This window comes from Rufibacter aurantiacus (assembly GCF_017916345.1).
GTDB lineage: Bacteria > Bacteroidota > Bacteroidia > Cytophagales > Hymenobacteraceae > Nibribacter > Nibribacter roseolus.
Map to the genome: position 1 here is coordinate 1,268,374 of NZ_JAFMSV010000001.1, position 91,087 is coordinate 1,359,460.

The 91,087-nt window shown below is 52.3% G+C and carries 65 protein-coding genes and 2 rRNA genes (1 of these 67 cut by a window edge); 32 read left to right on the plus strand and 35 right to left on the minus strand.

Features of this window, described 5'->3' with window-relative positions; genetic code table 11:
* Nucleotides 1–1,837, minus strand: the 5' portion of a protein-coding gene (gene mutS, locus J3P34_RS05190; protein ID WP_428480427.1) for a DNA mismatch repair protein MutS. 803 nt of this gene lie to the left of the window's left edge; the window shows 1,837 of its 2,640 coding nt (coding positions 1–1,837); the start codon lies at nucleotides 1,835–1,837; the stop codon falls past the left edge of the window.
* A 258-nt stretch (nucleotides 1,838–2,095) separates the two neighbouring features.
* Between mutS and J3P34_RS05195 the strand changes: the two genes are divergently transcribed.
* A complete protein-coding gene (locus J3P34_RS05195) occupies nucleotides 2,096–2,641 on the plus strand; it encodes an RNA methyltransferase (protein WP_210486777.1) in 546 nt (181 codons plus the stop codon).
* A 93-nt stretch (nucleotides 2,642–2,734) separates the two neighbouring features.
* Here J3P34_RS05195 and J3P34_RS05200 read toward each other — a convergent pair whose 3' ends face one another.
* The 6 genes from J3P34_RS05200 to J3P34_RS05225 form a co-directional block, all read right to left on the minus strand.
* A complete protein-coding gene (locus tag J3P34_RS05200) occupies nucleotides 2,735–3,127 on the minus strand; it encodes a hypothetical protein (RefSeq protein ID WP_210466714.1) in 393 nt (130 codons plus the stop codon).
* Between the two features lie 113 nt (nucleotides 3,128–3,240).
* Nucleotides 3,241–3,858, minus strand: a complete 618-nt coding sequence (locus J3P34_RS05205; RefSeq protein WP_210486779.1) for a tetratricopeptide repeat protein — start codon at nucleotides 3,856–3,858, stop codon at nucleotides 3,241–3,243.
* Between the two features lie 771 nt (nucleotides 3,859–4,629).
* Nucleotides 4,630–8,259: an ABC transporter permease/M1 family aminopeptidase gene (locus J3P34_RS05210; RefSeq protein WP_210486780.1), complete on the minus strand. Its 3,630-nt coding sequence runs from the start codon at nucleotides 8,257–8,259 to the stop codon at nucleotides 4,630–4,632.
* 48 nt (nucleotides 8,260–8,307) lie between these two features.
* Entirely contained in the window at nucleotides 8,308–9,222 is a 915-nt protein-coding gene (locus J3P34_RS05215; RefSeq protein WP_210486781.1) for an ABC transporter ATP-binding protein, read from the minus strand.
* 250 nt (nucleotides 9,223–9,472) lie between these two features.
* On the minus strand, nucleotides 9,473–10,129 hold the full coding sequence (locus tag J3P34_RS05220; RefSeq protein WP_210486782.1) for a hypothetical protein: 657 nt from the start codon (nucleotides 10,127–10,129) through the stop codon (nucleotides 9,473–9,475).
* A 397-nt stretch (nucleotides 10,130–10,526) separates the two neighbouring features.
* A complete protein-coding gene (locus tag J3P34_RS05225; RefSeq protein WP_210486783.1) occupies nucleotides 10,527–13,010 on the minus strand; it encodes a TonB-dependent receptor in 2,484 nt (827 codons plus the stop codon).
* Nucleotides 13,011–13,432: 422 nt separating this feature from the next.
* On the opposite strand from J3P34_RS05225, the gene aspS reads away from it, so the two are divergent.
* From aspS to J3P34_RS05255, 6 genes are all read left to right on the plus strand, one after another.
* Complete coding sequence (gene aspS, locus J3P34_RS05230) at nucleotides 13,433–15,184, plus strand: aspartate--tRNA ligase (RefSeq protein WP_210486784.1); 1,752 nt, start codon at nucleotides 13,433–13,435, stop codon at nucleotides 15,182–15,184.
* A 430-nt stretch (nucleotides 15,185–15,614) separates the two neighbouring features.
* Entirely contained in the window at nucleotides 15,615–16,481 is an 867-nt protein-coding gene (locus J3P34_RS05235) for an alpha/beta fold hydrolase (RefSeq protein ID WP_210486786.1), read from the plus strand.
* Nucleotides 16,482–16,495: 14 nt separating this feature from the next.
* Nucleotides 16,496–17,554 (plus strand): sensor histidine kinase, encoded by a 1,059-nt coding sequence (locus J3P34_RS05240; RefSeq protein WP_210486787.1) that lies wholly within the window; start codon nucleotides 16,496–16,498, stop codon nucleotides 17,552–17,554.
* Entirely contained in the window at nucleotides 17,535–18,251 is a 717-nt protein-coding gene (locus tag J3P34_RS05245) for a LytR/AlgR family response regulator transcription factor (RefSeq protein ID WP_210486788.1), read from the plus strand. The genes J3P34_RS05240 and J3P34_RS05245 overlap by 20 nt, the downstream gene beginning before the upstream one ends.
* Before the next feature lie 127 nt (nucleotides 18,252–18,378).
* A complete protein-coding gene (locus J3P34_RS05250) occupies nucleotides 18,379–18,999 on the plus strand; it encodes a DUF2625 domain-containing protein (RefSeq protein WP_210486789.1) in 621 nt (206 codons plus the stop codon).
* 500 nt (nucleotides 19,000–19,499) lie between these two features.
* Nucleotides 19,500–20,087, plus strand: coding sequence for a hypothetical protein (locus J3P34_RS05255; RefSeq protein WP_210486790.1), 588 nt, complete (start codon nucleotides 19,500–19,502; stop codon nucleotides 20,085–20,087).
* Between the two features lie 113 nt (nucleotides 20,088–20,200).
* On the opposite strand, the gene J3P34_RS05260 is transcribed toward J3P34_RS05255, so the two are convergent.
* The 15 genes from J3P34_RS05260 to J3P34_RS05330 form a co-directional block, all read right to left on the minus strand.
* Nucleotides 20,201–21,577: an NADH-quinone oxidoreductase subunit N gene (locus J3P34_RS05260; RefSeq protein WP_210486791.1), complete on the minus strand. Its 1,377-nt coding sequence runs from the start codon at nucleotides 21,575–21,577 to the stop codon at nucleotides 20,201–20,203.
* A 40-nt stretch (nucleotides 21,578–21,617) separates the two neighbouring features.
* A complete protein-coding gene (locus tag J3P34_RS05265) occupies nucleotides 21,618–23,066 on the minus strand; it encodes a complex I subunit 4 family protein (RefSeq protein WP_210486793.1) in 1,449 nt (482 codons plus the stop codon).
* Nucleotides 23,067–23,077: 11 nt separating this feature from the next.
* Nucleotides 23,078–25,033: an NADH-quinone oxidoreductase subunit L gene (nuoL, locus tag J3P34_RS05270; RefSeq protein WP_210486794.1), complete on the minus strand. Its 1,956-nt coding sequence runs from the start codon at nucleotides 25,031–25,033 to the stop codon at nucleotides 23,078–23,080.
* 58 nt (nucleotides 25,034–25,091) lie between these two features.
* A complete protein-coding gene (gene nuoK / locus J3P34_RS05275; protein WP_210486796.1) occupies nucleotides 25,092–25,421 on the minus strand; it encodes an NADH-quinone oxidoreductase subunit NuoK in 330 nt (109 codons plus the stop codon).
* A 301-nt stretch (nucleotides 25,422–25,722) separates the two neighbouring features.
* Nucleotides 25,723–26,238, minus strand: coding sequence for an NADH-quinone oxidoreductase subunit J family protein (locus J3P34_RS05280; protein ID WP_210486798.1), 516 nt, complete (start codon nucleotides 26,236–26,238; stop codon nucleotides 25,723–25,725).
* A 33-nt stretch (nucleotides 26,239–26,271) separates the two neighbouring features.
* Nucleotides 26,272–26,733 (minus strand): NuoI/complex I 23 kDa subunit family protein, encoded by a 462-nt coding sequence (locus tag J3P34_RS05285; RefSeq protein ID WP_210466728.1) that lies wholly within the window; start codon nucleotides 26,731–26,733, stop codon nucleotides 26,272–26,274.
* Nucleotides 26,734–26,841: 108 nt separating this feature from the next.
* Nucleotides 26,842–27,897, minus strand: coding sequence for an NADH-quinone oxidoreductase subunit NuoH (gene nuoH, locus J3P34_RS05290; protein WP_210486800.1), 1,056 nt, complete (start codon nucleotides 27,895–27,897; stop codon nucleotides 26,842–26,844).
* A complete protein-coding gene (locus tag J3P34_RS05295) occupies nucleotides 27,897–28,901 on the minus strand; it encodes an NADH-quinone oxidoreductase subunit G (protein ID WP_210466730.1) in 1,005 nt (334 codons plus the stop codon). Before J3P34_RS05295 ends, nuoH begins: the two co-directional genes overlap by 1 nt.
* 127 nt (nucleotides 28,902–29,028) lie before the next feature.
* Entirely contained in the window at nucleotides 29,029–29,460 is a 432-nt protein-coding gene (locus tag J3P34_RS05300; RefSeq protein ID WP_210486802.1) for a hypothetical protein, read from the minus strand.
* 99 nt (nucleotides 29,461–29,559) lie between these two features.
* The gene (gene nuoF, locus J3P34_RS05305) at nucleotides 29,560–30,903 is read right to left on the minus strand and encodes an NADH-quinone oxidoreductase subunit NuoF (RefSeq protein WP_210486804.1); all 1,344 of its coding nucleotides are present in this window, start codon (nucleotides 30,901–30,903) and stop codon (nucleotides 29,560–29,562) included.
* Nucleotides 30,885–31,424, minus strand: a complete 540-nt coding sequence (locus tag J3P34_RS05310) for an NADH-quinone oxidoreductase subunit NuoE family protein (RefSeq protein ID WP_210466731.1) — start codon at nucleotides 31,422–31,424, stop codon at nucleotides 30,885–30,887. The genes nuoF and J3P34_RS05310 overlap by 19 nt, the downstream gene beginning before the upstream one ends.
* A gap of 70 nt (nucleotides 31,425–31,494) precedes the next feature.
* Complete coding sequence (gene nuoD, locus J3P34_RS05315; RefSeq protein WP_210486806.1) at nucleotides 31,495–32,709, minus strand: NADH dehydrogenase (quinone) subunit D; 1,215 nt, start codon at nucleotides 32,707–32,709, stop codon at nucleotides 31,495–31,497.
* A gap of 72 nt (nucleotides 32,710–32,781) precedes the next feature.
* Nucleotides 32,782–33,288, minus strand: coding sequence for an NADH-quinone oxidoreductase subunit C (locus J3P34_RS05320; RefSeq protein ID WP_210466733.1), 507 nt, complete (start codon nucleotides 33,286–33,288; stop codon nucleotides 32,782–32,784).
* Nucleotides 33,289–33,291: 3 nt separating this feature from the next.
* Nucleotides 33,292–33,846, minus strand: coding sequence for an NADH-quinone oxidoreductase subunit B (locus tag J3P34_RS05325; RefSeq protein WP_062543819.1), 555 nt, complete (start codon nucleotides 33,844–33,846; stop codon nucleotides 33,292–33,294).
* Between the two features lie 104 nt (nucleotides 33,847–33,950).
* Nucleotides 33,951–34,334, minus strand: a complete 384-nt coding sequence (locus J3P34_RS05330; RefSeq protein ID WP_210466734.1) for an NADH-quinone oxidoreductase subunit A — start codon at nucleotides 34,332–34,334, stop codon at nucleotides 33,951–33,953.
* Between the two features lie 448 nt (nucleotides 34,335–34,782).
* Here J3P34_RS05330 and J3P34_RS05335 point away from each other — a divergent pair, with 448 nt between their 5' ends.
* The 5 genes from J3P34_RS05335 (at nucleotide 34,783) to J3P34_RS05355 (ending at nucleotide 40,675) form a co-directional block, all read left to right on the plus strand.
* Nucleotides 34,783–35,334: a hypothetical protein gene (locus tag J3P34_RS05335; protein WP_210466735.1), complete on the plus strand. Its 552-nt coding sequence runs from the start codon at nucleotides 34,783–34,785 to the stop codon at nucleotides 35,332–35,334.
* A gap of 142 nt (nucleotides 35,335–35,476) precedes the next feature.
* Entirely contained in the window at nucleotides 35,477–35,923 is a 447-nt protein-coding gene (locus J3P34_RS05340) for a nucleoside deaminase (protein ID WP_317195414.1), read from the plus strand.
* 77 nt (nucleotides 35,924–36,000) lie between these two features.
* Entirely contained in the window at nucleotides 36,001–36,612 is a 612-nt protein-coding gene (locus tag J3P34_RS05345) for a superoxide dismutase (protein ID WP_210466736.1), read from the plus strand.
* A gap of 381 nt (nucleotides 36,613–36,993) precedes the next feature.
* Entirely contained in the window at nucleotides 36,994–39,441 is a 2,448-nt protein-coding gene (locus J3P34_RS05350; RefSeq protein WP_246853541.1) for a DUF2339 domain-containing protein, read from the plus strand.
* Complete coding sequence (locus J3P34_RS05355) at nucleotides 39,431–40,675, plus strand: hypothetical protein (RefSeq protein WP_210486808.1); 1,245 nt, start codon at nucleotides 39,431–39,433, stop codon at nucleotides 40,673–40,675. The genes J3P34_RS05350 and J3P34_RS05355 overlap by 11 nt, the downstream gene beginning before the upstream one ends.
* Before the next feature lie 154 nt (nucleotides 40,676–40,829).
* Here J3P34_RS05355 and J3P34_RS05360 read toward each other — a convergent pair whose 3' ends face one another.
* On the minus strand, nucleotides 40,830–42,965 hold the full coding sequence (locus J3P34_RS05360; RefSeq protein ID WP_210486810.1) for a M48 family metalloprotease: 2,136 nt from the start codon (nucleotides 42,963–42,965) through the stop codon (nucleotides 40,830–40,832).
* A 368-nt stretch (nucleotides 42,966–43,333) separates the two neighbouring features.
* On the opposite strand from J3P34_RS05360, the gene J3P34_RS05365 reads away from it, so the two are divergent.
* The 3 genes from J3P34_RS05365 to mscL all read left to right on the plus strand — a co-directional run bounded on the left by J3P34_RS05365 (nucleotide 43,334) and on the right by mscL (nucleotide 47,720).
* Nucleotides 43,334–46,522: a WD40/YVTN/BNR-like repeat-containing protein gene (locus J3P34_RS05365; protein ID WP_210486811.1), complete on the plus strand. Its 3,189-nt coding sequence runs from the start codon at nucleotides 43,334–43,336 to the stop codon at nucleotides 46,520–46,522.
* 223 nt (nucleotides 46,523–46,745) lie between these two features.
* Entirely contained in the window at nucleotides 46,746–47,240 is a 495-nt protein-coding gene (locus tag J3P34_RS05370; RefSeq protein WP_210486812.1) for an RDD family protein, read from the plus strand.
* Nucleotides 47,241–47,294: 54 nt separating this feature from the next.
* Nucleotides 47,295–47,720, plus strand: coding sequence for a large-conductance mechanosensitive channel protein MscL (mscL, locus tag J3P34_RS05375; protein WP_210466743.1), 426 nt, complete (start codon nucleotides 47,295–47,297; stop codon nucleotides 47,718–47,720).
* Nucleotides 47,721–47,812: 92 nt separating this feature from the next.
* Here mscL and rlmN read toward each other — a convergent pair whose 3' ends face one another.
* The 3 genes from rlmN to J3P34_RS05390 form a co-directional block, all read right to left on the minus strand.
* Nucleotides 47,813–48,895 carry a dual-specificity RNA methyltransferase RlmN gene (gene rlmN / locus J3P34_RS05380; RefSeq protein ID WP_210466744.1) on the minus strand — a complete coding sequence of 361 codons (1,083 nt, stop codon included), beginning with the start codon at nucleotides 48,893–48,895 and terminating at the stop codon, nucleotides 47,813–47,815.
* Between the two features lie 21 nt (nucleotides 48,896–48,916).
* Complete coding sequence (locus tag J3P34_RS05385; RefSeq protein WP_210486813.1) at nucleotides 48,917–49,345, minus strand: acyl-CoA thioesterase; 429 nt, start codon at nucleotides 49,343–49,345, stop codon at nucleotides 48,917–48,919.
* Between the two features lie 396 nt (nucleotides 49,346–49,741).
* Nucleotides 49,742–51,136, minus strand: coding sequence for a T9SS type A sorting domain-containing protein (locus J3P34_RS05390; protein ID WP_210486814.1), 1,395 nt, complete (start codon nucleotides 51,134–51,136; stop codon nucleotides 49,742–49,744).
* 351 nt (nucleotides 51,137–51,487) lie between these two features.
* Here J3P34_RS05390 and J3P34_RS05395 point away from each other — a divergent pair, with 351 nt between their 5' ends.
* Complete coding sequence (locus tag J3P34_RS05395) at nucleotides 51,488–52,396, plus strand: S66 peptidase family protein (protein WP_210486815.1); 909 nt, start codon at nucleotides 51,488–51,490, stop codon at nucleotides 52,394–52,396.
* 336 nt (nucleotides 52,397–52,732) lie between these two features.
* Here J3P34_RS05395 and J3P34_RS05400 read toward each other — a convergent pair whose 3' ends face one another.
* The 3 genes from J3P34_RS05400 to J3P34_RS05410 form a co-directional block, all read right to left on the minus strand.
* Entirely contained in the window at nucleotides 52,733–53,728 is a 996-nt protein-coding gene (locus J3P34_RS05400) for a M28 family peptidase (RefSeq protein WP_246853542.1), read from the minus strand.
* A 1-nt stretch (nucleotide 53,729) separates the two neighbouring features.
* Nucleotides 53,730–55,223 (minus strand): cysteine--tRNA ligase, encoded by a 1,494-nt coding sequence (gene cysS / locus J3P34_RS05405; RefSeq protein ID WP_210486819.1) that lies wholly within the window; start codon nucleotides 55,221–55,223, stop codon nucleotides 53,730–53,732.
* A gap of 667 nt (nucleotides 55,224–55,890) precedes the next feature.
* Complete coding sequence (locus J3P34_RS05410) at nucleotides 55,891–56,997, minus strand: endonuclease/exonuclease/phosphatase family protein (RefSeq protein ID WP_210486821.1); 1,107 nt, start codon at nucleotides 56,995–56,997, stop codon at nucleotides 55,891–55,893.
* A gap of 236 nt (nucleotides 56,998–57,233) precedes the next feature.
* On the opposite strand from J3P34_RS05410, the gene J3P34_RS22340 reads away from it, so the two are divergent.
* The 9 genes from J3P34_RS22340 (at nucleotide 57,234) to J3P34_RS05455 (ending at nucleotide 73,232) form a co-directional block, all read left to right on the plus strand.
* Complete coding sequence (locus J3P34_RS22340) at nucleotides 57,234–57,623, plus strand: Sec-independent protein translocase subunit TatA/TatB (RefSeq protein WP_210466750.1); 390 nt, start codon at nucleotides 57,234–57,236, stop codon at nucleotides 57,621–57,623.
* A gap of 3 nt (nucleotides 57,624–57,626) precedes the next feature.
* Nucleotides 57,627–59,063 (plus strand): Asp-tRNA(Asn)/Glu-tRNA(Gln) amidotransferase subunit GatA, encoded by a 1,437-nt coding sequence (gene gatA, locus J3P34_RS05420; RefSeq protein WP_210486823.1) that lies wholly within the window; start codon nucleotides 57,627–57,629, stop codon nucleotides 59,061–59,063.
* Nucleotides 59,063–60,637 carry a lytic transglycosylase domain-containing protein gene (locus tag J3P34_RS05425; RefSeq protein ID WP_210486825.1) on the plus strand — a complete coding sequence of 525 codons (1,575 nt, stop codon included), beginning with the start codon at nucleotides 59,063–59,065 and terminating at the stop codon, nucleotides 60,635–60,637. The genes gatA and J3P34_RS05425 overlap by 1 nt, the downstream gene beginning before the upstream one ends.
* 217 nt (nucleotides 60,638–60,854) lie before the next feature.
* Nucleotides 60,855–63,125 (plus strand): NADP-dependent malic enzyme, encoded by a 2,271-nt coding sequence (locus tag J3P34_RS05430; RefSeq protein ID WP_210486827.1) that lies wholly within the window; start codon nucleotides 60,855–60,857, stop codon nucleotides 63,123–63,125.
* Nucleotides 63,126–63,285: 160 nt separating this feature from the next.
* Nucleotides 63,286–63,876, plus strand: a complete 591-nt coding sequence (gene ruvA, locus J3P34_RS05435) for a Holliday junction branch migration protein RuvA (RefSeq protein WP_210466754.1) — start codon at nucleotides 63,286–63,288, stop codon at nucleotides 63,874–63,876.
* Nucleotides 63,877–63,990: 114 nt separating this feature from the next.
* Nucleotides 63,991–71,043: a T9SS outer membrane translocon Sov/SprA gene (gene sov, locus J3P34_RS05440; RefSeq protein WP_246853543.1), complete on the plus strand. Its 7,053-nt coding sequence runs from the start codon at nucleotides 63,991–63,993 to the stop codon at nucleotides 71,041–71,043.
* Nucleotides 71,044–71,150: 107 nt separating this feature from the next.
* Nucleotides 71,151–71,531 carry a glycine cleavage system protein GcvH gene (gcvH, locus tag J3P34_RS05445; RefSeq protein ID WP_210486829.1) on the plus strand — a complete coding sequence of 127 codons (381 nt, stop codon included), beginning with the start codon at nucleotides 71,151–71,153 and terminating at the stop codon, nucleotides 71,529–71,531.
* A gap of 13 nt (nucleotides 71,532–71,544) precedes the next feature.
* Nucleotides 71,545–71,919 (plus strand): VanZ family protein, encoded by a 375-nt coding sequence (locus J3P34_RS22085; RefSeq protein ID WP_210486831.1) that lies wholly within the window; start codon nucleotides 71,545–71,547, stop codon nucleotides 71,917–71,919.
* Nucleotides 71,920–71,954: 35 nt separating this feature from the next.
* Complete coding sequence (locus tag J3P34_RS05455; protein WP_210486833.1) at nucleotides 71,955–73,232, plus strand: M28 family metallopeptidase; 1,278 nt, start codon at nucleotides 71,955–71,957, stop codon at nucleotides 73,230–73,232.
* A 167-nt stretch (nucleotides 73,233–73,399) separates the two neighbouring features.
* On the opposite strand, the gene J3P34_RS05460 is transcribed toward J3P34_RS05455, so the two are convergent.
* Nucleotides 73,400–75,508: a M43 family zinc metalloprotease gene (locus tag J3P34_RS05460; protein WP_210486835.1), complete on the minus strand. Its 2,109-nt coding sequence runs from the start codon at nucleotides 75,506–75,508 to the stop codon at nucleotides 73,400–73,402.
* A 54-nt stretch (nucleotides 75,509–75,562) separates the two neighbouring features.
* Entirely contained in the window at nucleotides 75,563–76,447 is an 885-nt protein-coding gene (locus J3P34_RS05465; RefSeq protein ID WP_210486838.1) for a YicC/YloC family endoribonuclease, read from the minus strand.
* A gap of 125 nt (nucleotides 76,448–76,572) precedes the next feature.
* Here J3P34_RS05465 and purQ point away from each other — a divergent pair, with 125 nt between their 5' ends.
* A complete protein-coding gene (purQ, locus tag J3P34_RS05470; protein WP_210486840.1) occupies nucleotides 76,573–77,265 on the plus strand; it encodes a phosphoribosylformylglycinamidine synthase subunit PurQ in 693 nt (230 codons plus the stop codon).
* Nucleotides 77,266–77,791: 526 nt separating this feature from the next.
* Here the strand turns inward: purQ and J3P34_RS05475 are convergent.
* On the minus strand, nucleotides 77,792–81,007 hold the full coding sequence (locus J3P34_RS05475; RefSeq protein WP_246853544.1) for a hypothetical protein: 3,216 nt from the start codon (nucleotides 81,005–81,007) through the stop codon (nucleotides 77,792–77,794).
* Nucleotides 81,004–82,146 carry an NAD(P)/FAD-dependent oxidoreductase gene (locus J3P34_RS22090; protein WP_246853545.1) on the minus strand — a complete coding sequence of 381 codons (1,143 nt, stop codon included), beginning with the start codon at nucleotides 82,144–82,146 and terminating at the stop codon, nucleotides 81,004–81,006. Before J3P34_RS22090 ends, J3P34_RS05475 begins: the two co-directional genes overlap by 4 nt.
* On the opposite strand from J3P34_RS22090, the gene J3P34_RS05480 reads away from it, so the two are divergent.
* The 6 genes from J3P34_RS05480 (at nucleotide 82,145) to J3P34_RS05505 (ending at nucleotide 90,222) form a co-directional block, all read left to right on the plus strand.
* Complete coding sequence (locus J3P34_RS05480; protein WP_210486842.1) at nucleotides 82,145–82,795, plus strand: MBL fold metallo-hydrolase; 651 nt, start codon at nucleotides 82,145–82,147, stop codon at nucleotides 82,793–82,795. The two genes, J3P34_RS22090 and J3P34_RS05480, sit on opposite strands and share 2 nt — an antisense overlap.
* A 39-nt stretch (nucleotides 82,796–82,834) precedes the next feature.
* Nucleotides 82,835–83,539: a CDP-diacylglycerol--serine O-phosphatidyltransferase gene (gene pssA, locus J3P34_RS05485; RefSeq protein WP_210486844.1), complete on the plus strand. Its 705-nt coding sequence runs from the start codon at nucleotides 82,835–82,837 to the stop codon at nucleotides 83,537–83,539.
* Nucleotides 83,536–83,787, plus strand: coding sequence for a phosphoribosylformylglycinamidine synthase subunit PurS (gene purS / locus J3P34_RS05490; protein WP_062543786.1), 252 nt, complete (start codon nucleotides 83,536–83,538; stop codon nucleotides 83,785–83,787). The genes pssA and purS overlap by 4 nt, the downstream gene beginning before the upstream one ends.
* Nucleotides 83,788–83,879: 92 nt before the next feature.
* Complete coding sequence (porU, locus tag J3P34_RS05495; protein WP_210486847.1) at nucleotides 83,880–87,740, plus strand: type IX secretion system sortase PorU; 3,861 nt, start codon at nucleotides 83,880–83,882, stop codon at nucleotides 87,738–87,740.
* Between the two features lie 28 nt (nucleotides 87,741–87,768).
* Nucleotides 87,769–88,938: a type IX secretion system outer membrane channel protein PorV gene (gene porV, locus J3P34_RS05500; protein ID WP_210466764.1), complete on the plus strand. Its 1,170-nt coding sequence runs from the start codon at nucleotides 87,769–87,771 to the stop codon at nucleotides 88,936–88,938.
* A gap of 3 nt (nucleotides 88,939–88,941) precedes the next feature.
* Nucleotides 88,942–90,222, plus strand: coding sequence for a M16 family metallopeptidase (locus J3P34_RS05505; protein WP_210486849.1), 1,281 nt, complete (start codon nucleotides 88,942–88,944; stop codon nucleotides 90,220–90,222).
* Between the two features lie 498 nt (nucleotides 90,223–90,720).
* On the opposite strand, the gene rrf is transcribed toward J3P34_RS05505, so the two are convergent.
* A 5S ribosomal RNA gene (rrf, locus tag J3P34_RS05510) occupies nucleotides 90,721–90,832 on the minus strand.
* A gap of 118 nt (nucleotides 90,833–90,950) precedes the next feature.
* A 23S ribosomal RNA gene (locus tag J3P34_RS05515) occupies nucleotides 90,951–91,087 on the minus strand; the annotation flags it as partial.

Genomic DNA, 91,087 nt, shown 5'->3' on the forward strand with positions numbered 1-91,087 from the left:
CCTCGTTGTCCAGCCGGATATCATTAGGCACATAACGCTCCCCTAAAGGCAGTTGCTTTTCAATTACCGGGTGACGGCCCTGCGTGATGTTCAGGATGGTGCTGTCATTGACCTCGGGCTTCACGTAGTTGTTCTGGGTAGCCAGCTGCGCAAAGTTGGCCAGGCAGTCCAGCATGCCCAGTGCTTTGGCGTTCTGTTGGATCTGGGGCACAAACTCGGCGGCACTCAGTACCAGCTCGTTGAAAATGCGCTGCTCAATCACGTACAGGCGATCCTCGGCGTGCAGAATTTTCTCCTCGTAGGTTTTCAGCTCCTCGGTGATGTAACGCTCAGCGTTCACCAGGGTCTGTTTCCGCATCCACGAGCTGGGTACCTTGTCTTTATGCGCGTGCGTCACCTCCAGGTAATACCCAAACACTTTGTTGAAAGCGATTTTCAGTGAGGAAATACCGGTATTTGCAATCTCGCGCTGCTGGATCTGCAACAGGTAATCCTTACCTGAGAAGGCGATGGCCCGTAATTCATCCAGCTCCTGGTTAATGCCCATCTGCACCATGTTGCCCTGGTTTGTGAGCATGGGCGCATCGGGCTTTAGCGTTTTCTGGATTTCGTCCCGAATGGATTCGCAGGGCAGCAGCTGATCCGATAGTTTCTGCAGGGCGGGAACGCCGCTCACCGCCAACCGTTCTTTGATAGGCAGCGTGGCCTCCAGCGCTCTTGCCAATTGCAGCAGCTCGCGTGGGTTTACCCGGCGCACGGCCACTTTGGAGATGAGGCGCTCCAGGTCATTGATCTGCTTCAGGTAATGGTGAATATCCTGTAACAAATCCGGACGGGCCTGCAGGGCTTCTACCGTGTCTAAGCGGCGGCGGATTTGGACAGCGTCTTTCAGGGGCAACACCAGCCATTTTCTTAGCAAGCGCCCGCCCATGGGCGTAATGGTGTGGTCCAGCACGTCAATCAGGGGCACCCCCTCGGGGTGCTGCGGGTAGATCAGCTCCAGGTTACGCACGGTGAAACGGTCCAGCCACACGTACTTGTCTTCCTCCAATCGGCCCAGGGCCGTGATGTGGCGTAGGTCGTGGTGCTGGGTCTCAGCGAGGTAATGCAGTATGGCGCCGGCGGCGGTGATGCCCTCGGTTAAGTTCTCAACGCCAAAACCTTTGAGCGAAGTGGTATTGAACTGTTTGGTAAGGGCCTCCAGCGCAAAATCATAGCTGTACACCCACTCATCCAAAGCATAATGGCAGAGATCGGACCCGAAGGTTTGGAAAAACGTCTCCTTTTTGCCTTTGCAGAAGAGCACCTCGGCAGGGCTGAAATTCTGGAGCAACTTGGCGGCGTATCCGGCATCGCCCTGGGCCAGCAGGAACTCGCCGGTGGAGGCATCCAGCAGGGCAATGCCCACCATCTGCCCTTTCCCGAAGTGCAGCGAGGCCAGGTAGTTGTTGCGTTTCTGCTCCAGCACTTGGTCGTTGAAAGACACGCCGGGGGTCACTAGCTCGGTCACGCCGCGCTTCACAATGCCTTTCACGGTCTTGGGGTCTTCCAGCTGGTCACAGATGGCCACGCGCTCCCCGGCCCGCACCAGTTTGGGCAGGTAGGTATCCAGCGAATGGTGCGGAAACCCGGCCAGCGCCGTCTCGGACGCCGATCCGTTGCCCCGCTTAGTAAGCATAATGCCTAAGATTTTACTGGCCTTAATAGCATCCTCCCCGAAGGTCTCATAGAAGTCCCCCACCCTGAAGAGCAACAGCGCGCCCGGGTGTTTCGCCTTGATGGCGTTGTATTGTTTCATCAGCGGCGTGGCGCTGAACTCTGCAGTTGTCTTAGCCAAAGCGGTATAATGTGCTAATTATGTAATGTGCTGATGTGCTAATTCTAGATTAGCCTCCACAACTTTCTGTTGTTTGGCGGCCTTGTTTCGGGCCTGATTTTTAAAAACCGCCCTAAAACAGGTCCGCTCTCTTTGCGCCCTCCCCCAGAGCACAGGTTTTCAGCCCGATTTTCCTGACACGGGGCAAAAACGTTCCTATGCCCACAATGTGTTACCTTTGCAGGACATTCCGGCCCACGGCCGATTACCTTTTCAACTATGCGTAAACTAAGCATGGAAGATCTCCAGCGCGATTCAGTGGAGGACTTCAAAAATAAGCAAAAAAATCCGTTGGTGTTGGTTCTGGACAACGTGCGCAGCCTGCATAACGTGGGCTCGGCTTTCCGGACTGCCGATGCCTTTGCCGTGGAGAAGATCTATCTGTGCGGCATTACGGGCACGCCGCCCAACAAAGAAATCCACAAAACGGCGCTGGGGGCCACAGAATCGGTGGAATGGATACATGTACCCTCTACCCTGGAGGCGGTGGAAGGCCTGAAAAGCAGCGGTTACCAGGTGTGGGCCGTGGAACAGGCCGAGGGGAGTACTTCTTTGGCGGATTTCAGCCCGTGGGCCGAGGGCAAATACGCGTTTGTGTTCGGGAACGAGGTGTTTGGCGTGGAGGATGAGGTGATCAAAGCCGCAGATGGCGTGCTGGAGATTCCGCAGTTCGGCACGAAGCACTCTTTGAATATCTCCGTGACCGTAGGTGTAGTGGTGTGGGATGTGCTGAGCAAGACCTTGGCCCAGAAACCGCAGTCTTAAAGGAGAATCTCGGGGTAAATCTTACCCCTACTTACATAAAAAAGAGAGGCCTGCTCCGGGGGAGTAGGCCTCTCTTTTTAATTTGGCTGATAGCTAGTTCTTGCCGGCTTTGCTTACTTCTTTCACCATAGACAGGAAATTGCCTTCTGGCTTGGCTTTGAATTCTGTGTAAGCTTCTACCTGGCGGCTGTTGAGCAGTTTGAACAATTCGGTTTCAAAAGTGGTCTCAATTTCTTTCAGGCGGGCATCGCGCATGTCGGCATCGTTGCTGTACATCTTGGCAACCTCAGCGGCTTTCACCAGGCGCTGCTGGTTCAGAACTCTCAGGTGCAGGTATTCACTCTCGTTCAGGCCGATGGATTGCACCATCAGGCGAGTCACCGAGTTGCAGGTTTTCTCTACGGCTGGGTTAGCAGGGCCAGTCTGGGCCACGGCATTCATCACCAACACGAATAAAAAGCAAAAAGTAAGTAAAGCGTTTTTCATAATTGTAAGTTTTTTGTTTGATTGTTGTTTTACGATATGGTAGAAAGCAGCACCCTCAAAGGTGTCAGGTAAGGATTCTGGTAAGTAAAGTGCCTTTAAACAGCCGCTAAAGGTCAGCGCTTGGCAGTACGCCGCTGCAATTTGCTTGTTGCCACCTGCAGCGCATAGGTAGCCTCCTGGTGGTCTGGATAATGCGTCAGAAAAAGCGTCAAATCCGTGACAGAGTCCTCTAACTGGTTAAGCTCCAACTTCACAATTCCACGGTTGCACAGCGCCTTTGAGTGCTGGGGGGCAACCGCCACTACTTCATCCAGGTCCCTTATTGCTCCAAAGAAATCATCCAGGTAATACTTGCCTACCGCCCGGCCGTACAAAGCATCGGTAGAGTTTCCATTCATCAGAATGGCGTCAAAGTCTCTCAAGGCCTCTTTGTAGGCACCTATCTCCAGATAAGCGTTTCCCCGGCCCAGCAGATATGTCTGGTTATCTTCTTCAGACAGCGTCAGAGCGAAGGTGTAATCTTTGATAGCCCCGTAAACATCCCTGGCTTCCATGCGGGCCGCAGCTCGCTCGCCATAGGCCTGGACATTGCCCGGTTGCTGCTTAATAAGCTGCGTAAGCTCTTTAATTCTGGTTCCAGCCCCGGAAGAAAGCTGAAGATTTAAGGCAGAAGCTTGCAAAGAAGCCATTACCAGAACCAACATGCTCACCACAACCTTTATCCGTTGCATCTTTCCCCTTAAACCTTAATTGAAACCGTAAATTTTTAACCTGATTTCCCGGTAAGGCTGACAGCTATTTCACTGAATTAAAATACTACAATTCCTTACTAGAATGAGACAAATATAGGGGATCAATTATACGCAAAGCAAGAGTTTATATGAAAAAATATATAAAAAAAGAAACTTTTTTACAAAAACAGCCTCTAAATGATTTAAATAAGGTTTTTGAAGGCAAATCTTTTCTGAAGAAATTCCGATTACATACCGGAACTACCCTATACAGCAGTAAAAAAGGCTAAAATGGCAGCGGGAAAATCATATCATTTTTAGGTCCTTATGATTAAACCTTTAAATCTTATGTTTTTCCAATCAAAATTATTTAAACTCAAGCCAAAAACCTTTGACTTAAACTTTTAACAATACCAATATATATTTTCATCACACTGAATAGCAGCATCTTAAACAAACAGCTTCATTCCTAATCATTCAAACCTCACTTTCTCGAAAAATTGGATAAATCCAGAAATAATCTAGCTAAAATCGTCTACAGCACTTTACAGTGAAAAGCACCGGTAAACAACCATGAATTTGAGCAAGAAAAGCTCCACTTTTACCCCCTCCAGAGAGGAAGTTTTCTTTCACATGGTGGCCTTCTGCTTTACCAGTATTACAATTACCTAGCGGCTTGACACTGCTACCGTCAGTTGTTTAGAGCCCCAAAAACGGAAAGGCCCGACTAAACAGCCGGGCCTTTCCAAAAGCATCGTGAAGATTAAGTGGTTATGATTTCACCGTCACCTCTTTGGTGTTGTCATTGGGGTTCCGGTCAATGAGCTTGTTTAGGGGATCCACGCCGGCGCGCTCCGGCTTCTCCTTCACAATGACCTCTATCTTGTTCAGGCCGGCCTTGATGCGCTGCTTTTGCAGGTACAGGGGCACATCTTGCCAGGTGCCGGCAATTTTCTTGCGGGTGATCACCGCCACATCCACGTAGTCGTTCAATGGGGCGGGGCTTTCGTTGCCTAGGCTGTCGGCGCGGAACTTCTTGGCGTCTACGGTAAGCGATACTTTGTAAGAGCCGTCTTTCTGCTTCACCGCCGAGGCCTCGGTGGCTTTGTTCTCGTAGAGCGTGATGTTCTCAAACATATCGTCTACCAAGTACTGCAGGGAATCGGGTGTGGCTTTACGGATGTAGCTCAAAAACTCCACGGAGTTGGTGTACGGCGCTTGCTGGAACGCCACTTTCTGCACGTACTCCTTCAGGGCCGCGTTCAGTTTGTCCTCCCCGATGTAATCGGCCAAGGCGTACATCACAACCGATCCTTTGCGGTAATGGATATACTGCTGGTTTTCCACCAGCGCCAGCGGCAGTTCTTTCTTGCGCTCCCCGGCCCGGCCTAAGAGGTAGTTGTTCATCTCGTACTTGAGGAACTTCTTCATGCGCTCGGCACCGTATTCCTTTTTCATCACCATCAAAGCCGAGTACTGGCTCATGGTCTCGGACATCAATGTGGAGCCCTGCACATCGCCCCCAATGACCTGGTGCGCCCACCACTGATGCGCCACCTCGTGGGCGGTCACATAGAACGGATAGTCAATGTCCTCGGGGTCTTTGTCATCCACATCGGCAATGAACCCGATGGACTCAGAGAACGGGATGGTATTGGGGAACGCCTGCGCAAAGGCACTGTAGCCCGGAAACTCCAGGATACGTACCTGCCGATGCTGATACGGGCTGAAATTGGCGGTGTAGTAGTCCAACGACTTCTTCACGCCTTTGATCATGCGGTCCAGGTTGTACTCATGGCCTTTCTGGTAATAGACCTCAATGGCCACGTCGTTCCACTTGTCCTTTTTCACCTCATAGTCGGCGGAGAGGAAGGAATAGAAGTTCAGGATGGGCGAATCCATCTTGTAGTGGAAGTAGCGGCGGCCGTTCTTGGTCCACTCCTTCTGCAGGTAGCCGGGCGCTAAGGCAATCTGATCGGGCACGGTGCTCACCACGGTTTCAAAGGTGATCCAGTCGGCGTCGTTACTGATGTAGGTGTTCTGGCGGGCTTTCAGGTCGTTGACTTTGGCCATGCGCTCCTTCGGCTTTAAGCTGTTTTCCTTGCGGGTATCGTCATCGCCCAACTCCAACGCCTCCTGGTACCCGATGTGCGGCAGCAGCTGGCTGTTGATGAACGTGCCATTGTACACGATGCCGGTGTTGTAGCTGCGCTGCTTGAAGCCTTTGGTCTGGTACAGCAAATCCATGTTCAGTTTCACCGAATCGCCGGGCTGGAGCGGCTGGGCCAACCGGAAGATGTGGTAGCCCATAGTTTTATCGAACAGCACGGTTTTGGCCGGACGGGCAAATTCCAGTTGTTTGATCACGGCGTTATCGTCCAGCATGAGGTGCACCGAGTCAATGGCCACGCCCGTTTTGTTTTTGAGCCAGTAATGGCCTTTGAAGTGGAACTCGCGCTCTTTGGGGTACAGGTCGGTCTCCAGGTACACGTCCACCACGCGGGGTTGTGGCAGGTGTTGGTATTTCTTGTACGTTTTCTCAAAAGTAGCCTGTAAACGCTCGTTGTCGTCTGAGTCGCGGTACTCATTCAGGATGTTGGTGTTGTAGAAGATGAAGCCGCCGCAGACGATGAACACCATGGCCGCCGCGCCCAACACCATGAGGGTGGATTTATTCAGTTGCAGCGCTGCTAGCTTGAAACGGCCCTTGAGGCGGGCCTCGGTGCCGCGCACCCACAGCAGATTAGACACCAGCGCCAGGATGATGGCAAACGCGCCCCAGTACACCTTGAACAGCAGGAACGGCCCCACAAAGTGCCCGTAGCCGTTCATGGCCGAGTACGGCGCACCCGGATCTGAGCTATACGAGTACAGCAGGTGCTCAAAACCCAGCTGCCCCTTGAAGATGTTGGCCAGGTAATACACCACCATGATGAAGTGCCCCAGGTACTTGTTGTTCACCAGCACCTGCACCAGCATGGCCAGCGCGCACATCAAAAGGTAATCCACCAGTTGCAGCCCGAACAAGGCTTTCACGTACAGCCCCAGCTCAAAGTTGAAATAGCCTTTGGCCGCCTGGATGAGGATGCCGCACACCAGCACCACCGCCATTAGAACCACCTGAATACCCATAAGCGCCACCAGCTTGGACGTGAACGGCACCCAGTTGGGAATAGGCAAAGCATCATACAACTGGTTCATGCGGGCATCGCGCTCGCGCCACACCAGCTCGCCGGAGTAGAACGTGATGATGATGAGCATGAACAGCGCAAACGTACCGCCCAGAATCGCCACCACCTCTGAGGTCACCGGATACGTGTTGGTGTCATAGATCTTCCCGATCTGCGAAGCCGTAGAAAGCAGGAAAATGATACCCGCCACCACAATCGCGATGAAATACACGCTGCGGACAATGCCCTTGAACTCCAGCTTGGCCAGCTTCCAGAACTGCCCGAAACTGCGCCCGAACGAGAATTCCTGGCTAACCTTAGGCAGGGAAATCCGTTGCGCCGTGGCGATGATGCCCGGCGCTTCCTCCCGACGGAGCTTGCGCGCTTTGCCTTCCGACGCGAAGAACGAGAAGCTGAACCGCCAGAAACAGATAATCAGCAGCAAAACGGCAAGTCCGTCCCAGAGCAAACGGTTCCAAAAAATTTGCTGGCTCAGGGGCAGCACCAAGGTATTCTGCTCCGCCGCCGTCCAGTAGCGGGTGGTCTGGTACACCGCCGAGGCCCCGAACGGGTCCACCAAATTCGCTAGCAGGTCATTGTCCAGGTCATTCGTGAGAGCGCTTGAAACGCCGTACAGCACCAGCACCAGCACGCTCCCAATGTACACCGCCAGCATGTTGCGGGTCAGCGTACCTAGCGTGAAGAAGATAGCGCCGGTGAGCAGCAGGTTGGGGATCACGATGAGCAGGAAAGGCTGCACGTAGGACATGACGTTGAACGGCCCGAACCTTGACGCCTCCACCGAGGGGAAAAGCGGCGCTACCGCCGAGGCGAAGATGTAGCCGAACGCAATGCCGGAGAACACCAGCAAGGTCACCAGGAACGATCCCCAGAAACGCCCGCCCAGGTAGCTCCATTTGGAGATGGGTGTGGTAAAGAACAGCGAGTGCGTCTTGTGCTCGAAATCACGGTACACGGGGTTGCCCATCATGGCCGAGGTCACCAGCACGCCAAACCAGCTCAGGATGGTGATGACCCAGTTGATCTGGTACGGCGAGTTGGCCTTCACCGAGACACTGCTGCCCCCGCCAATGATCACCGTGCCCCCAAAGACCCCGCTCACGCCGAACACGCACAGCAAAGCCATCAGGAAGAACAAGAAAAAGTAGATATAGGTAGCCGGCCGCTTCAGGCGGTACTTCAGCTCGAAGAGGAATATATTCAGGAACATAGCTTCGTCGTTTTAGGTCTGTTTTGTAGAAAATAGCCTCAAAACGGCTTAGCCAATTACTTCTGCTTCGGGTCTCTGCTGCGGAGCCTTCCGGGTCACCCCGCTGATGGTCGCGAAGTACACATCCTCCAGATCGGGCTGCACCGGCTCAAACTCCAGACCCGGACGGGCATCGGCGAACACGTGGATGATGGTCTTGCCGGCGAACAGCCTTGACGAGATCACGGCGTGCTCGGCCTGGTGCTGCGCCAGCTCCTCTTTCTTGATGAACTTCCGCCAGATTTGGCCCTGCATCTGCTCAATTGCCTGCAGCGGCTCGCCGGTGGCCAGCACCTCGCCTTTGTTGATGATGGCCATGTTGCGGCACAAGTCGCTCACATCATCCACAATGTGGGTAGACAGAATCACGATGATGTTCTCCCCGATCTCGCTCAGCAGATTGTGGAAACGGTTCCGCTCGGCGGGGTCCAGGCCGGCCGTAGGCTCATCCACGATGATGATCTTGGGGTTGCCCAGCAAGGCCTGCGCAATCCCGAAGCGCTGTTTCATGCCGCCGGAGTAGCCGCCCAGGTTCTTTTTACGCACGTCGTAGAGGTTTGTCTGCTGCAGCAGCGAAGCCACCGTCTCTTTCCGCTCTTTTGCGTTATGGATGCCCTTGAGCACCGCAAAATGGTCCAGCAACTCCTCGGCGCTCACCTTGGGGTACACCCCGAACTCCTGCGGCAGATAACCCAGCACCTTCCGCATCTCGTCCTTCTCCAGGAACACATCCAGATTCCCCAGCCTGATGCTGCCGCTGTCCGCCTCCTGCAGCGTGGCGATGGTGCGCATGAGCGATGATTTCCCCGCCCCGTTGGGCCCCAGCAACCCGAACATGCCGGTAGGGATGGTGAGGTTCACGTTTTTCAGCGCCTGCACGCCGTTGGGGTAAGTTTTGGAAAGGTTCTGGATGATGAGTTCCATGGTGGTTAAAGGGTTTGGTTAGATGGAGCGATTGGTTTCTAGGGGATTAGTAGAAAGAAGTTAAGAAAAGTTACAGAGAACCCACCTTTCCATCCTATTTTCTTTTTCGCTGTTTAGGGCTCTTTTTTACTGAATCACACAGAAAACAGGCATAACTGAGTTTCTAACCTGACCTTCGCCAAAACAAAAAGCCGATGCCCTTTCTCCAGTGAAGAAAGGGCATCGGCTTTTCTAAGTATTTTGAGTTGCGCTATACGTAGCGCACTTGCTCCTGGAAGGCACCTTTCCAGAAAGCGGATCTACTTTTCTCTACGGCTTGCACCTTCTGGATCATGGGCAGCACCTGCGCATCGCCGGTGGCGTAGGTAAAGGTCAAGTCAAAGGCGTAGTGCATCTCAATGCGGTTCAGGGATGCATCGCAAATTGGGAACATGTTCTCCAGGTCAAAAGTCTCCTGCGCCTCAGGCAGCAAGTTATACTTCTCCAGCACCGATTTGATGATAGCGTTGCATCTGGCTGGTTTAGGGGTTTTCACAATGCTTTGGCACATGATGAATTTACCGTGCAGGAAGTGCAGGCACTGCGTCACCTTTGCTGACCCAATGGAAGAGAAGTAGAAAAGAACTTCGTGGCCCACCACATCCAGGTCTTGATGCACGTGGAATTCGGGTTTGCCCAACAGGCGCTTGGCATCCCGCAGAGAGGCCCCTAAAGCCAAGCCTCTGAAAGTCACCTCCCGGTTGGTGTTGGTTTGTACTTGTTTAGGAGCAGACAAAGCATTACGCAGCCCCGCTACTGTGCGCACATAGTTTACCCTATCAAAATAATCCCTTTTAGACAATCCTCCCACATCTAATCTGTTCTTAGATTTTCTCAACGCCAGTGTTTTCCAGACAGAATTAAACATCTTCAATAATTTTTAACAATATAGCCTTAAATGAAGCAAATCAGATTTTACCATTGAATAAGTTCAATTTTGCACCTTAGCTACTTTATTTCACTTATTCTTAAGCTAGTTAAGATGGTTTTCCCAAGCCTCAAAACACTTCTTTAAACATTACAATAAGTTCCTCTTTTATACTAAAACCTTATTCTCAGTTTTAAGTAGTCTTCAATATAAAAAAGGATATATCCTATTCAGTATTTCTCAAGATTTAGGGCTCTTATAAAGCTACTTTTCAGGATCAAACAAGCTTTTTCGGCTTCTCATATTCTCTCATCTGTTTAGCGGCTTTAAACAAAAAAACAGCCCTAAAACGCAGGTGTTTTAGGGCTGTTTCAAAATGTATTTATTAACAAAGCGCTTACCCAGCGCGGCGTTTCTCATCCTCGGCACCACCGGTGCGGCGGCGGGCGGGGACCACTTGGGTACCGCCAAATCTATAGGTGAAACTGAGGGTGGCTACCCGGGTATCTCGGCGCTGATAGAACTTCTCATAATATCCAGTCAAAGCGGTGGTGGCTCTTATCTTGTTTGAGTAGAAGACATCGGTGACGTTCAGTTTCACGTTGGCCTTTTTATCTAGGAACTGTTTCTGCACGCCCAGGGTCAGGAACCGCACGGGCTGAATGTCCAGGAAAGCGTAGATCTCACGGCTCCGGTACACCCCAATCAACTCCGCTGACCAGTTCTTGGGCAGCTGGAAAGAGTTGGTGGAGTTGATGGAGAAAGTAGGCCGGCCGTTTCTGAGTGCGGTATTGGCAAGGTTGCCTTGGTAGAGCCCATAGTACGCCTCAATGTTGTTGGTACTGGTGAACCAGCGCGCCACGGAAACCGGCACCGAGAAACTGGCCCCATAGTAGTGGAACCTGGCAAGGTTACGGTCCTGCTGAATTACCACCGGAATCTGGTTTGGATTGGGGTCTGGCACCGGACGAGGCTCCGGAGACAGCACCGAAATGATATTGTCAGTGGTGCGGCTGTAGCTGAGCTTGGTCACGTACTTCTCTTTCAAGGTGTGGGTAAATTCAAAGGCGTACGTGGTTTGCGGCAACAGAAACGGGTTACCCGCCGATTTGGTGCTGGGGTCAATGAAGTACACAAAAGGGTTCAACTGGTTATAGGTAGGCCGGTCAATGCGGCGGCTTACGGAGAGTCCCAGGTCATGCGTTTTGTTCAGCGTATATCCTAAGAAAGCACTGGGGAAAAGCTGGGTGTAGTTCCGGTCAAACGACCGCTCTCCTTCCACTTCGGCGTACTCCGCTACCTGCTCGCCTTTGGCAATGGTGTTCTCTACCCGCAACCCTAACTGCAGGCTGGCTTTAGACCATTTCTTGTTCACGTTCAGGTACGCCGCGTTGATATTCTCGCGGTAGATGAAGTGGTTGCTCCGGTTGGTGTCCAGGGTATTGCGGCCTCTGGTGCGGTCATAGAAACGCAGGTCATTGTCGGCGTCCACCAAACTGCTTTTGAGCCCGGCTTCCAGGTTTGCGCCCATGGGTTTCAAGGGCTGGGAATAATCTACCTTCACCGATTTGATGGTGAGTTTCCCGTCCAGATCACCGTACAGGAGAGAGTCCGGCATGGGCTTCTCGGTGTCAAAATACCGGGTGGTAAAGTCCTGGATGTCTCCGGATTGGAAGGCTGCGTAGTCTACATCAGCACTGATTTCTTTGCCGGTGGTGTCTATGGTATGCTTCAGGTTGAAGTTAAGGGCCTGTGAATTCCGGTTGGTCCCACTGATGGCGTTGGTAGTGGTGTATTTATCATACTGCCGGTTGCGGTCAAAGAACTGGGAGGTATTGGCGGTGGCTCGGTTTATATCCAAGAAAACCCCGTTGGCTACCAAACCCACAATAGTTTTGGGGGTCACATTCCAGTCAAATCCCACACGCCCGTTGTGCGAGTTAATCTGGTGCGAGAAATGGTTCTTCTGATCATTGATCCCCTGCAGGTTACGGGCTTCATTCAAGGAGAAGAACTCCCGGTAGATATCCAGCTTACTGAAATCCTTGCGGTGCACGTAGTTGTAGGAGCCAAACACGTTTACTTTTCCGGTGCGGTGGTTTAGCTGCAGGCCCTGGTTGGACTTGAAGCGTTGCCCCTGTCCGAAAGACGAGGTGATGCTGCCGTTGGTGCCCACCCGCTCATCTTTCTTCAGTTTGATGTCAATGATCCCGGCGTTTCCGGCCGCATCGTATTTCGCCGAGGGGTTGGTGATGAGGTCAATCTTGGCCACCTCGTTGGCGTTCAAGCCCCGCAGCATGGTAGCCAGCTCCGTGCCGGACATAGGCACCCGCTTGCCGTTGATCATCACCATCACGCCAGAGCGGCCCCGCATGCTGATGTTATCGTTCTGGTCTACCCGCACGCCGGGCGCTTTCTCCAGTACCTCCAGCACGTTACTTCCCGCCGAGGAAATGCTGTTTTCCACGTTGAGCACCGTTTTGTCAAAGTGCTGCTCCACAAAAGGCTTCTGCGCCTCAATTTTCACCTCTTTCAAGGCCACTGCCCGCTCGGCCAAGGAAATTACCCCCAGATCAGTGTTCTTCTGCAGTTGAATAGCCCCCGAGGTGTACAGGGCGTAGTCATAATGCAGCACCATGAGCTTGTATTTGCCCGCCGGAATGCCGCTGAACAGGAAAGACCCGTCCTGACCGCTCACCTCTACCTTCACCAGCACCTGGCTGGAGTCTTTCACCAACTGCAGGTTGGCGGCCAGCAAAGGCTCGCCTTTAGCGCCTTTCACCACACCTTTCAGGTCAAAAGAGTTTTCCTGCGCCCAAGTCAGCGGGGCGAGGCATAAAAGCCAGAAAGTTAAGAGTAGAGTAAATTTCTTGGTGTGCATAAGGTTTGGGTGTGTTTCTCAAAAAATGGCTAGTAATCAGATAGACTGTTTCCGGAAGGAGTCTGCCTTCGCCAACACCTAAGACAAGAGCAATGCCAAATTATTATATTATTGATTTACAATACCTTACAAACCAAACCTAACTCTAGCATTGTCCGATCCCGAACAGTAATATTCGATTTTGGACACTTAGATTTGCCGACGAAAAAGCCTATGAAAAGTTGGTCAAGGATTTTCTCTCCTTCTGAAAAGGGAAAGCGCCTTACTGATTATTGCATTTTTGGTTAAGGGAAGCTTAAAAGAAGACTTGATAGCCTGCCGCCATTTTCCTGGTTAATTCTTGAAAACAGGCCTGAAACGGGTTTCGGCAACTAATGAAACAATCGTTACCTTTGGGGCTTAGTTTCTAAAGAACAGATACAATGCTTCGTTCACACACCTGCGGCGAATTGCGCCTCGAGAATGTTGGTCAGGAAGTGACCCTGACCGGTTGGGTACAGAAATCACGCGACAAAGGCGGCATGCTTTGGGTTGACCTGCGCGACCGCTACGGCATCACGCAGCTGAGCCTGGAGGAAGGTGTTTCTGATGCACATGTTCTCACCACTGCCCGTACCTTGGGTCGTGAGTTCGTGGTGAAAGCCACTGGCACCGTCATAGAGCGCGTGTCTAAAAACGACAAAATCGCCACCGGCGACATTGAGATAAAAGTAACCGCGCTGGAGGTCCTGAACCCCGCCAAACTGCCTCCGTTCCTGATTGAGGACGAGACCGACGGCGGCGATGACCTGCGCATGAAGTACCGCTACCTGGACTTGCGCCGCTCGCCGGTACGCAAGAGCCTGGAACTGCGTCACCGCATGGCGCAACAGGTTCGCTCCTACTTGGATAGCCAAGACTTCATTGAGGTAGAGACCCCAGTGCTCATCAAGTCCACACCCGAAGGAGCCCGTGACTTTGTAGTTCCCAGCCGCATGAACCCCGGTGAGTTCTACGCCTTGCCGCAGAGCCCGCAGACGTTCAAGCAGCTTTTAATGGTATCTGGTTTTGATAAGTATTTCCAGATTGTGAAATGCTTTAGAGACGAAGACCTGCGCGCCGACCGTCAGCCCGAGTTCACCCAGATTGACTGCGAACTTTCCTTCGTGACCCAGGAAGACATCCTGAACACCTTTGAAGGTTTGGTAAAGCACCTGTTCCGTACCGTGAAGGGAATAGAACTGGCAGACTTCCCGCGCATGACCTACGCTGATGCCATGCGTCTGTACGGTTCAGACAAACCAGACACCCGTTTCGGGATGCAGTTTGTGGAGCTAAGCGATGTGGTGAAAAACAAAGGCTTCAAAGTATTTGACGACGCTGAGTTGGTAGTAGGTATCAACGCCAGCGGCAGTGCTTTCTACACCCGCAAGCAAATTGATGAACTGACTGATTTTGTTAAGCGTCCGCAGGTAGGTGCTACTGGTCTGGTGTACGCCCGCGTGCAGGAAGACGGTAGCGTGAAATCTAGCGTGGATAAATTCTACTCACCCGAGGATTTACAGCAATGGGCCCAAGCCTTCAACGCCCAACCCGGCGACTTGCTCTTAATCTTAGCTGGCGGAGCTGATAAAACCCGCAAAGCCTTGAACGAGCTGCGTTTGGAGATGGGTACCCGCATGGGCATGCGCGACAAAGACACGTTCTCCACGCTATGGGTGCTGGATTTCCCGCTGCTGGAGTGGGACGAGGAAAGCAACCGTTACCACGCCATGCACCACCCGTTCACCTCACCCAAGCCAGAGGACATGGACCTGATTGACACCAACCCGGGTGCCGTACGCGCCAATGCCTATGACATGGTCATCAATGGCGTGGAAGTGGGCGGCGGCTCTATCCGTATCCATGACCGTGCCGTGCAATCCCGCATGTTTGATTTGCTAGGTTTCACCACTGAGGAAGCGCAGGCTCAGTTCGGGTTCCTGTTAGATGCTTTTGAGTACGGCGCACCTCCGCATGGTGGTATCGCCTTCGGGTTTGACCGTCTGTGCTCTCTGTTCGGTGGTGCTGATTCTATTCGGGATTTCATCGCGTTCCCTAAAAACAACTCTGGCCGTGATGTGATGATTGACGCTCCTTCGCCTATTGCGCAAGCGCAGCTGGATGAGTTACAGATTGACACCCGCGTGAAGTAATTGCTGATTGTTTATTGTTGATTGCTATAGAAAGCCGGTGAGGTCTCCATGACCTCACCGGCTTTTTCGTTTTAGGGCTGTTTTTCGGAAAAGAGGTCAGAAATGTAGCGTCGTTACCCTGTAACGACGTGGTTCTACGAAGCGAGAACGTCTCAACTGAAGAGAACCTTTCTTTTCAGGTATTCCTTGGATGGAGGTATTTCTCTTGATAAGGCTGCCTTTGTTTCATAGAGACACGTCGTTACAGGGTAACGACGCTACATTTCTGTTTTTGGTCTTTTTTCAGCAAAACAGCCCTAAAGCGCTTTTCTAATCTTTTCCGCCGTTCACCCCGGCCTTTTACCGCTCATCATTTTTCACTTCGCACACAAGCTTTCATGCTGCACCTTTGTTTCAATCAAACACGGAAACAACTAAACCTCATAAAGCCATGAAAGCAAAAATTACTTCTATTCTCGTTCTATTCTTGTTCCTTGCCATTCAGGTGCAGGCCAAAGCGCCATCGTTCAAAGTTGTGAAATCCGGTAAAGGACCTGCTATGATTTTGATTCCGGGTTTGAACTCGGCGGGGGAAGTGTGGGACGAGACGGTGGCGCACTACCAGAAAAACTACACCTGCTATGTCTTGACCTTGCCAGGTTTCGCGGGGCAGCCGGCCGTGAAAACAGAACATTTTCTGAACAGTGTACGTGACGAGATTATCGCATATGTGCAGGAAAACAAGCTGAAAAAGCCGGTACTGGTGGGGCATAGCTTGGGCGGTTACATGGCCCTGGCCCTGAACGTGAAAGCCCCTGAGTTATTCGGGAAGACGGTGGTGGTAGACGGCTTGCCTTTCATTGGGGCTGTTCAGAATCCTACCGCCACGGTAGAAACCATCAAACCAATGGCCGACCAGTTCCGCAAGGCGATGGCGAAGCCGAACCCCGCTGCGCAACAGCAGCAGGAAGCCAGCTACGGCATTTCCATGGCCACCGACTCGGCGCACATCAAGAAGATTATTGAATGGGGCAGAAAATCTGATTACAACACTACTGGCCAGGCCATGTACGAAATGTACCTCTCTGACCTGCGCCAAGACGTTGCCGCCATCAAAGCACCGGTGTTGGTGTTGGGTGCCTGGGCCGGATACAAAAATTACGGCGTCACCAAAGACATCACCACCAATATGTATAAGGCACAATTTGCTAAATTGCCTAGCGCCCAAGTGAAAGTAGCCGATACCGCCAAGCACTTCATCATGTATGATGAGCCCACCTGGATGTTCGCGCAGATGGACGCTTTCCTGAAGAACTAAAGAACACCTCGTTAATGACCGCCTCACGTCAGCAAAAATGGTATTGGGTCTGCCAAGCAATTGGTTGGACCTGCTACCTGTTTATAGGGCTCCTGATGAGCTTCCTGTTCTTTAAAAAGCAAGCGGGCATGTACGCCGTGCAGTTTGTGGGCACCGCCATGTTCTTCGGCACCACGCACCTGCAACGGCACTTACATCGCAAGCATCGCTGGTTGGAGCTTCCTCTAGGCAAAATGGTCTTGCTGGTGTTGGCCTACAATGCGGTGGCGTCAATTACGTGCCAGTTGCTGGTCTGCCTTTTCATGCTGAGCATTGGCATGTTCACACTAAAGGAATTCAGCTTTGGGTATCTGGTCATGTACTCGGCGAACGGTCTTGTGATTCTTAGTTTCTGGTCTACCATTTACTTTGCGTTCCAGGCCATTCAGCGCTGGAAGGAGAAGGAAGTGGAAGCTTGGAAACTGCAACTGTCTTTGAAGGAGGCTGAATTACAAGCCATCCGGTCGCAGCTGAATCCGCACTTCCTGTTTAACAGCCTTAACAACATCCGGTCCCTAGTGCTGGTGGACCAGACCAAGGCGCGGGAGATGATTACCCGCCTTTCGGCCATGATGCGCTACGTAATTGGCTACAACCGGAATAATCTGGTGAGCGTGGCCGAGGAGTTGGGTTTTCTGGACCATTACGTAGCGCTGGAGAAGATTCACTTTGAAGACAAGCTCCATTTCTCCTCGCAAGTGGAGGCATCGGTTAAGAACGCGGCTATTCCGCCGTTGGGCATCCAATTGCTGGTGGAGAACGCCATTAAACACGGCATCGGGACCCAAGCCAAAGGCGGAAAGATTCAGCTTTCCCTTCACCGAAAGAATGGCCATTTACGGGTACAGGTAGAGAATACCGGCATCCTGGACGCGTCCTCGGCTTCTACAGGCATTGGCCTGCAGCGTCTTTTGGAGCGCGTGGCGCATTCCTTAGACCAACCGGGCACCTTTAACCTTTCTCAAACAAGCGACAACAGCGTGACTGCCACGCTTACCCTTCCCTGGAAAGACTATGAAAATCTGCATCGTTGAAGACTCCCGGCTGGCGCGCCTGGAACTGAAGCACCTCTTAGCCAAATTCCCTGCCCTGGAACTAGTGGGTGAAGCCGAAAACACCGAAGAAGGCATTGAATTGATTGAGGCCCTTCGGCCCGATTTACTGTTCCTGGATATTCACTTACCCCATAAAAACGGCTTTGAACTGCTGGAAGCATTGGAGTACACGCCGCAGGTTATCTTCACCACCGCCTATGACCAATACGCCCTCAAAGCATTCGAGCGGAATGCGCTGGATTACCTCATGAAACCCATTGAGGAAAGCCGCCTGCGCCAGGCCGTGGAGAAAGCCATGGCAAAGTTCGAGTCATCCAAACCCGCCGCCCCTACTTCCCTGCTGAGGGAAGAAGACCGGGTGTTTGTCAAAGACGGAGAGCGCTGCTGGTTTGTAGCCCTGAAACAGGTACGCATGATGGAGTCTAACGGCAATTACGCCTTTCTGTACTTCGAGAACGAGCGCCCCTGCATTCTCAAGACCCTTAACTACCTGGAAAGCCGTCTGGACCCTAAGGTCTTCTTCCGGGCGAACCGCCAGCAGATTATCAACGTCAATTTCATTGAGCAGATTAATCCATGGTTCAGCGGCAGCATTAAGATTCAGTTAAAAGGCGGCGAGGAAGTGGAAGTGTCGCGCCGGCAGACGCAGGTGTTCAAGGAGCTGATGAGTTTGTAAGTGTGTTTTAGGTCTGATTTCTGGTAAACAGACCTAAAACACACTTTTTTGGTACCTTCCCTTCTCAGCTCTTAATGCCATGAAATATTCTCTCCTAGTCCTATTATCTGTTATTTGTTTTCAAGGCATGAGCCAAACAACTCCTAAACGCTCTCTGCAAGAACTCATCAACACCAAAGAACCAGGCTGGGAATTAATCACTACCTGGATGAAGGATGCGAAGAACAAAATAGAGATTCTCCCCAAGACGCAATCTAATGCCGATGCCGCTTTGTTGCAGGCACAAGTGACTACCCGTTCTCCCATGGGTGCGGTGATCTATGAAACGGGCGGTATCTTGATAGACAACGGTTGGATTAGAATTTTGGGCTCTGGCTCGCCTCGTCTGTCCCGTAGCCTCATGGCTTGGAACAAAGGAAAATCTTACTTGCAGGACGGTGAACAACCCTCGTTCTTACTGGTGGCAGACGATGCGTTGGGTGGATTCTTTGCCATCAATGCAGGTGCAATCAACGAAACGCAAATAGGAAAGATTTTTTACTTTTCCCCAGACAACCTGCAATGGGAACCCACGGAACTGGGCTATTCAGAATTCCTTCAATTTTGCTTCTCCGCCAACTTAGAAGGCTTTTACGAGGGCATGCGTTGGAAAGGCTGGGAAGCAGATGTAAAGCAGCTTGCTGGAGACCGAGGCATACATTGCTTTCCGTACCTCTGGACCTCAGAAGGAAAAGACATTAACAGGTAAGCAGAAAGGATGTGCCAATAGAAGAGCTGTGGTCTCTGTACTTTGAAAAAGATTAACAGCAACTTTGCCGCCTACTGTTTTCATAAAACTATTATGCTCCAGGGGAATGGTATAGAATCAATTATATCATTGCTCAGGTACTCTATTGCAGCTGGCCACCTAGAGAACTACACCTCTCTGTTTTTGACCTGTTACTAAGAATAAACCCCCAAAACAGCTATCCCATTGCTGAAGGAGTCCAGGATCTGCAACTCTAAGTGCTTTCCAAAAATCCAGAAGAGTTTTCCAACTCACAATCAGTTGGCCCGCAGCAAATGAACAAGCCTGAAAGCTTCAACAAAGCTTAGAACTGTATTGCTATTGTTCCTTCCTAATCTGATATTTGAAGGTTTTTCTTCCCTTAAGAGAAGTATCCGGCCTCATTCCTTCCCCCTCAGGCCTTACGGTTTTCCATTTAGTCTTAATCGTTTTCTGTTCAACTTTATAACCTTCATTACTACATGAAACACTTTTCCGTACTCTTTCTTTTACTTTTTGCCTCTCTGCAATATTCCTTTGCCCAAGAGGGAGAACAGCTCAAACTGCCTTACCAACCTGTCCGGCTTTTGCTAGGCGGCGCCTTTGAATTTGGCGGTGATAAAGTAGCCCAAGTCTATTTCACAAACGGAGATGATCAATCTGTGCATGCAGGCCAGGGTATTTCGGTGGCCGTTGGAGGTGAGTTCCAGGTTCCTAAAGTAGAAAGGCTGCTTCTGAGGACCACTGTGGGCTTCAAGTACGTTACCACCCAAGCAGACAATGCGCACATCAGGCTAACCAGATTCCCCATTCATGTAACAGCTAATTGGATGGCTACAAACAAAATTCGTTTAGGCGCAGGTTTAGCAACTCACCAAGGCATCAACTTCAAGGCCGATGGCATTGGTGAAGACATTGAATTCAAAGGTGCCACTGGTCCTACATTTGAAGTAGCCTATGGCCCCGTGGGCATCACCTATACGGCGATGACGTACAAAAACAATTCAAACCAATCCTACTCAGCAAATGCCGTAGGTATTGCGTTTTCTTTTGTGATACCTAGAAGGTAAACTATAATACATTGTACTAGCCATCTTGAAGCTGGGCTACATCAAAACCGGCTATAAAACAGAAGAGGCACCCAAGGGTGCCTCTTCTGTTTTACACGAAAACCTTAAATCTCTTAAAGCAGGTTATTGAACAAGCCGGGTACAACGCCCATCAGCACGGTCAACACCACTAGAGAAATCAAGGTGAAGGTAGCCAAAGGGTCAACGGCAATGCGCGTTCCTTCTGCGTCTCTCATGTACATGGCGATAATGACTCTGAAGTAGTAGTAGATACCTACCGCAGACATCAGCACGGCTACGATAATCAGCCAAACCATGTCTTGCTCCAAAGCAGCCGAGAACAGGAACAGCTTTCCGAAGAAACCACCGGTTAACGGAATACCTGCTAAGGATAACATGGCAACGGTCATCACAAACGCAAGCAGCGGATTCGTTTTGCCTAAACCATTGAAAGCAGAATACTCATCTGAACCACGCTCATCAGACACGTACTTCAACACGCCAAAGGCAGCGATGGTGGCCACAGCATACGCAAGCGAATAGAACAGAATGGCGTTCTCTGAGCGGTCGTTGAAAGAAGTCAAGGCAATCATCAGGTAACCGGCGTGCGAGATACTGGAGTAGGCCAGCATCCGTTTCATGCTGTTCTGCGCAACTGCCCCTATGTTTCCGATGAGCAAGGTCAGAACGGTGATGGCTACTACGGTCGGGAACCACTGGTCGTACACCCCTCCGAAGGCCGCCGACATCAGTTTGTAGAAAGCGGCAATACCCGCCGTCTTTACCACGGTAGACATGTAGCTGGTGAAAACGGTTGGTGTTCCTTCGTACACGTCTGGGGTCCAGAAGTGGAAAGGCGCGGCTCCTATTTTGAAGGTTACACCTATCAACACCAGCAATAAGCCCATCAGCAGCAAAGGCGACGTGGCGGGGTCCATGTTGGTAGCAGCAGCGGCAATGTCCGTCAGGTAGAAAGCACCAGTAGCGCCGTACAACAAAGCAATCCCGAATAAGATGATGCCGGTAAAGAACGAGCCCATCAGGAAGTACTTCATGGAAGCCTCATTGGACAGAATGTTGCGTTTGTCAGAACCGGCAATGATGTACATGCTGATAGACATAATCTCGATGCCCACAAACAGAATCAGCAGGTTTTCATATGACACCATCATGATGCCGCCCACCAGAGAGAACAGCAACAGCGAGTAATATTCCGCTAGGTTAGAGTTCTCAGCAACCACGTAGCTGCGGGAGAACGGCAGAATGAATAAGGTAGACACCACCATCACCGCGGTAAAGCCCACCGAGAAGTTGTCGGTGGAGAGCATGTTGCTGAAATAGCTTTGCGGCTGGTTCCAGTCAAACATGGTCGCGCCCAGAGTCACTGCCAAAAACAGCAGCACCACAGGCATAAGCGCCTTTTTAGATTTCATGAACCCTACAAAGAGGTTCAGGATACCGAATATGGAGAGTAGAATGATTGAGGTCATGAGCAGGTAATTTCTCCTGGTTTTTTAAAAAGCGTCAGGGTTAGCGTTTAATCACGTCCAGTAGTTTCAGAACGGCAGGCTCAGAAATCATTAAGAACGTGTTCGGGTGCAAGCCAATCCAGAACACCATCACTACCAACGGCACCAACACGGCTTTCTCGTTGAAGGTCAAATCGATGAAGCCTTGGGTGATTTCGTTTTTCTCGCCAAACATCACGCGTTGGAACATCCGCAGCATATATACGGCTCCTAAAATGATGGTCAATCCGGCAACAGCGCCCATCCAAGCATTGTATTGGTACACGCCCATCAGCAACAAGAACTCGCCCACAAACCCGTTGGTCAACGGAAGCGCTACGGTACCTAACAATAGCACCAGGAACGTCACCGACAAGAACGGCGTGTTCTGCGTGATACCTCCCATAGCGGCAATCTCGCGGGTACCGGTGCGGCTCTGGATAATGTCAATGATGAAGAACATACCCACCACGTTCACGCCGTGGCTCAGCATCTGAATCATGGCACCCTGTAAACCGTGGTGGTTCAGGGTGAACAAACCAGCGGCAATCAAACCAACGTGCGAGATAGAGGAGAACGCCACCAGACGTTTCATGTCCTGCTGACGGATGGCGATGATGGCGCCGTAGATAATCCCGATGATGGCTAACACCAATACTACGTTCGCCCATTGGCTAACACCTAATGGAACCACTGGCAGTAACCAGCGCAAGGCACCGTAGATACCCATTTTCAGCATGATACCAGATAAAAGCATGGTACCGGCGGCCGGAGCCGTGGTGTAAGTATCGGGCTGCCAGGTATGGAACGGGAACACCGGCATCTTAATGGCGAAGGCGATGAACAGGAACCAGAACAACCAGCTTTGGGTACCAGCATCCAGCACTAATTGGTAGAAAGCTACTTCCTCAGAGCTGTGCGTGCCCGGCGTCTGGAAATACAGATACACAAACGCAGCCAGCATGAACAAAGAACCGAAAACGGTGTAGATAAAGAACTTGAAGGTAACCCGCACGCGATTCTCCCCGCCCCACATACCAGCGATGAAGTAAATAGGAATAAGCGCTACCTCCCAGAAGAAGTAGAACACAAACGCATCCAGCGCGGTGAAAACGCCCAATAAACCCGTTTGCATGAACAGGATGAGCGCGTAGAAAGAAGAAGGCTTCTCGTAGGTGTGCTTGGCCGTAGACAAAATAATCAACGGAATCAGGAACACGGTCAAAAGCACCATGAGTAAGCTGATGCCGTCAATGCCAACTTTGAACATGATGCCGGCATTGGCAATCCAGGGTTCATTGAGCAGGAATTGGGTACTTCCGTTAGGCACGAAGTTAATCCAGGCCCATACACCCAGCACCAGTTCCACCAAAGCAGCCCCGAAAGCGATTTTCCGGGCGCCGTCTCCTTTTACCAACAGTACCAGCAGTGCGGCCAACGCAGGCCATAAGATTATTAAAGCGGTTAACATGTTTGGCAGTATCAGATAATAAAGTTCAGCAATAAGATTAACGCGATGCCCAGCACCATCAGGAGCAGGTAAGACCCGGTGGCGCCGCTCTGCACAAAGCGCAGCGAACGACCTCCGCCTAACGTGGCTTTCCCGAACCCGTTCACAATCGGGTCAATGATGCCTTTCTCCACGAAGCGGTACAGCCCGGTAGACAAGCCCATCACTGGTTTCACAAACAGACCGTTGTAGAGTTCATCCACGTAGTATTTGTTGTACACCAGTTTGTGCAGCGGCGACAAGGCAGCACCTTCCTCGGCGGGAACGGTTCTTTTCTTACCGTAGATGAAGTACGCTAGGATGATAGCAACCACAGCCACGGCTACAGATACGGCCATCAAGGTGTATTCTAGCTCATGCGACAGGTGATTCTCAGCAAAAGCACTAGGAACGGCTCTTCTGGCCAGCTCATACACCGGCGACAGGAAGTTACCCAATGAGTGATTTTCGCTGAAAACAGGCGGTAAACCCATGAACCCACCAATGGTAGAAAGAATGGCCAGAATAATCAACGGAATGGTCATCACGGCAGGGGACTCGTGCAGGTGGTGGCGCTGCTCCTCGGTGCCCCGGAAGTTTCCGTAGAACGCCAGGTACAGCAAACGGAACATGTAGAAAGCCGTCATGAACGAGGTCAACAGACCGAACGCCCACATCACTTTGCTGTGCACAAACACGTGCGCCAGCAGCTCGTCTTTAGAGAAGAAACCGGCAAACGGCGGAATACCGGAAATGGCCAGTGTTCCGATTAAGAAGGTGATAAACGTAATTGGTAAAGCTTTTTTCAGACCACCCATTTTACGTAAATCCTGCTCGCCGCTCATGGCGTGAATCACGCTACCCGCACCCAAGAAAAGAAGGGCTTTGAAGAACGCGTGCGTTAATACGTGGAACAGCGAAGATGAGTACGCCATCACGCCCAAGGCCAGGAACATATAGCCTAACTGGCTCACCGTAGAGTAAGCCAATACTTTTTTGATGTCGTTTTGGAAAAGACCGATGGTAGCGGCGAACAACGCGGTAGCCAAACCAATGATGGCCACAATCTCCAAAGTATCTGGAGCCAGCGTGTACAACACGTTGGAACGGATGACCATGTAAATACCAGCGGTCACCATGGTAGCGGCGTGGATAAGGGCAGATACTGGAGTTGGACCGGCCATCGCGTCTGGCAGCCAGGTGTAGAGCGGCAACTGCGCTGATTTACCCATCGCGCCCACAAACAGCAACAGGGTAATGGCAACCACCACGCCGTCGTTCACCTCGCTCAGTTGAGAAGCTTGGTTGAATACTTCGCCATACACTACGCTGCCGTAGGTCTGGAAAATAAGGAAGATACCTAGTAAGAAACCTAAGTCCCCGATGCGGTTGATGATGAATGCTTTCTTCGCGGCATTGTTGTACGGAGTGACCTTGTTCCAGAACCCGATGAGCAGGTACGAGCAAAGCCCTACGCCTTCCCAACCCACGAACATCATCACGTAGTTAGACCCCATCACCAGCAGGAGCATGGAGAACACGAACAGGTTCAGGAAAGAGAAGAATTTACCGAAGTTCTCGTCATGGCTCATGTAGCCCGCCGAGTAAATGTGAATCACTGAACCCACGCCCGTTACCAACAGCAGCATGATGAGCGATAACTGGTCAATCTGGAAGGAAAATGGAATGCGCAGGGCACCCACGTGAATCCAGTTGAAGATGTCTGTGGTGTACGGACGGTTGCCGTAGCCTTCAAACCCGAAAAACAGGTAAAGTGACAGCAGGAATGAACCTATGACGGTGGCACAACCCACCAGTCCCGCCAGCCCTTTCGGCAATTTCCGGTTACCCAAACCGTTAATCAGGAACCCGATTAGCGGCAGGAGCGGAATCAGCAAACACACCCAGGTCATCTCAGCGTTGTTTGCCGGCAAAATAAATTCTTGCATTTGTTAAAACGTAAATGGAACGGTATTCTTTAGAGATTCAGCAGAGCGGCAAACCGCTTTACCATTTCAGCTTGTTCAGGATGTTGATGTCGGTGGAGCGCACGTTCCGGTAAATCATCACAATAATGGCCAAACCCACGGCCACCTCGGCGGCAGCCACCGCCATGATGAAAAACACGAAAATCTGCCCGTTGGGGTCTGAGCGATAAGACGAGAAAGCCGTCAGCAACAGGTTCACTGAATTGAGCATCAACTCAATGCACATAAAGATAATGATGGCGTTGCGGCGGGTGAGTACCCCAATAATCCCGATACAGAAAAGAGCGGTGCTGAAATACAGGTAATAGTTCAGCGGAATGGTCCTTATGACCTCAGGAATTTCGTTCATGCTTTATAATCGTTCTTGAAAACGGCTTTGGCTTTGCTGTGACAACAGCGGCCAAAGTTATTCCCATTTTTTGGTAATACCATATAAAATGCCACCCTCTGCAGTGTAGCCCGTGTTCTTATCTTAGTGTTTTGAGGCCGTTTTTAGAAAAGCGGCCTTAAAACAGATGCCTATTTGCCAGCACTGCATTTCTATTTTAAGCCTGTTTTCTAAAAAGGAGGCTCTAAACGAAATTCAGGAGCAGCGACAATAAAAAAGGACAACGTGGATAGCTGTCCTTTTTCAGCCTCTTGAAAGAGACTTAGAATCTATTTTGCTCGCCCGGCTCACGCTTGCCCAGCATCACCGCGCCGGCCATAGCCGCCAGGAACAGAACTGATGCCAACTCAAACGGCAACAGGTAATCTCTGAAAAGCACTTTCCCCAGGTTCTCCACCATGCCAATCTGCGAATCAAACACAGCGGTAGCTTTCATTTGGGTATTCACGTCCTTCAAGGCGGCAATCATCACCACAAACAGGATACCCCCGGCAATGGCCGCGGCAATCTTGCTCAGCAAAGGCTTGTGCTGCTCGGTGTCTTCGCGCATGTTCAGGAACATAATCACGAAGAGGAACAACACCATGATGGCGCCCATGTACACAATAAAGTTTACCGCCGCCAGGAACTGGGCATTCAAAAGAATGTAGTGCCCAGTTAAGGCGAAGAACGTCAGAATCATGAACAAAACGCTGTACACCGGGTTTTTAGAGGCAACTACCCCAATGGCCGCGAACAGCGTTAAGAAAGTGAGAAAGTAAAAGAAATTACCCGTCATAGTTAGGAATGATAAATAGCGCGTGGCTGCGGATTATTGGTTTTGAATAGGCATGGGCTCTACCAGACGGTCTTTGCCGTAGATGAACTCATCGCGCTCGTAGCGGGCCGGAGCCACTTTGTCGTTCTGCAGGAAGATGGCCGCTTTAGGGCAGGCTTCTTCGCACAGGCCGCAGAAAATGCAACGCAACATGTTAATCTCGTAGCTAATCGCATATTTCTCCTCGCGGTACAGATGCTCCTCGCCCCGCTTGCGCTCACCGGCTACCATGGTAATGGCCTCAGCCGGACAAGCCACTGCGCACAGACCGCAGGCCGTGCAACGCTCTCTGCCTTTCTCGTCACGCTTTAACACGTGCAAACCACGCCACACCGCACTCATCGGGCGGGTTTCTTCTGGGTATTTAATGGTCGCCTTCTTCTTGAAGAAGTGACGCATGGTGATAGACAAACCCTGGAAAATTGCCGGGAGATACATTCTCTCGGAAAAATTCATGGGTTTCTTCTCCAGCTTTTTCGCTCTATTACTAAGTGATTGCATGTCTCTTATACTCTTTAAAAGATGGGCAGAGGAGCGTAAACTCCTCTCCTACTCATAGGGTGCTTAGAACAACTCTGCTTTTAACAGAATGGCTCCGCCGGTGATAATCACGTTGGCGATGGACAACGGAATCAAGATTTTCCAGCCTAGGTTCATCAACTGGTCATAGCGGAAACGCGGCAAGGTCCAGCGTACCCACATGAAGAAGAAGATGAAGAAGAAGATTTTAGCGAACAACACTACCGTTCCCAGGATGGTCACCACGTTGTGCGGCAAACCTAACTGGTTCATGAACGGGAAGTTGTACCCGCCAAAATAAAGGGTAGCCATTACCGCCGAGGCCACGAAGATGTTCACGTACTCTGCGAACAGGTACAAGCCCATGCCCATGGAGCTATACTCGGTGTGGTACCCACCTACCAGTTCGGTCTCGCACTCCGGTAAGTCAAAAGGCACGCGGTTGGTCTCGGCGAAGGCACAGATAATGAAAATCAGGAAGCCTACCGGCTGATAGAAGATGTTCCAGTTCAACCCAGATACCCCAAACAGCTCTTGTCCTTGCTGCGCCGCGATGTCACGCATTGAAAGCGTACCGGTTACCAGCAACAAGGCAATGATAGACATACCCATGGCCAGTTCGTAGCTGATGTTCTGTGAAGCCGCCCGGATAGCGCCTAACAAGGAAAACTTGTTATTGGAAGCCCAACCGCCAATCATGATGCCGTACACTCCCAAAGCCACAATCCCGAACACGTATAGAATCCCGATGTTCACCTCAATAGCCTGTAAGTGAATAGCCTCACCGCCAATGATTAAGGTACCGCCAAACGGAATCACCGCGCTGGACATACAGGCCGTTAACATAGCCAGCGAAGGACCGGCAATGAACAGGAACTTGTTCGCGTTAGCCGGCACAAACTCTTCTTTGAAGAACAGTTTCACCGCATCTGCCAACGGCTGCGCCAGACCAAACGGACCGGCACGGTTAGGGCCTACACGGTCCTGAATGAAGGCTGCCACTTTTCGCTCAGCGTAGGTGGAGTAAGTGGCAATCAGCAACGTAATACCGAAAACGGCAAAGATGATGAGCCCTTTGATTAATAATAAGGATAGCTCCATTATACTTGTCTTCCTAGGTTAAAAGGAGTGGATTGTAAGTCTTCTTCGGTGGATCCTGGTAAGTTCGGAATCACGTCTACGTTCAGCACCGGTAACTCGTAATGGTTAGCAGAAATCACCGAAGTACGGGCAATCTTGCGCGGTCCTTCAATGGTCCAGTCGTTCGGGTCTTTCTTGTCAAAGCGGCAGGTATTACAGATGAACTCCTGTACCTCGTTGTACTCGTCCTTGCGGGCCGTCACGCGCAGCACGTCGTTACCGCGCATCCACAACACCACTTTACCGGAGCAAGTAGGGCAATCGCGGTGCGCATCTACCGGTTTGGTGAACCACACGCGGTTTTTGAAGCGGAAGGTCTTGTCCGTCAAAGCACCTACCGGGCACACGTCAATGACGTTTCCGGAGAATTCGTTATCGATGATGTTTTCAACGTAGGTTCCAATCTCAGCGGCATCGCCGCGGCCTAACACGCCGTGCACACGCTTCTCGGTTAACTGGTCGGCGGTGTACACGCAACGGTAGCAAAGGATGCAACGCGTCATGTGCAATTGCACCAACGGCCCGATGTCGATTTTATCAAAGGTGCGGCGCTCTTCTTCGTAACGGGTGCCGGACGTGCCGTGCTCGTACGCGAAGTTCTGCAAATCACACTCTCCGGCCTGGTCGCAGATAGGGCAATCCAGTGGGTGATTAATTAACAGCATCTCTACCACGCCTTTGCGGGCGGCCAATACATCTGGGTTGGTCGTGTTTTCCACCACCATGCCGTCTTGTACCGGAGTAATGCAGCTCGCTACCAGTTTAGGCATCGGGCGCGGGTCTTTCGCGGAACCGGCCGCCACCTTCACCATACAGGCGCGGCATTTTCCGCCGGTTCCTTTTAAAGGGGTATAGTAGCACATGGCTGGGGGCACCACCTCGCCGCCGATTTTACGGGCTGCGTTGAGGATGGTAGTTCCTTCCTCTACCTCCACCTCTATGCCATCAAACGTTATTTTTACCATGTTAAATTTATTGTTGATTGCTGGTTGTCAATTGTTTTAACACCCAGCAACAGGCTATTTATATGTATTTCTGTTTGGAGCCGATTTTAAAGAAAACGGCCTCTAAACGGCAATTAATTATTCACTTTTAATTGAAGATCTTCTTCACATTCTCTGCAAAGGCAATCTTTTCAGTTTTAGCGCTGCTTCCCATAAGCTTTTGCCAGAGTGTTCTTGCAGGTTTCTTTTCCGTTATAACTTGGAACAACTTCTGTCCCTTCATATCCTTCGGAAATAAAACCTTTGAATCCCATTGCGTTGAGGCAAACAAGCTTGGAGCAACTTTAAAGTTTAGCTTTTCGCTCAAGATTTCCCAAAAATCATGGTTCTTCACGGCTTCATTTGGAGCTTCATACCATTCATCCTCTTTTTCTGCGAAGACAAAAAAATAATCATCCAGCCAAGGTCCATCTGCCGTGGTGTATTCACCAATGAGTCTAATCTTGTCAATCTCAACCGCCCACTTGTTTGTAGAGGAATGTTCAAATACAAGCTGATTGTCATTGATGAAAAGCTCCATGTGGCACAAGGGCTAACCCTCTTAAAAAGAACTTAGAAGCGACTCCTCTAATGATGTGTTTCAGGCCTGCTTTCTGTAAAACAGGCCTGAAACGGATATTTATGCTAATACAGATTCAGCTTTGTTGAACACCGCACCTGGCGCCGTAGCGGCCTGAGGGTGTTTCACGTGCCACTCAAACTCCTCGCGGAAGTGACGAACCGCTGCCGCAACTGGCCAGGCAGCCGCATCACCCAACGGACAGATGGTATTTCCTTCTATCTGCTTGGCAACACTTACCAATAGGTCGATGTCGTGCATGTGGCCGTGGCCGTGCTCGATGCGGTGCAATACTTTCTCCATCCAACCGGTTCCTTCACGGCACGGGCTGCATTGTCCGCACGACTCGTGGTGGTAGAAACGGGCAAGGGTCCAGGTGTGGCGCACGATACAGGTCTGGTCATCCATCACGAAGAATCCGCCGGAACCCAACATGGTACCTGTGGCGAAACCTCCATCAGACAGCGACTCGTAGGTCATCAATCTATCTTCACCGGCTGCGGTTTTCAGAATCAATTCTTTCGGCAGAATCGGAACGGAAGAACCTCCGGCAATGACTGCTTTCATGTCACGGCCTTTCCAGATACCGCCGCAGTACTCGTCTGAGTAGATGAATTCCTCTACGGGAACACCCAACTCAATCTCGTACACGCCTGGCTTGTTGATGTTACCACCCGCAGAAATCAGTTTGGTACCGGCGCTACGGCCAATCCCGAACTTAGCGTATTCAGCAGCGGTGTTGGTGATAATCCACGGAACAGTAGCAATAGACTCCACGTTGTTCACCACGGTTGGGCAGCCGTAAAGACCCCAAACCGCCGGGAACGGAGGCTTGTTACGCGGGTTCCCGCGCTTACCTTCCAGAGATTCCAGCAACGCTGTTTCTTCACCGCAGATGTACGCCCCCCCGCCTGGGTGCACGTGCAAGTCAAGTGAGTAACCGCTTCCTAAGATGTTCTCGCCCAAGAAGCCATTGGCATATGCTTCAGCAATGGCTTTCTCCAGAATGCGAAGCACATACAATAACTCTCCGCGGATGTAGATATAAGAGGTACGGGCACCCAACGCGTAGCTGGAGGTAATCATTCCCTCAATCAACAGGTGCGGCAGTTTCTCCATCAGATACCGGTCTTTGAAAGTACCAGGCTCTGATTCATCGGCGTTGCAAACTAAATAGCGCGGCTTGCCTTCTGGCTTGGCTAAAAAGCTCCACTTCATCCCGGTAGGGAATCCGGCACCACCCCGTCCTCTCAAGCCCGAGGCTTTCACTTCTTCCACCACTTCCTCAGGGGTCATGGTTTTCAAAGCCTTCTCTACCGAGGCGTAGCCGCCGTGCTTGCGGTACACGTCAAAGGTTTGGATGCCTTCAACGTTGATATGTTCAGTTAATAATTTTCTTCCCATGGTTTCCTTACGGTTAAGGCTTTCAGGTCTTCCAGCATCTGGTCGGCGCTGGCGGCATCCAGGTTTTCGTAGAATTGTTCTCTCACCTGCAACATGGGGCCCGTGCCGCAAGAGGCCAGGCATTCCACAGTCTTCAGGGTGAAGTTTCCGTCGGCAGAGGTCTCGCCCACTTTGCAGCCCAGACGGTTCTCCAGGTGCTCAATGAGTTGGTCAGAACCCCGCAGCATGCAAGGACCCGTGCGGCATACTTCCAGCACGTGCTTGCCTACCGGCTTCAGGTTGAACATGGTATAGAAGGTGGCTACCTCGTATACTTCTATGGGTTGGATGTTCAGGATCTCGGCCACTTTGTCCATTACCTCGGGGCTTACCCAGCCGCCAAACTCCGCTTGCGCGATGTGCAGGATAGGCAAAATGGCTGATTTCTGACGGTCAGCGGGATAATGGGAAAGATAGCGCCGGATTTCGGCCATAGCCCCTTCCGAGAACTGTACTTGATTTACGCTTGCTGTTTGATCCATTTGGTCAATGGTCGGTATATAAAGCTGCCTTGTGGCAGGCTTGGAATAATCTGTTTCTAATAAGAATGGCTTAAGCGTCCAGCTCGCCGGCGATCACGTTCATAGAAGAAAGGATCACGATGGCATCTGACAACTGCGTGCCCACCACCATCTCCGGATAGGCCTGGTAATAGATGAAGCAAGGTCTTCTGAAGTGCAAACGGTACGGCGTGCGGCCTCCGTCAGACACCAGGTAGAAACCAAGTTCGCCGTTTCCGCCTTCCACCGAGTGGTAGACCTCACCAGCCGGAGCGTCAATCTCACCCATTACAATCTTGAAGTGATAGATAAGCGCTTCCATGTTGCGGTACACCTCCTGCTTTGGCGGCAGGTAGAACTCCGGCGCATCAGCGTGGAACGGACCTTCAGGCAGGTTGTCCATGGCTTGCTGAATTATGCGCAAGCTCTGCCAGATTTCCTCGTTACGGACCATGAAACGGTCATAAGTATCTCCCTTGGTACCTACCGGAATCTCAAAATCGAAGTCCTGGTAAGAAGAGTAAGGATTCATGACGCGCACATCGTAATCCACACCCGCAGCACGCAGGTTAGGACCCGTGAAGCCGTAGTTCAAGGCACGCTCAGCAGTGATGGGGCCCACGTTCTCCACCCGGTCAATGAAGATCCGGTTACGGTTGAACATGGTTTCAAACTCACGCATCACTTTCGGGAAATCACGCAGGAAATCTCTGATTTTCTGGATGGCTACCGGAGATAAATCACGCTCCATACCGCCTACTCTACCCATGTTGGTGGTCAAGCGGGCACCGCAGATTTCCTCGTAGATTTCGTAGATTTTCTCTCTTTCCTGGAAAACGTACAAGAAGCCGGTGAAGGCTCCGGTATCCACCCCTAGAATCGAGTTACAAATCAAGTGGTCAGCAATACGGGCCAGTTCCATTACGATTACCCGGATGTACTCGGCACGCTTGGGAACGGTCACGCCCAACAGCTTCTCCACTGTCATCCACCAGCCCATGTTGTTGATGGGCGAGGAGCAGTAGTTCATGCGGTCGGTGAGCGGGGTAATCTGGTAGAAGTTACGGCGCTCCGCGATTTTCTCGAAGGCGCGGTGAATGTACCCAATTGTCGGCACGCCAGACACAATCTTCTCGCCATCCATTTGCAGGATATTCTGGAAGATGCCGTGCGTGGCGGGGTGCGTAGGTCCTAAATTCAGGGTGGTGAGCTCCTGCATGTAGGAATCTGGGGTAACTATCTGTGTATTCTGTTTGGCTAACTCCATGTGGGAACTTAGTAGTAAGCAGAAACGCCGGCGGCCTTGTCTTGTAAACAAAGCCGTTGGCATTTATAAGGTTTATCTTCCGAAGAAGGTATTAATCTTGTCTTCGCGGGTCTGGTCTTCCAGCGGAAACTCTTTGCGCATAGGAAACGCCTCCATCTCCTCCACATTGAGAATGCGGATAAGGTTGGGGTGCCCTTCAAAGCGGATGCCGTAGAAGTCAAAGGTTTCACGCTCCATCCAGTTGGCGGTGGCGTACAGGTTGGTAGCGGTAGGCACCACGGCATCATCTTCAGGGAAGAAGATTTTGATGCGCAACCGCACGTTGTGCACCAGGCTGTGCAGGTGGTAAATCACGCCTAATTCCTGGCCCTTATTATCTGGGTAATGGATACCGCACATAGTAGTCAGGAACTGGAATTGCAGGAAGGCATCATCATACAAGGCCTGTAGCATAGGGATGATGTTTTCCCGGGTAGTGGTCACGGTCACAAGCCCGTAAGGCTCATGGATATCAAACAACTGGTCGCCAAATTTCTCTTGCAGCGATTGCACCAGCAGTTCGTTGGTTAGTTCGGCCATGCCTTATTTAATGTTGTAAGAAGCCAGTAATGCTTGATATTCCGGGGAGTTCCGGCGGCGGAGCGACTCGTTCTCGGCTAAATCCTGGATACGCATCAAACCATCCAGAATCTGCTCAGGGCGCGGCGGGCAACCGGGCACGTACACGTCTACCGGTACAATGCGGTCAATGCCTTGCAACACGCTGTATGAGTCAAAGATACCACCGCTAGTAGCGCAGGCGCCTACGGCAATCACCCAACGCGGCTCAGCCATCTGCTCATACACCTGTTTCACCACCGGACCCATTTTCTTGGCAATGGTCCCCATCACCATCAGCAAATCGGCCTGGCGGGGCGAGAAGCTTGGGCGCTCAGACCCGAAACGGGAAATATCATAGTGCGAGCCCATGGTAGCCATGTACTCAATACCGCAGCAGGAGGTAGCAAACGGCAACGGCCACAACGAGTGCTTACGGGCCAAGCCTACTACTTTCTCCAGGGAAGTGGCGAAAAAGCCGGTTCCTTCTACCCCTTCTGGGGCGTCTACCATGGTTAAATTGCTATTGTTATCGCTCATGAGTCGTTTTCGCTTGGTTTTCAGAAAATCAGGCCAGAAACCGGCCTCTCTCTGAACACGTTATCGCTTGTAAAAGTTTGCCGCCTTTGCGACGATTATTGACGCTATTCCCACTTGAGAACGCCTTTCCGGATCACGTAGTAGAATCCGGTCAAGAGCAGTCCCATGAACATGAGCATCCAGACGAAGCCATCCAGACCCAAGGCTCTGAAGTTCACGGCCCAAGGATAGAGGAAGATTACTTCCACGTCAAAAAGTACAAACAGGATGGCAATCAGGAAATACTTGATGGAAATTGGGGCACGAGCATCGCCTTTAGATTCAATACCACACTCCCAGGAGGCGTTTTTCACTGCGCTTTTACGTTTTGGGCCAATCAGGTGGGTCACCACCATTGAGAACACCACAAAACCAAGAGCCGCCAAAAATTGAATAACTATTGGAAGATAATCTCCCGGTAAATATTGAGCAGGGGCAGTTGTTTCCATATTATAAAGCTATTTGGTGCAAAAGTAGGCACTTAAACCTAAGATTCAAACTAAAAAGACGTTTGCCTTCTGGTTTGGATTTCTGTTTAAACAAACGAACAATTGTTCTAGTTATTTTGCAAAATCAACGGAACGAAATCGATGTATTTTAAAAAAAACAGAAATAATTAGGGATTCTTGTAATATTTCTTAAAATTCATACACCAATAAGAATGAGTGTTCAGAAGACACTCCCGCAAGCGGAGAAATGCCCCTCCATTTCCCCACTTGCTAAATTTTAAGTAAGTTTTCTTCAACCGATAAATGCCCAGCTACTTTAGTTGGGCTTTTTCCGTTTAGGCGTCACCATAAAAATTGCTTTCTGCCTACCTTTGCGCTCTGCCGGAACTTAACGGCCCAATATTTGCATTCGGCTGTTAGCCATAACCTAGATGCCTTTACCCAGAATATGAATAAAAAATACCTGCTTACGCTGGCCTTACCCCTTTTGCTGCTGCTGGCATTCGCCCCGAAACTCAAAAAAGTGACAGTGGCCAAGAACGTGACGCTGTCTATTCCGCAGAACTTTGAGGTAATGCCAGACGATGGCATTGCGCGCGAGTACCCGGCGGCCCGCAAGCCTCTGGGCGTGTACACCAGCCCGGACGGTAACGTGGACATCAGCGTGAACCAGCGCCCCAGCACTTTCCCTGCCGACGACATCAATATCCTGCTGCCTTTCTACAAGGCCTCCATCCAGCGCATGTTCACCGAGGTGCAGTTTCTGCGCCAGGAGAAACAAACCATTAACGGCCGCGATTTCCTGGTGTATGAGTTTGTCTCCACCATGCGCGATGAGCGCCGGAGCCGCAACATGGCGCCCGTGCGCAAGTACACGCTCATTCAGTACACGTTCCAGAAAGACCAGATGCTCATCTTCAGTTTCAACGCGCCGGTGCAACTGCAGCAGGAATGGCAGGAAACCGCCCGTGCCGTCATGGCCAGCGCCACTGTGAAATAAGATTTCCTGCCTTTAACCGCCGGAAAGCGGATAACTTTATTTCGGGCCTGTTTTGCAGAAAACAGGCCCGAAATGCTTTCTATACAACTAAAGAATCTGGCAGGCAGTAGAAATAGGTTGATTTTTCCTTTAACTTCATCTTGTGTTAAGCATCCATTCAGACGAACATTTCATGCGCGAGGCCTATAAGCAAGCGCAATACGCCCTGGAAGAGGGCGAGATTCCCATTGGCGCGGTAGTGGTGTGCCAGAACAAGATCATCGCGCGCGCCTACAACCAGACCGAGAAACTCAACGACGTAACCGCCCATGCTGAGATGCTGGCTTTCACTGCCGCCGCCAATCACCTGGGCAACAAATATTTGCACGACTGCACCCTCTACGTCACCGTGGAACCCTGCGTCATGTGCGCCGGTGCCAGCTACTGGTCACAGCTCAAACGCATTGTCTACGCCACCGCCGATGAGAAGCGCGGTTATCGCCGCACTGGCGTGAACCTGCTGCACCCCAAGACCGAATTGGTGGCCGGCATCATGGCCCACGAGTGCGCCCAATTGATGACGGACTTTTTCAGGGCGAAAAGAATTTAATCTTAACTTTGGCGCGTTCCGCACAGTATGTATGTAGGAACAACTATTGTAATCTATAACTAAAAACACATAAAACTATGGCATTTGAACTTCCGCAACTTCCGTATGCGTACGATGCGCTAGAGCCGCACATCGACCGTCAGACCATGGAAATCCACCATACCAAGCACCATCAGGCGTACACCACTAACCTGAACAATGCGATCCAGGGCACTGAGAAAGAAAATCAGTCTATTGAGGAGATCCTGCGCGATGCGGCCAAGACACCAGCCGTACGCAACAACGGCGGCGGTTTCTACAACCACAACCTGTTCTGGACCATCCTGGCGCCTAATGGCGGCGGAAACCCAACCGGCCCGGTAGCCGAGGCCATTGACAGAGCCTTCGGTTCTTACGATGCCTTCAAAGAAGAATTCACCAAAGCTGCTACTACCCGTTTCGGGTCTGGCTGGGCCTGGCTTTGCGCCGTGGAAGGCGGTTCTGTTGCCATCTGCTCTACCGCTAACCAAGACAACCCGCTTATGGAAGGTGTTGACTCTTGCGGCGGCGTTCCAATCCTGGGTCTTGACGTGTGGGAGCACGCTTACTACCTGAAATACCAGAACCGCAGACCTGAGTATATCACAGCGTTCTTCAACCTTATCAACTGGGACGAAGTAAACCGTCGTTACGCCCAAGCCAACGGCTAAGCAACTAGATTTTAAATCTGCCGAAAGGGCCTCACTGTTACAGGTGAGGCCTTTTTTGTTTGGAGCAGGATTTTCAAGATTTAAAGGATTTTTCAGGATTGCGTGATTGTTGATTGCGTGATTGTTGATTGCGTGATTGTTGATAGGTGTACAAAATTTAAAATGCTGGCGCGAGTTTTCGAATCGAAGCTACCGCTGGTGGGGCCATGGCTGGAGCGGCCAATAACAAAGAGCTGGTTGAAGAGTGATTCTAAGTCAATTTCAGGAAAACAGGCTCAAAACAAGTTTCTGTGACTTATTTCACTTGGCACCGGTGACTATACTGCTCTTTGTTTCTCAGGATTATATTGTAATATAGAGTCTAGACTATAAGGGGCTTCTATGGAGATATTTCTGCTTTTGGTGTTGGTAGTTCTGGCGCTTTGGTTCGGTTCCAGGGTCTCCAATCATTTGCTGCAACACCGCCGCGACATGCAGGAAGTACGCGAGGAGTTGGCCCGTTTGCGGGAACAGCTCAGCCGCTCCACAGTTCGTCCGTCCATTGATGCCGCCGCCCGCCGCGATGCTGCTATCAAGGCTGCTCCTTCGCCTGAAGAAATTCCAGCGCCTCCCAAGCTTGTACCTCCATCGCCGGTGGTGCCACCTGCGCCAGCACCTGTTGTCTCTCCATCAGAAATCCCAACTTCTGTCCCCAGACCAGAACCGGTGCCGGTGGCGGCCTTCACCGCGGCATCAGAAACTGTCACTTTTCAGGAAAATACCCTTAAAACGCCTTCTTTCTTCTCCCGCAAACTGGACTGGGAGAAGTTCATCGGGGAGAACCTTATCAACAAACTGGGGATTGCAATCCTAGTGCTGGGCATAGGGTTCTTTGTGAAGTATGCAATTGACCAGAATTGGATAAATGAAGTAGGCCGGGTAGCCATTGGGTTGCTGGCCGGTGGAGCGTTGCTGGGCGTGGCGCACCGATTACGGAAAGAGTACAAGGCCTTCAGCTCCGTGCTGATTGGCGGTGGCATGGCCGTGCTGTACTTCACCATTGCCATCGCCTTCCATGAATATCAGATTTTCAGCCAGACGGTGGCCTTTATCTTGATGATGGCCATTACGGGCTTTACCATCTTCCTGTCTATTGCCTATGACCGGATGGAGTTGGCGGTGCTGGCCTTGATTGGCGGGTTCGGGAGTCCGTTTATGGTAAGTACCGGCGAGGGCAATTACATCGTGCTGTTCGTCTTTATCCTGCTGTTGAACGTGGGCATTCTGGTGCTGGCGTATTTCAAGAAGTGGAACCTGCTCAATCTGATTGCCTACGTCTTCACCATCATTCTGTACGGCGGATGGTTCAGCACCAGGGTAGTGGGTGTATCCAACGCTCCGTATGCGGGTGCCCTGGTCTTTGCCACGCTCTTTTACCTGGTATTCTTTTTGATGAACATCATTTACAACGTGAAGGAGCGCCGCCGTTTCACCGGCCCCGAGATTATGATGCTGCTGAGCAACACGTTTTTGTACTACGGGGTAGGCATGTACGTCATGTCACAGGTGGCCGGAGGCAGTTACCGTGGGTTGTTCACTATTCTGCTAGGGCTTTTCAACTTCGTGTTTGCCTATGGGCTCTACCGCAGCAACCGGGTAGACCGCAATTTGGTGTACCTGCTCATTGGCCTTGTATTGACGTTCCTGAGTTTATCGGCGCCTATTCAGCTGGAGGGGAATTACATCACCCTGTTCTGGGCGCTGGAGGCAGTCTTGTTGCTGTGGCTCTCGCAGCGCTCGGGGATTCAGTTGATGAAACATGCCTCGGTGCTGGTGCTGGCCCTGATGCTGGGCAGCCTGAGCATGGATTGGCTGGATTATTCCATCTCCCGCGAAGGTTTGCCCCTGCTACTGAACAAGCTTTTTATTACCGGTTTGGTGGTCATCGCCTCCCTGACCGCAACCTGGCTGCTGCTGGCGCGGGAACAAGCCACAACCACTCCTCTCAGCAGGTTCTACACAATTTACCGAACCCTGGTAGGCCTGGCGCTGGTGCTCTTCCTGTACCTTGTGCTTCTACTGGAACTGCAACACCAACTCACCCATTCTACCCTGAGCGTTGATGTACAGATACAGTTGCTGGGCTTCTTCCATTACCTGTTCCTCTTAGGATTGTTGGGCTGGAGCCAACGTCTGGCCAATCCCGTTTACGGCAGAATCATCATGGGTCTATCCGTAGTTGGTTTGCTGGCGTACCTGACCAATCTGCAGCCATCGGCCAGTTACATTCGCAATGGGTACCTGTTCAACCAAACCGAGACGTTATCAGCGTTCCTTAGTCATTATCTGCCCCTGCTCACGCTGATTGTCTTGTTGGCGGCGGTGCTCAGAAAGGTGCAGCAGCAGTTCGGGTTTGGCAGCAGGCTGGGGAAAATCAGTTTGTGGCTGGCCAGTGCGGCGAGCGTGTTCCTTCTCAGCTTTGAGTTGGTGCATTTGTGGCTGTTGAAGTCGCACCCTACTTCTGCCGAGCTACACAACTCCATGGGCCACATCCGCAAGATTGGTTTTCCCATTTTGTGGGGCGTGATTTCGTTTGTCTTGATGATGGTGGGCATGTCCAGGAAAATCAAGACGCTGCGCATCATCTCGCTTACCTTATTCTTCCTGACCCTGCTCAAGCTCTTCCTGTTTGATGTGCGGGACATGACCGAAGGCGGCAAAATCGCAGCCTTTATCTGCCTGGGCGTGCTGCTGCTGGTCATCTCGTTTATGTACCAGAAGCTCAAAAACCTTATTTTAGAAGGAGAAACCAAGCCTCTGGATTCAAGCCCTGTTCCCCATGAAGAGTAAGCTGCTATACCTTCTTGCCGGATTGTTGCTTTGCTTTCTGCCCGCAGATGCGCAGGATTTTGCCTGGCAGGCTCAGTTGGCGCCTGTCTCCCAACAAGGTTATCACCGCATCCTGCTTTCTCCGCAGGTAACGGGGTATTCTCAACCTAACTTAGAGGACCTGAGGTTGTTCAACCCCGAGGGGCAGGCTGTGCCGTATCTGGTACGCACTGAGGTTCCCCTGCAATACCGCACCTTGTTCAAACCATACCAGATTCTGGCCTATACCCGTCGGCCGGGCGGAGTTTCGGAGCTTTTGGTGCATAATCCGGGAAAACGCAGCATCAACAACATCAGCCTGCAGATTGGCAATGCCGAGGTCCGGAAGCAGGTCTCTTTAAGCGGGAGCGATGACCAGCAGAATTGGTACGTGCTCAAGGAACAGGACCTGTTATACGCCATCCAAAACTCCAAAAACACCGCCGAGGTCAAGTTGCTGGATTTTCCTTTGAGCAATTACCGCTACTTCCGGCTCCAACTCAACGACTCCGTCAGCGCACCGCTCAACATCCTGCAGGCAGGCTACTATGACACCTACTCCGAGGCCGGAAAATACACCCGCATTCCCATCCAATCGTTTACCCGCAGAGACAGCGCCGAAAATCACACCACGTATCTACGCTTGAAGTTCGGGCAGCCGGTGTACCCAGAGCAGGTGGCTTTTTATATCTCGGCACCACAGCTGTACCACCGATCCGGCCAAGTAGTGCTGGGGGACCAGAACGTACACCGGGGGAATCGCCGGAAAAGACGCCGCGCCCTCCGGAATCAAATCTCAGTGCCGCTGTTACTTAGCTCCAATGCACCGGCCGTGCAAGACCTGCCGCGCCAAAAAGTAGAGGAACTGACCATCCAGATTGAGAACGCCGACAATCCGCCTTTGACCATTGACTCGGTGCGGGTGCTGCAACTGAACCGTTACCTGATTGCCGCGCTGAAACCCAGCCAAGTTTATACCCTGAAGTTCGGGAACGAGAAATTGATGCCCCCGGAGTACGACCTGCAGTTTTTCCAGGACAGCATTCCGATGGATATTCCTGCTATTCAGGTACAGAACGTTAAATCCCTTTTACCGGCGAAATCCCAAAAACAGCCCCAAAGCTCCAAGATCCTGATTTGGGCGGCTATCGCTGCGTTGGCTCTTGGCCTGGGTTACATGACGGTACGATTGCTGCGCGATATGGAGAAGAAGTAAATCTGCTTATTTCTGTTTAGGGGCTGATTTTCAAAAAACAGACCCTAAACGTTATCTCACTTTCAATACTAGCCTAAGCAAAAGCTATTTTCTGCTTTATAGCAAGGGCCAGCCCGTTTCAAGGCTGTTTTCAGGAAAACAGCCTTGAAACGGCTTACACCACCAATCCGGCTACCGACTCTTCCTGGCGGATGGGTAATAGGGTGATCTGGAGGGCCAGCGTTTCTTTCTTGAGCTGGAAGCATTTCTCCCAGGCCGTGTTTACGAAGATATCCAGTGTCTCGGTGAGGGAAGAGATGGCCGTGTTGTCAAAGCCTTCCTCTGTGAAGTAGGCATAATCGCTGGCGTTGTAATTCTCCAGTTTGCTTTGCTGGTCTGGAGTAAGGCAGCGGGCAAAGGTGGGGTCCTGGAGCAGGTTCCGCAGCCGTTCCTTCAAAGGTTCTTCCTGCTGTTTCACCTCGCCCATGATGACTTTCGCCTTTTCCACCGACATGTCTGCCTCAAAGACCGGGCGCAGGGTTTCATAGATGCGCTGATAGGATTTAGTGTCTTCTTCGGCTTCCACAGTGGCGACAAACAGATGGCGGTAAGCGGCAGTAAGAGCGACTTTCTTCTCTTCTGTGGGCGCCTGCTGCACAAAGAACTGGTAGACTTGCTTATCCAGGGTGTCAAGCTGCGCCTGCGCTTCCTCCAGTTCTTTCTCCAGGATAGACTGCACGGTTGAGGCCTCCTTGATGCTGAACTTCTGGCCATCGAAGTCAAAGGTCTTGATGTCATGCTCGCCCTGGAGAAGCTGTTTGGAGGTGTGCAGGTCTCTTTCCAGTTGGCTTATTTTCTCCGGAAGCTTGCAGTTGGCCTCGGTGAAAAGGTCCTCGAACCGGAAACTGGGGAGCACGCCGGCCAGGGACTCCGCTACTTCCAGCTCGAAGGCTTTGAGGGTGCGGTCGTCATAGAAACCCTGGTACGCTTTGTCCAGGCTCCGCTCGTTCACCTGCGTAGCTATTTTCTGGGTGAAAGCGGCCAGGTTCAGGGTTTGGGGCGCTTGCTCAAACTTGGCGCGGTCGTAGATTTTATCGGTCATCTGCTGCTGCACCTGCTCCACCCCCCGGAACAGAACCCAGGCTGAATCATGCAAGAGCACGGTGGGGATGTTCAGGGCCAGCAGGTGCGCCTCGCGATCATCAGTGCTGGGGTGCGAGGCCCACTGGTCTTTGATCACCAGCCGGCTCTGGCTGAATCGGGCCAGCGATTGGGCGGTCACCTGCAACAGGCCGTGCGCCATGGGAATATTAAAATCCATAGCGAAGCGGTGCATGAGCTCCCGGTGCTGCGGATACATGTTATCGGCTTTGAGGTTCTCCTGGAGCCAGGCGTTGTACTGGTTGAAGAGCTGCGAGTAACAGATATCAGCGGCTTCAATGCGGCGCAGGCTGGTGATGAGCGGCTCTGACCCCGTCACAAACGCCGCCACCGAATCGGCGTGGAATTCCATCTGCCGCGACAGGCTCATATAGGGTTTGTTCACTACCACGTAGGCTTTCTGCAAGATCCACTGGATGCCCTGCACAATCTTGACGGTGAGCGTGGCAAACAGCGCAAAGTACCAACTGAGCTCAGACCATTTCCGGAGGGTGTTGCCGTAGCCTTCGTTGTCAAAGAGCATGTTGTGGATGGCTTTGTTCACGTTGTACACGTAAGAACCCAGCTTCATGCTGCGTTGGGAAAAGTGCCCGAACTCGTGCGCCAGAATGGCCTTGAACTCCGTGACGTTTACTGAATTCACCAGCCCCAGCCCAATCACCAGGTTCTTCTTCACGGGCAGAAACATGCTCCAGAAGCTGGAATCATAGAATACGGCCGCGTTGACATCATCAGAGAGGTAAATCTTCTTGGGGAACGGCGTCTGGGTTTCCTGGGTAATCTTCCGGACAAAAGAGAACAACTCCGGCTGATCCGCCTCGGTGATTTCCAGCATACCGGACCGGTCCGTCTTGCTGCGTTTGAAGATGAACTTCAGCAGGAAGAACAGCACCATCAGCCCCAGGCCCACTAATCCCAAACCTATCATGAGCGTGAAGAAGGCCGGCTTCAAGAGCACCAGCGCTACCCCCGCGTACCCGCACAGGACCGCCAGCCCTACGGCCGCCGCCATTAGTGCCACATACACCAGCCCAAAAAAGGCAATGGCGCCGGCTACTTTGACAACTTCTTTTTTAAACTCCGCCGAGGGGGCAATCACGCGCTCATCTACGCCCTGGGGCATAGGAGGATAAGGGAAAGAGGGGTTCATGGGGTTAGGTTTCTTTTAGAGACTTAATATAAGAAGAAGCTATTATTCCAGAGTAATCCTCCCTTGATTTCAATATAAAAATTTAAAGAACCCCTGCCCGGCAGGCACATGGCCTAAGTTAGATTGACACCCAAAATGTGGACTGCTGTTTTAGAGCCATTTTCCAGAAAACGGGGTCGAAACGGGATTTAACCTTTCCGTCTTCAAGCGAAACTCTCTGAAGATTAGGCCAACACCGCAACTGAATCTTGTTTTGGGCCCGTTTTACAGAAAAGAGCTTAAAAACTCCTGCTGGCTGTTCCGCCCGTTCCCGATTTTCAGTAGCTTACAGGTTCTATTCCAATTCATACGACGCAAACAGAACAAACATGCACAACCCTTTACCCCCTCGGCTTTTCCGACAGTGTCTTCCGCTGTTGTTGGGCGGCCTCACCCTTTTGGCGCCGCTGTCCTCAGAGGCTCAGAAAGCACCCAAATCCAGTACTTCCAAAAGCAAGAAATCGGCACAGGATCCTTTTCCAGAGAAACTGTACAGCGGCCTTACCTGGCGCTCCATCGGGCCGTACCGCGGCGGACGCTCTGCTACCGTCACAGGCGTGCCGGGCAAGCCGAACCTCTATTATTTCGGGGCTACGGGCGGCGGCGTGTGGCGCACCAAAGACGGCGGCTCCAGCTGGGAGAACATCTCTGACAAGTACTTCGGGGGTTCTATTGGCGCCGTGGCCGTGAGTGAGGCCGACCCCAACGTGATCTACGTGGGCGAAGGCGAGAAAACGGTGCGCGGCAACGTGTCCAGCGGGTTCGGGATGTGGAAGTCTGAGGATGCGGGTTTGACCTGGAAACACATCGGGCTGAAAGACTCCAAGCATATCTCGCGCGTGCGTATCCACCCCAAGAACCCTGATCTGGTGTACGCGGCGGCCATGGGCAACATCTATGCGCCCAATGACATGCGCGGCGTGTACCGCTCCAAAGACGGCGGCAAGAACTGGGAGCGCGTGCTGTTCGTGAACAACGAGGTAGGCGTGGTAGACCTCACCATTGACCCGGTGAACCCCAGAAACCTGTACGCCACCTCCTGGCGGGTGCAGCGCACGCCCTATAGCTTTTCCTCGGGCGGCCCCGGCTCCGGCATCTGGAAAAGCACCGATGGCGGCGACACCTGGAAGGAAATCTCCCGCGCTTCCGGCTTACCCAAAGGCACCTTGGGCATCATCGGGGTAACCGTCTCACCGGTAAACAACCAGCGCGTATGGGCCCTGGTGGAAGCCGAAGACGGCGGTTTGTTCCGCTCTGAGAACGGCGGTGAAACCTGGACGAAGGTGAACGAAGACCGTAACCTGCGCCAGCGGGCCTGGTACTACACCCGCCTTACCGCCGATCCGCAGAACGAGGACGGCGTGTACGTGATGAACGTGAGCTACCACCACTCTACGGATGGCGGCCGCACCTTCAAGTCCCACAACGCGCCGCACGGCGACCACCATGACCTTTGGATTGCCCCCGAAGACCCCAAACGCATGATCATCGCCGATGACGGAGGCGCCCAGGTGAGCTTTGACGGCGGCGTGAACTGGAGTACCCCAGACAATCAGCCTACCGGTCAGTTTTACCGCGTGGTGACGGATAACGCCTTCCCGTACCGCATCTACGGCGCCCAGCAGGACAACAGCGCCGTCCGGATCGCCAGCCGCACCTCGGGCCGCAGCATCGGGCTGCATGACTGGGAAGAAACCGCCGGTTCAGAGAGCGCGCACATCGCGGTGAACCCCAAAGACCCCGAGATTGTGTACGGCGGAAACTACGGCGGCTTCATTGGCAGTCTGGACCACAAGACCGGCTTTGAACGCACCATCAACGTGTGGCCGGACAATCCCATGGGCCATGGCGCTGAGGGTATGAAGTACCGTTTCCAGTGGAACTTCCCTATCTTCTTCTCGCCGCACAACGCCAATCGGTTGTACACCACGTCTAACCACGTGCACGTGACCACCAACGAAGGCCAGAGTTGGGAAGTCATCAGCCCTGATCTCACGCGCAACGACAAGTCAAAACTGGGACCATCGGGCGGACCCATCACCAAAGACAACACCAGCGTTGAGTATTACGGCACCATCTTCGCGGCCATGGAATCTCCGGCGGAGGAAGGCGTGATCTGGACGGGATCGGATGACGGCCTGGTGCACGTGACCCGCGATGCCGGCAAGACCTGGAAGAACGTAACGCCCAAGGCCCTGCCCGAGTGGAGCATGATCAACAGCGTGGAACCGCACCCCACCCAGAAAGGCGTCATGTATTTAGCGGCTACTTTATACAAAACCGGCGATTTCCAGCCGCTGCTCTTCAAGACCTCGGATTATGGCAAGACCTGGACCAAGATCACCAACGGTATTCCGGCCACGCATTTTACCCGCGTGGTGCGCGTAGATCCCAAAAGAGCCGGTTTGCTGTACGCCGGCACTGAGTACGGCATGTACGTGTCGTTCAACGATGGTGCTTCCTGGAAGCCATTCCGCCTGAACCTGCCGCTGGTACCTATCACAGACCTCACCATCAAGGAAGACAACCTCATTGCCGCTACCCAGGGCCGGGGTTTCTGGATCATTGACGACCTCACGCTGCTGCACCAACTCACCCCGCAGATTGCCGAGGAGAAATTCCACCTCTACAAGCCCATGCCTACTTACCGGACCTTGGGCAGCAACGGTGCCAACCTCAAGTTTGAAGGCCAGAATCACCCCGGTGGCGTGATGGTGCATTTCTACCTTCCCACCGCTCCGGATTCCACCTCCAAAATTTCCCTGGAGATTCTGGAGAAAGACGGCAAGCTGATCCGGAAATACGATACCAAAGCCAAGGAGCCTGCGAACAAACTAGACGCGAAAACCGGCCTGAACCGTTTCGTGTGGAACATGGTGTACCCCGAGGCCTCCAGGTTTGAGGGCATGATTCTGTGGGGCGGCGGTACGCAGGGACCCAAAGCCACTCCCGGCACCTACAAAGCCCGCCTCACCGTGAACGGCCAGCCGCAGGAAACCGAGTTCGTGATCCTCCAGGACCCACGTAGCCAGACGCCGCTGGCGGATCTGCAGGCCCAGCATGCCTTCCTGCTCTCGGTGCGTGACAAACTCACCGAGACGCACGACGCCATCAGCAAAATACGAGAGGCCCGCACCCAGATCAACAGCGTGACTTCCCGCTTCCAAGGCCGCGAGGACATGAAAGACGTGCTGGATGCCGCCAAGGCGATGAACAAGAAGATGACCGAAGTGGAGGAAACGCTGTACCAGACCAAGAACCGCAGCGGCCAGGACCCTCTGAACTTCCCCATCAGGCTGAACAACAAACTTTCTAACCTGGCATCCCAGGCCTCGGTGGGTGATTTCCGCCCTACCGACCAGATGTATGCCTTCCAGAAGGAAGTGACGGCCCAGATAGACGAACAGTTGAAGAAGCTGAACCAGGTCTTCGCCACGGATTTGCCGGCCCTGAACCAGCTTATCCGGAGCAAGAACGTGGACGCCATCATGCTCAAGGAGAAAAAAGAGGCTCTCTAAGCCTTCTCCGTTTTTAAGGAAAGTCCCGCTCCCCAAAAGGCAGCGGGACTTTTTCTTTTCATCGTTTTAGGTCTGTTTTAAGAAAATTCTGCCCAGAACAACTTTGCTCAACCCAACAGTCAGCCACCTGTAGAACTCAGAAAAACATCAGGATCAAGCCGTTGCCTTAAGTAGAATTTATCCTATATTTAGACACACTAACCTAAACACCAACCCATCATTTATGGAAAACACCACTACCCAAGACTCTTTTTTCTCTGACATTTATGAAACTTCAGAGCCGGTAGCGTACGCCGGCTTCTGGATTCGGTTTGTCGCCGTGATTATTGACAGCTTCGTGCTGATGATCCCGAACTGGATCCTTCAATTTATGTTTTTTGGCAACTTTACCCCAAGCGACTTTAGACCAGACAACCCAGCTGCGATTCTTTCCTTCATGTCTGGCTCCATGACTATTACCCTTGCACTTTGGACTATTTACAAATCTGTTATGGAAAGCTCATCCTGGCAGGCCACCCTTGGCAAAAGAGCCCTGAACCTGAAAGTAACCGATGAGCAAGGAAACCGCATTTCTTATGGAAGGTCTCTGGGCCGGTCACTGGCAAACATCTTATCTTATATCATCTTACTGATTGGCTATATCATGGCGGCTTTCACCTCTCGTAAGCAGGCTCTTCATGACAAGCTAGCCGGAACGTTGGTGGTGAAAACCCGTTAATTACGGCTAAGCTGCTGCTTCCTTTTCTTTTTTCTAACCTATAATCAATCTTTTATGTCAATTTCATCTGAGTTCAAAGAATTTGCCATGCGTGGCAACGTAGTTGATTTAGCGGTTGGGGTTGTGATTGGCGCCGCATTTGGGAGAGTGGTCACCTCGTTGGTAGAAGACATCCTGATGCCGCCGCTGGGAATATTGATAGGAGGTGTGGATTTCAAAGACCTTAAACTGTTGCTTCGGCAAGGAGTCATGGGCCCGGACGGGAAGTTAACAGATGTCACCCTGAACTACGGAAACTTCATCCAAAGCATCATTGACTTTCTCATCATTGCCCTGGCCATTTTCATGGTGGTAAAACTGATGAACCGGCTAAAGCGCCGGAAAGCAGCTTCGCCTGATGTTCCGCCTGCACCCACCAAAGAAGAAGTGCTGCTCACCGAGATCAGGGATGCGCTGCGTACCTCGCCACGGCAACTCTAGACATGTTTTAGACGGATTTTCCTGAAAACAGGCCTGAAACAGAAAGCGCCACCTCAAGGGGTGGCGCTTTCTGTTTTATTCTATCTGGAAAATTACTCTCCTGCTTTCTTGTCTTTGATGGCCAACTGACCGCAGGCGGCGTCAATGTCCTTGCCCCGGCTGCGGCGCACGTTCACCTGTACGCCTCTGTCTGCCAGGTAGCGCATGAACGGCTCCAGGCGGTCATCTTCTGATTTCTGGAATAGCCCGCCTTCAATGGGGTTGTACTCAATGATGTTCACCTTGCAGGGGATGATCTTGGAGAACTGCAGCAGTTCCTGCGCATCCTCAGGGTTATCGTTGAAGTGGCTGAGCAGAATGTATTCATACGTCACCTTCCGGCCGGTTTTCTGGTGGTAATACACCAGGGCCTCCTTCAATGCCGCCAGAGAGTTGGTCTCGTTGATGGGCATGATCTCGTTGCGTTTCACGTCATTGGCGGCGTGCAGGCTCAGGGCCAGGTTGGCTTTGATACCGTCATCGGCCATCTTCTTGATCATCTTGGCAATACCGGCGGTACTTACCGTGATGCGGCGGGCCGCCATGTTCAGGCCATCGGGCGCGGTGATGCGCTCAATAGACTTCATCACATTGGCGTAGTTCAAAAGCGGCTCGCCCATGCCCATGTACACGATGTTGGTCAAGGCGCGGTCATAGTGCTGCTCGGCCTGTTCCTTGATGCGTACTACCTGGTCATAGATCTCATCGGCGTTGAGGTTGCGGATGCGGTCCATCTTGCCGGTGGCGCAAAAAGAGCACGTCAATGAGCAACCTACCTGGCTGGAAACACATGCCGTCATACGCTTAGGGTGCGGAATGAGCACGCCTTCCACGATGTTGCCGTCAAACAGCCGGAACGTTGATTTTATGGTATAGTCGTCGCTGCGTTGGCTGGTGTTCACTTCCACGCTGTTGATGGTAAAGGAACGCTCCAGTTTCTCGCGCAGTGGCAGACTGATGTTGTTCATCTCTGAAAATGAGGTAGCCGTCAGTTTCCAGATCCACTCGTAAACCTGTTTGGCGCGAAACGGCTTCTCCCCGTTTTCCGTCATCCAGGCCTTTAGTTGGTCCAAAGACAGTTTCCGGATGTCCTGCCGGTTCAGAATCTCTATATCTGGGATCAATGTGGTACTCATACTACAAAGGTACAAAATATCTTACGCTTTAGTTTCCAGCCGCTCCAGTGCTTCCTGCGGAATTGTCTGGAGTTTGCGGGCACTGTAGTCAAAGCAGAGCATACCGGTTTTGGCGTGGGCTATTTCCTTGCCGTTTTGGTTAGAAAGGCGATAAACCAGGTCAAACCCGTACTTGCTGAACTCGGTAGGTTGCACCTGCACGGTGAGCACATCGCCGTAGAACCCCTCGCCTTTGTAGACAATGCCCACATCAGACATGATCAGTCCGGCTCCGGCAAAGTCCATTTCTGAGTAGCCGTGCGCTTTCAGGAACCGTACCCGTGCCTCGTGCAGGAGACTCAACAAGGCATCGTTGCCAAGGTGATTGCCATAGTTAAGATCGGTGATCCGGATGGGCAGCTCGGTCTGGAAAGAAAAATGCGCGGGAAGGTCTATTTTGATGCGGGCCACTTTATTAATTGTGAATTAAGAATTAGGAATTAAGTCCTTTATCGCCTACTAGTTTCTCTGTCTGGCGTGTCTTCTTTTAAAGAACGTCACAAGTGCTATTAAAATCATTAGGGATATGAAGGTCAGATGAACTTTACTTGTTGTTTCCGATGGAATATTGTGGCCAGACGCCATGGCCATCATCAAGAAAAGCACATCAACTATGGCCAAAAGCACAAGGACAACCAATATGATGTTAAGTAGAGTTCTCATATAAGGGGCTTTAGCTAAAAGAGGCTCTAAAGGTACGCTTCATTGGAGCACAAAAAAGATTCTGACCTTGGTTTTCAGAAAAGGTGCAAAAAACAGGCCCGGCTCTTTGGGGAACCGGGCCTGTTCTGGTCAGGGGTGAAGTACTTACCGTTTCACGATCTTCTGGGTGCTAACCCCAGACCTGGATTGGATTTGCAGAATATACGTACCGGCTGGTAAGGCAGAAATGTTGATTTCCTCCCCGCCCAAAGCCTTGGTTAGGTTGGAGGTAAGCAACGTCTGGCCCGATAGGCTCAACACCTTCACTGTGGCGGCGGTGGTTTTCTCCAATTTCACGGTAAATTTGCTTGCTACAGGGTTAGGGTATACCAAGGCCGCCAACGAACTCAACTCTTCTTTAGAGGAAAGCACATTCTGGAAGTTGGTATATACCATTCGGAATTCATTTTTATAGCTTCCGGTAGTAGCGCTGCCTGGCTCTGCCGACCATTCCTGGTAAATGACCTCGGTAAGATCATCGGTGGCGTTGTAGGTGTTAACAGCCTTAAACCCGTAGGTAATCACCCACTTGTCTACCTGCCATTCTTCCTCCTGATCTAACGTGAAATTGCCTTTGGCGTCATTGGTGTAGGTAGTGCGGCTATCATTCACCCAAGCCCCGTTTTCCCAGTTCTGGTCAATAAGCACGTAGCTGCCGTTGGCCTGGTAGGTGGTTGTCTCCTTTTCTACATTCACCCAAGCATTGTTTGCCCATTCCTGGTAGGTATAGCTAGACAAATTATACTCCTCAAAGTCGGTCATGTCTACGTTGTCAAAGTCGTGCCACACCAGGTCTATATCACGTTCTGTGTTCACCCAGGCGTTGCTCTCCCACTCCTGGTAAGTGAAAGAAATTGGTCTGTTGCTTCCTTGATTGTACCCTACTATGGTTTTCTCCTCTGCTACCCAAGCATTATTTTCTCTGTCATATTCTGTGACTTCGGCAAGGTAGCCTAAGGTATTGTAGGTGTACACTTCTCTATGGGTCTGTTCCCAAACCCCAGTATAGTAGCTTTGGAACACTATTTCCGTGATCTTCTCATTGGCATAGGTGTAGGTTGTTCTGTAGCCGCTATACAACAACCAGGCATTGTTCTCCCAGTAATACTGGAGGTCTTCTGTGATGCGGTTGTGGCTGTCATATTTGGTCACATATTTGGAGAAATTGCTGTTGTTCGCCTCCGTCACTAATTCCTCCACAACCAGGCCAGCCGAGTTGTAGGTATAGGCGTGGTTATAGCCCAAACGCCAGGTGTTGTTGCTCTCTTCCCAGAAGTACTCCTGGCCATTACGCGGCTGTCTGCTTCTGGTACCGGTGCGGAGGGAGCTTTGCTGGGTCTTGGTGCGTAATCCCGAACCGGAGACTTGGGCTTCTGACCGGGCTTTTCTGTAGCTCTTGAAAGCAGGAGAGCTTTTCTTGCTTTGGGCTAAGCTAGTTAAGGTAAGAGCCAGGAGCAGAAATCCCAGCACCAAGGCTTTGCGCCAATTCTCGTGTGTCATGTTTTTGTTGTAAAAGTTTGTCATAGAAAAATATTTAAAGGCGGAGGAAAACTGCAATTCTTCTACTTGTTCTGTCATCTTGCTTCAGTGGCAGAACACCAAAAATACTTCTCTCAAAAGGTATTACTCAATACTTACTTCTAAGTATATAGCATTTTCAATATTTAAATAACCCTAATCTCTTATCAAATACAATATGAAAAAAAGGAATAATTAAAAGAAACTTAGGTTCAAACACGTAAGCAATGCGCCGGATCATAATGGCTGGGCCACGCAAAAAGAAGGGGTGGCAGCCATCTTGCCCAAAGATTTACTTATTTTGGAGACCTGTATTTTAACCAGAATTTACCCGTGACCATACCTGCCCTACAGAAAGGAGATGCCGTTGGCATAGTTTGTTTAGCCCGAAAAGTGAGCTTAGAGGATATCCAGGACGGCATCAGGCTGCTGGAGGCTTGGGGGTTGCGTGTGGTTTTAGGCCAGAGCGTAGGCGCGGAGGACGGGTACCTGGGTGGCCCGGATGAGCTGCGGAGAACCGATTTCCAGCAGATGCTGGACAACCCACAGATCAAGGCCATCTTCTCGGCGAGGGGCGGCTATGGCACCACCCGTATCCTGGACCAAGTGGACTTCTCCCGGTTAACCCAAAACCCGAAATGGATCATTGGGTTCAGTGACGTAACCGCTCTGCTCTGCCACCTGCAAACACTTGGTTTAGAAAGCATCCACGGCACCATGCCCCTGCTCATGGGCAAACCAGACACTGTTGAGGCTGACGAGAGCCTGCGCCACCTCTTGTTCCAGGAGCCGCTTTCCTATGCCGTTCCGGCCAATTTTCATAACCGATCAGGCACCGCCACAGGTCAATTGGTAGGCGGCAACCTCATTCTACTGAATAACATCATCGGGACGGCCTCTGACGTGGATTATACCGGCAAAATTCTCTTTCTGGAGGATGTGGGCGAGTACTACTACAACGTAGACCGCGTGCTGGTGCATCTGCGCCGGCTGGGCCATCTGCAGAGATTGGCCGGCCTGGTAGTAGGTCAGTTCTCAGACATGAATGACACGGCTGTGCCCTTCGGGAAAGATGTGCCGCAGATTGTCCTGGAGCATTGCGCTGGCTATGGGTACCCTATCTGCTTTGATTTCCCAGTTGGGCACGTGCCCCGCAACCTGGCGCTGGTAGTTGGCCGCGAAGCTACGCTGCAGGTGACGCAGGAAAGTGTGACGCTGGCTTATACGCAACCCACTTTTTAGGCTAATTTCAAGAAATCGGCTTTAAAACGCGATTTGGAATAAGCGTTACAATAGGCATACGCAACTTTCATTAACTCAAGGCTTATAAACATATATCTCCTTTTTGTCCTCCTGAAAAGGACCTTGTAGACCAATAGAAATGGTGGTAAATCCCTGCTTTTCTAGTTCGCTCACAAGATCTTTCCAAGATGACAAATGGATGGTTCGAATTTGTTCTGCTGCTTAAGCAAACCCTTCTAAAAGTGAGGGAACTTAGCTATTACTACCGCCCAAAAACAAAAGCCGTTTCCCGGGTATTTTCCGGAAAACGGCTTTGAAACAGCTGGTGGTTGGCTGTTACTGTTCGGTCATGACTACGTGCAATACGGTCTGGCCTACGGCTTTGAGGGTATTGCGGTCAATGATGTTCATGTTATCGGTGTGGCGGTGGTGGTACGGTCCGAAGAACCCATCGGGGCTGCTGGGATCGTAGGCGATGATATCAGCCATGCGGATGTTGGCGTGCTGGATGACGTAGCTGTGGTCATCCGTGATGCCGGGGCTATCTTGGAACGGGAAGTAGTCTGAGTAGCCAATCTGGTTGGCCGTGCGCCAAACTTTCTCCACCACATCGCCGGCATAGGCGCGGCTAGTTTCCTCCCGCGCGAAACGGGAACCCTTCGCCCCTACCATGTCCAGAAGAATGCCGTAACTGGCCGTGTAGCCTTTGGGCAGGAGGTTCTTGGCCCAGTATTGCGAGCCCAGGCACCAGGTGTCTTCTTTGTAAGGACCGGTGTTGTCTGGCTGCCCGTAATCCTCGCCGTCAAACAGCATAATGTCTACGCCCACATTGCCGGTAAGCGGATTGGCCTGCAGTTGGCGGGCAATCTCCAGGAGAATGCCCACGCCGCTGGCACCGTCATTGGCCCCGTCCATGGGTTTTTTGGGGTTCAGTGAATCTTTATCGGCTACGTGCCGGGTATCCCAGTGGGCGGCGAGTAAAATGCGGTTGCTGGCTTTGGGATTGAACTGCCCCATGATGTTGCGCAAATCCAGTGATGTTCCGTCATAAGCCTTGCCCGTGAAAGGCTGCACCAATACATTGGCGCCGTAACCCTTCAACTTACTGATGAGGTAATCGCCGCAGGCGCGGTGCGCGGGCGTATTAGGCACCCGCGGCCCGAAGGAAACCTGCCTGGCCACAAACTGGTACGCCGAGTCTGCGTTGAAAGCGGGTACGTTCTCCTTCGCCGCTGCGGCAGGTGCCTCAACGGTGGCCGTGTCCGTGTTTCCTTTTTTGTCGCAGGCCGGCAGAGCGGCGGCAAGCAGCAGGCCCAGAGCCAGAACTTTCATGTTATTCTTCATATGCCCAGTCAATCCCGGTTTTCATGTCTTTGACCACAATGCCCTGCCCTTTGAGTTGCGCCCTAATAGCATCTACCTTGGCGTAATCTTTGGTTTCTTTCGCCTCTTTGTAAAAGCCCAGCACCACTTCAAGCAGAGACTGCGCATCGGCGGTTTGCTCTACCTTCAGGCCCAGAACATCCAGCACCAGGGCACGGTATTGAGCACGCATCTGTTCAAACGTTTCCTCAGAGATGGTCTCCAGTTTGAAGCCGCCGGTGTGCATGCTGTTCACTTTCTTAAGCAGGTTGAACAGCGCTGCAATAGATTTGGCGGTGTTCAGGTCATCGTTTAGGGGCAGGAACAGCTCAGCGGTCAGTTTCTTGATTTCCTCATCGGCTTTGGCGTCCACGGCATCGGTACTGGCGGGGTACTGCAACTGGTCCAGGATACGCAGGCCGTTCATCACTTTAAGGTAGCCTTTGCGGGCCGCCTGCAAGCCTTCGTTGCTGAAATCAAGGGTGCTGCGGTAGTGCGCCTGCAGAATAAAGAAACGGATGGTCATGGGCGAGTACGCCTGCTCCAACACTTCATGCGTGCCTGTAAATAACTCACCCAGGGTGATAAAATTGCCCAGCGATTTACCCATCTTCTTGCCGTTGATGGTGATAAGGTTATTGTGCACCCAGAAGCGGGCCGAATCTGAATGGCTGTTGCTGGCCTGGCTCTGCGCGATCTCGCACTCGTGGTGCGGGAACATGAGGTCCAGTCCGCCCCCGTGAATATCGAACTGCGAGCCCAGGTACTTCCGGCTCATGGCCGAGCACTCCAGGTGCCAGCCCGGGAACCCTTCTGACCAGGGCGAGGACCAACGCATGATGTGGCTGGCCGATGCTTTTTTCCACAGCGCAAAATCCAGCGGAGAACGCTTCTCCTCCTGCCCTTCCAGGTTATCGCGGGTGTTGGCCAGCAGGTCTTCCACCACTCGCCCGGAGAGTTTTCCGTAGTTGTGTTCCTTGTTATAGGCCGGCACATCAAAGTACACCGATCCGTTCGACTCGTACGCCAAGCCGTTGTCCAGGATCTCCTGGATCATCTCAATCTGCTCTATGATGTGGCCCGAGGCACGGGGCTCAATATCAGGAGGCAGCACGTTCAGGCTGCCCATGTCGCGGTGGAAGCTATTGGTATACTGCTGCACCACCTCCATAGGCTCCAGCTGCGCAGCTTTGGCCAGCTTCTGGATCTTGTCCTCGCCAAAATCGGCATCGTTCTGCAGGTGGCCCACATCGGTGATGTTGCGCACGTAGCGCACCTTGTAGCCCAGGTACTGCATGTAGCGGCGCATCACGTCAAAGGTGATGTAAGGCCGGGCATGGCCCAGGTGCGCATCGCCGTAGACGGTAGGTCCGCAGACGTACAATCCCACAAACGGGCTGTGCAAGGGTACAAACGCTTCTTTGGTGCGGGTGAGGGTATTATATAAAGATAACGGGTGGTTCATGCGGCAAAATTATAAAACTAAATGGTACTTGTGGTAACGGTACGATGTTCGCGCGTATTCGTCGGTTTTTTCTTTGCCATTTAGCAAGAGGGCTGTGGCGTTTAGAGCTTGTTTTAGGAGAAATGGGCAGAAAGATGGTTTCTTTTGGGTGGATGGTTTTGTGGGAGGTAAATTGGCTTTTGCTTGTGGAGAGCTGCTTGCCCTAGATATGTTTGTGAACTCGTAGTCTGTTTGTGCTGGCGAAGGACTGGTATTTGCGTGGATGCATAAGCTTGGTTGTTTCATGGCTGGGCTCCGAGCGCTCACGGCCGCGAGGCCCCGCCTTCCGGCCTCGAGCTGCTGTTTTGGCCTTGGCCGGTTGGCCTGCCTGCGGCACCAGGTCTAAAACAAAGGCGCTCCACCGAAAGGCTGGAAAAAGGTTCCTTCAACAGCTACAGTGTTTAGCAGTATGTCCGTTTTCTAAGCGGAGATTCTCCCCTTGAGGGGAGCGCAGAGGGGTGTTTACACCTGCTGGTAATGGCGTCTGCTCTCCAGTTCCATGGTTCAAGTCTGTGACTTGGACCTACCATGACCGGCAGTTTGCAACTGCCGTGAGGCGCAAGCCTCAAAACGGTTTAGCGCTTGATTTCCACAAAACAGCCCCTAAATGGGAAGTCCCATGCTAATCCTAATCCCCAGAAGCTTCAGTAGATGTAGCTAACAAGTAAGTGGATTCCAACGGGAAATGGTCAGTAAAGCGGATCTGGTCCAGGACATCGAAGCGGAGGAGTTCCAGGGGACGGCTGAAGAATTGGTTGTCTATCCGGATGGGGAGTTTGCCGTTGTAGGTGAACCCGAAACCGCTGCCGCCTTCCTCGAAGCCGTTGCTCAGGTGCTTGCGCAACTTCTGGTAGGTGTAGGAACTGGGCAGGTCGTTCAGGTCGCCGCAGAGCAGCACCGGGTGTTGGCTGGACAGGATGTGGTCTACCAGGCGCTCTACCTGGTGGCTGCGGGCAATGAAGCCGCCTTTGAGCCGGCGGGCAATGCCGCGGCCTTTGGTCTTGAGGCCAATCTCGCTTTGCACGGCAGCTTCTACGTCTTTCTCCTCAATGGCCATAGACTCCAGGTGCATGTTGTAGACCCGCAACGTGTCTTTTGAGGGCAGCTGCACATCTATGTAGATGACCTGGTTCTTGGTGGGCCGGTCAAAAGAAACGCTTCCTTTGTCAACGATGGGAAATTTGGAGAAAATGGCCAGACCAAACTCCGCCCCGATCTTGTTGGTGAGGGCTTTGCCTATGTAGCTCTCGCGCTTCTGCTGTTTGCCAATCCGCTTGCGGCTGTCATAGGTGGCGTCCCCCTTCTCATTATAATATTCCTGGAGACAGAGGATATCAGCGGGGTGCTCAGACACCCATTTCATTTCCTTCTCGGGCAAATTCGGGTCTGCGGCGTGCAGGTGCTTGTACACGTTGAACACGCGCACGTTGTAGCTTAGCACGGTGATGCGCTGCTCCTGGGGCTCGGGCTGGGCATCGGGGGTGTTGAGGGTGAAATAGCGGGTGTGCTGGCCGTAGAACAGGAAAATGAGCAAGGCCGGCCACAGGGCCCAGAGCGGGCGCTGCCACAGCCACAGCAGCAGCAGAACTCCGTTCAGAACCAAAGCACCCGGCAAAGACATGGCTATGAAACCTGCCGGCCAGAACAGATGCGGTGGCACGTATTGGCACGCTACCCCTACCAAAAGCCACAGCGTAGACAAAGAGGTCAGAAAAGAAAGAATCTTCCGGAGCACAGGGAAAAATTTAAACGCAGAAGTAAACCTACGCAAAAATCCGGAAGCAGAGGTAAAAACGTAGGTTCTGGCTCCTTTACGGGTGTTTTCTGGAAAACAGGCTAAAAATGGATTATAAATATATAAGGGCTTTTAAAATACCCTATAGGCCACTCCGTTTTAAACTTGACCTGAAGTACTTAGTAATTGGAAATTATACCCTAATTTTACATCCTTAACACCTTATTAGTACAGCTATGTTGTTATCCTCTTTATTATTTATCGGAAATCTGGGCACCGGCGAGATGATTGTTCTCGTTCTGATCGTCCTGTTGCTGTTTGGCGCCAAAAGGATTCCAGACCTGGCCCGTGGCCTTGGAAAAGGTATCCGGGAGTTCAAAGATGCTACCAAGGAAATCAAGAACGATATTGAGAACGCTGGCACCAATGACCAGCATGCCAACAACCAGAACAGAAGCAACTATAACAACGCTCCGGGCTATACCAACCCCAACCCTGGTTACAACAACCCTAATTACAACAACGCACCTTACAACAACGGTGCTCCATACAACCAAGACAATGCGCCTTACACCAACGCGCCTGTCAACCCAAACCCAACTACTCCTAACAACCCGAACGTTTAATACATGCGTTATACATCCCTTGACGCTATCCGCGAGGAGATAGGCAGAGGTACACTCTCTTGCCGTCAACTAGTAGAGCGTTACCTACAGAACATCAACACCAAGCGTCATCTGAACGCATTTCTGGAGGTGTTTGAAGAGGAAGCCCTTCGGCGCGCCGAAGAAGTGGATGCCAAATTGCAAGCCGGCACCGCCGGCAAACTGGCCGGAATGGTGATTGGCATCAAAGACGTGCTGGCCTACGAAGGGCACGCGCTACAGGCCTCCAGCCAAATCCTGAACGGTTTCAAATCCCTTTACACCGCCACCGCCGTGCAGCGCCTGCTGGCCGAGGATGCTATCATTATTGGCCGCCAGAACTGCGACGAGTTCGCGATGGGCGGTTCCAACGAAAACTCCTCTTTTGGTCCTGCCCTCAACGAAGTAGACAACTCCCGGGTGCCGGGTGGTTCCTCCGGAGGGTCTGCCGTGGCCGTACAAGCCGATCTTTGTTTAGCTTCCATCGGGTCTGATACCGGGGGATCGGTGCGCCAGCCGGCAGCCTATTGCGGCGTGGTGGGCATGAAACCGACCTATTCGCGCATCTCCCGCTACGGCCTCATCGCGTACGCTTCTTCTTTTGACCAGATTGGCGTGATCACGCAGAGCGTGGAAGACGCTGCGCTTCTCCTGGAAGTAATGGCCGGCCCGGATGAGTTCGATGCCACCGTAAGCCAGCGCCCTGTTCCTGCCTATAGCCAAAACCTGACCTTTGACCGTCCGGCCCGCATCGGGTTCATCCGCGATTCCTTTGAGAGCCCGGGCCTGAACCCCGAGGTAAAGGCCGCTGTGCAAGGCGTGCTGAATGGCTTACAGGCTGACGGTCATACGGTTGAGCCGGTGGAATTCCATTTTTTAGACTATATTGTGCCAACCTATTATATCCTCACCACCGCCGAGGCCAGTTCAAACCTGGGCCGGTACGATGGGGTGAAGTACGGTTTCCGGAGCCAAAACGCCACGGATCTGGCCTCTATGTACAAAAAGACCCGTTCCGAAGGCTTCGGGAAGGAAGTACAGCGCCGCATCATCCTGGGCACCTTCGTGCTCTCCGCTGATTATTACGACGCTTACTACACCAAGGCGCAACAGGTACGCCGCCTGATCAAAGAGAAAACCGATGAGCTCCTGAGCCAATACGATTTTCTGATTTTACCAACCACCCCTACCACCGCTTTCAAGATAGGGGAAAATACCAAGGACCCGCTGGCCATGTACCTGGAGGATATCTATACGGTACAGGCAAACCTGGCAGGCATTCCGGCTATTTCGTTACCAATTGGCACAGACGCCGCAGGGCTGCCAATTGGGGTACAGCTGATGACCAAAGCTTTTGGAGAAGAACAGTTACTGGCCTTCTCTAAACAACTGATGAACCATCAACCACAAGTAACCGCCTAATGCGCAAAACTACCCTTCTTACAGGCCTTATACTTACACTAGGCCTGGGCGCTGCCGTGCAGGCCCAGGAAATACCGACACTGGATGCTCCAGCGGTGCAAGTAAAAGACACTACCAAGGTACTTTCTGATTCCGTAGAGTTCATTCCGGTGGAAACCGATGAACTCATCCAGGACCGCCTCAGCTGTCTGGAACAGGAAATTCCCCTGGAGTTCAACAAGCAGGTAAGAGGGTTGATTGACTACTTCACCATCCGGAACCGCAAATACACGCGCCGCGTGCTGGAGCGGAAACCTATGTACTTCCCTATGTTTGAGAAGTACCTGGCCAAGCACAACATGCCCGATGAGTTGAAATACCTGGCGGTGGTAGAATCGGCGTTGCTGCCCAAGGCAGTATCATCAGCGAAAGCCGTTGGTCTGTGGCAGTTCATGGACTTCACCGGCCGCGACTTCCGGTTGGTGCAGAACCATTACCTGGACGAGCGCATGGACCCGGAGAAATCTACCGAGGCCGCCTGTAAATTCCTGAAGCAGCTGTACCGCATGTTCGGGAGTTGGGAGATGGCCTTGGCGGCGTATAACTGCGGTCCGGGTAACGTGAGAAAAGCGATCACCCGCTCCGGCGGAAAGACTACGTTTTGGGGCATTTATCCGTATCTGCCCAAAGAAACGCGCGCATATGTTCCGTCTTTCACCGCTCTGGTGTACGCCTTGAACCACGCCGAGGACCACAACCTGCACCCAGCCAACCTACAGACACCTATTGCGGTGGATACGTTGCTCATCAGTCAGCCGCTGGACCTGAAACTCCTGGCCAAGCAGCTGAACCTGCCCGAAAACCAGATTGTGGACCTGAACCCGGCATTGAAGCTGAAGCACATCCCGGAGAACGTGTCTAATTTCCCGCTGCGTATTCCGGCGGATGTTCGTCCTTTCCTGGCGGAGAATCGTCTGGCTATCCTGGACTCGGCCCGTTACCGTGCGCCGTACAAGGCCCCGGCCAAGATCAAACTGCCAGCCTTAACCGAGGAACCCACCACCATTCTGGCCAAAGCGGATCCTGTTTCCACAGACAGCGCCACTAAGACCTTCTACACCGTACGCCGCAACGACAATCTGTCTAAGATTGCCAAGGAGCAGAACGTAACGGTAGAGCAACTCAAAGCCTGGAACAAGATCTCGGGTAATGGGTTGATGGCGAACCAGAAACTGGTGATGTACAAACCAGAAAGCAAAGCCGCGCAGGACGTGAAGGAAGCTCCGGCCGCGGAGAATACGCTGCTGGCCTCGGCAGAGGACATGCCGGTTTCCACGGGTAAGAACGCGGGCCCTAACGCCAACGACGTGCCCAAGGAGAACGCCGCCATCGTGATGGTGTCCTCCAAGCAGCAGGCCTCGGCTAAGAAGAAAGCAACCGTGGAGAAACCGCAGACTGTACACCACGTGCAGCCCGGTGATACCCTCTGGAATATTTCCAGACGGTACAACAACGTGAGCGTGGAGAAACTGAGAAAAGCAAACAAACTGAAAGGCGACGAGTTAAAACCCGGCATGAAGCTGATTGTAGGCTGATTCCGTTAGATTCAGATAATTAGCATCTCTGGCTCAGGCTTGGGATGCTTTTTGTTTTTTGAGTGATTTTGCAAAAACAGGCCCAAAACGGAAACGGCATAATCGCGGCTGCGCTTTGGTGAATTAGAAAAATCTTAACAATTTGTAATGAATACCCGCACAACAAACGTTGGTTCTGCGGCAAGTACCCATAGCATACAACACTACCAAGAAGGACATGATTAAAATCAACAAGGAAGACGCGCTGAATTATCACAGCCAGGGGCAACCCGGCAAGATAGAGGTGGTGCCTACCAAAATGGTAAGCACGCAGATGGACTTGGCCCTGGCTTACTCCCCGGGCGTAGCGGAGCCTTGTAAAGCCATTGCCGCCAACCAGGAAGATGTGTACAAATATACCGCCAAGGGAAACCTGGTGGGCGTGATCTCCAACGGAACCGCCGTGCTGGGTCTGGGCAACATCGGCCCGGATGCCTCCAAGCCCGTGATGGAAGGAAAAGGCGTACTCTTCAAGAAATTTGCCGGTATTGACGTCTTTGACATAGAGATAAACGAAACCGACCCTGAGAAATTCATCCAGATCGTGAAGTCTCTGGAGCCAACCTTCGGGGGTATCAACCTGGAGGACATCAAGGCGCCGGAGAGCTTCAAGATAGAGAATGCGCTGCGCGAGCAGATGAACATTCCGCTCATGCACGATGACCAGCACGGTACGGCCATCATTTCCAGCGCCGCCCTTTTGAACGGGTTGGAGATTGTGGGCAAAGACATTGACAAGATCAAGATGGTCATCAACGGTGCCGGGGCTGCCGCCATTGCCTGCGCCAAGCTGTACCTGGAACTAGGCGTGAAGATTGACAACATCGTCATGTTTGACAAGGACGGCATCATCAACCCGCACCGCAACGACCTGGACATCTACCGCGCCCAGTTTGTGACCACCCGCAACATCAGCACCCTTGCCGAGGCCATGGAAGGCGCCGATGTGTTTGTGGGCCTGAGCGCCGGCAACGTTTTAGCGCCCGAATTGGTGAAACTGATGGCAAAAGACCCCATCATCTTCGCGCTGGCCAACCCTGACCCGGAGATTGCCTACGAGACCGCCATGGCCACCCGAGATGACCTGATTATGGCCACCGGCCGCTCAGACCATCCTAACCAGGTGAACAACGTGCTGGGCTTCCCTTACATCTTCCGGGGGGCTTTGGACGTGCGCGCCACCGAGATCAACGAGGCCATGAAACTGGCTGCCGTGTATGCCTTGGCAGAGCTAGCCAAAGAGGGCGTGCCGGACATCGTGCACAAAGCCTACGGCGACAACACCATCGCTTTCGGTCGCACGTACCTCATCCCAAAACCGTTGGATCCGCGTTTGATTACCACTGTGAGTCCGGCCGTGGCCAAAGCCGCTATGGAATCCGGGGTGGCGCGTTATCCTATCACCAACTGGGAGCGCTATCACCAGGAACTGCAGGCCCGCATAGGTATTGACCAGAAACTGATGAACCGCGTGCTCACGCAGGCCCGCCAGAACCCTAAAACCGTAGTCTTCGCCGAAGCAGACAATTACAAGATCCTGAAGGCGGCCCAAACGGTTCTGGAGCAGAAACTGGCGTACCCTGTATTGCTGGGCGAGCGCGTGCACATCCAGGAGATGATTGAGGAGTTCAACATGGAGCTGGACGGCGCCGTGATCATTGACCCACGCGAGGAAGACGCCAAATGCGAGAAATTCGCGCACCTACTCTACGAGAAGCGCAAGCGCAAAGGCCTTACCCTCTTTGATTGCCGCAAACTGGTGCGCGACCGCAACTACTTTGGGTGTATGATGGTGGAGACCGGCGAGGCCGATGCCCTGATCTCTGGTCTTACCCGCGAGTACTCCTCTACCATTAAACCGGCCTTGCACGTGATTGGCGTGGAAGAAGGCGTGAACAAGGTGGCGGGCATGTACATCATCCAGAACAAAAAGGAGCCTTACTTCTTCGCAGATACCACCGTGAACCTCCAGCCTTCTGCTGAGGAACTGGTGGACATCATCGGGCTGACGGCGCGTTATGTGCGGTTCTTTGACCGCGAGCCTAGAATGGCGGTGCTTTCGTACTCCAACTTCGGGTCCAGCGCCGGGCAGGTGCCTACCAAAACCCGCGAGGCTACCCGCCTGGCCAAACTGCGCTATCCAGACCTGATCATTGACGGCGAGATGCAAGCCAACACCGCTCTGAACAAGGACCTGCTGCGCGAGCACTATCCGTTTAGCGAACTGGCCAACGAAGGCGCCAACACGCTTATTTTCCCAGGTTTGGCCGCTGGTAACATCGCCTACAAACTTTTGCAGGAAATCGGCGGTGCCGAAGCCATTGGCCCTATCCTGATGGGAATGCGCAAACCAGTGCATATCTTGCAGTTAGGGTCATCTGTGCGGGAGATCATCAACATGGTGGCCATTGCCGTGGTAGATGCCCAAACGTGCAAGGCAAAACTCTAAATAGTACCACTACGTAGGGGTTCTATCGCCGTCTATGTTGTGGTTTATACCAATTATCAATTTACTAACTTCTGTTTTCAGGCTGTTTTCGTGAAAAAGGCCCGAAAACAGAAGTTGTTATTATTAATCATCTGTTTTAACTTCATACAACGCTGGTCAAATGATCGCATATTTAGATGGCCGTCTGGCACAGAAAGACCCCACCTTCGTCATTATTGATGTAGGAGGCGTGGGGTACGAACTCCGTATTTCCCTGAACACGTACGGGCAACTGCCCGAGGGAGAACGCTGCCGACTCTACACGCACCAGCATATAAAGGAAGACGCCCATACGCTGTATGGCTTTGCCACCCCCGCAGAGAAAAGCGCCTTTCTGCATTTGATTTCTATTTCAGGCGTGGGGCCTAATACGGGCCTTATGATTCTCTCCTCGCTAACCGTGCAGGAAGTGCAGCAGGCTATTGTGCGCGAAGACGTCCGCACCATTCAGCAGGTGAAAGGGATAGGCGCCAAAACCGCCCAACGCATTATTCTGGAATTGCGCGATAAATTCAGGAAAGGTCTGGGCCCGGATGCGGTAAATGTCTCATTTGGGGCGCACAATACGTCAAGGGAGGAGGCGTTATCAGCATTAGTAACCTTAGGCTTCGCGAAGAACATAGCCGAGAAAACCCTTGATGCCATTATTAAGCGGGAGGGCGCAAACCTGACCGTGGAAGAAATGATCAAGTTCGCTTTGAAGTCGTCATAAGAAACTTCCCCATTATTTGTGTTTTATACAAAGAAGCCTCACATTCTTGCAGCCGCGGTAGGGTTGGTGTCGTTGATGGCTTGGCTTACCCAAGCCGAGCCAAGCAGAGTATCTATGGCAGGTGCAGGTGCAGCGCTCATGGCGTTGTCAGATGTAGAAGAAGAACTCCAAGACACAACCAAAAACCAGGGATATATCCCGTCACGGCGCCCTAAACTTATTTTTGAGGACCGCCGCGGAGACCCGTTCTCCAACCGCACCACTTTGTCGCCGCTGATTCTGCCGCTACCTAAAAACGTAGAGTTACAGGTGTTGCCAGATGACAGCCTGAAACGCTATGAGATTACGGAGCAGATTGGCGGTTATGACTACCGCAATCCCAGCACCATGACCTTTGAGGAGTACTCGCGCTATCAGCAGCAGAAAGCCATCAAAGATTACTGGCGCACCAAGTCTGCTAGTCTGGACGAGCAGAACCCCGCCGCGCCCAGCCGCCGCCTGGTGCCTACGCTTAACCTGGGCGGCCGCACCTTTGACCGTCTGTTTGGAGGCAATACCGTAGACATCCGGCCCAACGGTCTGGCTACGCTTAAATTTGGGGCGCTTTTCAACAAGAACGAGAACCCGGCCATCCCTTTGCGTCAGCAGCGCATTGGTGACTTTGAGTTTGACCAGAGCATCGCCCTGAACATTGACGGCCGCATTGGCGAGAAAATGCGCATCACGGCCAACTGGGACACCAAAGCCAACTTTGACTTCGAGAACAACCTCAAGCTGGAATACACCGGCTACCCAGAGGAGATCATTCAGAAAATTGAGGCAGGAAACGTAAGTCTGCCGCTCAACAACTCCCTTATCTCCGGCGGGCAGAACCTCTTCGGTCTGAAAGCCCAACTACAGTTAGGTAAACTATCCGTCACGGCCATTGCCGCAAACCAGCGGGGTAGCATAGATGCGGTAGATATCCAAAACGGAGCCCAAAACAGACGCTTTGAGTTGCGTGCCGATGACTATGACCGCGACCGCCACTTCTTCCTGGCCCAGTTCTTCCGGAACCGCTATGACCAGGCCCTGCGCAGTCTGCCGTTGGTGAACTCCGGCATTGTGATCCGCCGCCTGGAGGTCTATATTACCAATGACAACCGCGCCACTCAGAACCTACGCAACGTAGTTGCCCTCATGGATTTGGGCGAGCCGCAGCCGTTTCAGAGCCGTTTTAGCACGGGCCAACCCGCCGGTGCCGGGGCCGGGAACAACCAGAACAACCTTTACGCCAGCCTTACCAACCGCAACAACACCCAGGTAGACAATTTCCTGGAAGGCTTCGGACTGCGCAAGACCACCGATTTTGAGCACGTGCGCGCCCGCCGCCTAGACCAGACGGAATACAAATTCAACCCGCAGCTGGGGTACATCTCCCTGAACGCCGCCCTGTTGCCCGAGCAGGTGCTTGGTGTTGCGTTTGAGTACACGCTCAACGGCCGTACCTACAAAGTGGGGGAACTGCAGGAAGACTACCAGAACGTACCAGAAGACCAGGTGATTTTCCTGAAGTTGCTACGCGGCACCAACCCAGGCCTCAACACCCCTACCTGGGACCTGATGATGAAAAACGTGTATGCCCTCAACGCCAATCAGATTGAGCGGAATAACTTCCAACTGAACATCGTTTATAAAGACGATGCCACCGGCGGGGACCTGACCAGCTTACAGGATGAATCGCGCCTCAAGGGTATTCCGTTGATCCAGGTGTTCAACCTGGATAACGTGAACACGAACAATGACCCGCCGCGCGATGGTAACTTCGACTTTTTGTCCGGCATCACCATTGACCCCGAGAGCGGCCGTATTTTCTTCCCGCAGGTAGAGCCATTCGGGTCTTATCTCCGCTCCCGCTTCACGCCGGGCCAGGAAGACCAGTACATTAACAAATACGTTTTCCAGGAACTCTACGACTCCATCCAGACCGATGCGCAGCAGTTCGCCCAGAAAAATAAGTTCTTCATTCAGGGCCGTTACCAGGCCTCCAGCACCGATGAGATCACTCTACCCGGCATCCGGATTGCCGAAGGCTCCGTGGCCGTTTACTCTGGTGGTACGCGCCTGGTAGAGGGCCAGGATTACCAGGTGTTCTATGATCTTGGCCGGGTGAAGATTCTCAACCCCAGCTATCTCAACAGCGCCAGTAACCTGCGGGTGACCTATGAGAAGGCTGACATTCTGAGTGTGCAACCCAGAACCTTATTAGGCGCCCGCTTTGACTACAAGGTGGACAACGACCTTATTTTAGGTGCTACCGTTCTGCACCAAGGCGAAAGGCCGTTTATCCAGCGCGTGAACATAGGCGATGAGCCCAGCAACAACACTATCTACGGGTTTGACGTCAATTACCGCCGTGAATCCCGCCTGCTCACCCGCCTCACCGATAAACTGCCTTTCCTGGAGACCAAGGAACCTTCTTCCGTTACCCTGGGGGCCGAGGTAGCGCAGTTGGTACCCCAGAAAACAGCTTTCAGAGGCGAAGACGGTGTTTCTTACATTGACGATTTTGAGAACGCCAAAACACCTTATTCCCTGGGCGGCTTCAACACCACCGCCTGGCGTTTATCGGCTACCCCTGCCCCGCTCATCAACGGGACTTCTGGCTTAGCCTATGCGTATAACCGGGCCAAGCTGGCATGGTATACCATTGACCAGATTTACTACACCTCCAATGGCCTGCGACCCAACAACATCACCCGCGAAGAGTTGGAGAACCACTACGTGCGCGGCGTGCAGCGGAGAGAGATCTTCCCTAACCGCGACCCGGAGACGAACAACACGTTTGAGTACACCTTTGACCTGGCTTACTACCCAAGAGAACGCGGGCAGTACAACTACAACCCTTTGGTGAGCAATGACGGCCGTTTCCTGCAAAATGATCCCCGCAACAACTGGGGTGGTATCAGCCGGGAGATCTCCTTTGACAACAACTTTGATAACGCCAACATTGAGTACCTGGAGTTCTGGATGCTGGATCCGTTCATCAAAGGAGATAAGGGTCGGAGAATCATCACCGGTCTGGATGATGCACAGAACAGCCTTGATGAGAACGGTAAACTGGTCTTCAACTTAGGTAACATCTCAGAAGACCTGCTCAAAGACCAACGCTACCAGTTTGAGAACGGTCTGCCTACGGACGGAAATCCACAGGCTACCGAGCCTACTGCCTGGGGCCGCGTGACCCGTAACCAGTTCCTCACCGATGCCTTTGACAACGAGCCCGGCTCCCGCCAGTTCCAGGACATTGGTCTGGATGGTTTGAACGACAGCGACGAACGCGCCTTCTTCCAGGGTATCTACGGCTCCATTGATGACCCGTCGGCTGATAACTTCCGCCACCACTTGGATGGCGCCTATGACGCCGCTAACACCGGGGTGCTGGGCCGCTACAAGAACTGGAACGGAATGGAAGGCAACTCACCGGTAAACAGCGAACTTTCTTCCAACGCCTTCCCAGACAAGGAAGACCTGAACAAAGACAACGTCATCAGTGACGTGGAGCAGTACTACGAGTACAACATTGACCTGAGACCCACCCGCCTGGCCGTAGGTAACAACTATATTGTAGACAAAGTAGACTCTACTGACGCCAACGGCAACCGGATCAGCTGGTACCAGTTCCGGATTCCGGTAAGGAAACCAACCGGCAACGTGAACAACATGCAGGGCTTCAAATCTATCCGGTTCATGCGGATGTACACCACGCAGTTTGCCCAGCCGGTGGTGCTGCGCTTTGCCCAGATGCAGTTTGTCTCCAATCAGTGGCGTACCTACAACTCTATTCTCTCCAACGGCGCGCCTTGCGTGGGTGACTGTGACTCTGATGCCTCAGCTTTTGAGGTGTCATCGGTGAGCATTGAGGAAAACGGTGAGGTAGACGCGGGTACCATTCCGTATGTGGTGCCGCCGGGCGTAGAGCGTCAGCGCGACTACTCCTCAGCCAACAACCGCCGCCAGAACGAGCAGTCTTTGCAGTTAACCGTAGAGAACCTGCGCGATTCTTTCAGCAAAGCGGTTTACAAGAACGTGACCCAGGACATGCTTATTTACAAGCGCCTGAAAATGTACGTGCATGCCCAATCACCAAGCGGTACCCAGGACAACGAAGTCAATGCCTTTATCAGAATTGGTACCGACTTTACCCAGAACTACTACGAGTTCTCCATCCCGCTGAAAATGACGCCGCAAGGCAGCCGTGATCCATACCAGATCTGGAACGAGCAGAACTTCATTGACGTGGCATTTGACGAGTTTGTGAAGCTGAAATCAAGACGTAACCAGGCCAGTTTCCCGCTGAACCAGGTGTTTGCTGAAACCCGGGAAGACGGCAAGGTATTCAGAGTAGTAGGAAACCCAGATTTCAGTGATGTCCAGAGTCTGATGATTGGTCTGGAGAACCCGGCCACGCCAGACAAAGCCGCCCACTCCCTTACCCTGTGGGTGAACGAACTGCGCGTGTCTGACTTTGACCGTACCGCCGGGTGGGCCGCTACCGCCCGTGCCAACGTGAAACTCGCCGATTTCGCCAACATCTCCGCCACTGGCTCCTATACCACCGTGGGCTTTGGCGGTATCCAGCAACGGGCGGCCCAGAGAGCGCGCGAAACCACGGGCCAGTTTGACATCACCGCCAACGTGGCCGCTGAGAAACTGCTGCCGTCTAAATTGGGACTGGTAGTACCGCTTTCTGTGCAGTACGGAACCACCATTGCAGAGCCCCGCTATGACCCGCTGGACCGCGACACCGAGCTAGACCTCTCCCTGCAGAAGTTTGAGGACAGCAACGAGCGGGAAAACTACCGGAAAGAGGTTGTGAGCCAGACCACCACCAAGAGCATTAACTTACTCAACGTCCGGAAAGAGAAGACCGATCCGGAGGCCAAAACACACCTCTATGACATAGAGAACCTGTCGTTCTCCTATGCCTACACAGAGGTGCTACACACGGATATCTCCACGGACCGGAACTTCACCAAGACCTACACCGGCGGCATTGCCTATAACTACAACAACACGCCTAAGAGCTACACGCCGTTTGCGAACATCAAGGCCTTCCAGTCGCCGTATCTGCGCTGGCTCAAGGAGTTCAACTTCTCATTGGCGCCTAGCAGAATCTCCATCAGGGGTGACCTGGACCGCCGGTACAATGAAACGTTTATGCAGGGCCGTACCTCGCCGTACAGCTTGCCAGACACGGCTGGTTTCCTGCCTACTTTCCAAAAATCGTTCTTCTTTAACCGGATCTACGACGTGAAGTGGGATATCACCAAGAGCCTTACCCTGGACTACACCGCCACGAACCGGGCGGTGGTAGACGAGCCAAACGGACGGATTAATGAAGAGATAGATACTTTGCGCTGGAAGAACGAGGAAATCTGGCACAACCTGAGACGCTTCGGGCGGAATACCAACTTCAACCAGGTAGTAGCCTTTACCTACCGCCTGCCGCTGGATAAATTCCCGCTCACAGACTGGATCTCGGGGGATGCGCGCTACCAGGCCGGCTTCACCTGGACCTCGGCCTCCACGGCCCTCAGCAGAAATGACACGTTGCAACTGGGGAACACCATTGAGAACAGCACCGAAACCAGCCTGAGTGGTAAACTGGACTTAGTGCGTCTGTACAACAAAGTGAAGTTCCTGAAAGCCGCCAACGAGGCCTCTGCCAAACCAAGCGTGCGTCAGCAACCGAACACGGTGAATGGCCAGACCGCCGCGGCAGACACCACCCAAGGGGGAGGCGGCATGAGAGTGGTGAACGGTATCCTGCGGGCCTTGATGTCGGCCAGGTCTGTTAACTTTACCTATGCGCGTACCCAGGGCACCCTGCTGCCGGGCTTCCTGCCTACGGCCCAGAACTTCGGGTTAGCCGATGGCTTTGGGGCGCCGGGTCTGGACTTTGTGCTGGGCAAGCAGTTTGAGCTGGATGAGCTCTATCAGCGGGCCAACCGCGAGGGCTGGTACACAGACAGCAGCCAATACCTGAACACGCCGCTCAGCTCGCTCAACTCCGTGAACCTCACCGCCCGGGCTACCATTGAACCGTTCAAGAACTTCCTTATTACGGTAGATGGAGTCATGAACAAGTCTGAGATTGATGAGGTGTACTACCGCCGCGATTCAGCTTTGGTGGTGCAGCGCCAGACGCCATTCACCACCGGGTCTTACCGCGTGTCCTTTATCTCTCTGCAGACCATGTTTGAGGGAGGTTCCGGCAACAGCTCAGCGGCCTTTGAGAACTTTATCCGGTACCGGGCCGAGGTGGCCAGCAGGCTCAATGCGGCTAAATCTGGGCCAGGCTTGTACGGGGTAAACTCGCAGGATGTGTTGATACCGGCGTTCCTGAACGCGTACCAGGGCAAGGACATCAATGGCTTCAAGGCGAAACCAACTGGTCCTTTCGATGCCATTCCGCTGCCTAACTGGAACGTGGTCTACAACGGGCTGTCCACGCTGCCGTTCTTCCAGCAGTACTTCAGTTCCTTCACCCTGAACCACGCCTACCAGTCTACGTACACGGTGGCCAACTTCAGCACGGCGCTGGACTACAGCTTCAAACCGGCCGGCTTCCCAGACAAAGCGAACGACAAAGGCGAAGTGATTCCGTACTACATCGTGAGCCAGGTGGCCATCACCGAGAGCATGAACCCGCTCATCGGGATCAACTTCCGGACCAAGGGTGCCTTGACCGGTCGTCTGGAATACAAGACCCAGCGGAACCTGTTATTGAACATGACCAACGCGCAGGTAACCGAGAACGGCATCAAAGACGTGGTGGTGGGCTTTGGCTATAGCGCCACCAACTTCAGATTGCCGTTCAAAATCGGGGGCAAGCGCACGCTGGAGAACGAATTGACCATGCGCCTGGATTTCACCATCAGAGACAATGAAACCATTCAGCGCACCATTGCCGTAGACGCCAACGGAGCCGAGTACCAGAACAACCTGACCACCGCCGGGGCCAAGCAGGTGCAGATACGGCCCACCATTGACTATGTGGTAAGCCAGCGCCTGAACCTGCAGTTCTACTACACGCAGAACATCAATGAACCCAAAGTGGCCAACGCTTTCCGCAACACCGTCACGGAGGGTGGTATCCAGCTCCGGTTCAGTTTATCTGACTAAGAGCAGGTTTAAGGCTCGTTTTCCAAAAACGGACCTTAAACCTCAGAGGGGCTTGCGGCAGGTGCCAAAAAGAATGTATTTTTGAATCAAACTTAACTTAATTACTTATGAACTTCCCTGAGGAGCTGAAATACACCAAAGACCACGAGTGGATCCGGATTGAAGGCGACGTAGCGTACGTAGGCATCACTGACTTCGCGCAGCGCGAACTGGGTGATATTGTGTATGTAGACATTGACACCTTAGACAAAGACGTAGCCAAAGAAGAAGTATTTGGTACCGTTGAAGCCGTTAAAACCGTTTCTGACTTGTTCAGCCCGCTTTCTGGCCAGGTTTTGGAAATCAACGATAAACTGGATGGCAGCCCTGAGCTGGTGAACTCTGATCCTTACGGCGATGGCTGGATGATCAAGATGTCTGTTGGTGACCAATCTGAGGTAGCCGAGCTTCTTTCTGCCGGAGCGTACCGCGAGCTGGTAGGCGCTTAATAAACTCATAACAGTGCGTTCTATCTATTATGCACTGGCGCTGGGGTGGGCAGTAGTCATTCTTGTATTGACCTTACTGCCCGCCCAGGCGTTACCTCCTGATCCCCACTGGGACATTATCTCCGTTGATTCCCTGGTGCACGCCATTCTATTCGGGGTGCAATTGCTTCTCCTCCTCTACGGGTTCCTCCGTGACCCTGCCGTGCTGCTCAGCAGACGTCTTGTTACCATTGCATTCTTCTCGGTTGTTTTCTTTGGCATCTTTGTAGAGGTCCTGCAAGGCTCTATGGGCCTGGGCCGCCAAGCCGATCCTTTTGATGCCCTTTGCAATACCATTGGCTGTTTCTTCGGGCTGGGGATCTGGGCTTTGGTTCCTCGCCGTTTATAGGCTATTTTCAGGAAATCAGACCTAAAATGCATTCTATGTTGCGGCACCGCTGGCTCTATCTTCCGTTTGCGCTTCTCTTATTTTGTTTCCAGGCCCAAGCCCAAGACATGGCGCGGGTTCGGCAGACCATCCAAGACCTTTCCTCCCCTAACCTGCACGGCCGGGGCTACGCCTTCAAAGGAGACAGCCTGGCCGCCGATTACCTGCAGAAACAGTTTACCGCCATAGGGCTGCGCTCTTTTCCAACTGGCTACCAACAACCGTTTACCCTTCCCGTCAATATTCTGGATAATCGTCTGCGCCTGGAGGTAGACGGCAAAACCCTGGTGCCCGGTGTTGATTTCATAGCGCACGGCGCCACAGGCAGCGGAGCCGGCGAAGGCAGAGTCTACGAGATAGATACCCTGGTGCTACAGGATGTGGACGTGGCCCAGCAGTTCCTGACCAACAACCTGCGCAACAAAGTGCTGGTGGTACAACAGCGGCATTTCCAGGGCTTGCTAGAGTTGCCCGAGCCGTTCCAACCCCAGCTCAAAAGTGTGGCCGCTATCATCGTGCGCCAACCCGGTCCAAAGCTCATGGGCACCGTACGCGGCGAACAACTGCCCTTCCCGGTGCTGGAAGTGCTGGAGAAAGCTTGGTCCCGGAAAGCCAAGAAAGTAACCTTCGCTGTGGATGCCCGCCTGGAACCGAATTACCGAAGCCAGAATGTGATTGGGTTTGTGCCGGGCAAAGTGAAGCCAGATTCTTTTGTGGTGGTGACGGCGCACTATGACCACCTGGGCCACCAGGGTAAGGACCTGTATTTCCCCGGTGCCCATGACAACGCCAGCGGCACCGCCATGCTTTTGGAACTGGCCCGCTACTACGCCCAGCCGCAAAATACCCCGGACTTTTCTATCGCTTTCATGGCTTTCGCCGGAGAAGAAGCCGGCCTGGTAGGCTCCCGCTTTTACACCGAGCACCCGCTCTTCCCGCTACCCCAGATAAAATTCCTGCTGAACCTGGATCTCATGAGTACCGGTGAGGATGGGCTGATGGTAGTCAACGGCAGCGTTTTCCCTAAACAATTCTCGCTTTTGCAGCGCCTGAACCAACAACTTGGTTACCTGACCCAGATCAAGAGCCGGGGCAAAGCCGCCAACTCAGACCACTACTTCTTCTCGGAGAAAGGCGTTCCCTCCTTCTTCTTCTACACGCTGGGCGGCACCACCACCGAGTACCATCACCCCAACGACAAACCCGAGACGCTCCCACTCACCAAGTTCAAAGAAGTCATGGCGCTGATACAGGACTTTGTCAGAGCGCTATAATCTTTTTCTTACACTTCGTTTCAGGCCTCTTCTTCAGAAATCAGCGTGGAAACGGGTTTATCAAAGGCCCTTCTCTCGCAACACATCTTTCCCAATATAAAAGCCCCGGCAGCTTCCTTTTCATCAGGAAACCGCTGGGGCTTCTTACTTGTAACTTTTCCTATGGGCTATTGCAGGAGCATCACCCTACGCACTACCAGGCCTTTGTCGGTGTGGAGTTTGAGGAAGTAGATACCGTTTGCCTGGTACTGCAGAGAGAGTTGCAAAGGCTGGCTGCGCACGTGTCTGGGCGAGGTTACTTCTTGGATTACTTTGCCTACCGCATCGCACACCTGGATGCGTGAAATGGTGGCTTCCGGCGAGGTGATGGACACGGCTCCGGCGGTTGGGTTGGGCGCTACCTGTATGGCCGCCTGCGCCCGCTCTTCCTCGGCACCTAACGGTACCCCATCTACCTTGACATCGTCTAAATACAGGTTGTTCTCAAAATCAGTGATGTGCCGGAACTTGAGGAGCACCGTTTTAGACGCCGCAAAGGCTGCCAGGTCCAAGGTCTCCAAGCGCCACTGCGAGGCAGTAGGGATGAATTCCTCATTGGTGAAAAAAGGCACGGCAGTGGTCAAGTCCTGGCCAGCCTTCTGGTAAATGCGCTGGTAAGTGCTTCCGCAGTCAGTAGAGGCCCATACTTCCAGGGTATCGGAGAAATCGGCCTCTGACAAGAGCGAGTACGCCACCTGGAAAGTCATTTTAGGGGCGCTGCGCGAAGAAAGATCCAGCGGCGGTAACACCAGTTCATCTACCAGGCCATTGGCTTCATAGGCAATGTTTTGCATGTAGGCAGAGGCGGTGCCACTCTTGGCGGCTTTAGTGGTACGTTGCCAGGTAAGGTCTGCGTTAGGGTTGTTGATGGTCCAGCCGGTTGGGGCGAAGTTGGTGTTCTCAAAGCTTTCCTGCAGCGGTAAGGCGTTACCCAGCACCTGGAAGGAAGCCGTGATGGTATTGTTGGCGGCATCGGCATCGGTGGCCGCGTTGTTCCGCGAGGTAATGCTGTAGGTGATGGTGTGTGTGCCTTTCGCGGCTGTGATGGCCGGAATGGTCACCGTGGCATTCTGGAACGAGGCCACGGAACCGGTCCAATTATAGGTTTGGGCCGGGCCGTTGTCAATGGTGTACTGAATCTGGGCCGAGGTGAGCGCTTGGTTGCCTTTGTTGCGCAGCACCACCGTGGGCGAGAATGAATTAGCGCACAGAACTTTCCCCGGCGAGGTCACTTCTATCAAGGCGGCGTCCAAGTCCGGCACCTGCACTGCGGTACAGCCTGCGGAGCTAAGAATACCTGGCCGGTAAGCAGACAGCGCCTGCTGCATCACGTTCTTCTGCCCGGCGGTGAACAGGTTCATGCAGGCGTCATTGGTATAGTCCATGTAGTTCATGAACATGTCACTGGTGTTGTTGCAGGTGGCGTGAGGGTAGGTAGGGCAGCCAGTGTTTTCCTCCTCCTGGGTAGGCGTATCGGCTATCTGGTCATCACCGCATTCTTCGTCGCCCCAGATATGGAACAGATTGAGCCAGTGGCCCACCTCGTGGGTAGTGGTGCGTCCCAGATTGAAAGGCTTTGACACCGTGCCCGTAGTCCCGAAGTACCGGTAATCAATGACCACACCATCGGTAGAGGGTGAGCCTGCGTTAGGGAATTGGCCATATCCCAGCACCGATTGGTCGGCGGCAAACCGCACAATCCAGATGTTGAGGTATTGGCTCGTGTTCCAGGCATCCTTTCCGCCGGTGGCGGCGAACTTCATGGCATCGTCTACCTTGAAGGTGGTAGTGCTGGTTTTGGTGCGGGTAATGCCGGTGGTGGGCTCGCCGTCTGGGGTGCGCTGGGCCAGGCAGAACTCAATCTCGGCATCGGCGGCCACGGCTTTGAACGCAGTGGGCGTTTTGTCGGCATCGGTGTTCAGTCGCCGGAAATCTTTGTTCAATACCGCAAGCTGGGTCTTGATCTGGGTATCTGAGATGTTCTGTACATCGGTGTTATAAACCACGTGCACTACTACCGGAATGGTAATGACGCCGCCCTTCACATTCTTCTCGTAAGCGTTCCGTACCCCAGTGCCCGCGGTTTTGGCCTGCTGCTGCAGTTGCGCCCGCAGATTGGGTTTGTTCCGCTCCAGCAGTTTCACATGCTCCATGGTACCGCAGGTGCGAACCTGGCCCATTGCGTTACCTATGCCCAGAAGGAGCAGAAAGAAGGCAGCCAGTAGTTTTTGGAGCATGTGAAGCTACGGTTTAGGGTTGGGTTTGCGGAAAACGGCCGTAAAACAGAATCCTTACAGGATGTTGTTCAGTTGCTCTTTGATCTTCTCCAGTTCCTCTTTCATCTCCACTACCAGGTGCTGGATAGTGGCGTCATTGGCTTTGGACCCGATGGTGTTGATCTCACGGCCTATCTCCTGTGAAATGAACGCCAGCTTCTTACCGGTTGGTTCAGGCAGGTAGACGGTTTCGGTGAAATAATGAAGGTGGTTCACCAGGCGCACTTTCTCCTCAGCAATATCCAGTTTCTCAATGTAGTAGATCATCTCCTGCTCAAACCGGTTCTGGTTGAAAGATTCAGACGAGCTGATCTCAGTGAGGTGCCCCTGGATGCGCTGCCTGATGTTCTCCACGCGCGTTGGGTCATGCTTGTCTACCTCGGCCAACAGAATTCTGATGCGGTCTATGTAGGAAACAATCTCGGTGGTGAGGGCCTTGCCTTCATCGGCCCGGAAGGTGTTGAACTTGTCAATGGCTTCCTGCAGAAGCGGCAACACCTGCTCCCAGGCAATCTCCTCGGTTTTGGTGTCTTCTGCTGATTCTGCCTGCAAAACGTCGGGCATGTGCAAGGCCAGCCGGAACAGGTCCGGCGACTGCGCGCCCAGAGACTGGGCGGCCTGCTCTATTTCCTGGTAGTATTGTTTAAGAAGATCGGTGTTGATTCTGCTGCGGGTAGTGTTGGCTTTGTTTCTGCTCACCTCAATGCTGAGGTTGATTTTGCCGCGCACCAGGCTCTTGCCAATAAGATTTCTGATTTCCAGTTCTTTGTCTGACAAGCTCCGCGGGATGCGCAGACTCAGGTCCAGGGATTTTGAGTTAAGTGATTTCAGCTCAATGCTGACCATAGAACCCTCTGTCTCTAGGTGGGCAGCCCCAAACCCGGTCATGGATAAAAGCATAGTACGTAAGTAAAAGTTGAAAAGTAAATTTATGAAAAAAGGAGCATTCTCTCTCTATCTGGTTATCTGCGGTTTCTGACGCCTTATAACTTATGAAGCTCACGTATTTTCTTTATCTTTGCGCCATGAAATTTGGAGTTGTCGTTTTCCCGGGGTCCAACTGCGACCAGGATGTCATTGATGCCTTGCAACACACTACCCAGAAGGAAGTTGTTAGGTTATGGCACAAAGACCATGATTTGCAGAACTGTGATTTCATAGTACTGCCAGGAGGTTTCTCCTATGGTGATTATTTGCGTTCCGGCGCTATTGCCCGTTTCTCCCCTATCATGCAGGAAGTGGTGAAGTTCGCCAATTCCGGCGGGTACGTGTGGGGAATCTGCAATGGTTTCCAGATCCTGACCGAGGCAGGCCTGCTGCCCGGTGCCCTGTTGCGCAACACCAGCCAGCAGTTCATCTGCCAGAACGTGTACATAACGCCAGAGAACAACGAGGCCCTGCCTACGGCTCTGTTAGAGCCAGGTAAAGCCTATAAAATTCCGATTGCCCACGGAGAAGGCCGGTTCCACGCCGATGCCGACACCCTGAAGGCACTGGAAGACAATGGTCAGATTATGTTCCGCTACTGCGATGCCAACGGCGAAGTGAATGAGTACTGCAACTGCAACGGCAGTCTGCTCAACATTGCCGGTGTGAGCAACAAAAACAAAAACGTGTTCGGGATGATGCCGCACCCAGAGCGCGCCGTTGACCCAGAACTGAACAACACCGATGGCCGTCTCTTGTTTGAGTCTCTCCTGCAAGCAGTGCAAGCCTAAGCTCCTTTATTGAAGAAAGCTGATTAGTCAGATAACAGATATAATGCCTCTCTGGAAACAGGGAGGCATTTCTGTTTTAGGCCTATTTTACAGAAAATGGGTGCTAAATAGTAACCTAAACCAAGGAACCCTTACGCATATCGTCCCCCTTTGAAGGCTCGGGAGGATTACTCTTGCAGATCATGGCGTTCCCTGTAGGGGCAATCCCTTGTGGTTGCCCTTGCTCATAGTGAAGCTTTTCGGTTCTCCAACTTACTTTGTCATCCCCCTACCCCCTTCAAAGGGGGACGATACGTGTGCAAAGCAAAGTAGAGAGACAATCCAATGAATTAGATTGAGTTGTCCATATTGTTTTTATTACCGGGAGCATATTACTATCCGTTTTGTCTTTAAACCACTTGAATAGACAACTACCCATAAAACAGAAGGCCTCCTTTGCTTAAAAGGAGGCCTTCTGTTTTTGAAGTATTTTCAGGAAATCAGCCTCAAAAAGGCTTTTGGTCTTTTTGATTATCAACGGAAGAGACTAGAAGTCATAGCCCATGGAGAAGTAGAACTTAGGTCCTTCGCGGCGGAGGTTCCGCTCACCCCAGGCCATGTCAAAGCGGCCGTAGACGCCCAGTAAGGTAGTGCGTGCGCCAAAGCCGTAGCCGTACATAAACGGATTCCGGAAGTTGCGCACTATGACCTCAAACGGCGGCCTTGGCACCGGTTGGGTATTCACCGAGTTGTCTTCGCTGAACGGGTTGCCACGGTTGTAGGCGGTACCGGCGTCAAAGAAACCAACCATCTGCAGGTTCCGGAAGAAGCCCGAGTTGATAGGCCCCTCAAACAGATACTGGAAAATAGGCAGGCGCAGTTCTGAGTTCCAGAGCACGTACCGGGTACCGTTGCGGGCATAGTAGTTGAACCCGCGCATCGGCATGGCAAAATCAAGGTAGAAGTAATCGGCCGGCGTAAAGGTATTGTCAAAAACGTCTGCGATGGCACTGTCTTCAGAGGCGTTGATCCAGTTATCCACCCCGCCCATCACGTATTTCTTAGGCGCTGGCCCAAAAGAGTGACCGTAGCTTAAGCGGTTGGCCCAGATAAACTCCTTGTGTAATTTCTGATAGTGCCGGAAATCAACGTAGAACTTCCCGAAGCCGTTCTGGCTTTCCCCAATGCCGTACATGCGGGTGATGCCCACTTTCATGCGGGTTCCTTCGCGCATGTTCATGCCGGTCACTACTGAGTTATCAAACACCAGTTCACCGCCTATGCCCACGAAGTCCATCACCACGTCCGGCTCAGAGAAGTTCTCAATGATGGTGTACCTGATGTTAGAGTAACGAGGCAGCACTTTCACGCTCAGGGCATTGGTCAACGGATAGCTCAATGCCGGAAGGATCTCGTGCTTGCCCAGGCGGCGGACAAATGCTCCGGAGGCTTGGTACACGCTCTGTTTCTGGTAGCCCACCCTATAATCATAGCGGTTCTTCAGGTTGGAATACTCGGCGTAGAAGTTCGTGGTCTGCAGGTCTGTGAGAGCGAAAACCCCACCCCTGATGCGGTAGTCTTCAAACAGATCGGCCATGCCCACTTCCATCACAAACCCGAAGCCCAGCAAAGGATCGGCGTGGATGGACGTGATCAGGTTATTCACCCCGAAGCGCAGGTCATAGGGTCTGGGGTAATTCAGCACCAGGGAATCGGGCGTATTCATGGCCATAATGGTCCGGGACTTGGGCTTCACCGGAGGCTTGGCCTGGGTAGCGGCAGAATCTACCACGGTGGTGTCTATGACTCCGGCCGCGATCTGGGCGGCCCGCTGTGCTGCCAAAGAATCAGCGGCGGCTTTGGCGGCCAAGGCAGCGGCCACGCGGGCATTTTCCTGCTGAATGCGGCGCTGCAGGTGACCTTCCAGGACTTCCTGGCGCTTGGTCTTGAAGCTCTGCTGCGCTACCGCGGTCAAGGCTGAATTAGGGTAATGGTACAGGAATTCCTTGGCCCGATCATTGGCCACAAACGTGAGGTTACCGGTTTTCACGTTGTAGTCATAGGTTTTGATGTTCTGCCGGAAATTGGAAACCCGCTCAATTACCCCGGTTTTGATGTTGTGCCGGTAAAGCGACCGGATACCGGTTTCCTCACCCAGGTACATGATCTCGTCCTCGGAAAGCCCGATGGGCATTACCTCGTTAGATGGCGTATAGGTCAGCTGCCAGAAGCGGCTTTGCGTGTTGTTGGGGTCAAAGAGGTAAATGTCATAGTTATTGGCCACTGACACGAATTTTCCCCGGCTGGACTGGAGCGAGTCGGCGTACCGGTTAGACGTGAACACAATGCGGTTGCTGGTGCCGGGCAGGAAAGCCGGGTCCAGGTCATCGAAAATGTCATCGGTGAGTTGGCGCACTATGCGGCCGTTGCGGTACAGGAAGAGATCGCTCTGGCCGTTTTTCACCGCGCTGAGCACCATAAACTGCCCGTCCTCGGAGAAATCCACGCCGGCCACCTGGCTATAGGCGTTGAGCGGCAATACGTTGTTGGTTTTGCCCAGCAGGTTTTTCACAGTGGCTACCCCGGGCACGTACCGCTTCTCGGCATCCTGCAACTTAAGCTGCAGTTTGCCGCGCCGCACATCTGAAATCCCCAGCTGCGACTCTGACCGCCAGGACAACAACGGCACCGTACGGTCTATGGCTTGGTTAGGCATTTTGTAGCCGCCCCGGTACACCATGCGTTGGCCTTTGGCCCCTAGATTGCGCACGTACACTTTGTAAGCGCCCCGGTCATAGATCACGTAGGCCAATTTCCGTCCGCTGGGACTGATAGCGGGCTCTGAGTACAGGAATTGCCGGGCGTTTGATTTCTTAAGCTTGTTCTCTTTGCTGGGAGAAGGCAGCGCCGCATCGGCATAGTTGTTCATCTGGGTATAGTAAGCGAACCAGTCCCGGGTGAACCGCTTGTAGGGCATGTTCAGGCTGCTGGCAATGCCTACCTCAATGTCTCGGGTGATGCGGGTAAGGTTCAGGATGTTCTGGATGGCTGCGGTGCCGTGGCGCTCGGTGATATAGTTCCAGATGGCCTGGCCGGTCACGCGCTGGTTTTTGGCGAACAAAGGATCTGGGCGCTTGCCGCCGGTTTTCTGGATCATGTCGCGCATGTAGTCATCCATCTCCACACTCCAGCCCTCGGCCAGGTAAGCCGCAGCGCCGGAGACAAACCACTCAGGCAGGCGCAAAAGGTAATTGCTCTGGATGACTTCCTTCAGGCTGCCGCCGTACATCATGTCTGAGAGCAGCAGTTCGGAGATACGGTACGTCATCTGGCGCTTCAGCTCGGTCTGCGATCCTTCAAAGGCCACCTCAATCTTGCTTTTCACAAACAAGGCATCGTTGCCGCCTTTGTAGGGGTCATCAATCAGGCCTATGTTGCTCTGCTTCATGTCTGAGACAGAGTTGTACATGATGATGGTGATCTTGGAGTAAGGATAGTACCCGATGAGGGAGGTAATCCTTTTCAGTTCCCGCTCGGCGTGTTCGGCGGCATGGCGGGCCAGTTCGCGGCCGTCCTGCGAGAAGTAGATGTTGAAGTTCTGGGTGCTGTAGTACTGCCAGTTGAAGCGTTTGTACTGGATACGGTTCTGCCCGAAGTCATCTGGGGCGGTAGCCTGGCCATACGTAAACGCGGGTGCCCCCATGCCCAGGAGCAGCACTAGTAACCGGCAAACATGTAAGAAGCGGGTAGAGGTTTGACTCATGTGTTTGGCGTAGATGCTAAATATAACGATAAATACCGGGCAATATTCACCTCTGGCCATAAGGGCGTTTTCTGCTCCAATGCAGAGATAAACTGCTGGGCCAGCAAAGGCGCCATTAATACTCCCTTAGAGCCCATGCCGTTGAAAATACCTACCTGCGGGTGGTCCGGGTGTTGCCCCACCAGGGGTTTCCGGTCCCGTACCGCCGGCCTTATCCCAACATACTGCTTTTCCACGGTGAATGGTTTTTTCAGGATGTCCTGCGCCTTAGTGGAAAGTTCTTCCCTTGCCTCAGGGGTAAGCTGCTCCTCCAGGTTGCGCCAATTGTAAGTGGCACCTACCCGGTAATGATATTGTCCTAAAGGCACAACGTAAACGGCTTTATTATAGATATATGAAGCCTCAAAATCTGGCACATTTATGTCTAAAATTTCGCCTTTGTTCAGGGAAAACGGCAGCCAGCTGAAAAACGGATTCTGGGCTCCCTGCGCACCCTCGCAGAAGATGATTCTTCGGGCCTGCACATCGGCGTAGCGCACGCTTTCCGACAACAGTTCCAACCGGGTGAAGTCAAATGATTCTGCCCTGAACAAACCCCGGCTCTGCAGGTCCTGCTGGCGCGCATCCAGGAACGTACGCAAGGCCACGTACCCGCCCTGTTGGATAAGCAAACCGCCCAACTCCTGGTGAACGGAATCAGAGGGCGGGAGTTGCAGGTGCGTGGTCTCTATGTAGCCGTCCCAGGCGGCATCGGTGCTCTTGCCCATCCAGTTGTTCTGCTCCTCGGGGCTGGAGAACAGTTTTAAAATGGGTTTGCGGAAGAAAAGATTGGTTTGGTAGCGGTCTTCCATCTCCTGGTAAAACGCGGCGGCAGCAGGCAGAAAGGCGTCTACCTGCCAGCTTTTGGCAAAGCGTTTCCCGGCCACGGGGTTAATGAGCCCAGCCGCCACGCGGGAGGCCGAGCTCGCTTTGGGGGCATCTATCACCAGAACCGTTTTACCGCTCTTTTCCAGAAAACAGGTCAGAATCGCGCCGGCCAGACCGTGGCCTATTACCAGATAATCATAATTCATGCCCCAAGGTACGGCATGTGCCGCTGAAATCTGTAACTTAGAGCCTGCAATTAAGACGTAATCCATGGCTGCCACTGGTCTGCAAGTAAAATTCTTCACGTTCAACCCTTTCCAGGAAAACACCTACGTACTGTATGATAACACCAAAGAGTGCGTGATCATTGACCCAGGCTGCGCCGATAAACAGGAACAGCAGGAATTGCAGCAGTTCATCCAGACCCAAGGCCTCAAAGTAGTGCGCCTGCTGAACACCCATTGCCACATTGACCATGTGCTGGGAAACAAATTCGTGGCTGATACCTACGGCGTGCCGCTGGAAATCCATGAAGAAGACCTGTCTGTGCTGAGGGCGGTGCCCACATATTCGGCGGCTTACGGCTTTCCGCAGTACCAGGAGGTTTTACCCGAGAAATTCCTGAAAGAGGGCGAAAACGTGCGCTTCGGGGAGACCGAGCTGGAGGTGCTGTTCACGCCCGGCCACGCACCCGGCCACGTGGTGTTCTACCACCCGGAAAGTAAAAACCTGATTGGCGGCGACGTCTTGTTCAACCGCAGCATAGGCCGCACTGACTTACCCGGCGGTGATTACAACACGCTCATTCAAAGCATCCGCACCAAATTATTCTCCCTGCCAGACGAGGTTACCGTATACCCTGGCCATGGCCCCTCTACCACCATTGGAGAGGAAAAAGCCGGCAATCCGTTTTTGAGCTAATTTCAGAAAACCAGGCTCAGAACAGACCCTTACAAAAACATGAAGAAACACATTCCTAACTTTATCACCTGCCTCAACCTGTTCTGCGGTTGTCTGGCGCTGGTATCTGTTTTTCAGCAGGAACTTACCACGGCCGCGGCTTGGGTAGTTGCCGCCGCCGCCCTTGACTTTATGGACGGCATGGTGGCGCGCGTGCTGCACACCTATTCTGAGATTGGAAAGCAACTGGACTCCCTGGCCGACATGGTTTCTTTTGGCGTGGTGCCCGGCGCCGCCATGGTACAGATGATCGCGATAGCCATTGAAAAGGGCGGCTATGACTTGCCCAGCTTTCTGCCCCTGGCCGGCTTCCTAATCACCGTTTTTTCCTGCATCAGGCTGGCCAAGTTCAACATTGATACCCGCCAGATCTCTTCTTTTATTGGGGTACCCACGCCGGCCTGTACTTTGTTCATCATGTCTTTGCCGCTTATCCTGGCCAATGATGACTTCGGGTTGTCGTTCCTGATCATGAACCCCTTCGTGCTGCTAGGCATTACGGTGCTGTTTTCTTACCTACTCATTGCCGAGCTGCCCTTGTTTGCGCTTAAATTCAAGAATATGGCCTGGAAAGGAAACCAAATCAGGTTTATTTTCATGGGGCTTTCCATTCTTTTCCTGGCAATCCTTAACTTTACCGCGGTTCCCCTGAACCTTGCGATGTACATTATTTTATCATTTTTCCATAAATCATCTTCTTTATGAAATTCACCGCCGAAATAGATATCATGCCCCACACAGAACTGTTAGACCCGCAGGGAAAAGCGGTGATGTTGGGTTTGGAACATTTAGGCCTGGAGCAGGTTTCTGATGTAAGAATTGGCAAACATATTCGTTTACAGTTAGAGGCGGAAAACGAAACCGCCGCTGCCCAGAAAGTAGAGGAGGCCTGTAAGAAATTACTGGCCAACATGATTATGGAATCATTCTCTTACCGTCTCACAGCCAACTAAAGAACACCCCCATTCTGGTTCTTCTCTCCGTTTCCTGAGCTGAACCTATGAAAGAAGGACTGTGTTGCGGAGTAATTATTTTACCCGCGTACATGCATCTTGTAAGAAAGTTCCTTTTTGCCGCAGGCTTCTGGATGGCTGCCGTTTCTGCCTGGGCCCAAACCCAGGACACGCGGACCATTTCCTGGCGCACGGCTCCGGCTGGTCCTCCGCCCGTGGGGACTACGGCTTCTGATGCCCTGCCGGTTTTTGAAGAAGCGGCTTTCCTGAACCGCGAAGAGATTCCTTTCTATCTGCTGTCTATCCCCAACGCCAAGGTCACCTCCTTTGAGTTCACCTCGCTGGAGTTTGGCCCGCTGACCGAGGCAGAATCACGCGCTTTTTCCAAAAAGAGCCTCAAAACTGAAATACAGACTTCCATTAGTGCGGGAACGGCCAACCGGGTCCCGCACTCAGTGGTCTCCTTTCAGCCATTCCGGCTGAATCCGCAGACCGGTGTGGTGGAGAAACTGCTCAAGTTCAGTTATCGCTACACTTCAAGCAACAACCTCAGAAAAGCTCCCGGTCAAACCCCAGTCCGCCGTACGTATGCCTCTCGCTCCGTTTTGGCCTCCGGCGATTGGTTTAAAATCGGGGTGCCCGCCAGCGGCATGTACAAGCTGGACAGGGCCGCGCTGCAGGCCATGGGCGTGAACCTCCAGAACCTGAACCCGCGCAATCTGCGCCTGTATGGGAATGGCGGGGGAATGCTGCCTCAGGCCAACTCCGCCCCCCGCCATGATGATTTAGTGGAGAACGCTATCTGGGTGGAAGGCGAGCAGGACGGCTCCTTTGACAACAACGACTATCTTCTTTTCTACGGGCAGGGCCCGCACACCTGGTCAGAGAACCTTGTTACCGGCCAGACGCCGTTTGTGCACTCCCTCAACCTGTACACAGATACCACTTACTATTACCTAACCGTTGGTTCTTCCGCCGGACTCAGGGTAAGCCAGCAGGCCTCGGTGCCCGGTTCTTTCCCCGAAGTCAATGCCTATGACGAGCACTGGTTTCATGAAGTGGACCTCCGCAACATGGTCAACTCGGGCCGCGAGTGGTACGGCGAGGAGTTCAATTCCTTTACCACCCAGCAGAACTTCGCTATTCCGGCCTCTGATCTGGTGTCCAACAGCACCGTTTGGCTTACCTCGGCGGTGATGGCCAACTCCCCTGAGAGCAGTTCTTTCTCCGTAAGGTTGAATAACACTAGTCTGGGCACCCACTCTATCTTCGGCCGCGGCTCTTACAATTACCACCCCGAGGGCGTAAACCATGTGCTGTATTTCTCGCCCCCGCTCAGTTCTCTCTCTTACACCAATGAGTTGAACGTGGCATATACCTACCAACCGGGCAGCAGCTCGTCGGCGGCAGGCTATCTCAATTATTTTACTTTATCAGCGCTGCGGCAGTTGAAGCTTTACGGGAACCAGACCAATTTCCGGTCTTTGGCCAGCAAGCAGAACGCCGTGACCACTTTCCTGGTTGGCGGCATGACAGCTGCCGATGCGCAGGTGTGGGATGTGACAGATCCGCTGAAACCGGTAAAACAAGCGCTTTCCATAGGCAACGGAACAGCCCGCTTCTCGGCCAACAGCCAGCAAATCCGTGAGTACATCGCCTTTCAGGGCTCTGCCTTCCCCACCCCCAATTTCTTGGGCAAAGTAGCCAACCAAAACCTGCACAGCCTTAATCTGGATGGTAAGGTAGATTTGGTTATCATCACACCTGGTGGTTTCATAGCCCAGGCACAGCGACTGGCAAATCACCGGCGCACCCAGACAGGACTGCAGGTAGAGGTTATTGAACTGCCAAGAATCTACGAAGAATTCTCCTCGGGCAAACAGGACATCACCGCGCTCCGCGACTTTCTGAAGATGCTGTATGAGCGCAGCACCAAACAGGGAGATGACCTTATCCAGGTGGCCTTGCTGGGGGATGCCTCCTTTGACCCTAAGAAAAGAATCCAGCAGAACACCAACTTTATTCCCATTTACGAATCACGCCAGTCGCTGGACCCCATCACCTCCTACTCCTCAGATGACTACATCGGGTTTCTGGATGACGAGGAAGGCGAATGGTCTGAGACTGATTTCTCTTTTGCCCACCTGCTGGATGTAGGGATTGGCCGCTTGCCGGTAAAAACCTCTATTGAGGCCGATCTGATGATTGACAAGATCATCCGGTATGAAAGCGACCAGACATTAGGCAACTGGCGGAAACGCCTTATTTTCCTGGCAGATGACGGGGACTCCAACGAGCACTTAAACGATGCTGATTATCTGGCTGAGTTTGTGGAGCGCAAATATCCTGGGTACCTGCCCCAAAAGATTTACCTTGACCTGTATCCGCAGATCTCAGTGCCTAATGGCCAGCGCTCCCCGGAGACAAATCAGGCCCTGCGTGAGGCCATTGAGAAAGGCGCATTGGTCACCAATTACACGGGCCACGGCAACGCCATAAGCCTCGCCGATGAGCAGATCCTGACCATCAATGAGATTCAGACCTGGAAGAACGCCAACAAGCTCACATTCTTTTTGACCGCTACCTGCGAGATTGGCCGCTATGATGACCCAAGACGGAATTCGGGCGCAGAGACTGCTTTATTCCACCCAGAAGGCGGCGCCATTGGCTTGCTGACTACTACGCGCCCCGTGTACTCAGACGGCAACCGGGCCCTGAACACCAACTTCTTCAACTTCCTGTTTACGCCGCTTTCCAATGGTTCCTTGCCTACTTTGGGGGTACTCACAAATAAGACTAAGAACGCGAGTCTCTTTGGCGTGAACAACCGAAATTTTGCCTTACTGGGAGACCCTGCCATGCGGCTGGCTTACCCTAAGATGGAAGTGGTGCTTTCCAAGTTAAATGGTAAACCCTTCAACGCGGCTGCCTCAGATACGCTTAAGGCCCTGTCTAAAGTAGTACTGGAAGGTTTCGTGCGGAACAGCCAGCAACAAGTCGCCGCTGATTTTCAGGGTCAGGTCCATATTACTGTCTATGACAAACGGGCCACGCTTACCACACTTGGTGATCAGAACGCCAAACGCCAGGTAATGAATCGCAGCAACGTTTTGTATGACGGTTTAGCCACGGTGAAAAACGGCATTTTTGAGGTTTCCCTGGTCATCCCTAAAGACATCAACTACCAGTTTGGCGAGGGCAGTATTCACCTGTATGCCTCCTCTTCTTCCATAGACGGATTGGGTGCCACCATCGTGCCCGTGGGAGGTGCCAACTCAGATGTTTCGGCAGACAATACCCCGCCTCAGCTGGAGCTGTTCATGAACGATGAATCCTTTGTCTCTGGAGGAATCACTGGGAAGGATGCCACCCTGCTGGCGCATTTATTTGATGAGAACGGGATTAACACGGCGGGTGCCGGCATTGGGCACGAAATCACCGCCATTCTGGATGAGAAATCATCTGAGCCTATTATCTTGAATGAGTTCTATACCGCTGATGTTGATTCCTACCAATCGGGGAAAGTGCGTTATTCCCTGAAGGATGTTTCTGTTGGTCCGCATACGCTTTCCCTCAAAGCCTGGGACACGCACAACAACTCCAGCACTACCAAAATAGAGTTTATTGTGGCTTCTTCAGAGAAACTGGCTTTGGACCACGTGTACAATATCCCTAACCCTTTCCTGAGTAAAACCACTTTCCATTTTGACCATAACCGTCCGGGTGAGGAGTTGGATATACTTATTCAGGTTTTTACCGTATCAGGAAAACTGGTTAAATCTCTGCACGGTTTTGGAGACGGGAATGCCCATTTCTCTGACCTTACCTGGGATGGCCGCGATGACAGCAATGATGTTTTAGCCAAGGGCGTATACATATACAAGGTAAATGTACGTTCTCGTCAGGATGGAGCTAGTACATCTCGCTATGAAAAGCTAGTTTTACTTAAATAATACTACCAGATACCACAACCTCTACCGCATGAACTGCACCCTATTCAGATCCACCATCTTTGGTCTCTTTTTAGTCACTTTGTCTGGCCTCACGGCCTCAGCCCAAACCACCATTGGCCAGAGCACCGAGTACAGACCTATCACCACAGCGGTGCCTTTCCTTTCTGTAACTCCAGATGCCCGCTCGGCTGGTATGGGTGATGCCGGGGTGGCCATTTCCCCGGATGCTAACTCCATCTACTGGAACTCCGCTAAACTTGGCTTTATTGAGGATGATTTAGGCGTGTCACTCTCATATACCCCGTGGCTTTCCAAGATTGTCAATGACATGTCTTTGAGCAACCTATCGGTGCATAAAAAGGTAACGGCAAACTCTTCGCTGGCAGCCTCCCTCCTTTACTTTGACTTAGGGGAGCTCAACTTCACTGATGCATCAGGTAATGCCATCCAGAACTTCAACCCCAAGGAATATGCTATTAGCTTGGCCTATGGCCAGAAATTAAGTGAGAACCTGAGCTTAGGCGTTGGGGCCCGTTATATCCACTCTAACCTTTCTGGTAACGTGAATGTGGGCGGCGGCGGAAACGTGATTGGAGAATCTCAGCCGGGCAACTCGGTAGCCGTTGATTTGGGTATGTATTACACCAAAGACCTGGCTTTGGGCGGCAAAAACTACAATTTGGCCTTAGGTGCTAATGTCTCCAACATCGGGGCGAAAATATCTTACACCACAGCTGGTAGAAAAGACTTTTTGCCTACTAACCTGAGACTGGGTACAGCTTTCACCATGGAACTTGACCCCTACAACAAACTTACTTTGGCGGTAGACGGTAACAAGCTTCTGGTGCCTTACACTCAGTCTGATGATCCTGGGGCCAATGACCAAACCAACGTCTTCTCTGGTATCTTCAAGTCCTTCACCGATGCTCCAGGGGGCGGAAGTGAGGAATTAAAGGAAATCACCCTTTCTACCGGTCTTGAGTACTGGTACGACAACATGTTTGCGGCCCGTGCTGGTTATTTCTTCGAGAATGAGTTAAAAGGCGGTCGCCAGTACTTTACCATGGGTTTGGGTATCCGTTACCAGAAATTTGGCTTTGATGGGGCTTACATGATCCCTAATGAGCAGAATAACCCATTAGCCCAAACTTTCCGTTTCTCGTTGCATTTCAGATTAGACGAGCCAGCAGAACAATAAATTATGCTTATAAACCGTACAGTAGCACCAGCTATTGCTGAGCTTACTACAGATCTTTCTATTGCTCCCGAAGTTCAAATCACCCCTTCAGGAGCCCGACTTCATATCTTTGAAAACAACATTCAACCTGTAGTACGGGTTGAATTTGTTTTTAAGGCGGGTAAGTGGTTCCAATCCAAACCAGGTGTAGCGTCGCTCACCGCCAAAATGCTGAAAGAAGGCACCCAGTTCCACACAGCCAAAGAGATTGCGGATATGGTGGATTATTATGGAGCCTCCTTAGAAGTTAACCATGGCTTTGACAGATCTACCGTGACTTTGTATTGTTTGTCAAAGTTCCTTCCCTTTCTGCTGCCGCTTACCTTTGAGATTATCCTGCAGCCCTCGTTCCCGGAGAATGAATTCGCGCTCATGAAGCAAAGAATCATTCAGACTCTTTCTGTGGATAAGCAGAAGAACAGTTACCTGGCAACCGAGGCATTTACCGTAGCCGTTTACGGCCAGGACCATCCTTATGCCTCCTCCATCTCAGAAGAAGAAATCACAGCTTTAACTATCCAGGACCTAATGGGTTTCCACCGGGCAGCTTATACGCTTTCTAATTCAGAGATATTCATAACCGGAGACATAAACAAAGCCGGAATTGAAGCCATCTCCACTAATTTAAAGGGAGCACCAAGCGCTGAAATCATTAATCCAACATTAAAGGCCAATTCTCCTCAGACTGGTTTACTGGTAAATAAAACTGCAAACCAGATGCAAGCCTCCATTAGGGTAGGTAATTCCACTATTAGGCCCACTCACTCTGATTATCCTGCCTTATACCTGACCAATCATATCCTTGGCGGATACTTTGGCTCCAGGCTGATGAAGAACATCAGAGAGGATAAGGGCTTTACCTATGGCATCTATTCCTCTCTCTCCCACAAGGAGCATGATTCTTTGTTCTTTATAGGAACAGATATTAAGGGAGATAAAATCAAAGAAACCCTTGAAGAGGTTTCAAAGGAAATCAACCTTCTCATGCAGGAAGAAGTCTCTGAAGAGGAATTCTTAACTGCTAAGAAACATTTGAACGGGAAGTTCTTGTCTGATCATGCAACCCTGTTTGATAAGATGGATAAATACAGATCAAACATCTTATTGGGCCTGTCGCCTGATTTCTATTCACAACTACTCCAATCCATCCAAGCGCTATCTCCTAAGGATTTGATAGAGGCATCTAGAAAGCACCTCCAGGAAGAAACCTTATTAAAGGTAGTCACTGGCGGAAGCCCTGAATGACCAAAATTATACTGTATCAAAAGCAAAGAGGCGCATCAAATTTGATGCGCCTCTTTGCTTTTGTGTTATCAATCTATTCAGAAGGAAACTCTTATAGAGTATTAAAGGGTAATGTAGGTTCCGTTAAATACTCTATAAAGCCATCTTAGTTTAACATCAGTTTGGCCAAAACAGGTCGTAAACGAGGCTTAACAGTTACCTGCATAAACATAAATAAACGCTAACAAAGAAAGCCCTGCTCTTCTGATTAGAAGAGCAGGGCTTTCTGTTCCTTATATAACTTTCTATTCTTAATATTTATTTAACAATGAGAGCTAAAGATTGACCTTACTATCAAGCCATATGCTGCCCACCTATAATAAAGAGTTCCTCCCAGCGGGAAGCCTGTGGGCCGCAGGGCATAAGGCACAGCCAAAGGACATTGACTTCCCCTCCCCCTGTGATCCCTGTAAACGCAGAACGCCCCCCTCCATTGCTGAAGGGGGGCGCCTTAGGTGGGGTTGGCGGCTACCTACTCTCCCGCGTGTGACCGCAGTACCATCGGCTCGGCGGGGCTTAACTTCTCTGTTCGGAATGGGAAGAGGTGGACACCCGCGACATAGCCACCATTGTCTTGAGGCATCTCTGCCTGCCGCACGGTATCGCTACACGTGCTTAATGGGGTCGGGGGGTGCTTTGAGATACTGGGGAAGAGAGGGGGCTAGGGTACGCGCCTTGGGGGGCGCCTTGTTTGGAAAGTTCTCGGGCAATTAGTACGGCTCGGCTATGGTATCTCTACCTTTACACCTGCCGCCTATCGACGTGGTCGTCTCCCACGGCCCTTAAAGGGATGTCTCATCTTGGGGTGAGTTTCGCACTTAGATGC

Excerpts from the sequence above, each read along its gene's own strand:
- J3P34_RS05350 (WP_246853541.1), top strand. The coding sequence starts at position 36,994 with ATGGAGATATTTCTGCTTTTGGTGTTGGTAGTTCTGGCGCTTTGGTTC.
- nuoK (WP_210486796.1), bottom strand. The coding sequence starts at position 25,421 with ATGAACGAAATTCCTGAGGTCATAAGGACCATTCCGCTGAACTATTAC.
- J3P34_RS05430 (WP_210486827.1), top strand. The coding sequence starts at position 60,855 with ATGATTAAAATCAACAAGGAAGACGCGCTGAATTATCACAGCCAGGGG.
- J3P34_RS05345 (WP_210466736.1), top strand. The coding sequence starts at position 36,001 with ATGGCATTTGAACTTCCGCAACTTCCGTATGCGTACGATGCGCTAGAG.
- J3P34_RS05465 (WP_210486838.1), bottom strand. The coding sequence starts at position 76,447 with ATGCTTTTATCCATGACCGGGTTTGGGGCTGCCCACCTAGAGACAGAG.
- J3P34_RS05325 (WP_062543819.1), bottom strand. The coding sequence starts at position 33,846 with ATGAGCGATAACAATAGCAATTTAACCATGGTAGACGCCCCAGAAGGG.
- J3P34_RS05265 (WP_210486793.1), bottom strand. The coding sequence starts at position 23,066 with ATGTTAACCGCTTTAATAATCTTATGGCCTGCGTTGGCCGCACTGCTG.
- cysS (WP_210486819.1), bottom strand. The coding sequence starts at position 55,223 with ATGAACCACCCGTTATCTTTATATAATACCCTCACCCGCACCAAAGAA.
- J3P34_RS22340 (WP_210466750.1), top strand. The coding sequence starts at position 57,234 with ATGTTGTTATCCTCTTTATTATTTATCGGAAATCTGGGCACCGGCGAG.
- J3P34_RS05210 (WP_210486780.1), bottom strand. The coding sequence starts at position 8,259 with ATGTTCCTGAATATATTCCTCTTCGAGCTGAAGTACCGCCTGAAGCGG.
- J3P34_RS05295 (WP_210466730.1), bottom strand. The coding sequence starts at position 28,901 with ATGGTAAAAATAACGTTTGATGGCATAGAGGTGGAGGTAGAGGAAGGA.
- J3P34_RS05245 (WP_210486788.1), top strand. The coding sequence starts at position 17,535 with ATGAAAATCTGCATCGTTGAAGACTCCCGGCTGGCGCGCCTGGAACTG.
- nuoF (WP_210486804.1), bottom strand. The coding sequence starts at position 30,903 with ATGGGAAGAAAATTATTAACTGAACATATCAACGTTGAAGGCATCCAA.
- J3P34_RS05320 (WP_210466733.1), bottom strand. The coding sequence starts at position 33,288 with ATGGCCGAACTAACCAACGAACTGCTGGTGCAATCGCTGCAAGAGAAA.
- J3P34_RS05365 (WP_210486811.1), top strand. The coding sequence starts at position 43,334 with ATGCACAACCCTTTACCCCCTCGGCTTTTCCGACAGTGTCTTCCGCTG.
- purQ (WP_210486840.1), top strand. The coding sequence starts at position 76,573 with ATGAAATTTGGAGTTGTCGTTTTCCCGGGGTCCAACTGCGACCAGGAT.
- J3P34_RS05480 (WP_210486842.1), top strand. The coding sequence starts at position 82,145 with ATGGCTGCCACTGGTCTGCAAGTAAAATTCTTCACGTTCAACCCTTTC.
- J3P34_RS05505 (WP_210486849.1), top strand. The coding sequence starts at position 88,942 with ATGCTTATAAACCGTACAGTAGCACCAGCTATTGCTGAGCTTACTACA.
- J3P34_RS05285 (WP_210466728.1), bottom strand. The coding sequence starts at position 26,733 with ATGAATTTTTCCGAGAGAATGTATCTCCCGGCAATTTTCCAGGGTTTG.
- sov (WP_246853543.1), top strand. The coding sequence starts at position 63,991 with ATGGCAGGTGCAGGTGCAGCGCTCATGGCGTTGTCAGATGTAGAAGAA.
- J3P34_RS05250 (WP_210486789.1), top strand. The coding sequence starts at position 18,379 with ATGAGCCAAACAACTCCTAAACGCTCTCTGCAAGAACTCATCAACACC.
- nuoD (WP_210486806.1), bottom strand. The coding sequence starts at position 32,709 with ATGGAGTTAGCCAAACAGAATACACAGATAGTTACCCCAGATTCCTAC.
- J3P34_RS05400 (WP_246853542.1), bottom strand. The coding sequence starts at position 53,728 with ATGAAAGTTCTGGCTCTGGGCCTGCTGCTTGCCGCCGCTCTGCCGGCC.
- J3P34_RS05300 (WP_210486802.1), bottom strand. The coding sequence starts at position 29,460 with ATGGAGCTTTTCATCAATGACAATCAGCTTGTATTTGAACATTCCTCT.
- J3P34_RS05200 (WP_210466714.1), bottom strand. The coding sequence starts at position 3,127 with ATGAAAAACGCTTTACTTACTTTTTGCTTTTTATTCGTGTTGGTGATG.
- J3P34_RS05260 (WP_210486791.1), bottom strand. The coding sequence starts at position 21,577 with ATGACCTCAATCATTCTACTCTCCATATTCGGTATCCTGAACCTCTTT.
- J3P34_RS05240 (WP_210486787.1), top strand. The coding sequence starts at position 16,496 with ATGACCGCCTCACGTCAGCAAAAATGGTATTGGGTCTGCCAAGCAATT.
- gatA (WP_210486823.1), top strand. The coding sequence starts at position 57,627 with ATGCGTTATACATCCCTTGACGCTATCCGCGAGGAGATAGGCAGAGGT.
- porU (WP_210486847.1), top strand. The coding sequence starts at position 83,880 with ATGCATCTTGTAAGAAAGTTCCTTTTTGCCGCAGGCTTCTGGATGGCT.
- J3P34_RS05225 (WP_210486783.1), bottom strand. The coding sequence starts at position 13,010 with ATGCACACCAAGAAATTTACTCTACTCTTAACTTTCTGGCTTTTATGC.
- J3P34_RS05205 (WP_210486779.1), bottom strand. The coding sequence starts at position 3,858 with ATGCAACGGATAAAGGTTGTGGTGAGCATGTTGGTTCTGGTAATGGCT.
- J3P34_RS05455 (WP_210486833.1), top strand. The coding sequence starts at position 71,955 with ATGTTGCGGCACCGCTGGCTCTATCTTCCGTTTGCGCTTCTCTTATTT.
- J3P34_RS05280 (WP_210486798.1), bottom strand. The coding sequence starts at position 26,238 with ATGACGGGTAATTTCTTTTACTTTCTCACTTTCTTAACGCTGTTCGCG.
- pssA (WP_210486844.1), top strand. The coding sequence starts at position 82,835 with ATGAAGAAACACATTCCTAACTTTATCACCTGCCTCAACCTGTTCTGC.
- J3P34_RS05370 (WP_210486812.1), top strand. The coding sequence starts at position 46,746 with ATGGAAAACACCACTACCCAAGACTCTTTTTTCTCTGACATTTATGAA.
- J3P34_RS05215 (WP_210486781.1), bottom strand. The coding sequence starts at position 9,222 with ATGGAACTCATCATCCAGAACCTTTCCAAAACTTACCCCAACGGCGTG.
- J3P34_RS05355 (WP_210486808.1), top strand. The coding sequence starts at position 39,431 with ATGAAGAGTAAGCTGCTATACCTTCTTGCCGGATTGTTGCTTTGCTTT.
- J3P34_RS05360 (WP_210486810.1), bottom strand. The coding sequence starts at position 42,965 with ATGAACCCCTCTTTCCCTTATCCTCCTATGCCCCAGGGCGTAGATGAG.
- J3P34_RS05390 (WP_210486814.1), bottom strand. The coding sequence starts at position 51,136 with ATGACACACGAGAATTGGCGCAAAGCCTTGGTGCTGGGATTTCTGCTC.
- gcvH (WP_210486829.1), top strand. The coding sequence starts at position 71,151 with ATGAACTTCCCTGAGGAGCTGAAATACACCAAAGACCACGAGTGGATC.
- ruvA (WP_210466754.1), top strand. The coding sequence starts at position 63,286 with ATGATCGCATATTTAGATGGCCGTCTGGCACAGAAAGACCCCACCTTC.
- nuoL (WP_210486794.1), bottom strand. The coding sequence starts at position 25,033 with ATGCAAGAATTTATTTTGCCGGCAAACAACGCTGAGATGACCTGGGTG.
- J3P34_RS05425 (WP_210486825.1), top strand. The coding sequence starts at position 59,063 with ATGCGCAAAACTACCCTTCTTACAGGCCTTATACTTACACTAGGCCTG.
- nuoH (WP_210486800.1), bottom strand. The coding sequence starts at position 27,897 with ATGGAGCTATCCTTATTATTAATCAAAGGGCTCATCATCTTTGCCGTT.
- J3P34_RS05195 (WP_210486777.1), top strand. The coding sequence starts at position 2,096 with ATGCGTAAACTAAGCATGGAAGATCTCCAGCGCGATTCAGTGGAGGAC.
- rlmN (WP_210466744.1), bottom strand. The coding sequence starts at position 48,895 with ATGAGTACCACATTGATCCCAGATATAGAGATTCTGAACCGGCAGGAC.
- J3P34_RS05235 (WP_210486786.1), top strand. The coding sequence starts at position 15,615 with ATGAAAGCAAAAATTACTTCTATTCTCGTTCTATTCTTGTTCCTTGCC.
- porV (WP_210466764.1), top strand. The coding sequence starts at position 87,769 with ATGAACTGCACCCTATTCAGATCCACCATCTTTGGTCTCTTTTTAGTC.
- J3P34_RS05310 (WP_210466731.1), bottom strand. The coding sequence starts at position 31,424 with ATGGATCAAACAGCAAGCGTAAATCAAGTACAGTTCTCGGAAGGGGCT.
- J3P34_RS05220 (WP_210486782.1), bottom strand. The coding sequence starts at position 10,129 with ATGTTTAATTCTGTCTGGAAAACACTGGCGTTGAGAAAATCTAAGAAC.
- J3P34_RS22090 (WP_246853545.1), bottom strand. The coding sequence starts at position 82,146 with ATGGATTACGTCTTAATTGCAGGCTCTAAGTTACAGATTTCAGCGGCA.
- J3P34_RS05330 (WP_210466734.1), bottom strand. The coding sequence starts at position 34,334 with ATGGAAACAACTGCCCCTGCTCAATATTTACCGGGAGATTATCTTCCA.
- J3P34_RS05335 (WP_210466735.1), top strand. The coding sequence starts at position 34,783 with ATGAATAAAAAATACCTGCTTACGCTGGCCTTACCCCTTTTGCTGCTG.
- purS (WP_062543786.1), top strand. The coding sequence starts at position 83,536 with ATGAAATTCACCGCCGAAATAGATATCATGCCCCACACAGAACTGTTA.
- J3P34_RS05475 (WP_246853544.1), bottom strand. The coding sequence starts at position 81,007 with ATGAGTCAAACCTCTACCCGCTTCTTACATGTTTGCCGGTTACTAGTG.
- aspS (WP_210486784.1), top strand. The coding sequence starts at position 13,433 with ATGCTTCGTTCACACACCTGCGGCGAATTGCGCCTCGAGAATGTTGGT.
- mscL (WP_210466743.1), top strand. The coding sequence starts at position 47,295 with ATGTCAATTTCATCTGAGTTCAAAGAATTTGCCATGCGTGGCAACGTA.
- J3P34_RS05460 (WP_210486835.1), bottom strand. The coding sequence starts at position 75,508 with ATGCTCCAAAAACTACTGGCTGCCTTCTTTCTGCTCCTTCTGGGCATA.
- J3P34_RS05255 (WP_210486790.1), top strand. The coding sequence starts at position 19,500 with ATGAAACACTTTTCCGTACTCTTTCTTTTACTTTTTGCCTCTCTGCAA.